Below are 115,343 nucleotides of genomic sequence, written 5' to 3' on the forward strand. Positions count from 1 at the left end.
GGAGGTGTAGATGAGGTACGCCAGATCCGTGGTCCACAGGGTCCTGGTGCGCTCGGCATCGGTGATCGGGCCGTCGTCGAGGACCTCGAGTTCTTCGAGCAGTACGGCGTCGTCGAGCAGCAGCCACTGCGTGCCGCGGTCACCGGCGGCGTGGAGCCGGTCGGCGTGCTCGGTCATGCTGACACCCACCCCGCAGCCGGAGTCGGCGAGCATGTGCTGCACCCGGTCGGCCGGATAGTTGGGGTCCACCGGCACGAACGCCGCACCGCACTTGGTGACGGCCAGCGCCGTCAGCACCGACTCCACCGACCGGGTCAGGCCCAGCGCCACCCGGTCACCCGGGCCCAGGCCGCGGTGGATCAGGGCCCGCGCCAAGCGGTTCGAATACACGTCGGATTCCAGGTAGGTGAGCTCGGTGTCGTCGAGACGCAGGAACACCCGGTCGGCATTGAGGTGCGCGGTGGCCGCGAAGTAGGCGGCCAGGCTGCACTGCGGCTCCGGCGCGGGGCCCCAGGCCGGGGTGAACATGTCGTGCTCGAGTTCGGTGCGCGCGTCGATGTCACGGACGCGCACGTGCGCATCGGCGGTGACGGCGCCGAACACCTTGACCAGACGCTCGGCCAGGATGCCGACCGTCGACTGGTCGAAAAGCTCGGCGGCGTAGACGAATTCGAAGGCCCGCTGGTCCTCGCCCGCGCCGGGCAGCACCCGCAGCTCCAGATCGAACTTGGCCAGCGCGATATCGAGTTCCTCGGCCTGCAGCGACAATCCGGGCAGTCGCAGCGCGGGCACCGGTGTGTCCTGCACGGTCAGCGCGACCTGCAGCAGCGGGCTCGCGCCGTAGCGGCGCTGCCCCGCGTCCCCGGACTGCAGTTCCTCCACGACCCGCTCGTAGGGCACCTCGGCGTGCGCCATGGCGGCCAGTTCGGTGTCGCGGTCGGCCTGCAGCAGTTCGGCGAAGCTGCGGTCGGGGTCCACATCCGAGCGCAGGATCAGCGTGTTGACGAACATGCCGACCAGATCGTCGAGACGGGTGTCGGTGCGCCCGGCCACCGGGGTGCCGACGATCATGTCGCGGCCGCCGGTGACCATGCGCAGCAGCACGGCCACCGTGGAGCGCAGCACCATGAACAGACTGACGCCGTGTGCCCGCGCGACCTCGGCGAGCCTGCGCTGCACGGCTTCGGGCACCTCGAACCGCACCGATCCGGCCCGATGGGTGGGTTCGACCGGGCGGGGCCGGTCGTAGGGCAGCGGCAGTTCCCCGGGCAGGTCGTCCAGCGCGGTGCGCCAGTAGGCCAGCTGGGAGGCGGCGGCGCTCTCGGCGTCGTCCTCCGTGCCGAGAATCTCGCGCTGCCACAGGCTGAAGTCGGCGTACTGCACCGGCAGCGGCGCCCAGGTGGGTGCCGCGCCGCCGTGGCGGGCGGTGTAGGCGATGGCCAGGTCCCGGGTGAGCGGGCCCAGCGACCAGCCGTCGGCGGCGATGTGGTGCAGCGCGATGCCGAGCAGGTGCCGGCGGGTTCCGGTGCGCAGCAAGGTCATCCGCAGCGGGATCTCGCGGGTCAGGTCGAAGCCGCGGCGCGCCAGCGAGCGCAGGGCGTGGCGCGCGCCGACCTCGTCGGTCTCGACCACGTCCAGCATCGATAGGCACTGTGCGGTGTCCAGCACCACCTGGTAGGCGCCCTGGTCGTCCTCCGGGAAGACGGTACGCAGCACCTCGTGACGCTCCACCACGTCGGCCAGCGCCGACCGCAACGCGTCGATATCCGGATCGCCATCGATCCGCAGCACGAATGCGATGTTGTAAGCGCTGGATTCGGGGGAATATCGGTTGAGGAACCACAGTCGCTGCTGCGGCAACGACAGTGGCACGCGCTCCGGGCGCGGCGTATGCACAGCCAGCGCTACACGCCGGGCCCGGGGCGCTTCCGCCAGCCGCGCGGCCACTCCGGCCACCGTCGGCAGCTCGAAGATGTCGCGCACCGGCAGCTCCACCCCGAACTCGCTGTGCAGGGCCGTGGTCAGGCGGGTGGCCAGCAGCGAGTTGCCGCCGATCTCGAAGAAGTTGTCGTCCGCACCGGGTGTGAGGCCGCCCAGCACACTGCCGAAGACCAGCGCGACCTGTTGCTCCAGTTCGGTTTCCGGGGCGCGGGTGGGCGCGGCGGCCACGAACTCCGGCGCGGGCAGCGCCTTGCGGTCCAGCTTGCCGGTCGGGGAGACCGGCACGGAGTCGAGGACGGTGAGCGCGGCGGGCACCATGTAACCGGGCAGCCGCCCGCGCGCGGTGTCGAGCACGGCGGCCGGGTCGATGTCGGTGTCGGCGGTGAGATAGGCCACCAGACGCGGGATTCCACGCTCGTCGTGGTGAACGATGGTGAGCGCGAAGGTGACTCCCGGATGCGCGGCCAGCACGTGGTCGATCTCGCGCAGTTCGATGCGGAAGCCGCGGATCTTGATCTGGTCGTCGGCCCGGCCCAGGAAGCGCAGCTGTCCCGCCCGGTCGGCGACCACGAGATCGCCGGTGCGGTACATGCGTTCGCCGCGCCGCCCGTGCGGGTTGGCCGGGAATTGTTGCGCGGTCAGGCCGTGCCGGCCCAGGTAGCCGCGGGCCAGGCCGGGACCGGACAGGTACAGCTCGCCCGCCACGCCCGGCGGCACCGGGTGCAGGCGGCCGTCGAGCACGAACAGCCGCATGCCGCGCACGGGTCCGCCGATCGGGACCGGCTGCCCCGCGAGCATGGGCCCGGTGGCGGTGGCGGCGACGGTGGCCTCGGAGGGGCCGTACATGTTGTGCATGCGCCGCGCCGGGCGGCCGGGCCGGGAATCCGGTGCGGTCCAAACCTCGACGAGCTCCTCGGGGCAGGCCTCGCCGCCGACGATGACGGCCTCCAGCTCCGGCAGGTCGCCGGCCGGCACGGTGGCGAGGGCGGCGGGCGTCACGAAGGCGTGCGTCACGTGCTCCTCGCGCAGGATGCGCGCCAGCTCGGCGCCGCCGAGGACGCCCGCGGGCACCACCACGATGGTGGCCCCGGCCGCGAAGCCCAGCAGCAGCTCCAGCACCGACGCATCGAAGCTGGGCGACGAGAAGTGCAGGGTGCGAGCCGAATCGGTGACCTTGAACAGGTGCATCTGCTCGTGCGCCAGCGAGGCGATGCCCGCATTGGTGACCACCACGGCCTTGGGCTTGCCGGTGGAACCGGAGGTGTAGATCAGGTAGGCCGGGCCGCCGACGCGCAGCGGGTGGTGCCGGTCCGCGTCGGTGACCGGGGTATCGGGGAACTGCGCGCACTCCGGTGCGAGCAGCTCGGAGCCGAGCAGCAGCCAGTCGACGTAGCTCTTGCGGTGGCGGCCCCGGTTGCCGGGCCAGGTGGTCGGCATGTCCTCGCGCCGTTCGGCATTGGTGATACCGAGCATGGCGCCGGAATCGGCGAGCATGTGGGCGATGCGGTCGGCCGGATAGTCGGGGTCGACGGGCACGTACGCGGCACCGGTCTTGGCCACCGCCCACACCGCGAGGATGCTCTCCAGACTGCGCGGCAGCGCGATCGCCACCACCACCTCCGGGCCCGCGCCGTGCTCGATCAGCACCCGCGCCAGGCGATTCGAGCGTTCGTCGAGCTCCCGGTAGGTGGTGTCGACGCCGAGGTAGCGGACCGCGACCGCGTCGGGCACCCGCTCGGCGGTGTCGCTGAGCAGCCGGGCCAGGGTGATGCTGGGCTCGGCGGGGGAACCCACGATGGGCACCAGCTTCGCGGTCTCCCGGACATCCAGCAGCGGCAGGTCGCCGACCGGGGTGGACGGGTCGGCGACCGCGGCGGCCAGGATCGCACCGAAGCGCCGCGCGATGGCCTCCACCGTGATGCGATCGAAAACGTCGGCGGCATAACCGAATTCGGCGGTGAATCCGGCGTTCTCGGCGGGGATGCCGGCAGGTTCCTGGACGGTCAGCTGCAGATCGAACTTGGCGACGTCGGTGGCCAGGGGCACCACCTCGGTCTCCACGCCGGGCAGGTCGACGTCCAGCTCGGGGTTGCTGTCGTAGGACAGCATCACCTGGAACAGGGGGTGGCGGGCGGCGGAGCGCTCGGGATTGACCACCTCGACGAGCCGCTCGAACGGCACGTCGGCATTGGCGAAGGCATTGAGGTCGGTTTCGCGGACCTCGGCGAGCATGCGGTCGAACCCGGCGGCCGGGTCCACCCGGGTGCGCAGCACGAGGGTGTTGACGAACATGCCGACCAGATCGTCGAGCGCCGGATCGCTGCGCCCGGCGATCGGCGTGCCGATCACGATGTCGGTGGTGTTGCACAGGCGCGCGAGCACCGCGGCCAGCGCGGCGTGCAGGACCATGAACGTGCTGACCCCGCGTGTGGCGGCCACGCCCGCCAGGGCCCGGCGGGTCTGCGCGGAGATCTCGAACTCGACGGTGCCACCGGCGGTGCCGCGGTGCCGCGGACGGGGGCGGTCCAGCGGCAGGTCCAGCTGGTCGGGCAGGTCGGCGAGCGCGACGCGCCAGAAGGCGAGCTGCCGGGCCAGGGCGCTGGCCGGGTCGGCCTCGTCGCCGAGCAGTTCCCGTTGCCACAGTGCGAAATCCGCGTACTGCACCGGCAGCGGCGTCCACTGCGGCGCGGCGCCCTGGGCGCGGGCGGCGACCGCGGTGATGATGTCGCGGCTCAGCGGGGCGGTGGACCAGCCGTCGCCGCTGATGTGGTGCAGCACCACCAGGAATAGGTGGGTGTCGGGCCCGATGGCGTACAGCGCCACCCGGACCGGGGCCTGGCTGCGCAGATCGAAGCCGTACCCGGCGAATTCGCTCGCCAGCGCGACCGCGTCCTCACCGGTGGCGTCGATGGGATCGAGCGTGAGCGGGATCTCCGAGGCCGGGTGCACCAGCTGGCAGGGCCCGTCGGGGGTGTCGGGGAAGGTGGTGCGCAGGCTCTCGTGTCGTTCCAGCACATCCACCAGGCCGGCCCGCAGCGCCGGAATATCCAGGGGCCCGGTCAGTTTCACCGCGAAGGCCATGTTGTAGGCCGCCGCGTGCTCGGCGAACCGGTTGAGGATCCACAGCCGCTGCTGGGCCAGCGACAGCGGAAGCTGTTGCGGCCGTTGCCCGGCCATCAGTTTCGGGGAGGTGTTCTCCGGCTCCTCGGCCGAGAGCCGGGTGGCCAGCGCGGTGACAGTGGACGTTTCGAACAGATCGCGGATGGTGAGCGACGCGCCCAGGGCCGCGTTCACGCGCGCGACCGCCCGGGCGGCGGTCAGCGAGTTGCCGCCCAGGTCGAAGAAGCTGTCCTCGACGTCGAATTCGTCGGTGCCGAGCACCTCGGCGAAGATGCCGGTGAGCTGGTGTTCCATGGCGGTGCGCGGAGCGGCGGCGGGCCGGGCCGGGCGGCGGGCGCCCGCATCGGGTGCGGGCAGCGCCTTGCGGTCCACCTTGCCGTTGGCGCTGAGCGGTAGCTCGTCGAGCACCATGAGGTATGTCGGCACCATGTAGCTGGGCAGGGTCCGGCGCAACGTGGCGGTGAGGTCGGAAGGGTCCAGGTCGCCGACGCCGGGGGCGGCCACGACGTAGCCGATGAGCTCGTCCCCGCTGCGGCCGCGGCGGGCCACGCACACGGCGCGCGCGACGCGGGCGTCGGTCAGCAGGACGGCCTCGATCTCGCCGAGTTCGATGCGCAGGCCGCGCACCTTGATCTGGAAGTCGCTGCGGCCCAGGTATTCCAGGACGCCGGCGGTGCCGGTGCCGCGCCAGCGCACCAGGTCACCGGTGCGGTACATGCGGGCGCCGGGGGTGAACGGGTTGGCCACGAAACGGTCGGCGGTCAGGGCGCCACGGCCCACGTAGCCCCGGGCCAGCTGCACGCCGGCCAGGTACAGCTCACCCACGACGCCCGGGGCGACCGGCTGGAGCCGGGCGTCCAGTACATAGGTGCGGGTGTTCCAGACGGGCGAGCCGATCGGGACGTCGGTGCTGCCCGGAGTGCAGTGCCAGGCGGTGACGTCGACGGCGGCCTCGGTCGGGCCGTACAGGTTGTACAGCTGCGGCGCGTCGGCGCCGCTGCCGAGGGCGGCGTGGAAATCGGCGACGGTGGCGGCGGGCAGCGCCTCACCCGAGCAGAAGACCCGCGACAGTCCGGTGCAGCCCCGCACATCGGTGTCGGTGAGGAACACCGACAGCATGGACGGTACGAAATGCGCCGTGGTGACGCCCTTCTCGGCGATGATCCGGGCCAGATACGCGGGATCGCGGTGCCCGTCGGGGGCGGCGATGACCAGGCGGGCCCCGATCTGCAAGGGCCAGAAGAACTCCCACACCGAGACGTCGAAGGTGGCGGGGGTCTTCTGCAGCACCACGTCGGAGGAGTCGAGCGGGTAGGCGTCCTGCATCCAGCGCAGCCGGTTCACGATGGCGGCGTGGGTGACGCCGACACCCTTGGGCGTGCCGGTGGAACCGGAGGTGAAGATGACGTACGCGAGGTGGTCCGGACGCAGCGGCGCGGTCCGATCGGTGTCGGTGACCGGGCGGCCCGGGTGCCGCGACACGTCCGCGGTGTCGATGTCGAATCGCGGTGCGGTGCCCGGCATGTCGAGCTCGTCGCGCGACGTGGTGAGTACGCACAGCGGCCGGGCCTGATCGAGGATGGCCTCGATGCGGTCGGCCGGGTGGTCCGGGTCGATGGGGAGGTAGGCGGCGCCCGCCTTGACGATGGCGTACATGCCGGCCAGCAGGTCGAGGCTGCGCCGGACGGCCAGGCCGACCAGGGTGTCGGGTCCCGCGCCGCGCGCGATGAGTTCGCGGGCCAGCCGGTTGGCGCGCTCGTCGAAGGCGGCGTAGGTGAGTGTCTCGCCCTCGAAGTCGAGCGCGATCCGCTCCGCGGAGGCGGCGGCCCGGTCGGCGAAGAGCCCGGCCAGGGTGCCCTCCTGGCGGGCCACCTGGGTCGAATTCCATTCGTGCAGAACGCGTTCGCGTTCCGGATCGGTGAGTACCGGCATGTCGGCGACCGGCGTCTCCGGGTCGGCGGATACGAAGCGGGCCAGGTAATCCAGCAGCCGGTCGTGGTGGACGGCGAGTTCGGCATCGCTGTAGAGGCGCGGGTTGGCCTCGAAGTCGATGTGGATGCGATCGCCGAGACCGTTGTACAGGTTGATCGACAGGTCCTCGACCGGGCCGGTGGACAGCACGTTGATGGCACCCATCAGGCTGCCGAACTTCAGCTCGCTGTGGAAGAGCATCAGGTTGACCATGGGGCCGAAGAAGCCGCGGGCGTCGCGCGAATAGCCGCAGTCCCGGCGGATGTCGTCGCTGCGATAGCGCTGGTGGCGCAGGGCGCCGGTGATCTGCAGCTCGACCGCGCGCACGGTGTCGGCGACGGTGTGGGTGTCGGTGAACTGCACGCGGATGGGCACCACGTTCGAGACCACACCGCTGGAACGGCGTAGCGCCACGGTGGTGCGCGCGGACACGGGCAGGCTCAGCACCACGTCCTGGGTGCCGGTGACGGCCCGCACGTAACCGGCCAGGGCGGCCACGAACAGCGCGGAGCTGTTGGAGCCGAACGCGGTCGCGGCGGCCTCGACGGCGGCCTGGGTGTCATCGGCGAGCACGGCGGTCGCGCTGCGCCGGCCGGCGTCGGACACCGCGGGCAGCATTCCGTTGCTGGACAGGGTGATCGGCTCACCGGCGCCGTCGAGCTGCTGGCGCCAGTAGTCGCTGTCGGTGACGAAGCGGCTGGTCTCCCGGTACCGGTTCTCGTCGGAGTAGATGCTGGCCAGCGGGGTGGCCCGGGAGTCGCCCGGCTCGTCGTGAGCTTCGAGAGCCGTATAGATCTCCGCGGCGCGGGTGGTGGCGTTCATGGCGCCGTAGCCGTCGATGACGATGTGGTGGCCGCGGCTGTACCAGATCCAGTCCGAGTCGCCGACCCGGAGCACCACGTTGGTGGTGAGCGGATCGCGTTCGATGTCGATGGGCGAGCTGGCGTGCTCGTTCATCCAGGCGAGGGCCGCGGCGCGCGGGTCGGTCTCGGCGCGCAGGTCGTAGCGGGCCCAGCCGGGCCGCCAGTGGAAGTCCACCAGCTGGTGCGGCACCCCGTCGATCTCGAGCAGGCGCACGTGGCCGCACTGGCTCTCGGCGCCGTAGCGCTCGATGGCGTACAGCAGGCGGCCGACGTCCAGGTCGCCGTGAATCTCGACGTACTGCGCGATGGTGAGGGGGATATCGGGCCGGATGCGCTGGGCGTACCAGAGAGCCGACTGCGCGGGAGAGAGCGCGAAAGGTTGAGCCGAGAATTCACCCGAAGAACATTGGTCGACACGGTCGGTGGCCAATGAACTCATCAAAAAACTCCGTTCTGCCGCTGTAGACGCAACTCCCCGAGCCCCGAAAATCGATCACGGTCCGCCCCGATGGCCCGGCGATCGCGCGCATGCGCGAGCCGTAGGACGTGATCCACGTCCTATGATTCGGAGCATCCCGCCGAGCGGATCGGTGGTGATCTCGAGTTGTCCGCAACGAACGGGCGTTGACGGCGCGAAGCTTAAGTTCAGTTACCTCATAGCAAACCTCACGAGGATCGCTTAACTCACCTAAGGAAACCGCACGACCACAGACAAACCGGAGACTCGAACAAGCCATGGCAATGAACTGGCGAAACTGTCTCGCCGACGCGGGACGGCCCTCTCACACGTGCCCGCGGGTAATACGCCGGAAAAGCCTCCGGGATCAGATCCGGTCGATCGAGGTCACGCGCGCGGTGCCCGACGCCGGATCAGCGCTGCCGCAGTGGCAGCAGCGGCCAGGATACACAGGATCGCCTCGGGCGCGGGCCCGAAACGAGTGGCAAATGTCGTATTGTTCCGCAACGGCAACGTCGCTACCAGCGCCGCAGGTTCGAATTGCGGCGTCTGCTGCCGGACCACGCCGTCGGCGGTGATCATGGCGCTGACGCCGGTGGTCACCGAGACCACCACTGCGCGCCCGTGTTCCACCGCCCGCACCCGCGACATGGCCAGCTGCTGATAGGTCATCTCGCTGCGGCCGAAGGTGGCGTTGTTGGACGGGACCGCGAGCAGCTGCGCGCCGGCGCGCACGGACTCCTCGAAGGCGCGATCGAAGACCACCTCGTAGCAGGTGGCGACGCCGATGGCGACCGGCGCGCCGCCGGTGAACGGCTGGGCGTGCACCACGCCGTCGCCCCTACCGGGGACGAAATAGCCTGCGCGGTCCGCGTATTCGGAGAAGTGCCGGAAGAAGTCGCGGTACGGCAGATATTCGCCGAAGGGCTGGATGATCTTCTTGTCGTGCCGCTCCCCCGGTCCGGCGTCGCCGTTCCAGACGATGACCGAGTTGGTGGTGGTGAGGTCGTCGTTGACGAGCACCGCGCCGACCAGGATGGGGGCCTTCACATCCTTGGATGCCTGCGAGATCTCCTGGGCCGCATCGGCGTTGCGCAGCGGATCGATATCGGAGGAGTTCTCCGGCCAGATCACCACGTCCGGTTGCGGGGCCCGGCCGGCCGCGATGTCGCGGGCCAGTTCCTCGGTGCGCTTGACGTGATTGTCGAGAACCGCGCGGCGCTGGGCATTGAAGTCCAGGCCCAGGCGCGGCACGCTGCCCTGGATGGCGGCGACCGTGATCGGCCGGTTGCCGTCCTCCGGGCCGGGCAGCGCGGTCCGGAGGATCACTCCGGTGAGGGGAACTATAGCCACAAGCATTGCCGCAGCAACAATCCGGTTCCAGGATGTGGGACGGATTGCCCCCGATCTGGGAGAATCCGAGGTGGCCGCGACCGGCTCACCGCTATCCTCCGCACCCGATGCGAGGCGGCGCAGCAAACTCACCGCAAGCCATGCCAGCCCGGTGCCGGTGAGCGCCACCGCGAAACTCACCAGCGGCGCGCCACCCACCATCGCGAAGGGCAGATACCACCCGTCGGCCTGACCGAAAGCCAGTTTCCCCCAAGGGAACCCGCCGAAGGGGAAGCTGGCCCGCGCCCACTCGGTCAGCGACCACACCGTCGCCACCCACAGCGGCCAGCCGGGCAGCGTCACCACCCACCGCGTGAGCAGCCCGAACAATCCGACATACAGGGCGCACACGGTCGACAGGGCGATCCACGGCACCGGGCCGACATAGATCCCGGTCCACGGCAGCAGCGGCAGGAAGAACGCCAGCCCGGCCACGAACCCTAATCCGAATCCTCCACGCGCCCGGCCGGTTCCGCGCACGGCGAGGGTCAGCACGGCGATCCCGACCGGAGCCAGGTACCACAGCGTCCGGGGCGGGAAGCTCGCGTACAGCAGCAGCCCGGCCACGACCGCGGCCGCCAACCGCGTCAGCCGCGGCCGCGCCGTCGCTACCGCGATCGCCCGCGCCGCCACCCCCGGCCGAGATGCCGGCGCGGACGCGGCCCCGGCCCGTGTGACCGTGGAAATGCTCAGGCCCTCATCGGCTTCCGATGCCGTGCCGACGGCGCGATCTCCCTCACGCTCGACCCCTGCAGCCGCCACGGGATCCTGGGCCTCGTCGGATGTGCCGGTCCGAGAGGCCGGGTCCGCATCGCCGGCGGCCGATGCTCCCGAGCCGGTAGGTGCATCGGCGCCGGGACCGTCGGTCGCGCGAGGCCCGGGATCCGGCGTGGCCGGTCCGGTGGAAGGCCGTGCGGCGGTGCTGTTCTCGGAGTCGGGCTCAGGCTTCATGAACGGTGACTCCGCGGTGCACGGTGCGCAGGCAGCGCGGCAGGGTCGCGTCCGGGGTGAGGGGCGGGAGGCCGGGGACGCGGGAGCGGGGGTCGGTGGACCAGCGCTGCACGGTGTCCGCGGCGGCCGCGACGACGAGCTCGCGGGCGTCCCAGATGGCATAGGAGGCAGGAGCTCCCGGGACGAGGGTGCCGGCGACACCGTCCCGGACGCCGCCCGCGCGCCAGGCGCCGCGGGTGGCCGCGGCGAAGGCGGCCCGTGGTGAGATCTGATGGCCCGGGGTGCGGTGGTTGACCGCGGCGCGGATGGCCTCCCACGGGTTCAGGGCGGTGACCGGTGCGTCGGAGCCGATGGCGAGGGAGATGCCCGCGGCGGCCATGGCGGCGAAGGGGTTGAGGGTGGCGGCGCGTTCGGCGCCGAGGCGGGTGGCGTACATGCCGTCCGGGCCGCCCCAGGCGGCGTCGAATCCCGGTTGGACGCTGGCGATCACGCCCCAGGTGGCGAGCTTCCCGATCTGGTCGGCGGTCATCATCTCGGCGTGTTCGAGGCGGTGCCCGCGGGAGGCGACGGCCGGGCCGCCGAGTTCGCCCACGGCCCGCTCGAATCCGGCGACGACCGCGTCCATGGCGGCGTCGCCGATGACGTGGAAGCCGGTCTGGATGCCGGCCTCGGTGCACGCGAGCACGTGTGCGGCGATGGCCTCGGTGTCGAGGTAGGCGGTGCCGGTGGTGTCGCGGTCGGCATAGGGTTCGCGCAGCCACGCGGTGTGCGAGCCGAGCGCCCCGTCCACGAACAGGTCGCCGCCGAGGGCGTGCACGCCGAGTTCCTTGACCAGGGTGCGGGCTTCGTCGGCGGTGCGCACGGCCTGTCCCCAGTAGGCGCGCACCTCGACGCCGTGCCCGAATTCGAGGAGTTCTCGCACGTCGTCGGCGCCCGAGATCTCGGGTCCCGCACATTCGTGCACGGCCACAACGCCATTGGCGGCCGCCGCGTCCAGCGCGACCTGCCGGGCGGCATCCCGCTGTGCCCGGTTCAGTGCGCCCAGCGCGGCCGCGCGCACGCGGTGGTGGGCGCCCGCGCGCAGCGGCTCACCGCGGGTGAATCCGGGCGCCTCGGTGATTCCGGGTACCGCGTCCAGCAGTGCGGTGGAGGCCACCGCCGAATGTGCGTCCACGCGAGCCAGATACACCTGGCGTCCCGGCGCGGCGGCGTCGATCTCCTCGCGGGCCGGCGGCCGTCCGTCGGCCCAGGCGGTCTCGTCCCAGCCCTCGCCGAGGATCACCCCGTCCGGGTGCGCGGCGGCGAACTCCCGCACCAGCTGCAGACATTCCGCCAGCGAACGGGCCTGTGCCAGATCGAGTCCCGTCAGCGTCAGCCCCAGCCCGGTGACGTGCACGTGCGGGTCCACGAACCCGGGCGCCACGAACGCCCCGTCCAGCTCGATGATCTCGGCGTCGGGATGCAATGCCCGCCCTGGCTTGTCCAGCCCCACCCACACCACGGTCCCGTCACTGACGGCCATGGCCGTCGCGTCAGGATTGCTCGAACTGTAGATACGACCGCCGACAAGCAACTGGGTACTCACGGGTCTCCAGTCTGCCCGACGCCCGCGACGCGCCCGTCACCGCATCACCCGGGGTCAGCGTGTCAGGGTGCGCAGCGCGTCGATCAGGCCCGGACCACCGTTGCCGAGCGGCGCGAGGAATCTCGCCTCGGCCTCGGCGCGGACCCGTTCGGCCGCGGCCAGCCGGGCGTGGCCGTCGGCGGTGAGTTCGACGATGTTCTTGCGCCGGTCCTCGGGACTGCGCCGCCGCGCGAGCAGGCCCTTGTCCTCGAGGGCGTCGGCGAACTGGGTCATGGTGGTGCGGTCGATGCCCAGGCGCTGGGCCGCGTCCAGTTGCGAGAGCGGGGTGTCGGTGGCCTCGAGCAGGACCAGGACGGCCAGTTCCCGGCTGTCGATTCCCAAGGGCCGCAAGGCGGTTCCGATCTCCTCGGCCAACCGGTGGTACGCCTGTTTGAGCAGGTAGCCGAGGCGGGAACGGAGCACGTCGTCGGGGGTGTGGGCGGCCATGCCGCCGATCGTACCGTTCACTGATAGTCAGCTACGCTGATCGTCAGTAGTATTGACGAAATGATGGATATCGAATTCGGCGTGAAGACCACGCCCATGCGGGTCGCGTACACCGACATCCTGCGGGTCTGGGAGGAGGCCGACACGCTGCCGGAGATCGCGGACGCCTGGCTGTGGGATCACCTGCTGCCCGTGGCCGGGCCCGCCGACGGTCCGATCCTCGAGGGCTGGACCCTGCTCGCGGCCCTGGCCGCCCGCACCCGGCGGCTGCGCCTGGGACTGCTGGTGACCAGCAACCGGATTCGTGAGCCCGCGGCGCTCGGCAAGATCGCGAGCACGGTCGACGCGGTCGCCGGGGGCCGGCTGATCATGGGGCTGGGGGTCGGCGGCACCCGCCAGCCCGCCGACACCGGCGGCATCGCGGGACCGAATCCGGCCGAGGCCGAGTACGCGGCCTACGGCCTGCCGATCGTCTCGCCCGGTGAGGGCCTGGCCCGGCTGGCCGAGACCATCGAGATCCTCGAAAAGATGTGGAGCGAGCCGGAATTCGACTTCCACGGCCGCTACTACACGCTGCGCGGCAATCGCAACGAACCCAAACCGGTCCGCCGTCCGCCACTGCTGATCGGCGGCTGGGGTGACCGCACGCTGCGGCTGGTCGCCGAGCGCGCCGATCTGTGGAATATTCCGGGCCCGCCGCACAACGGCCTGGACTTCCTCGCCGAGCGCTCCCGGAGGCTGGACGCGCACTGCGCCGAGCTGGGGCGGGATCCGGCGCAGCTCACCCGGTCGGTGCAGTACATCGTCGACTACGACGACCCGGCGGGCACCCGCGGCACGGTGCTGGATCTGATCGGCGCGGGTTTCACCCACATCGTGCTCAGCCTGCGGGCGCCCTATCCGGACAAGGTGGCCACCTGGCTGGTCGAGAACGTCATCACCCCGGTGCGCGACCGGCTCTGAGGCCGGGACGCACCGGGGTGAGGGAAAGCGCTGTGGGTCAGCGGGGGTCGATCATCTTGTACCCGTTGCCCTGGCCGTCGTCGTAGTACTCGGTCACGACGGTGGCGTCGATGACCTCACCGTCGGGGTCGATGACGACATTGCGGTAGCCGTAGGGGCCGACCGCGGTGGCGACGCGACCCAGGCGGCGAGCGGCGAAGGCGGCCACGACCGGGCGGAACAGGAAACGGGTGAAGGGCAGCAGGGCCAGCAGACCCAGCGCGGTGGTGAGCAGGCCGGGCACGAACATGAGGACCGCGCCGACCGCGACCAGGGCGCCGTCGGCGACGGCGGTGCTGGGTTCGAGTTCACCGCGGGCCGCGCGGCGGAAGCTCTGGAACACGCGCCGGCCCTGCGAGCGCACCAGCACCAGACCCACGGCCGAGCCCGCCAGCAGCAGCAGGATGGTCGGGAACACGCCGATGACGTGGCCGACCACGACGAGGGTCGCGATCTCGGCGACGAACCAGGCGAGGAACAACAGGGCAGGCATCGGGCGATCCTTTCGATCGATCTACCGGTGCAACGCGCGAGGGCGCGGTTTTTCTCCCGGATGCGTCGCCGGTCACACCCGCTAGGCGCTGCCCGGCCGCACCAGCCCGGTCTCGTAGGCCAGCACCACGGCCTGCACCCGGTCGCGCAGGCCGAGTTTGGTGAGCACCCGGCCGACGTGGGTCTTCACCGTGGCCTCGGACAGGAACAACGCGCCGGCGATCTCGGCGTTGGAGCGGCCGGCGGCGATGTGTTCGAGGACCTCGCGTTCGCGGGCGGTGAGCACGTCGAGGACGCGGGGATCGCGCCCGGCGGCCGGGTCCTCGGCGATGAGGCGGTCCAGCAGGCGCTTGGTCACCTTGGGCGAGACCACCGCATCCCCCGCGGCGACACTGCGAATCGCGGAGATCAGATCCTCCGGCGGCGTGTCCTTGAGCAGGAATCCGCTGGCCCCGGCGCGCAGCGCGCCCAGCGCGTGCTCGTCGAGATCGAAGGTGGTCATCACCAGAACCCGGCTCCCGCAACCGGATTCGATGATCCGCGCCGTCGCGGTCACCCCGTCGGTCACCGGCATCCGCACATCCATCAGCACGACATCGGGCCGCAGCTCCCCCGCCCGCGCGATCGCGGTGGCCCCGTTGTCCGCCTCTCCCACCACCTCGAGGCCGGGGTGCGCACCGAGCACCATCCGCAGTCCGGCTCGCATGAGCTCCTGGTCATCGACAACGAGAACGGTGATCGGCACCCTCCCAACCTATCCGGCCGCCCGGTGCGGTGGTGTGCGCGGGCCGGGGCCGATCGCGGGGCGCTCGGGTCGTCGCAGGTGGGAGGCACTCAGTCGGGGACGTCGCGGTCCAGGGGGATGGTGGCGCGGACGGTCCAGCCGCCGTGGGGGTTTCGGCCCGCGGTGAGGGTGCCGCCGAGGACTGCGATGCGTTCGCGCATGCCGACCAGGCCGAGGCCGCTGCCGGGGATGCGGGCCGGGGGCGGGAGGACGGTGAGTGTGGTTGGGGCGCTGGGGGATCCGCAGCCGCCGGGGGTGGTCGCGGGCTCGACGGGGGCACCGCCGGAGTCGGTGATGTCGAGCAGGACGTCGGCGGTGCGGCGGGTGACGCGGACGTCGGCGTGCGGGTCGGGACCGGCGTGACGGAGGGTGTTGGTCAGCGATTCCTGGACGATGCGGTGGATGCCGAGACTGACCTCGGGGGTGACGGTGTCGAGTTCGCCGCTGAGTTCGAGGGAGACGTCCAGGCCCGCGCTGCGCATCATGTCGACGACCTTGGCGATGCCGGCGGTGCCGTGCTGCGGAAGTTGTTCGGGCGCATGCTCGGTGCGCAGCAGTTCGACGGTGCGGCGCAGTTCGCGCAGGGCGTCGCGGCCGGTGCCGGCGATGGTGGTGAGCGCCTGTTCGGCGGTGTCCGGGTCGTGGCGCAGGGCGTAGCGGGCGCCGTCGGCCTGCACGATGATGACGCTGACCGCGTGCGCGACCACGTCGTGCAGTTCGCGGGCGATGCGGGTCCGTTCGGCGGCGACCGCGTCGTGGGCGCGGCGTTCGCGGTCGTAGTCGGCGACGGCGAGGCGGGCGGCGACCTCGGCGTCGTAGGCGTGGCGGGCGCCGACGAATTCGGCCAGCGTCCAGCACAGCGCGTAATAGAGGGCGGTGAAGGCGATGTCGGTGCCCGACGGTTTGCCGATGGCGGCCGCCGAGATGAGGCTGTCGAGCAGCAGGATGCCGAGGTAGAGCAGACCTTGGCGGCGGCCGACATACGCGACCAGGGTGTAGAGCATGATGCCCAGCCCGAGCAGCGCCGGGTGCACCGAGGTGTCACCGACCGCCCCGTGCACCAGTGAGGCCGCGATGGACAGCAGCACGACGGCGAGCGCCGCGGCGCGGGTGTGGGTGCGGCGGAACACGATCGGCAGCGGCAGCAGCACACTGAAGACCAGGTAGGTCGGCTTGTACTGACTGTTGCTCAGGGCGAGCACATCGATGGTGAGCAGCAGCAGCGCCACCCCGGAATCGGTGATCAGGGGCTTGCCGCGCAGCCACAAACTGAACCGGCGCACCCGTCCACCCTACGGTCGTGCCCGCGGGCGGCCTCGGGTCGGCGTGCCCTCGGCACTCAACCGTTTGATCTTGCTCCGGGGTTTCTGGTTGGGTCGCCCTGTGAGCCTTACGGACTGGGCGGTCTTGCTGACCGCGGCGACGGCGGCCGGATGGGTCGATGCGGTGGTCGGCGGCGGTGGCCTGATCGTGCTGCCCACCCTGTTCGTGGTGCTGCCCGGCCTGGCCCCGCAGACGGCCCTGGGCACCAACAAGATCGCCGCGTTCTCCGGCACCAGTGCCGCGGTCCTCACCTTCGCCCGCCGGGTCCCGATGCGCTGGAGGGTCCTGATCCCGGGCGCGGTCATCGCCGCGATCGCGGCCGGGGTGGGTTCCGCGGCGGTGGCGCTGATCGACAAGAAGTACTTCGTCCCGATCGTGATGGTCGTGCTCGTCGGCGTGGCGATCGTGGTGACCCTGCGCCCCTCGGTCGGCGTCACCATGGCCACCCATCCGCCGACCCGCCGCAAGACGATCCTGGTGGTCGCCCTGGCCGCGGGCCTGATCGGGCTCTACGACGGCCTTCTCGGCCCCGGCACCGGGACCTTCCTGATCATCACCTTCGCCACCCTGCTCGGCACCGAGTTCGTGCGCGCCGCCGCCATGGCGAAGGTCATCAACTGCGGCTCCAACCTGGGCGCGCTGATCTTCCTGGCGAGCACCGGCCATGTGCTGTGGGCGCTGGGCCTGTCCATGGCGGTGGCGAATGTGGCCGGGTCCGTGGTCGGTTCGCGGATGGCACTGGCCAAGGGCGCGGGCTTCGTCCGCGCCGTCCTGCTGGTGGTGGTCGTCACCATGGTGATCCGCCTGGGCTGGCAGCAGTTCGGCGGCTGATCCCGGACCCGCGACGGTCAGACGCGGGCTTCCTCGGCGGGCCGGTGACCGCCCGGCAGCGAGCGGGGGGCGCCGCCGTCGAAGGCGGAGCGCTGCAACGACTCCGGGCCCAGCCGATGCACGGTGGTCACCGGCCGGAAGGCGTCGGACTCCTGGCGTAGTGGCCCGTCGGACAGCAATGCGGTCTGCTCCCCGGGCAATTCGCGCGGCGCGTCGGTCTCGGGCTGGGTCAGCCACGGCGCCAGCACCTTCGAGGTGGTCTCCTGGATCTTGCGCTGCAGCGCTTCGCCGTCCTCGAGGCCGGGCCGCTGGAACAGCACGGTGAGCGCGCCCGAGACGGCCCCGACCACCGCGCCCACCAGCGCGGCCGCGCCGACGTCGTCGAGTTCGTCGGGGAAGGCGGCGCGCAGCTGGCGCGCGATCTCCTGCTGGGAGGCGAGCTGAGCGTAGGCGGCGCGACCCGATACGGCGGGCACGGTGCGCGAAACCTGCGCGCGCAGCATGGCGATGCGGGCAGCGAGGGTGTCGCCGAGGTGGTCGCCGGGGTTGTCACCGGCGGCGCGCAGGGCGCGCAGCAGCACCTCGACGGGGCGTTCCCCGGCACGGCGGGTGGCGATGGCGCGCACGGCGGCCTGCACACGTTCGTCCGGCTCGGGGAACAGTAGTTCCTCTTTGCTGGCGAAGTAGTTGAAGAACGTCCGGGTGCCGACTTCGGCGGCGGCCGCGATATCGGCGACGGTGGTCGCCTCATAACCTCGGCTCTCGAACTGTTCGACGGCGGCTTCGAGCAGGGCTCGGCGGGTGCGTTCCCGTTTGCGATCGCGGAGTGCGGATGGCGGCACGCGGGCAGACAGTACGGCATCCGGTCAGCAAAACGTGGCACGTCCAGCTGTCGTGCGCGCCGTTTCAGGCTGTGCTGCTTCACACTTCGTGCATCGTTGCAGCGTATGCAGTTTTGCGCGGCGTGAATTCGGTTCGAGGTGAGTCGTTTCTTGAACGCCCGGCGTGTCGGCCTCTAGCGTGGTGCGGGTGAGCATCGCTACCAAGGTCGTGGACGAGCAGTTCCGCACGCTGCCGCTGTCCGCGCTGGCCGACGCCGCGCTCGGCGCGGCCCGCGCGGCCGGCGCCGAGTACGCCGATCTGCGCGTGCATCGGCTCGTGCAGCAGTCCATCCGATTGCGTGACGGACGCGTCGAATCGGTGTCCGACAGTACCGATCTCGGGTTCGCGGTGCGTGTGATCGTCGACGGCACCTGGGGTTTCGCCTCGCACGCCGACCTCACCACGGGCACCGCCGCCGAGGTGGCGCGCCGCGCGGTCACCGTGGCACAGACCCTGCGCGCACTCAATCGCGAGCGCGTCGAGCTGGCCCCGGAGCCGCGCTACGACGGCGCCGAATACGTCTCCGCCTACGAGGTGGACCCCTTCGAGGTGCCGACGCCGGAGAAGGTGGCGCTGCTGCTGGACTATTCGGACCGCCTGAAGGCCGCCGACGGCGTGGATCACGTGACGGCATCGGTGCTGCAGGTCAAGGAGCAGACCTTCTACGCCGACAGCTTCGGCTCCCGCATCACCCAGCAGCGGGTCCGGCTGCACCCGCAGTTCGAGGCCATCACCGTCGACCCGTCGGCGGGCGTGTTCGAGACCATGCGCACCCTCGCCGCCCCGGCCGGGCGCGGCTGGGAGTACGTGACCGGCGCGGACGGAACCTGGGACTGGGCGGGCGAACTCGCGCGGATGCCGGAGTGGCTGGCCGAGAAGGTGAAGGCCCCGACCGTGCAGGCCGGGCCCGCCGACCTGGTCATCGACCCGACCAACCTGTGGCTGACCATTCACGAGTCCATCGGCCACGCCACCGAGTACGACCGAGCCATCGGCTACGAATCCGCCTACGCGGGTACCTCTTTCGCCACCCCCGACCTGCTGGGCACATTGCGGTACGGCACCCCGATCATGCATGTGACCGGCGACCGCACCCAGCGGCACGGACTGGCCACGGTCGGCTGGGACGACGAGGGCGTGGCCGGGCAGCGCTGGGACCTGGTGCGCGACGGCGTGCTCGTCGGCTACCAGCTCGATCGCGTGTTCGCGCCCCGCCTGGGTCTCGAGCGCTCCAACGGCTGCTCCTACGCCGATTCCGCACACCACGTGCCGATCCAGCGCATGGCCAATGTGTCGCTGCAACCCGATCCCGACCACGACACCAGCACCGCCGAGCTCATCTCCCGCGTGGAGAACGGCATCTACATCCTCGGCGACAAGTCGTGGTCGATCGATATGCAGCGCTACAACTTCCAGTTCACCGGTCAGCGCTTCTTCCGCATCCGCAACGGTGAACTGGCCGGGCAGCTGCGCGATGTCGCCTACCAGGCCACCACCACCGACTTCTGGGGTTCGATGGAGGCACTCGGCGGGCCCTCGACCTGGGTGCTGGGCGGGGCGTTCAACTGCGGTAAGGCGCAACCCGGTCAGGTGGCGGCGGTCTCGCACGGCTGCCCCTCGGTCCTGGTGCGCGGCATCAATATTCTCAATACCCGCGCCGAAGCCGGACAGTAGGAAAGGACCGACACGGTGAGTGTGCTCCCCGCCCCCGAGGTCGTCGACCGCGCGCTGCGGGCCTCCCGCGCGGACGAGGCCATGGTGATCGTCACCGACGCCCACGAGGCGTCGCTGCGCTGGGCCGGAAATTCCATGACCACCAACGGTTCCTCGGTCTCGCGGGACTGGGCGGTCGTCTCGGTGTTCCGTGACGGCCCGACCACCGCCCGCGTCGGCAGCGTCAGCTCCACCAGCGTGGATCCCGCCGACATCGAAGCCGTGGTGCGCGCCAGCGAAACCGCCGCCCGCACTGCCGAATCCGCGCGCGACGCCATGCCGCTGCTGCACCCGGACGCCGTCGACGCCGACACCCTCGACAAGCTGCTGGACTGGGACGGCGACCCGGCCACCACCGACATCGGCGTCTTCACCACGCTGGCAACCGATCTCGCCGCCGGCTTCGACGGCGCCGACCGCCTCTACGGTTTCGCCCACCACCAGATGCACTCCACCTGGTTGGGCACCTCCACCGGTCTGCGCCGGCGCTGGGTGCAGCCCACCGGCTCGGTGGAGATCAATGGCAAGCGGGGTGCGGGCGCCGAGCTGGCCAGCGCCTGGGTCGGCACCGGCACCACCGATTTCGCCGACGTCGACACCCCCGGCCTGCTGACCGAACTGGCGCGCCGCCTGGACTGGAGCAAGCGCCGCGTCGACCTGCCCGCGGGCCGCTACGAGACGCTGCTGCCGCCCTCGGCCGTCGCCGATCTGATGATCTACATGGCCTGGACCATGGAGGGCCGCGGCGCGCACGAGGGCCACACCGCATTCTCGCGGGCCGGCGGTACCCGAATCGGGGAGCGGCTGACCGGGATTCCGCTCACCCTGTACTCGGATCCGAGCGCGGCCGGGCTCGAGTACCGGCCGTTCGTGGCGACGCCGTCGTCGTCGGAGTCGCTGTCGGTGTTCGACAACGGCCTGACCGCGCAGCGCACCGACTGGGTCCGCGAGGGCGTGATCGAGTCACTGGTCTACCCGCGCGCCACGGCCGCCGAATTCGACGCGCCCGTCACGGTGCCGGGTGAGAACCTGCTCATGACCGGTGGCGGCGAGGCCACCCTGCCGGACATGATCGCGCGCACCGAACGCGGCCTGTTGCTGACCTGCCTGTGGTACATCCGCGAGGTCGATCCGGCCACGCTGCTGCTCACCGGCCTCACCCGCGACGGCGTCTACCTGGTCGAGAACGGTGAGGTCACCGCGGCGGTCAACAACTTCCGCTTCAACGAGAGCCCCCTGGATCTGCTGCGCCGGGTCAGCGAGGCGGGCCGCACCGAGATCACCCTGCCGCGCGAGTGGAAGGACTGGTTCACCCGGACGGCCATGCCGCCGTTGCGGATTCCCGACTTCCACATGTCCTCGGTGAGCCAGGCGACGTAGCCCGCGCCCGCCGACGCCGGACCGTACATCCGAATCCGATTGCCGCCCGGCCCGATCCGCGGCGCGTCGGGCGCCCTCCGCCGCCTCGCACCTCGATCATGACGACTCCGGTGGCGATCACCCCCGCGTGAGCGCGCGGGTGATCGCGCGCGACCGCGATACACGGTGCGCCGAGACCGTCGGTCGCCGTGCTACTGCGCGTCGAGCCGGGCGGCCAGTGCGCGCTGGCGGGCGGTGGAGCCGCGCAGGAAGCGGATGACCGTTTCGAGTTCCTCGGTGCTGAAATCCTCGTAGTGCGAGTGGACCTCGCGGGCCCAGTCCTCGAACAGCGGCACCAGGTCGGTGTCGACCGGCTGATCGCAGAGTTCGATCAGGACCCGGCGCTTGTCGGTGGGGTGTGGAACGCGACGTAGGTAGCCGCGTCGTTCGAGGCGGTCCACCAGGCCGGTCACCGAGGCGGGGGCCAGGCCGCTGCGCTCGCCCAGTTCCTTGGCGGTCAGCGGGCCGTGTCGCTGGAGCAGGTCGATGGCCTTCATATCGGTCGCACCCAGGCCCTGTTTGGCGGCGATTGCGCTGTGGAACATGACGGCGACCGTGCTGGAGTCACGCCCGACATTGTCGAGCTCGCCGATCACCGCCGCGCGGTGCTCGTCCGTGCTGTCGCCGGACTCCCCCGGCCCGGTGGTGCTGGTCATGGCACGACTCTACCAAGTATTTCGTTCGCCCGAACGAATCTATTGACGGGGTCCGTCGCCGGCCATATTGTTTTGTTCGGCCGAACGAAATACTTTCAAGGAGTCCGCCGTGACCCTCACGACCCCCGCACCATCCGAGAACTCACACGTCATCCCCCATCCGCGACGGTGGGCCGCAGCCGTCGTCATGATGGTGGCCGCGCTCATGGACCTGCTCGACGTCACCATCGTCAATGTCGCACTGCCCTCGATCGGGACGGATCTGCACGCCGCGGGCGATCAGCTGCAGTGGCTGGTCTCGGCGTATCTGCTCGGATTCGCGGCCAGCCTCATCGTGGCCGGTCACCTCGGCGACCGGTACGGCCGCAAGCTGCTGTTCCTGTGCGGCACCACCGCATTCGGGCTGGCGAGCCTGGCCTGCGGGCTGGCGCAGTCACCCGGCCAGCTGATCGGGGCCCGCGCGCTGGAGGGCGTGGCGGCGGCGCTCATCGTGCCGCAGGTGCTCGGTTCCTTCCGCACCCTGTTCGAGGGCAAGGAGCGCGGTGCGGTGTTCGGAATGTACGGCGCCATCGCCGGTTTCGCCTCGGCCATCGGCCTGCTGCTCGGCGGCGTGCTGACCGACGCCGACCTGTTCGGCTGGGGCTGGCGGGCCATCTTCCTGGTGAACGTCCCGGTGGCGGTGGCCGTCGTGGTGCTGGGCGCGCTGCTGATTCCCGCCACCGGCGAACGCGGCGCCGCCCGCCCGGATCTGCTCGGCACGCTGGTACTGGCCGGTGGCCTGGTGGCCGTCGTGTATCCGCTGGTCCAGGGCGAGGCCAATGGCTGGCCGGTGTGGGGCTGGCTGTGCCTGGCCGCGGGTGGCGCGGCGCTGGCGGGGCTGGCGCTGGCAGAGTCCCGGCGTCACGCGACCGCGCCGCTGCTGCCGCTGCCGGTGTTCCGGCGTCCGGCCTTCTCGGTGGGTCTGCTCGTGCAGCTGCTGTTCTCGATCGGCATGCAGGGCTTCTTCCTGATCTTCGCGCTGTGGCTGCAGGCGGGCCAGGGCTACAGCCCGCTCCAGGCCGGTGTGCTCACGGTCGCGTTCTCCGCGGGCGGGTTCCTCACCGCACCCGCCGCCGACGGCCTGGCCGTGAAGTTGGGCCGCTGGGTGCTGCTGGCCGGGGCGCTGCTGATGGCGGGCGGTTTCGGCTGGGTCGGTCATGCCGTCGACCACGCCGCCGCCCACCACACCGGGGCCTGGCCGCTGGCGCCGGGACTGCTGCTGGCAGGGGCCGGACTCGGATTCCTGGTGGTGCCGCTGGCGAACGTGGTGCTGTCCGCGGTGCCCGCCGAGACCGCGAGCGCCGGATCCGGAATCCTCTCCACCGCACAGCAATTCGGTGGCGCGCTGGGTGTCGCGGTGATCGGCACGGTGTTCTTCCACCACACCTCCGCGGGCCCGGCCGACGGCTTCCACGCCGCCGCGCCGTGGATCGTGGCCGCCATGCTCGGGTGTGCGGCGCTGTGCGTGCTGCTGCCACGGCATGCCACGCGGCACGACTGACCAGCGTGGCGGTGGCCCGACCGCGCGCGGATCGGTCCGCGCGCGGTCGGCGCGTGAACCGGTTCGGTTCCGCGCCATGGTTTCCCGGCAACTTCTCGGGGCAGGAACGATGATGTGCCGATATCGGCTCCGACTTCATCACAGAGACGGCAATCCCCCGCCGCTTCGTTCCCCCATGAAGGAGTACGGCCATGAGCAAGGTAGTCACCGGCGCGAGCATGTCCCTCGACGGATACATCGCGGGCCCGGGCGAAACCGGATTCGAGCACCTGTTCGCCTGGTACCAGAGCGGCGATGTCCCGATCCCCAGCACCCACCCCGAGATCCCGTTCGACCTGACGCCCGAAGATGCCGCGTATCTGCGGGCCTGGCTCGACGGGGTCGGTGTCTACATCGTGGGCAAGCGCCTGTTCACCCTGACCAATGGCTGGGGCGGCGTGCACCCGGCGGACAAGCCCATCGTGGTGGTCACCCACACCGTGCCCGACGAGTGGGTCGCCGACCATCCCGAAGCCCCGTTCACCTTCGTCACCGGCGGTGTGAAGGAGGCCGTGGATGTCGCGCGCGGCATCGCCGGCGAGAAGATGGTGGGCGTCAGCGGCGGCAATGTCGCCCGTCAGTGCCTGGAACAGGGCCTGCTGGACGAGATCTGGGTCGATATCGTGCCGGTGCTGCTCGGCGGCGGCGTGCCGCTGCTGGGTGAACTCTCGAACGCGCCGGTACTGCTGGAGGATCCCGAGATCGTCGCGGGCACCCGCGTCACCCACCTCCGGTACCGCCTCCGCTGAGGCGCTGACCTCGGCCCGTTCGGGGCATGGTTGTGCTGTCGGCGAACCGGTTGTCGTGACGGTGGTTTCGGGCGCATCCTGGGATTGAGGGTACGTAATCATGTAATCGGGATGGTGGTCCTCGTGGACGACGAAGCTGCCCTCTCGTCGATGGACGAGAACGCGAACTCAGCGGCATCGACCCCGCAGCCCGGCTTCGGAACCCCCGACGCCGAGGCAATGGACGCCTACTCGCGCACGGTGGTCGCGGTCGCCAAATCGGTGACACCGCACGTCGCCAGCGTGCAGACCCGCCGCGGCGGAGGTTCGGCGGTGGTCTTCACCGACGACGGCTTCCTGCTCACCAACGCGCACGTGGTGGGTGAGGCGGCCGAGGGGACCGTGGTGTTCGCCGACGGGCTGGAATCGAGATTCGATGTGGTGGGGGTGGATCCGCTCTCGGACCTGGCAGTGCTGCGCGCCCGCGGCGGCGCGCCGACCGCGGTGACGCTCGGCGACGCCGACACCCTGGTGGTGGGCCAGCTGGTGGTCGCCGTCGGCAGCCCGCTCGGGCTGGCCGGATCGGTGACGGCGGGCGTGGTGAGCGCGCTGGGCCGGTCGGTGCCGGTGGGCAATCGCCGCGCCGCGCGTGTGATCGAGGACGTGATCCAGACCGATGCCGCCCTCAACCCCGGCAATTCCGGTGGGGCGCTGGCGGATTCGGCGGGCCGGGTGGTGGGGATCAATACCGCGGTCGCCGGCATCGGCCTGGGTCTGGCCATTCCGATCAATGCCACCACCCGCCGCATCATCAGCACCCTGCTCACCGAGGGCCGGGTCCGGCGCGCCTACCTGGGCGTGGTCGGGGTGCCCGCACCGCTGCCCACCGCCGTGGCCGCCCGCACCGGGCAGGATGCCGGGCTGCGCATCGTCGAGGTGGTGCGCGGCGGCCCGGCCGAGCGCGCCGGACTCCGGCGCGGGGATCTGATGCTCAGCGTCGCGCGCACCGAAATCCGTGACGCACAGGGGATTCAGCGGCAGCTGTTCGCCGACGCCATCGGGCGCTCACTGCCGGTGACGGTGCTGCGCAACGGCGCGATGGTGGATGTCATCGCGGTGCCGGTGGAACTGACCGCCGACTGAATCGGCGGCTCGGTATCGAAATACCGGGCGCTGCCCGGAGTCAGGATGCCGAGCGCTGGTCCGCGTGGCCCGGCTGCCAGATCTCGGCGAGCTCGTCGAGCGGGATGTCCAGTGCGCGACTCAGGGCCACCACGGTGCCGAACGCCGGGGTGGGCAGCCGGCCCGATTCGATCTTCCGCAGCGTCTCCGGTGAAATACCCGCGCTCGCGGCCACCTCCAGCAGCTCCCGGCCGCCACGGGCGGCACGCAGCGCGGCGCCCAGGCGCCGACCGGCTTCCAGCTGGGCGGGGGTGAGGGGCAGTCGGACCATGCCCGCCACCCTACGGTTGGTATTTAAATACCGCAACCCGCTATGGTCGGTATAAAAATACCGAAACGAGGAGGTTGCCATGGTGGAGCTCAAGAGCCCGGCCGAGATCGAACGCATGCGAGTGAGCGGGCAGTTCGTGGCCGGAGTGCTGAGCGAACTGCGGGAGAAGGCGCAGATCGGGGTGAATCTGCTGGAACTGGAGGCCGTGGTGCGCGACCGCATCCGCGAGCGCGGCGCGGTCTCCTGCTACTGGGACTACTCCCCCTCGTTCGGGCGCGGCCCGTTCCGCAATACCGTCTGCCTCTCGGTCAATGATGCAGTGCTGCACGGACTTCCGTTCGACTACACCCTGCGCGACGGCGACGTGCTGAGCATGGATCTGGCGGTGAGCATCGACGGCTGGGTCGCCGACTCCGCGGTCACCACCATCGTCGGCACCCCCGATCCGGAGGACGCACGCCTGGTCCGCGCCACCGAGCAGGCCCTCGACGCGGCCATCGCGGCGGCGTGGCCCGGCAACACCATCGGCGACCTGTCCGCGGCCATCGCACAGGTCGCCCGCGCCGGCGGCTACCCGATCAACACCGAATTCGGCGGCCACGGTCTGGGCCGCACCATGCACGAGGACCCCCACGTGCCCAACCAGGGCCGCGCCGGGCGCGGCTTCCGGCTCCGCCCCGGCCTCACCCTCGCCATCGAGCCCTGGTTCGCGCGCGGCACCGACCGCATCGTCACCGACCCGGACGGCTGGACCCTGCGCTCGGCCGACGGTTCGCGCACCGCCCACTCCGAGCACACGATCGCCGTCACCGACGCGGGCCCGCAGGTCCTCACCCGCGCGGCATGACCGCTCCGGCCTGGGCGCGGAAACCCGGACGGCACGTCGGGTTTCCGCGCCCGGCCGCGTGACGGGGATCGACGTCCGGGCTACGCGGATGCCCGGCCGGATCCCGGCGTCACGGCCTCGGGGCCGCGAAGGCGCTGCCCATCACGGATGTTCGTCTGCCGATCGACATCGATCCCTTCATCTCCGCGCGCTGTGCACTGTGGGCTTGACCACGTCGCTGTGATCCAGCTAACGTCTCGCCGAACTAAGCGCCCGCTTAGTCTACATGTGACCGGAGCCACGTCACCCCCGCTGGCAATCCGGTCGGTTTGTCGACCACCTGGTCCTGCCAGGTGCAGGCTCGTGAAGGACCGCAGATGAGGAAAATCGCCGCCACCTCCGCCCTGTTGATCGGCTCCGCCGTCATCGGGTGTGCGACGGCCACTGCCGCCCCGGCCCCCGCCGACCAGGCCCCGGTGAACTACGTCGCGAACACCGGCGCCGACGGCGCCACCGTGATCCGCACCGACGCGGGCTCGATGAGTGTCGACAACGGCATGTTCACCATCCGGGCTGCCGACGGCACCGTGCTCACCGGCGCCCAGCTGTCCTTCCGCGTCGACGATTTCGTCTTCCCGATCACGGCCGAGATCCACGACCGCACCGCCACCCTGACCCCGCAGTTCGATCAGGCGCACGCCGTCTACCAGCCGGTCTCACTCCCCTACGAGGACCAGGCCGGATTCAAGAGCCAGTTCGAACGCGAGCAGTACGCCTGGAACCGCCTGCGCGACACCGTCGGCATGGGCGCCACCGTCGGCACCTTCGTGGGAGGTATCGGCGGCGCGGCACTGGGCTGCCTTGTCGGCGCGGGCGTCGCGGGCGTGGCCACCGCCCCGGTGCTGGCACTGTTCGGCGCGGGCCCGCTGGCGGGCTGCATCGGCGGCGCGGCTGCCGTCGGTTTCCTGGGCACCCTGGCCGGTCAGCTGCTGGTGACCGCCCCGGTCGCGATCGCCGCCGCGGTGCAGTACTTCACCACCATCAACGCCCCCTTCACCCCGCCTGCTCCCAAACCGGCGAGCTGACCCGAGCCCGCGCCCGGCCCGCCCCGTCATCGCGGGACCGGCCGGGCGTCCCTCGCGCCCGGCCGGTGATCGGATGAAACACTCTCTGGGAGATACTCATTCGATGGGCAACGACGACATCGCGCCGATCACCGGGGACGGCATCCGCGACACCGCCGCCGACGGCTGTCGCGACACCGCCACCGACGGCTCTCGCGACACCGCCACCGACGGCTCTCGCGACACCGCCGCGGTGGCGCATCTGGAGCTCACCCAGCGCCGCTTCCCCGAGGGCCAGCGCCGGATCTTCCTGGCCGCCATCGACGCCTTCGCCGAACGCGGCTTCCACGCCACCACCACCCGCGACATCGCCGCCCGCGCCGGGCTGAGCCCGGCGGGCCTGTATGTGCACTTCGGCTCCAAAGAGGAAGTGCTCTACCGCATCTCACTGTCGTCTATGCGCCTGACCCATCAGGTCGCGGTGGCCGCGTCCGCCGGTTCCGGCAGCGCCGCCGACCATCTCAGCGCCGTGGTGCGCGATCTCACCGTCTGGCATGCCGAGCACGCCGCCTCGGTGCGGGTGGTCCTGCACCACATGACCGACCTGACCCCCGAGCACCGGTCCGAGGTCGTCGACCTCCAGGTCGCCATTCACCGCCTGGTCCGCGATCTCGTGAGCCAGGGCCTCACCGACGGCGTCTTCGACGTCTCCGACACCAATGCCGTCACGCTGGCGCTGATGTCGCTGTGTGTGGACACCGCGCGCTGGTACCAGAAGGAGTACCGCCGCTCCCCCGAGGAGATCGGCGCCGACTACGCGGCGCTCGCGCTGCGGATGGTCGGGGCCGATCCCGCCTAGCCCGCCCGGCCGGCCGCGGGCAGGCCATCCGTCACCAGATCGACTGCGCCGCTGAGATATTCGGGCGTCAGGGGCTCGCCGCGCAGCAGCAGCCGGAACCAGATCGCGCCGGCGAGCAGGTCCATGATCGCCGCCGGATCGCAGGTCGCGGCCAGTTCGCCCCGGGCCATCGCGCGCTGGAACACCGGCTGTTCTCGGCCGAGCCGGTCGGCGAAGAACGACGCCCCGACCGCCGCCAGGTGCGGGCGCGCGGGGGCGGCCGCCAGCACGGCGATCGCGATGGGCGCGGTCGCCTCGGCGGTCAGCAGCCCCGCGATCGCCTGCGCGAGCGCCATCAGATCGCCCCGCAGGCTGCCGGTGTCCGGCACCGGGAAGGCCAGCACGTCGGAGTCGATGAGCGCCGCGGCCAGCAGTGCGTCCTTGGCCGGCCACCACCGGTACAGCGTCGTCTTGTTCACCCCCGACCGTTCGGCCACCGCCTCCATGGTCAGCCCGTCATAACCTTTGGCCGCCAGCAGATCCAGCGTCGCCTCGAAGATCGCCTCGGCCTGTCGCGGCCTGCCCGCCGATCGTCGTCCCGGTGTCGTCACTCTCCCAAAATACAACACAACGTTGCGTTGCGTTCCCGGCACTGCTTTCATGGAAACGCAACGCAGCGTTGCATTTCGATTCGGGAGGTAGTCATGACGAAAACGCCGGTCCTGCTGGTTCACGGCATTCGGCTGAGCAGCGCCTGCTGGGTGGAGGTGGGCGAGCATCTCACCCCGCAGCGCCCGGTCCTGGCGATCGATCTACCCGGCCACGGCACCCGCCGCGGTGAGCGCTTCACGCTGCCGGGCGCGGTCGAGGCCGTGCGCGCGGGTCTCGATCGACTCGGCGGATCGGCGCTGGTCGTAGGTCATTCATTGGGTGGCCTCGTCACCACCGCGGCCACAGCGGCCCATCCGGACCAGGTATCGGGTGTGATGCTCGCCGGTGCCACCCTGGTCCCGGGGCCGGCGCTGGCGAGCCCGTTCCGGCTCATGCATCGCGTCCTGTCGTCCCGGCCCGACGGTGGACAGGCCCTCAGCGAGAAGGTGTTCGACCGTGCGGTGCCGGCCCGGGTGGCCGCGGCGATCGCCCGCGGCGGCATCGCCACCGAGGTGATTCCGGATGTGCTCGCCGCCGTATCCGGCTTCGATCCGGTTGCCGCACTGGCGACCTACCCGGGCCCGGTGCGCCTGATCAATGGCGGTCACGACCACTTCCGCCCGGGGGAACAGCGTTTCCTGCGCGCCTGCGCGAACGGCCGGCTCCTGATCGTGCCGCGCGCGGGCCACTATCTGCCGCTCACGCATGCCGCGACATTCGCCGACCTGGTCGCGGACTTCGCGGCAGCGCGCGACGCCACCCGCGAAGTCGCCTCCGCGCACTAGCGCCGAACGGGTCGGTCCTGGCCGGTCGGTTCGCGCCCCACGGTACGGACCCGCCCGGGGTGCCCGCCCATGACGCGGCGCGTGATCCGCGTCGCCCGCCGGTTCCGGATAGGCTGCGGAGGTGGACAACCCGTTCGGGCCCGTGGGCACCGCGAACTACGTCAATCTCGTCACCTACAAGAAGGACGGCACGCCGGTCGGCACGCCGGTGTGGGCTGCGCTCGACAATGGCCGCCTCTACCTCTGGACCGTCACCGACAGCTGGAAGGTCAAGCGCGTCCGCCGCAATCCCGAGGTCACGGTGCAGGCCTGCGATCTGCGCGGCAAGACCCGCGGCGAGATCGTGAAGGGCAGCGCGACCGTGCTCGACGCGGCCGGCACCGAGCGGGTGCGCGATCTCATCAAGCGCCGCTACGGCATTCAGGGCTGGCTGGGCATCACCCTGAGCAAGGTGCGTCGCGGCAGTGCGGGCACCATCGGCATCGAAATCGTTCCGGCGTAACGGTATTCGCGCACTGCGCGGCCGCCGGACCGGCTCGGCCGGTCTGGCGGCCGCGCGTGTTTCCGCCCCGGGTTCGATCTACGGTTGATCCCCGGCGATGATCGCGCCGAGGAGTCCGCCGACACCGCAGCCGACAATGGCACCGACCACGAAGAACCACACCCCGATCACCACGCCGACCACGCAGCCGATGAGTGCCCCGGCCACGATCGACCCGGCGCTCGCCACATTCTGCAGGGCCGCGACATCCGCGTTCGGGGCGGCGATATCGGCCGGATCCGACGGCCGCACAGTCAGTTGGGTCCCGGCCGCGTTCACCTCGGGTATCACGTCGAGGGTGCGGTCGGCGGTCCGATAGACCAGCGGCAGTGCGGCGATGATCTCCCCGGTGGGCGCGACGATGTTCACCGTGCCGTCGGTGAGCTCGAAGTGGCCCGCGGTGAGCGTGGTGGTGACCGCGCTGCGGTCCTGGGCCAGGGCGATGGAGTAATCGACACCCCGGTCGGCGCCGCTGATTCCGGGGGCGGCGACGGCGGGTTCACCGTGCGCGGTCACCGTGGCGACGCACAGGGCGGCGACGGAAACTACAGTGGTAGCCGCGATTCTGGCAATTCTCATGATGGTTCCCTGCGATAGAAGGGCCGATTCACCGCAGGGCCGAGCAGGCGCATCCATGGGATACGCCGGAACACTGCAACTCATTACGCATACGCGATGGAGCGGCGAATCGGGGAAATTCCCACATCGAATTATCTGACCCGAGAACGCCTTTGGAACGTTACCGGGTGACCCGGTGCCTGGTGACGAGTACGAAGTCAGCCCGAACGCGACACCGGGACGATTCTCATGATCCGCTCAGCGTGAAGGGCAGGGAAGACCGAGGTGCCGGGGTTGTCCGCCCTTGTCCTGCACGTCACCCCGGCACGCCGCGACCGATCGAACAGACCGGTCGAATTCGATTACTCCAGTTCGCCTTCGGTTTCCAGATAGATCTGCCGCAGCCGATCCAGGGTGTCACTCTCGGGCTGTTCCCAGAGCTTCCGCTCCGCCGCCTCGAGCAAACGCTCCGCAATGCCGTGCAGCGCCCAGGGATTCGACTGCTCCATGAACTTCCGATTGGTCTCGTCGAAAACATAGGATTCCGCGAGCTTTTCGTACATCCAGTCGGCGACCACGTTCGTGGTGGCGTCGTAGCCGAACAGATAGTCGACGGTGGCGGCCATTTCGAACGCGCCCTTGTAGCCGTGCCGGCGCATGGCTTCGAGCCAACGCGGATTCACCACGCGCGCCCGGAACACCCGGGTGGTCTCCTCGGACAGAGTGCGGGTGCGCACCGCGTCCGGGCGGGTGCTGTCGCCGATGTAGGCCTCGGGATTCTTGCCGGTCAGCGCCCGCACCGCCGCGACCATGCCGCCGTGGTACTGGAAATAGTCGTCGGAGTCGGCGATGTCGTGCTCGCGGGTGTCGGTGTTCTTGGCCGCCACCGTGATTCGCCGGTACGCCGTGCGCATGTCGTCCGCGGCGGGCGCGCCGTCGAGGTCGCGGCCGTAGGCGAAACCGCCCCAGGCCGTGTACACCTGCGCCAGATCGTCGTCGGTGCGCCAGCTCTTGGAGTCGATGAGCTGCAGCAGACCCGCACCGTAGGTGCCCGGCTTGGAGCCGAAAATCCTTGTGGTGGCCCGGCGTTCGTCCCCGTGCTCGGCCAGGTCGGCCTGGGCGTGGGCGCGGACATAGTTGGATTCGGCGGGCTCGTCGAGCTCGGCGACCAATCGCACCGCGTCGTCCAGCAGCGCCAGCACATGCGGGAAGGCGTCGCGGAAGAAGCCACTGATGCGCACGGTCACGTCGATGCGCGGACGGCCCAGCTCCTCCAACGAGACGGCCTCGAGCCGGGTGACGCGGCGGCTGGCCTCGTCCCACATCGGCCGGACGCCCAGCAGCGCGAACACCTCGGCGATATCGTCGCCGGAGGTGCGCATGGCCGAGGTACCCCACACCGACAGGCCCACCGAGCGCGGATACTCGCCATGGTCGGCCAGGTATCGCACGAGCAGCGACTCCGCCATGGCCTGACCGGTTTCCCAGGCCAGCCGCGACGGCACCGCCTTGGGGTCGACCGAGTAGAAGTTGCGGCCGGTCGGCAGGACATTGATCAGGCCGCGCAGCGGTGAACCGCTCGGTCCGGCCGGAATGAAGCCGCCGTTGAGCGCGTGCAGGATTCGCGAGATCTCGACGCCGGTCTGCCGCAACCGCGGCACCACCTCGGTCGCCGCGAAGCCCAGCACCTTGCGCACCTCGGCCAGGCGGGCCGGGACCTCGGTGATCCCGGCCGCGTCGGCGAGCTCGCCGGCCAGCAGGGTCTCGCTGACCGCGTCGATGGAGTCGACATCCCAGTCGACCTCCTGCATGGTCAGCACCAGTTCGCGCGCCAGCTTCTCGAACGCGTCCACCCGGTCGCGGGCCTCGTCCCCGGATTCGCTGAGCCCCAGCGCTTCTCGCAGACCCGGGACATTGACCTCGCCGCCCCACAGCTGGCGGGCGCGCAGCATGGCCAGCACCAGGTCGACCTCGGCCTGCCCCGCCGGGGCCTGACCGAGAATGTGCAGGCCGTCGCGGATCTGCACATCCTTGATCTCGCACAGCCAGCCGTCGACGTGCAGCAGCATGTCGTCGAAGGATTCCTCGTCCGGCCGCTCGGTCAGCCCCAGATCGTGGTCCATCTTGGCCGCGCGCATGAGCGTCCAGATCTGCTGGCGGATGGCGGGCAGCTTGGCCGGGTCGAGCGCGGAGATATTGGCGTGCTCGTCGAGCAGCTGCTCCAGACGCGAGATGTCTCCGTAGGTTTCGGCGCGCGCCATGGGCGGGATCAGGTGGTCGACCAGGGTGGCGTGGGCGCGGCGCTTGGCCTGGGTGCCCTCGCCCGGGTCATTGACCAGGAACGGGTAGATCAGCGGCAGGTCGCCGAGGGCGGCATCGGTGCCGCACGACGCCGACATCCCGAGGGTCTTGCCCGGCAGCCACTCCAGATTGCCGTGCTTGCCGAGGTGCACCACGGCGTCGGCGGCGAAGCCCTCCGGCGCGGCCAGCCAGCGGTAGGCGGCCAGGTAGTGGTGACTCGGCGGCAGATCCGGGTCGTGATAGATGGCCACCGGGTTCTCCCCGAACCCGCGCGGCGGCTGCACGATCAGCACCACATTGCCGAAACGCAGTGCGGCGATGACGATCTCGCCCTCCGGGTCCGCGGACCGGTCGACATAGAGCTCGCCCGGCGGCGGTCCCCACGCCTCGATCACGGCCGTGCGCAGATCCTCCGGCAGCGTCTCGAACCACCGCGTGTACGGGTCCGCGCCGATGCGAATCGGGTTGCCCTCCAGCTGTTCGGCGCTGAGCCAGTCCGGATCCTGCCCGCCCGCGGCGATGAGCGCGTGGATCAGCGCGTCGCCATCGGCCTCTTCCAAGCCCGGGATCTCCCCCGCCGCGCCGAGATCGTAACCGGCGAGCCGCATTTCGGTGAGCAGCCGGATGGCGCTGGCCGGTGTGTCCAGGCCGACCGCATTGCCGATCCGGGCATGCTTGGTCGGATACGCCGACAGCACCAGGGCGACCTTCTTCCGGTCCGCCGGAATGTGCCGCAGCCGCGCATACCGCACCGCGATGCCCGCCACCCGCGCCGCGCGCTCGGCATCGGGCACATAGGTCGACAGGCCGTCGGCGTCGAATTCCTTGAACGAGAACGGCACCGTGATGATGCGCCCGTCGAACTCCGGCACCGCCACCTGCGTGGCCACATCCAGCGGAGACAGGCCGTCGTCATTGGCCTCCCACTGCTCGCGGCCACTGGTCAGGCACAGGCCCTGCAGGATCGGCACATCCAGATCCGCGAGCGCGCCCACATCCCACGCCTCGTCGTCGCCGCCCGCCGACGCGGTCGCGGGCTTGGTGCCGCCGGCCGCCAGCACCGTCACCACGAGCGCGTCGGCCGTGCGCAGTTCGGCCAGCAGTTCCGGTTCCGCGGTGCGCAGCGAGGCGCAGTACACCGGCAGCGCCCGCGCGCCCTTGTCCTCGATGGCCGAGCACAGCGCGTCGATGTAGCCGGTGTTCCCCGCCAGATGCTGGGCGCGGTAGTAGACCACCGCCACCGTCGGGGCGTCCGCCGCGACCGGGCGTGAATCCCGTTCCAGCGCACCCCAGCTCGGCATCTCCACCGGCGGCTCGAAGCCGTGCCCGGTGAGCAGCACCGTGTCGGACAGGAAGTTGTGCAGTTGCAGCAGGTTTCGCGGGCCGCCCGCCGCCAGGTAGTTGTGGGCGTCGGCGGCCACGCCGCCCGGCACCGTGGAGCACTCCATGAGCTCGGCGTCCGGCGCGATCTCACCGCCGAGGGCGACCAGCGGAATCCCGCTGGCGCGCACCGTGTCCAGCCCCGACTCCCAGGCGCGTTTGCCGCCGAGGATGCGCACGATCACCAGCTCGGCGCCGTCGAGCAGGGCGGGCAGGTCCGCCGGCAGCAGGCGCGCGGGATTGGCGAGCCGATACTCGGCGCCGCTCGCACGCGCGCTCAGCAGGTCGGTGTCGGAGGTGGACAGCAGCAGGATCACAGGTTTCAGGCCTTCCTAGGGTGACGCGCCCAGCACGGTTCGGCGCCCGCCGGGAAGGTCTGACTGTCACAGTGGCGCGACCGCACCGGAATTGCACCGGATTCTTCCGTTCGACGAGCGCGCCGATGCTATCGCGCCGACCGCGGAGGGTCGGTACCGCGCCCGGATCACAGTGCGGCAAAGGCTCGTCCGCACTCCTGCGAGCCCAGCTGGGCGCCGCGTACGCTGCCCGTATGCCAACCACTCCAGGATGGGTCAGGCGGAACCGCTTTGCTGCCTGGTCGGGGTACTTTTGCGTATTGGTTGCCTTCGCAACGCTGGCCATGGCCCTCACGGCCGCCGGCACCGGTCACACCGAGTGGGCCATGCTCGCCGGCATCATCTGCGCCGCGACCATCCTGTTCGGCATCACGGTCATGACCACCACCGTCCACCGCGACCACGTCGACCACCACAACGTCCCGAGCCTGCTCAACGACACCTGGGAAACCACCCCCGCCTTCGCCCGCCGCCGCGGCGCCCCCAGGGCCATCGAACCCCACCGCATGCGCTGACCCACCCGACCTCCCACCGAGATTCCGGGGCCACGCCCCGGAATCTCGCTGTCCGGGGCCGGCACTCCGCGCCGCGATCATCCTCTCCCTGAAAGACCAACCGCGGCTCCGTGATCCGTGCTCCTGGTTCGCTGCGGGTCGACCTGCGCATGACAAATGCTCAGATCGCAATATCTCTAGATGTGGATACTTGACGGGGTTGGTCTGTCCTGTTCCCGGCCCGTAGGTGCCCGACCTCGGCATCCTCCGTAGGCTGGGGGCGTCATGACGCGAACCGATCCCGATTCCTGCCCGGGCGTACTGCGCCTGCACCAAGCGGCCGATGGTCCCCTCGCTCGCATCCGGGTGCCGGGCGGACGCCTCTCCCCCGGCCAGTTGCAGGCCCTCGCCGCCGCGGCGGTCGATCTGAGCGACGGCACTATCGAGCTCACCTCCCGCGGCAATGTGCAGTTCCGGCAGGTGCGGGATGCGGCCGCGCTCACCGAGCGACTGACCGACGCGGGCCTGCTGCCGAGCACGACGCACGAGCGGGTGCGCAACATCGTCGCCTCGCCGCTGTCCGGGCGGGTCGGCGGGTGGATCGATGTGCATCCCCTGGTGCCGGCGATCGACGAGGGTTTGCAGGCGCATCCGCGGCTGGCCGACCTGCCCGGCCGGGTGCTGTTCACCCTCGACGACGGTCGCGGCGATGTCAGCGGACTGGGCGGGGATATCGGTGTGCACGCGCTCGAGGAGAACACCTACGCACTCCTGTTGGCAGGCAAGGACTCCGGTATCCGCGTATCCCCCGCCGGCGCGGTGGATCTCGTGCTCGCCGCGGCGCACGGTTTCCTGGAGCTGCGCGAGGGCCAGTGGCGGTTGCACGAGATCCCGGACGGCGGCGCCCGACTGACCGATCACCTGCTGACCGCCCGGCCCGGCCTCGACACCTCCGGCGACCCCCTCGAACTGCCGGTGCGCCAGGACATTCCGATCGGCTGGCTGAATCAGGACGACGACCGGGTCGCGCTCGGTGCGGGCGTGCGCCTGGGCTCGCTGCCCGCCCGTACCGCCGAATTCATCGCCGCCGTCGAGCGTCCCGTCTACCTCACCCCGTGGCGCAGCCTGGTCCTCACCGATCTCGACGAATGGACGGCCGAGCAGGTGGTCCGCGTCCTCGCCCCCATGGGCCTGATCTTCGATGTCAACTCCCCCTGGCTGCTGGTCAGCGCCTGCGCCGGCAGGCCCGGCTGCGCCAAGTCGCTCACCGACGTCCGCGCCGACGCCGCCGACGCCGTCGACACCGGCCGCGTAGTCCTCACCGGCGCACCACAATTCGCGCGCGAAGGCCTCGACGCCGACGACATCGTCGCCGCCGGCCGCCAGCACTGGTCGGGCTGCGACCGCCGCTGCGGCCGCCCCAAGGGCGCGGTCACCGACATCATCGCCACGACCGACGGCTACCGCATCGTCCCGTCCCCATAGGCCGAGGCCGTCGTCACCGAGGAAGACCACACGTCCGGCCCGCCCCTCGCAGGCCGAATTGCCGCGAAGCCCGGGCATGCCGGTGCGGTTCATCGCACGTGTTGGTGCAGAGTGGGTTGATCACAGCGGCGGCGAGCATCGGAGACGGGAGGCGGTCATGGCTGTGCCGAAGCTCAGCGATGAGCAGATCGCGGCGATGTCGGACGATGAGCGGCGGGAGCTGATCGGGCGTTTGCGGCTGCCGCCCGAGCGGTTGCTGCCGCGGCCGGAGGTGGTGCGGGTGCATCGGCGGGTTCGGTTGACGCTCATGGTCGGCGGCTGTCTCGCGCTGATCCCGTGGATCGTATATCTGGGTTTCTCGCTGCCGGCGGAGTATCACGCGCAGAATTGGTCGCTGGCCTGGATCGGCTTCGACATCGCGTTGGTGCTGATGATGGCGACCACCGCCTACCTGGGCTGGCAGCGGCGGGTGGTGCTGCTGCTCCCCGCCTTCGGCACCGGGATGCTGCTGCTCGTGGACGCCTGGTTCGACATCGTGACCGCCGATGCCCGGGACGTGTGGGTGTCGGCGGGCACGGCGATCCTCGGTGAGATCCCGCTGGCGCTGTTGCAGATCACCGGTGCGATCCTGCTGCTGCGCTTCCTGATCCTGGCGCACCCGCTGCACGATCCGGCGGTCAGTCCGTTCCGGACCCGGCTGCCGTTCTGACCCCGTGCAATTCGAGCGTGCAGCACTTCACGCTGCCGCCGGACTTGAGCAACTCCGACAGGTCGATCCCGATCGGCTGGTAGCCGCGGGCCCGCAGCTGCTCGGCCAGGCCGACGGCCTTCTCGCTGAGGAAGACGTGGTAGCCGTCGCAGACGCCGTTGAGGCCCAGCACATTCGCGTCCTCCTCGTCGGCGATGAGGGCGTCCGGGTACAGGCCGGCCAGCAGCCGGGCGCTGGGCCCGCTGAAGGCGCCCGGGTAGTAGGCGATGGTGTCGTCGAGCACCATGAGCGCCGTGTCGAGGTGATAGAACCGCGGATCCACCAGATCCAGCGAGACGACCGGTAATCCGAAGAACTCCGCCACCTCCTCGTGCGCGCCGGGGGCGCTGCGGAATCCGGTCCCGGCGAGGATCCGGTCGGCGGCGATGGCGAAATCGCCTTCGCCCTCATTGGTTTCGCGGGCGGCGGCAACCGTCGCGAATCCGCGGGCCGCCATCCACGCGTGGAAGGCCGGGCCTTCCTGCGCGCGTTCGGGATTGGCGAAACGGGCCGAGAGCGCCCGGTCCCCGATGACGAGTCCGCCATTGGCGGCGAACACCATATCGGGCAGTCCGGCAATCGGTTCGATGACCTCGACCCGATGCCCGTGCGCCTCGTAGGCGGCGCGCAGCCCGTCCCACTGGGCCAGGGCCAGGACGCGATTCACCGGGTCGGCGGTGTCCATCCACGGATTGATGGCGTAGGTGACGTCGAAGTGTTCCGGGCGGCACATGAGATAGCGGCGGGGAACGGGCCGGCGAGCGGCGGGATCACGGGCGGGCAGCGTGGCTACGGACGTCAACGAGACTCCCTCGGAAGCGGCGCGAACGGGGCTGATCTGAAGGTAGGTGGCGTACCGTTGTGCTCGAAATAGCGAATCGTTGCGCTGATCTCTGCGTCAGTGGCGATTCGTTGCGTGCCACCCATGCATGCGCATCATTGCGAAAGGGGGCGAGCGTGGACGAGCTGGACCGGCGGATCCTGGCGCACCTGCTCAAGCACGCGCGCGCCTCGTTCCAGGACATCGGCTCCGAGATCGGCCTGTCCGCGCCCGCGGTCAAGCGCCGGGTCGACAAGATGGTGGCGGGCGGGCAGATCACCGGCTTCACCGCGGTGGTGAACCCGGCCGCGCTGGGGTGGCGCACCGAGGCGTATGTCGAAGTCTTCTACCGCGACAACATCTCCCCCGCCGAACTGCGCCGCAGCCTCGAACCCATCCCGCAGGTGGTCGGGGTGTGGACGATCGCCGGTGAGGCCGATGCCCTGGTGCACGTGATGGCCACCGATATGGCCGAGATCGAGGCGACCGTCGAGCGTATTCGCGAGAACGCCCGGGTCGGGCGCACCCGCAGCAATATCGTCATGTCCCGGCTGCTCGAACGGCCCCGCACGTGATCCGGCCCGGCCGTGAACGGTCCACTGTGCCAGCTGAACCCCGTCGCGAGGCGGCCCGAACCCGGTCGCCAGGTGTCGGCGCACGACCCGCTCAGCGCGGCCCCGACGGCGAAATCTAGGGTGGACTCCATGTCCGACGTGCGTGCCAGCTACCTCAAAGACGGGGCCGAGATCTATCGGCGCTCGTTCGCGACCATCCGGGCCGAGGCCGATCTGGCCCGGTTCCCGGCGGACGTGTCGCAGGTGGTGGTGCGCATGATCCACGCCTGCGGTCAGGTGGATCTGGCCGGTGACGTCGAGTTCAGCACCGATGTGGTGGCCAAGGCGCGGGCCGCGCTGCAGGGCGGCGCGCCGATCCTGTGCGACGCCAAGATGGTCGCCTCGGGTGTGACCCGCAAGCGGCTGCCCGCCGGCAACGACGTGCTGTGCATGCTCGACGATCCTCGGGTGCCGGAGCTGGCGGCCCGCATGGACAACACCAGATCGGCTGCGGCGCTGGAACTCTGGAGCGACCGGCTGGACGGTGCGGTGGTGGCGGTCGGCAACGCGCCGACCGCGCTGTTCCACCTGTTGGACATGCTGGACGCGGGTGCGCCCCGGCCCGCCGCCGTGCTCGGCATTCCGGTCGGGTTCATCGGGGCCGCGGAATCCAAGCAGGCCCTGGCCGAATACGGCGGCGTCGAATTCCTGACCGTGCGGGGCCGGCGTGGCGGCAGCGCCATCACCGCCGCCGCCCTCAATGCGATTGCGAGCGAACAAGAATGAGCAAGCTCTGGGGTGTCGGGCTCGGACCCGGCGATCCGGAACTGGTGACGGTCAAGGCCGCGCGGATCATCGCCGAGGCCGATGTCATCGCCTTCCACAGCGCCCGCCACGGCCGCAGCATCTCCCGCGCCATCGCAGCCCCCTACATGCGCGAGGGTCAGCTCGAGGAGCACCTGGTCTACCCGGTGACCACCGAGACCACCGACCACCCGGGCGGCTACCAGGGCGCGATCGACGAATTCTACGAGCGCGCGGCCACGGTGCTGGCCGGTCATCTCGCCGCGGGCCGTACCGTCGCGCTGCTGGCGGCCGGCGACCCGCTGTTCTACAGCTCGTTCATGCACATGCACCGCCGCCTGGCCGACCGCTTCGACACCGAGATCATCCCCGGCGTCACCTCGGTCAGCGCCGCCTCCGCCGCTCTGGGCACCCCGCTGGTGGAAGGCGACCAGGTCCTCACCGTGCTGCCCGGCACCATGCCCACCGAGGAACTGACCCGCCGCCTGCGCGAGACCGACGCGGCCGCCATCATGAAACTCGGCCGCACCTACCCCGGTGTCCGCCAGGCTCTTTCCGACTCCGGCCGCCTCGATGACGCCTACTACGTCGAACGCGCCAGCTCGTCCCGCCAGCGGGTGCTGCGCGCGGCGGAGGTCGACGAAGCGAGCGTCCCCTACTTCGCGATCACGATAGTGCCGGGCCCCGAACCCGCCACGCGTATCGCGCTGACGGCCGACAGTGCGCCCACGTCCTCCGAAACAGCCGGTGCCACTACGGATTCCGGTATCGCCTCCGTGACGAACGGCCGGCCGGGGCCCGCGGCCGGCCACTCCCCCGCAGCGGCCGTCACCGATGCCGAACCCCGTGTGGCGCGATCGGGACAGGTCGGCGAGGTCGTGGTGGTGGGTCTCGGTCCGGGCGCGGAGGTGTGGACCACGCCGGAGGTTCGGCAGGCGCTGGCCGAGGCGACCGACATCGTCGGGTACACCACGTATGTGAACCGGGTGCCGGTGCGTCCGGGGCAGCGGCGGCATGCCAGTGACAATCGGGTCGAATCCGAGCGCGCCGGAATGGCTTTGGACATGGCCAAGCAGGGCGCGAAGGTCGTGGTCGTCTCGTCCGGCGATCCGGGCGTGTTCGCCATGGCGGCGGCGGTGATCGAGGAGTCGGCGGATCCGCAGTGGCGGGAGGTGCCGGTGCGGGTGTTGCCCGGCGTGACCGCGGCCAGTGCGGTGGCCAGCCGGATGGGCGCGCCGCTGGGGCACGATTTCGCCATGATCTCGCTGTCGGATCGGCTCAAGCCGTGGGAGACGGTGGCGCAACGGATTTCGGCGGTGGCGTCGGCGGATATGGCGTTCGCCGTGTACAACCCGGCGTCGTCGCAGCGCACCTGGCAGGTGGCGGCCATGCGCGATCTCGTGCTCGAGCATCGCAAGCCGCAGACGCCGGTGGTGGTCGGCCGCGATGTGGGCGGCCCGGCGGAGTCGGTGCGGGTGGTGACGCTGGCGGAGTTGGATCCGGCCGACGTGGACATGCGGACCCTGTTGATCATCGGCGCGTCGACCACCACGGTGTTCGACGCGGCCGGTGGACCCCGGGTGTTCACGTCGCGCCGCTACGGAGACTAATATTCCACTGTAGAACGTAGGCTGGAAGGAGTGCCGGTGCCTGAAGACAATGCTCGACGCCCGCTCAACTCGACGGCCGCGTCCCTACTCGGATTCCTCCACCAGGGCGAACTGTCCGGGTGGGATCTGGTGGCGCTGGCCCAGGACCGCATCGGCGACTTCTGGACCGTCACCCAGAGCCAGGTCTACCGCGAACTGGCGACCATGCACCAGAACGGACTGGTGGACAAGGGTGCGGCCGGCGCCCGCGACCGCACCCCCTACCGGATCACCGAGGACGGCCGCGAGGCCTTCGCCGAATGGATCGCCCGCGATCCCGGCGCGGAGACCATCCGGGTGCCGCTGCTGCTGACCCTCTCCTTCGGCGAGTTCGTCGACCCCCAGCGGCTCGAACGCATCGTCGCCGCCGGCCGCACCGTCCACGAGCAGCGCCTGTCCGGCTACCTGTCCGGCCACGACGAGCAGCGCATGTCGCCCTACGAGCGGGCCACCCTGGATTTCGGCATCCGCTACGAGCGCGCCGTGCTGGAGTGGTTCGATCGGCTGCCGGAACTGCTCGACCGCACCAGCCGCCTGTCCTGAGCCCGGCCCGGCCTAGCTTCCCGTTCCACACCGGGCGCGCAGCCAATCCCAGGCCGCCGCAACGGTTTCCACCTGCTCCGCGCCCGCGGGCAGTGGCGGGCGGTCGATCATCACGACCGGTATGCCGAGCTCGCGCGCGGCGGTGAGTTTGGCCTCGGTCAGCGCTCCCCCGCTGTCCTTGGTCACCATGACGTCGATGCGCTGCTCGGTCAGCAGTGCGGTCTCGTCGGCGACACTGAAAGGTCCACGGGCGAGCAGCAATTCGTGATCGACCGGCATCGCCCCGTCGGGCGGGTCGATCGCCCGGATCAGGAACCACGCGTCCGAGTGCGCGAACGCGGCCACGCCTTGGCGGCCGATGGTGAGGAACACCCGTTTCCCCAGGGCCGCGGCGGCTTCCGCCGCGAGCGCCAGATCCGGTACGCGCATCCACCGATCCCCGGGCTGCTCGGTCCATCCCGGCCGCCGCACGTGCAGCACCGGTATCCCGAGACTCGCGGCCGCGGCCGCGGCATTGGCGGTGATACCCCCGGCGAACGGGTGCGTGGCATCCACCACGACCTCGATTCCATTGCTGCGCAACCACTCCCGCAGCCCGTCGACGCCCCCGAAGCCCCCTACGCGCACCTCGCCGACCGGCAGCACGGGGTCGCGCACGCGCCCGGCGAGCGAGGACACGATGTCGAATCCTCGCTCGCCCGACGCGATATCGGCGAGTTCCCGGGCTTCCCGGGTGCCGCCGAGAATCAGCGTTTTCAGGGCTGCCCGCTGAGATAGGCCGAGCCCGAGTCGATCAGCGGCTGCCCGCCGACGATCAGCAGTCCGATGATCGCGCCGGGAATCGCGCCGATCCCGAACAGGAAGGCGCCCAGGATGCCGCCGATGATGCCGCCCAGCGCGGCATGCTGCAGCTGTCCGAAGAAGTCGGCCTGCGAGTCGATGTCCTTGGCGGTCGACACCGGCGCCGAGACCGGGGTCAGGGTCAGCTGGGTGCCCGCGGTGTCGATGGCGGCGGTGAGGCCGTACTGCTTGCCCGCCAGCGTGCCGTTCAGCGGCACCTGGGTCACCACATCGCCGGCCTGGTTCTTCAGGAACACGGTCTGGCCGGCCGCATCCAGAGTGAACTGGCCGCCGGTCACCTGGGTGACGATGTCGTTCGCGTCGGTGAGCGCCACGTTGTAGTCGACGCCCTGCTGGCTGCCGTGCAGCGTCGACGGGGACTGCTCCACCGCCGGAGCGGGGTCGACGGGGACGGCGTAACCGGTTCCCGCGGCAATACCGGTCGCGGCGGCGGCAATGAATGCGGTGGCCACGAACTTTGTGTACTTCATGGAAGTCATCGATCTCCAAATAGTCTGAATCGAACCCGATAACAATCGGGTCACGGGGATTCACACTACCGTTGAGTTACGCATGTTTCACTCTGAATGCCTCGCGCGCGGAGCCGCTTTCATGCCAATGACCCATTTGAGCAGCGCACGGACGCATGGAGTTCGCGCGATATCGCCGGAACGATACCGCGCACGTGTCAGGCGCGGAGGGTGGACAGCAGCTCGGCCGCGGCTCCCGACAGCGGCCAGCCGGTGACCGTCTTCGGGCGCGGCGCCGCGAAGGTCCGCACTTTGGAGGTCGACAGGCCCAGTGCGACAAGCGATTCCGCGAGCTTGACCGCAGCGCTCACACCATCCACGACCGGCACGCCACAGCGCTCCGCGATGCGGCGGTCCAGGCCCGCCATGCCGCCGCAACCCAGGCAGATGACCTCGGCGCCGTCCTCGCGGACCGCACGTTCGGCCTGGTCGACGACGGCGACGACCGCCGCCGCCGGATCCTCTTCGAGGGCCAGCACCGGCAGGCCGCTCGCGCGGACGGACGCACAGCGCGCGTCCAGGCCGGCGAGTTTGAGCCGGTCGGCGATCATCGGCACGGCCCGGTCGAGGGTGGTCACGACCGAGTAGGCGTGGCCGAGCAGCATCGCCGTCATGGCGGCCGCCTCGGTGATGTCGACGACGGGGACGTCGAGCAGCTCCTGCAGGCCCTCGCGCCCGTGCTCGCCGTAGCCGGCCTGCACGACCGCGTCGAACGGCTCCGGGTAGTTGACGACCGCGTCCATCACGCCGACCGCAGCGAGGTAGCTCTCGAAGTTGCCCTCGACCGATGCCGCGCCGAATCTCGGTGTGAGACCGACGATCTCGGTGCCCTCGGCCGCGACCGCGCGGGCCTGGGCGGCGATGGCGTCGGTCATCGACGCGGTCGTGTTGACATTGACGACGAGAATCCGCATATCGGATTACCTCCCGGATTGTGGGTTCAGTGGGTGCACTCGACGGCGATCGGCTCGCCCGAGACGTCCTCGAACGCGGCCTTGCGGTCGGCGATCAGGAGATAGATCAGGGCCCCGGATCCGGCGCCGATGAACCACGCGAACGGTGACACCGCGTCGAGCGCGGGAATGAACGCGATGAGCAATGACACGGCGGCGGCCGGGACGAAGGCGCCCAGGGCGCGCGGATTGACGCCGCCCCGATAGGAGTACGCGCCCGCCGGATCCTCGCTGTAGAGCGCGGGGACGTCGATGCGGCCGCGGCGCAGCAGCCAGTAGTCGGCCATGATGATGCCGTACAGCGGGCCGAGCAGCGCGCCGAGCCCGCCGAGGAAGTACTCGATGACCGCGGGGCTGTTGTACAGATTCCACGGCAGGATGACCAGCCCGATGATGCCGCTGACCAGTCCGGCGCGGGCGAAGTTCAGCTTCCGGGGAAACAGGTTGGTGAGCGCGTAGATCGGCGCGACGAAGTTCGCCATCAGATTCACCGCCACGGTCAGGACCAGCAGCGCCAGCGACGCCAGCACCAGCAGGGCGGTATTCGGGATGGCGTGCACGATGTCGGCGGGACTCGCGATCACCCGGCCATCGATCTCGAACTGGCCGCCGGCCATGACCACGACGATGGCACCGAAGAAGAGCACGTTGATCGGGATGCCCCAGAAGTTGCCCCGCACAATCGAAGCGGGGCTCTTCGATGCTCGGGTGAAGTCACAGAAGTTGAGCACGAACGTGGCGTAGACGGCCACCCACAGCGCCGCCCCGGCGAAGATCTCGTGCCACATGGCGAACCCGGTCAGCGGGTGGTCGACCGACCAGGCGATCGATCCGCCTGCCTTGGTGAAGACCCACACCGCGAGAGCGCCCATGGTGACGAGGATGACCGGACCGGCGAACGCCTCGTACCTGCGGATCATCTCCAGCCCCCGCTGCGCGAGGAAAGTCTGTACGGCCCACAGGGATCCGAAGGCGATCCAGCCCAGCGTCGACAGGCCGAGGATCGAGTTGTGGTCCCAGCCCGCCGCGCCGGGCGCGAGGGCGATGATCAGCACGCGCAGCACCAGGGAGGCCAGGTAGGTCTGGATGCCGAACCACGCCACGGCGACGCCACCGCGCAGCAGCGCCGGAATCTGTGCGCCGCGGACGCCGAAGGCGATGCGGGTCATCACCGGGAACGGGATGCCGGTCCGGTAGCCCATGAACCCGGTGATGCTGAGCAGTACGAACAGCAGCGCGGAACCCAGGCCCAGCGCCACCAGGATCTGCCAGCCGCCCAGGCCGAGCGCGAACAGCCCCAGCGCGAAGCCGTAATTGCCCAGGCTGTGCACGTCATTCGCCCACAGGGTGAAGATGCTGTAGCCCGACCAGCGCCGACCGGCGCGTCGGGTGGGGGCCAGGTCCCGGTTGTAGAGGCGTGTGCTCAGGCCGGGCCCGAAGGTGACGCCGGCCGCGTCCGCCGGGCGGGGATTCGCCACGATCGCACTGTCACCCACCGGCGATACGAGCCGGGCGGTGTCGTCGGGAACCAGCATGGGTAGATCCTCGATTTCGCATGGCGGAAGGAGTTTTCCAGCACGGGCTGGCCCCCGAGTGTCTGTTGACGCAACACCGATCGTCAATCGGCCCGCCCCGTCCCGTTCACCCTCACCCTTGCCGTGACCGGCGGGTATAGACCACACCGATGCCGTCCATCGGCAGAACGTCTGACCGGCAGGCGGGATTCACACGGGCCGGCGGGCACTCCAGTCCCGGGCGAGCCCGAAGAAGGCGCGCGCGGCCGCGGTGCGATAGGCGTTCTCGCGGCAGAGCAGGACCGCGACCCGGGCCGGCAGGGGCGGATCCAGCGGCACGGCCGTCAGGCGCGGATGGTCGCGGGCGATGCCGTCGGGCAGGATGGTGGCGAGCGCGGTGAGCTGAACCGCCTCGATGACGGCGTGAATCGAGTTGGCCTCCACCAGGATTCGCGGGCTCACGCCCTGCTCGCGAAAATAGGCGTCGATGTGCAGCCGGGTGACGAATTCCCGATTCAGCAGGGCGAGATCGTATTCGGCGAGTTTCGCGGCCGGCAGGCGCGAGCGCGCGGTCCGCCGATCGGCGCCGACCAGGCTCAGCGTCTCGGTGAACAGGGTGGCGGCCTCGATGCCCGGCAGGTGCCCGCCCGCGAACCCGATCCCGACGTCGATATCGTCGGCCAGCAGCCCGGATTCGATCACGTCCTGATTGGTCTCGCGAATATCGAGGGTGATCCCGGGATACCGGGCGCGCAATTCGGCGATGAGCGGCCCGATCAGATAGGCCGCGAAGGTCGGGGTGTACGCCAGCCGCAGATGCCCGCGCGACAGGTCCTCGACATCGTGCACCGCCCGATCGGCGGCATCGAGTTCGGCCAGCGCGAGCCGCGCATGCCGGGCATACACCTCCCCCGCATCCGTCAGCCGGACAGCGCGCCCGGTCCGATCCAGCAGCGGAGCACCCACCAGCCGCTCGAGCTGCCGAATCTGCTGCGAGAGCGTGGGCTGCGAAACATGCAGATCCTCGGCAGCGCGCGTGAAGCTCCCGTGCTCGGCCACGGCGAGCAGATACCGCAGATGGCGCAGCTCGGGGGTCACCCTCCGACTATAGACCAAGCCAATTGGCCCACCCGCGGCTGCGCCGCAAGCGCTATAGCCCCAGCTCACCGACCGGGCACGCGCCCCCTTCCGCTATTGGAGCGAAGCCTTCGCGCCACCCGGGAATACCGAATCGTGCGCGTTGGAGGATCAGTGACCCCTCGATCCGCAAGCTCGTGGCAAGCCGAGCTCATCAGACCTCCGGAGAGGCCGGGGACGAAGACACGAAGCTGGTCCGATGCCCGGCAGGCCCGAGGGTGTGCCGAGTCCTACTCACCGGGCCTGAACCGCGGAACCGGTCGGTCCGGTGAAGGGCGGGCTTAGTTTGAGCGGCATGAGGAATGAAGCACTCGAGGCGATTCGGGCAGTCAAATATCGGTACCTGCGCACGCTGGATCTCAAGCTGTGGGACGAATTCGGCGACACTCTGTGCGAAGACGTCGCCGCCGCGTACGGGTCGCCCTCGGGTGAGATGCCCGCGGAGTTCAAGGGTCGTGAGCAGATCGTGGAGTACATGCGCGGTGCGCTGGGCGGCAATATCATCACTGTCCACGTCGTGCACCATCCCGAGATCACTGTCGATGGCGAATCCGCCACCGGCAGCTGGTGTCTGGAAGACACCGTGATCTTTCCCGAACACAGCAGCACCATTCGAGGCGCGGCCTACTACAACGACACCTATCGCTGCGAGGACGGCGTCTGGCGGATCGAACGAACCAGCTACGAACGCATTTACGAATCCATCATGTCCACGGAAGGACTGCCCGGATACGCCCTGACGGCGAATCGCTGGGCACCCGCGTGACCCGGCCGCCACTCCGGCCGGGTCATCACCGCGGCACAGTCGCCGATCGGGTTCCGGGATCCGCGTTCGTCAGGTGACGGGTCCGGGTGAATCCTCTTCCGGCGGAGTGGGTATCAGGGTGGCGATGTCCTGATAGGTGGTCGCCGGTTCGACCCGGCCGCCGTCGCGGACCGTGCGCGCGGCGGTCACGGCCGCGTCGAGGGCGGCACGGTAGAGGAGGGAACCGGTGCTGACGCGCTTTACGCCGAGGCGTGCCAGATCGGCGAGGGGGCGTTGGGCAAGGACGTTGAGCGGCACCGGAATTGCCCGGACGAGAGCGGTGATGTCGTCGTCGCGGATGACGCCGGGCACGAAGATGCCGTCGGCGCCGGCGTCGACGTAGCGGTGCGCGCGATCGAGGGTGGTGTCGTGGTCGCGGCCCAGCCAGTAGGTGTCGACGCGGGCGTTGACGAACAGTCCGGGCGCGCCGTCCTTGAGTCCGCGGACCAGGTCGGCGTGTGCGCGGGCATCGCCCACCGCGTCCTCCACATTGACCCCGGCGACGCCCAGGTCCCACAGTCGCGCCGCCAGTTCGCGCGAATCAGCGCCGAACCCTGATTCGATGTCGACGGTCACCGGGACCGGGAGCCGCACGAGTGCGCCTGCCAGCACGAGGGTTTCGTGCAGCGTCGAACCGGCCTCGTCCGGCAGCCCGTGCGCCGCGGCCACGCCGAGACTGGTGGTGCCGATCGCCGGGTACCCGTCCGCGACCAGCGCGGCCGCCGTGGCGAAGTCCCAGGCATTGGGCAGCAGCAGCGGCTCGTCCTGATAGTGCAGCTGGTGGAAGCGGCCCGCCGCCGTGGCCAGGGCAAGCGCGTGCGCCCGCCCCGGACACGCGTGGCGACCGTCGCCAAAGGCACGGCCGGTCAGATCGACCTCCACGAGTTCACCCGTCTCATCGAGGCGCCGAGTGCCGGGCACCGGCGGATTCTCACCGGCGATCAGCGCTGCCGTTGCCGAACACGCCTGCACCAGAATCCCGATCCGATTCGCGGTCACCTCGTCGGCGACTCCCCCGAACGCGGCGACCAGCCGATCGACTGCCGCATCAGCGGCCGCGCTCACCGGCCGATGCGGTTGATAGCACTCCGCGACCACCTCGACATCGGCAACCGACACCCGAACACCCAGCGCCGCAGCCAATTCCGCGACGTGATGCCCATGCCCGCGACGCAAGGCAACCGCGTCCACCGCCGCCAACTCACGCTCCACGATCGCGCGCCGCCGTGAATGCTCGTCCCCCTCACTGAACCGCGCCACCTGCGCACGCAACCACGCCACACCATGATCGCCGGGCGAAACCGGCGGTACCGGAAGATCCAACATGACCATCACGCTAGAGCCGGAAAGGTTCGGCGGGCACCGAAGTGTCCCGGGCCCCGAGTCGGGCTCCCAGTCCGAATGAGCTCGGCCCGTTGGCAATCGTGGCGAGGAGGTCGGGAAAAGCCGGTCCGGGACAGTTTCAGAGGCGGCTGCGCAGGGTGGGCAAGCCGGGTCCCGTGAGGTCGTCACAGTAGGCGGCTCTACCCGCCATCGCCATGGTCAAGGCGATCGTTGTCCCGCTGACCAGGGGGCCGGTTCCGATGGCGAAGGGTCCGTCGGTCGCTTCCAGGCGCAGTCCTTCGACCGCGCTGCGGCTGCGGACGGTGAAGTTCCGGCTCGCGAAGAACCGGGCGACCTCGGTGACGGCCTCGATCGAGGGCTCGCGCGGCAGGCCCAGTGGACGGCGGATGTCCTGGCCGTGGACGACCACCTCGCCGAGCCAGGCAGCCGTGTGTCCGAACGGCGCGGTGGTGCTGGTGATGATCGCCCGGAACCGGTCCAACGTCTCCAAGCGAGTCGCACCGCGATGCTCGGCCAGCCGCCGGGCATTGTGTTTCTCGAAGTCGAAGCGGGCCCCGAAAGCACTGACCAGCCACCGGATTCGGCCGGTACTCGCCGCCGCGGTGAGGTGGGCGACGACCTCTTCCACCGTCCACTCTCCGCACAGCGACCCCACCGCCCACTGCCGATCGGTCAGATCGGCAAGATCATCGGCCAGCACCGCACGTTCGGCGTGAGCCATGGCCCACAACTCGTCACGAGACATAGCGTTCGACACTCGAGGAAACCTCCCAGCTCGGCGCCGCCCGCCGATGAAAGCGCGGTGATGGCCCGGCCATCGATCCGTCACATCTCACCAGCATGGCGGCAGTTCGTTGTTCCTCTCTACTGACCGCGCCACTCGCCGAAACTCATCGGCCCACGCTCCGTCGATGGCCGCGGTGTCGGCGGGCTATCCGACACGATCCGCGAAGTTCAGCAGGTGTGCGGCCAGCGCGCCGGGCGCGGACAGGAATGGGGAGTGCCCGGTGAGCAGGGAGACCGTGTCGGTGATGCCGTCACGCCGGTAGAGGGTCTGCTGGACATCGGCGGGGAGGAGGGCGTCCTCCGAGGTGATCACTCCCAATCGCGGGAGGGCCAGGTATCGGTCTGTGGTGTGGTCGATACGGCTGGTGATGGTCGCGGTCGGCTCGGGGGTGAGCAGCCGGAGTGCGAGAGCGATATCGAGTGCGTCGCAGTCGTTGTAGAAGAACCGAGTGGCCGCCTCGGGCGCGATCTCGAAGGTCTCGGCGTCCGTGTCGGCCGAGATGTGGGGACCCAGCGTCACCAGGATGTCCGCCAGGGCCGGATCGGTGGCGAGGGATTGCCCGCCCGCGACCACGTCGGCGGCGACATAGGCGACCCCCGCGATCCGGTCCGCGTAGCGTTCCGCTGCCGCCTTCACCGTGACCCCGCCCATCGAGTGGCCGACCAGTATCGCCTTGTCCGCGAGCGGATTCAGGGCCGATCCCACGCTGTCGAGGTAGGCGGCACCGGTCAGGCCCCGGATGGGGGTGCGGTCCCTGCCGTGGCCGGGCAGGTCGGGTGTCACGACCGTGTGGCCGAGGGATTCGAGCAGGGGCACGATCTTGTACCAGCACCATGCGCCATGGCTCCCACCGTGAATCAGCACGAATGTGCTCATGCCGAAGTCCTCAATTCTTTCCGCGGACGTCGATCGGGGTCAGGTTCCACCCGGCGACGCGGTGTTTGATCCGGCGTTTGAGGTCTTCGGGATAGCTGGTCGCGAAGTCGCTTCGCAACGGAATATCCTGTGGTGCAAGGTCGATCGGCCAGGTGCAGTCGAGCAGGACGTTCGCGCCGCCGACCCCGAGGGCCCGGTGCGGGCCCGGCGGCAGGTAGGGCTGGAGGGGTGCGTTGTAGAAGCCGGGGTAGACGTGAATGTCCCGTGCCGGATGGCATTTGGCCACGATCGCGTGCAGGACGGCCTCGGTGTCCATGGGGTCGACATCGGTGTTCACCACGATGACGTAGGGCGTGAGTTTGCTGCCGGCCGCGTCGGACCAGATCGTGGCCGCGATGCGCTGTGGAAGTCCTGCGATCGGGGTGTCGGTCGAGACGACGACGGCCATCCCATTGCCGGCGCGGGGTACCCCGACCTTGTCGATGGGCAGTCTGGCCTGCAGCAGCACACGTTTGAAATTCGCCGCCATCTGGATCTGTGGGAACACCATGTCCATCGGGATGCCCATGCTGCACGTCGGCAGGATCGCCCGGTGCCGATAGGTGACGGCGGTGACGCGCACGACCGGGGCGGGTGCCGGATCGGAGACCAGGTAGCCCGGGTATTCGGCGAACGGCCCCTCGGGCAGGACGTCGCCCGGGGACACCGTGCCCTCGACCACGATCTCGGCGTCGGCGGGGACGGTGAGATCGACGGTCGTGCACCGCACGAGTTCGACCGGGCGGCCGCGCATTCCGCCCGCGATATCGACCTCCGAGACTCCGGGCGGCGCACCCGGACCGCCCAGGATCGTATAGAGCGGGTCACCGCCGAAGAACATGGCGTACGGCATGGGCCGGTCGTCACGGTGGTAGGCGGCCATGATGCGGCCGCCGTGGTTGATCTGCGGGTGCAGGGTGATGCCGAGCGCCCGGGGCCCGTGGATCATGCCACGGTAGATGCCCCAGTTGGTCCAGTCGCTGCCGGGGTCCTTGGTGACGCTGACGCCGAAGGTGCCCAGATACCGGCCGCCGTCACCGGGGTGGCCGTGGATGGCGGGCAGTGCGGTGAGGTCGGCGTCGTCGCCGAGCAGGACGTTCTGCTGGCACTCCCCCTCCGCGACGACGACGGGTTCGGTGGTGCGGCCGAATCGTTCCCGATAGCAGTCGATGATGTCGTGCACATCGGTGTCGGCGGGCAGGCCGAGCGCGATCGCGACACCCGGGAAGGTCGCGAACATGTTGGCCGCCAAGCGCATTCCTGGAATCGAATCCTTGATGCGGCTGTAGATCGGTCCGGGCAGCCCGGATTCGAGGAGGTGGCGGTTGATCGCGCCGGCCTCGAGGTACGGGTCGACGGGCTCGTCGATGCCATGCATCAGCCCCGCCACGGTGAGGGCGTCGAGAAATGCTCGGAAATCGGTGCGGGCGTGGTTCATCGGTCCTCTTCGGGAGTGTGCCAGCGGGCGAAAAGGTGGTGGTCGATGCCGAATTGGTCGAGGATCTTGCCGGCGGTCTGCCGGAGCAGGTCGTCGATGGTCCGGGGCCGGTGATAGAAGGCCGGTACCGGTGGCAGCACCGTCGCCCCGGCGAGGGTGACGGTCTCCATGTTCCGGATGTGGATCAGGTTGAGCGGTGTCTCGCGCACCGCCAGCACCAGGGGGCGGCGCTCCTTGAGGGTGACGTCCGCCGCCCGGGCCAGCAGGTTGTCGCCGTATCCGGTGGCAACGGCCGCGAGCGTGCGCGCCGAACACGGCACCACGGCCATGCCCAGGGTCCGGAACGACCCCGAGGAGATGGCGGCGGCCAGGTCAGCGGGGTGGTGGACCACATCGGCCAGCGCTGCCACCTCCTCGACGCTCGAACCGGTCTCGAGCCGGATGCAGCGCCGGGCCCCGTGCGAGATGACCAGATGCGTTTCCACCGAACGGGATTCGGCCAGCGCACGCAGCAGGGTGATGCCCAGCTGCGGCGCGCTCGACCCCGAAATGCCGACGACCAAGCGGGGTTTGGGAGCGTTCAATCCGTCCCGCACCAGTCGATCGCGGTTACCGCGTATGTCTTTGCGGCACAGACCAGTTCATCGATCGCGCACCGCTCGTCCACCGCGTGCGCCATGACCAGCGGGCCCGGCCCCAGCCCGACGGCCGGGATGCCGGCGGCGGTGAACCAGGTGAGATCGGTGGCAGACGGGAAGGGCCGCACCTCGGGCACACCCGCGAAGGCGGCCTCGAGCGTGGCCCGTTCACGAGCCGCGCAGACCGTCCGGGTGAACGGATGATCCCCGTCGGTGCGCCCGCCCGGATAGTGCATGGGCCAGTCGATGCGCGGCGGATTGGCGCGCAGCCACGGGTCCTGCTGCGCGATGCCGGTGACCGTCTGCACGATCTCCGACTGGATCTCGGCCACCGGCGCGGCCGGCGGATAGAAGATCGCGTAGTCGAGAATGGTCTCGTCGGGAATGAACGCGACATTGCGGCTGCCGCGCGCACCGCCGTCGATCACATCGAGTCCGATGGTGAACTGGCCCTTGTCGAACAGCGGATCGACCCGGCTCGCCACCCACTCGTCCTCGAGTCGGCGCAACCCGTCGTGGATGTGCAGGGCCGCGTCGATGGCACTGGCGGCAACAGGTTCGCCGGGATGCCCGGCCCGCATGTGGGACCGGATCGACGCGTGCGCCGACCGCCCGGTGACCGAGATGCGCATGACCAGCACGCCGGGCGTGGCGGGCATGACGGTCAGCGGGACGCGGGCACCGGTGGGCTCGGCGATGATCGCCGCGTCGGCGGTGAAGCCGCGTTCGAGGACCGCGGAGGTCCCCATGTGGTGTTCGAGATTCTCCTCGCCCGCCACGCCCTGCAGGATCAGGTCGCCGCGCAGCCGCACCCCGGCCTGCCGTAATGCCATGGCGGCGAACGCTTGTGCGATCAGTCCGCCCTTCATGTCCACCGAGCCCCGGCCCCACACGTGGGTGTCGTCGACGAAGGCGGTGAACGGGTCGTGCGTCCACTGCGCGGTGTCATCGGCCGGAACGACATCGACGTGACCGTTGAAGATCAGCGACCGCCCGCCGCCGCGCCCGCGCAGCACCCCGACGACATTGTCGCGGCCCGGGGCCTTGCCGAACAGTTCGGTTTCCGCGCCGGCCTGCCGGTACAGCCCGGCCAGTAGTCCGGAGACCGCCGATTCGCCGCCGACCAGGTCCTCGTAGTCCTGGTCCGGATAGGTGGGGTTCACACTGCGGATGGCGATGGCCGCGGCGAGCGCGGCCACCAATTCGGCACGCAGGCCGTCGATCCGAGCGAGCACACGATTCTTTGCCCGGGTATTCACGCGCGCGCCTCCTGGATCTCGGTGGCTGCGGCGAGATCGCCGCTGTCGTGGACGACCGTGCCGCCCAGATAGGTGCGCAGCACCTCGGTGTGACGCAGGTCGTCGATCGGGCACGTCACCGGATCGCGGTCCACGATCACCACATCCGCGTGGTTTCCCGGTGCGAGCGAACCGATTCCGGGCCAGCCGAGCACCTTCGCCGCCCCCGTGGTCCACATGCGCAGCGCCTCGGCGCGGGACACCTTCTGGTCGGGACCGTCATTGCGGTGGTCGCTGCCCGCGAACCGGTGGGTGTGCGCGAGTTCGATCTGCTCCCAGGGGTTCTTCGGTCCCCAATCCGATCCGCCCGCCAGGTCCAGGCCGCCTTCGGTGAGCCGCTGCAGCGGTTCCAGATCGCGCCAGACGTGCTCGCCCATGCGCTCGCCGTACATCGCGCCCTTCCCCCACGCGAAGCCCGCGCTGGTGGTGACCTGGAAGCCGAGGTCGGCGTAGCGGCGGGCCTGCTGCCGCGTGATCGTCATGGCGTGCTGCAGAATCCAGCGCCGGTCGCGGAAATCATGTTCGCGCACAACGCGTTCGGCGATGTCGAGGAAGTCGTCGTGCTCACGGTAGGCGCCGAGACACAGATTCGCGCGAATGTCGTTGGCGGCGCAGAACCTGACGAACGCCTCCTCCTTCTCCAGCGACACGAAACGCACACCGCGCGTGGGACGGCCGAACGGGTCGGAGTAGGTCTCGTAGGTGGCGAAGTAGCCCGAGAAACAGGGACCGCCGGGACTCAGGGTGAGCCCGTCGACGCGTAGCAGATCGTCGCCGAGATCCGAGGAGAGCTCGGCGAGGTGGCGCAGCCGTTCGTCGAACTCGGCGCCGGTCAGCGGATCGAACGGATAGAAGATGACCGACTCGGCATCCAGCGTCGCCTGGACGCGCAGGGTCAGGGCATCGGTGGCACGCAGATGCCGGTACAGCGCAAGGTGTTCCGGTTCCATGGCGTGACCCTCGTACACGCTGGTCACTCCCTGCGCCGAGTAGCGAGCCATTTCCGCGGTCGTCCCGGCGATCGCGTTCGCCATGTCCGGCGGTGGCAGTTTGGTGAGGATCTGACCCCAGAACGGATCGTAGGTGTAGTAGTTCGTCACCGGTCCACGCAGGATTCCGGTCAGGTCGCCGGAGTCGTTCTTCTCGATCTCGACATCGCAGACCCGGTCCGGAATGAACGCGGTGAGCCCGACCGCGCGCAACCCGGCGGTGTTGAACGCCACCACATTCGGCATGCGGGGCGCCCAGGCCTGGATGAGCACCGGATGCGCATCGGTCGCCGTGTCGAGGGTCCACCGATCGGGCAGACGCCGCTCGAGCAGATCCCGCTCGGAACGGCGGATGAAGTAGTGCGGCTCGCCCACCGGTGTGCACATGATCCACTGCCCCGGCGGCGTGTCCGCGGCCTTGGCCCGGATCCGCGCCACGATGTCCGCGTGGTCGACCGCGTCGGTCAGATCCACCAGCCCGCCCGCCAGCATTCCGAAGTGCATGACGTGCGGGTGGGTGTCGATGAGTCCGGGCAGCACCACGCCGTCGCCGGCCTCGACGTGCCGGGCATCCGGTCCCGCCGCCGCCCGCATGGCGTCCCGGTCCCCTACGGCCAGAACGCGTCCGCCGGACAGCACGAGTGCCTCGGCTTCCGGGGTGTTCGGATCGAGCGTGCGTACCCGCCCGGTGATGATCGTGTCGGTCATAGCTGTCCTCCGCTGCCAACCGGTTGTGTTCACTGCTGCGCACACCGTACCTCGAGTTTTCTCCAAATGGAGAAGTTTGGTGAATCGAGGTCGACGGTACGATGACCCCCATGACGACGTCCGTGCGCGAGCCGCGGATGGCCCGGGGGGCCGCCCGCCGCGAGGCCCTGCTGGAGGCCGCGATCCGACTACTGGCCCGCGAAGGCGCCCGCGCTGTGACCCACCGCGCCGTCGCCGCGGAGGCGGGAACCACCCACGGCAACGCCCGCTACTACTTCGGCACGCTCGACCAACTACTCGACGAAGCCCTGCGCCGGCTGGCCGCGCAGCAGATCGACGAGGTCCGCACCCTGTTCGACGGCCTGCCCGATGTGGATGTCCCCCAACGGATTTCACGCCTGGTCGACTATGTGACCGGAACCCTGGCCGGGGACCGTGATGCCGCCGTCGCCCGCTACGAGTTCTTCCTGGAAGTAGCCCGCCGCCCCAACCTCAGGGCCAGCCTCGACGAATGGGGAGCCACCCAGCGCGCCGCCTTCGCCGGGGAACTCCGCGGCGCCGGAGCCGCTGACCCCGAGGCCGCCGCCGCCGATCTCCTCACTCTCGTCAACGGCCTGATCCTCGAGCAACTCGCCCTGCCCGCCGACGATTTCGAATCCGCCCGCCTCCGACCGGCCATCGCCCGCTTCTTCCCCTGAGGCGTGCGCCTTTTCACGAGGTCGATCAGTTGCTGCGGCACCTGACGGTCGACGCGCGTCAATCCACCCGATGTCTCGATGACAAGCTACAGTTCGCGAAATCCATTGGGGTACAGGAGGTTGCACTGTCGTACCCTCGAGATCGCGACCGAACGCCTCGGTCTCGACGAAGGCCCGGAAGCCTATCGGCGGCCGGCGGCGGGCACGCTGCGCGGCCGCACCATCATCGTGCCCTGACACGGCCGTCCGCGCGGACTATCGGTCGGCGGTGAGTTGGACAGGTAGCGAGGCGTGCCCGTTGTAGATGAAGCTGGGCAGCGCGGGGAGTTCGTCCACCGGGACGGCCAGGCGCCGCTCCGGGAAGTGGTGGAAGAGCTGCGGGAGCGCAATATTCGCCTCCAGGCGCGCCAGCGGCGCGCCGAGGCAGTGGTGGACGCCGTGACCGAAAGCCATGTGGCTCTTGTTTTCCCGGGTGAGGTCGAACTCGGTGGCGGCGTCGCAACGAATCAGCAACGCAAATGTGGGAGCTGTCCAACCTGAGTTGAGCACTGTCCATCACGCAGTGACCTTGCCATGCCTTCGAAAGATCACCGTCAGCCTAGGGCGGAAGTTGTCCTAGGTGCATCCTAGTGTGGTACTCATGAGCGCAGAGATCACTCCCTTTCGGATCGACGTCCCCCAAGCGCAGCTCGACGACCTGAACCGGCGACTGGACGAAACCCGTTGGCCCGATGCCGATCCCGGGGCGGGCTGGCGTCAAGGCATCCCGCTCGATTACACCCGGGAGCTGGCCGGCTACTGGCGCGACACCTACGACTGGCGTACGCAGGAGGCGCGACTCAACTCCTTCCCGCAGTTCCGCACCGAGATCGACGGCCACGACGTGCATTTCATCCACGTCCGCTCGGCCGAGCCCGACGCCTTGCCGCTGGTGCTGACACACGGATGGCCCGGATCGATCGTGGAATTCCTCGAGGTGATCGGACCGCTGACCGATCCGGTGGCGCACGGCGGTTCCGCCGACGATGCCTTCCACGTCGTGGTGCCCACCATCCCCGGCTACGGATTGTCCGGACCCGCGGTCGGCTGGTCGACCGCACGGGCAGCCAAGGCCTGGGCGGAACTGATGCGCCGGCTCGGCTACGACCGCTACGGCGCGCACGGCGAGGACACCGGCGCCGCCATCTCCCGGCAGCTGGCGGTCATCGACGCCGACCATCTCCTCGCCGTGCACCTGACGATGATCGCCTCCGCCACGGTCACTCCCGAGACCGCTGACCTCGGCAACCCGGCCGAACGGCGGGCCCTCGAACTGGCCGGCCGCGCGCAGTACGAACTCGGCGCGTACGCGATGCTGCAGGCCAGCCGCCCCCAGACACTGTCCTACGCGCTCGCCGATTCACCAGTGGGCCAATTGGCTTGGATCGTCGAACGATTCAAGGACTGGACCGACTCCACCGACGCCCCCGAGGACGCCGTCGACCGCGACGCGATGCTGACCAACGTGATGATCTACTGGCTCAACGGCACCGCCGGCTCGTCGGCCCGCTACTACTACGAAGGCGCCGCCACCTGGGGAGCACCCGAACCCGACACCGACGTGCCGGTCGCCGTGGCCGTCATGCCCCACGACCTCGGTATCCCGGTCCGCCGCATCGCCGAACGAAACCACAACATCGTGCGCTGGACCGAACTCGAGCGCGGCGGCCACTTCGCCGCCATGGAGGAACCCGACCTCATCATCGAAGACCTGCGCACCACCTTCCGCGAATACCGAAAGTAGCCAAACAAACTCGGGACGACGAGGCCGTCTGATCGCGCATCCAAACTCGCCGCTGCGGTGGGCTGAAAGATCAACCAGCGGACCCCATCTCGGCCTGCCGAGCACATTGACGATGTGCAGCGCAGCGCTGCGCCCCACCGGCTCGACCGCCGCCCACTCGAGCACGTCGGCCTCGCGGACCTATCCATGCACATCAGTCCACTTGATCGACAGTCGCGGAGCAGCGAGCGTCGCACCCCTCGGAGTGCCTGGCTTTGCGGCGGCGCGCTGACACGGGTGGACGCCAGGGTGACCTACGGGTGCAACGGTCCCTGCCGAAGCGGGACTGTTTCAGTACGACAGCCACCGAGAGGAGCAGTTCCATGACCACCACGAGCACGTCGATCGAGCCGCGGTACCGCACGATCGACGGTCTGAAGATCCGCTACGCGGAGAGCGCGCCGCGCGACGACCACGCGCTTCTGCTGAGCCCGTGGCCGGAGAGCATCCGCGCTTTCGACCAGATCTGGGGTCGCCTCGCCGAGGACGTACACCTTGTCGCCGTGGACCTGCCCGGCTTCGGCCACTCCGAGGGCCGGGAATCGCTGATGTCGCCCCGCGCGATGGGCGAGTTCGTGATCGGGCTCGCCGACGAGTTCGGGCTCGAGCACCCGCACGCTGTGGGCCCCGACATCGGCACCGGTGCGCTGCTGTTCGCTGCGGCCGACCACCCCGGGCGCCTGCGCAGCATCGTCGTCGGTAGCGGCGGCGCCTCCTTCCCGCTGGAGCTCGGCGGCATCCTCAACGACTGGGTTGTGGCGCCGGATGTCGAGGGGTTCCGGTCCGTCGACCCGCGCGTGATCGTCGGGGGTGCCGTGAGCGGCATCGAGCGGTACCAACTGCCTGAGGACGTCAGGGAGGACTACCTGAGTTCCTACGACGGCGACCGGTTCGTGGAGTCGATGGCCTACGTCCGCGCCTACCCCACCGAGCTTCCGGTGCTGGCAGAGCTGCTGCCCCAGATTCAGACTCCGGTCGAGATCATCAGCGGACTGTGGGATTGGGCCGTTCCGCCCAGCAACCACCGGTTCCTGGATCGGCGGCTGCCCAGGAGCAAGCTGGATTTGATCGACGCCGGCCACTTCACGTGGGAGGACGCTGCGGACGTGTACGCCGATCTCGTGACCAGCTGGTGGCGCACAGGACACACCCGGGTGTGAGAGATGAGAGTAACCACGGACGCCCGGTTGGTTTCGTACGTGAGCCCGACCGACTGGACATCACGTGGTTCGGTGCACGTGTCCCCTGGAGAGGGAGGACCGCCCCCAACCGCGCCGGGTCCGGCATCGTTGGTGCCGGACCCGGCGTGACCGGATCATCCGTGCGTTTGGACCACGCTCATCGACGCGTCAGGAGCGCGCCGCCGAGCTCGCGTCGTGAGCTGATGGCCAGCTTCCCGAACACCTTGCGCAGGTGCCATTCGACGGTGCGCGCGCTGATGTAGAGCTCGGCACCGATCTCCGGATTCGTCTTGCCGTCTCGGGCCATCCGGGCGATCTGCTCCTCCTGCGGGGTGAGCTCGTCGAGGGTGTCCACGGTCCGTTTTCGGACCTTCTCACCGGTGGCCAGCAGCTCATGGCGGGTCCGTTCGGCGAACCCGTCCGCGCCCATCGCGACGAACTCCTCGAACGCCACCTTGAGGTGATCGCGGGCGTCGGCGCGGCGGCGCTCGCGGCGCAGCCACTCGCCGTACAGCAACCGGGCGCGGGCCAGCTCGAAACGCAACCGGGTGCGGGCCAACCGTTCGATGGCTTCGGCGTAGTCCTCCTCACGACCGCCGACCAGGGCCCGTGACCGCGCGAGCAGTCCGGCCGCCCAGTCGGAGTCGGGCACTTCCGCGTATGCCGCGAGCCGGTCGAGCGCACCTTGGGCGAGGTCGGGCCGGTCGCTACGGGCTGCGGCCTCGACCAGGTCCGGCAACGCCTGCGCCGTGAACGGCCCGAGGTTCCCGGCAGCGGCCCGGACCGCTGCCGCCGACGCCTCGGCGTAGCGCCCGAGACCGAGGTGCAGCAGCGCCGCCGCCCGGTCCGTGATCTGCTGCCCGAGCCCCTCGCCACGGGCGGCGGCCTCGGCGGCGGCCGCCGCGAACACGGGGACCGCCTCGGCGGCGTTCCCCTGGTAGGCGAGCAGGAACAGGTCGCCGTACGAGGCGCGGCGGGTGCCGGTGACCTCCTTGACGGTCTGTTCCTCCAGTCCGAGCTCGCGCGCCCGGTCGACGTCGCCGCGCCACAGGGCGACCACCCGATTCGCGTTGAGCGCGATCGCCAGCGGGGCAAGTGCACCCGCAGCCCGGGCCAGGCTGACGTGCCGGCTGCTGGCCGCGTCCCAGGCCTCGTAGTCCCACAGCGACAGCGCCGCGTTCGCGACCAGCATGCCGCAGTGCAGGAACTGGTCGACCGGCATCCGCGTGTCGAGGAACTCGGTGACCGCCCTGCGCAGCATCGGCGCGGCGGTCGAGGTCCCGTCGGTGACCAGGCGTGACAGCCCGGCGATGAGGTGGTCGCCCGGTACCGGGCCGGCAGGGTCGGGCGGTGCCGCGCAGGCCGCTCGGGAGACCTCCTCCAGGTCGCCGCCCCTCTCCGCGAGCCCGCCGGCCACCAGCGCCGCGCCCCAGGCGTCGAGATAGGTGTGCCGGGCGAGCCGGATGTCGAGTGGTTCGAGTTGGCGAGCGGCTCGCAGGAGCGCTACCGGCGCCTCGCGGCCCGACCGAGCCGCCCGCTCGGTCAGCCCGCGGAGCAACTCGGCCCGGGCCCGCTGGAGGTCGTCGCGCGCGTCGGCCTCGGCCTCGGCCAGGAGCGCGAGCACGGCCTCGAACGAGCCGGCGTTCAGGTGCGCGTACGCAGCTGCCAGTGCTCGTTCGGCCCGCTGGCCGGGGTCAGCGGTGAGCGCCACCGAACGCTGCAATAACGCGGCGCTGGCCGCCGCTCCGCCGCGGATCTCGACCCGGGCCGCCGCCTCCTCGAGCGCGGCCGCCACCTCCTCGTCCGGTCCGGCAGCCGCGGCCGCTCGGTGCCAGACGCGGCGTTCCGCATCCATCTGCGCGTCCGTCGCGTCGGCCAGCGCCAGGTGCACCGCGCGACGCGCCTCCGCCGACCCGGCCGCGTAGGCCGCCGAGCGGATCAACGGGTGCCGGAACCTGATCAGCGCGCCGATCTCGACGAACTGATCCTGCTCGGCCGCCTCAGCGGTGTCCGGTCCCAACCCGAGCGCCTGCGCAGCCCGCCACAGCAGAGTGGCGTCACCGGTCGGGTCGGCCGCCGCGAGCAGCAGCAGCTGGCGGGTCGGCTCCGGGAGCGCGCGAATGCGACGCACGTAAAGGTCCTCGAGTTCACCGATCCTGATGTTCGGTAGCGCGAACCCGCCCATCAGCCCGGCCCGGCCACCCTTGGACAGCTCGACCAGCGCCAGCGGATTGCCCCGGGTCTCGGCGATGATGCGGTCGCGCACCAGTTGGTCGAGCCGGCCCGGTAGCAAGGTGCCGAGCAGCGTCTGGGCGTCCTCCTCGGCCAGACCTTCCAGGGTCAGCGTGGGTATCCCTGCAAGCAGCTTCTGCCCGGCCGGTTCACGGACAGCGCAGACCATCAGCACCGACTCCGCGACCAGGCGCCTGGCGACGAAACTGAGCACCTGACCCGAGGTCTCGTCGAGCCACTGGACGTCGTCGACCAGACAGACCAGCGGCTGCTCGGTGGCCGCCTCGGCGAGCAGGCCCAGCACCGCCAGGCCGACCATGAACTTGTCCGGCGGGGGCCCGGCGGTGTCCCCGAACACCACCTGCAGGGCCTGCCTCTGGGGCTCGGGGAGCCTGGGCGCCAGTTCCAGCATCGGCGCGCACAGCTGGTGCAGGGCCGCGAACGGCAACTCGAGTTCGGACTCGATCCCCGCGATCTGGGCCACGCGGCACCCTGAGGCGCTTTCGGCCAGGTAGCCGAGCAACGTCGTCTTGCCGATCCCGGCCTCGCCGCGCAGTACCAGCACCCGGCTCTCGCCGGTGCGGACTCCGCGCAGTGCCCCGTCCAGCTCCTCGCGCTCGCGCTGCCGCCCCCGGAGAGCAGCCGTCGGCCCCACTGTCACCACACCGGTAACAGTAGGGCCGAGAGCCGAGCCATCGCTACCGTCGGGCCCGGGTGGCGCTCCGCTGCTCGATCGCCTCGACCGAGTTCCGGAACGCCTTCGGCAGGACGCCCCGGCCGACGGTGCCCAGCACGGCCCCCAACACCCAGCCGCGCAGGTTCTTGCCCTCCCGGACGACCGTGTAGTCGATGTCCGTCGTCCCGTCCGCGCGCGAGGTCAGGTCGTAGGTGTGTCCTGAGCTGTGCCCCCACGCGTTGGAGTCGGTGGTGGTGAGCACGACGTGTGCCGGGTTGGACCAGTCGTAGTGCAGTCTTTCCCAGGTACCGCCGGAACCTTCGGTCACGTCGGCGTGTCCCTCGCCCGTCTCGTGGACCTCCAGGTAGTCCTCGGCGCTGTTGCCGAACACCTCGGCTCGGCCGGGCCCGAAGTCGGTCAGGCTCGCGATGAATTGCTCGAGTGTCACGGTGGTGTTCGCGTGCAGGTGTTGTGTGGTCATCTCAGTTCTTCCTTCATGCTCGTTGTTGACGTTGTTGTCGTTGCTGGTGCCCTGCCCGGTGGCGGTCCGGGACCGTCGCTGTCGGTGGGCCTGGTTCGCTCACTCGGGGAGCTGTTCTCCGTGGGCCTCGGCGACCATGTACCTCGCGTACCACTCCGGCCACTTCTCGTCGTACTGACCGCCGTTGCGGGCTTCGTGCTCGCCGTGGGCGAGCGACGCCCGGACGAGCGCTCCAGTCAGGTCCGTCACCGACACGTACTCGGTCGCGGTCTCCTCGACGCGTCCGGCGAACCGGCTGGTGACCTCCTGAAGCAGGTACCGGTTGCCGTCCGGGTCGCGGAACGTGGCGAACGAGCCGTAGCTGGCGCGGGCGTCGGCTGGGCCGGCCAGTTGTCCCTCAGCGCCCACGTAGCCGAACTGCGCTCCCGGGGCCCCCGGGTGGAATACGTCGCTGACCTCGGCGCCCAGGGCGACGAGGGCGTCGTGTGCGGCCTCCACGTCGGAGACCACCAGATAGATTCCTTCGGCGGTACCCGGGGTCTGCGAGTTGACTTTGGTGCCGAACTGGATCGATGCGGGCGAGCCCGGCGGCGTGAACTGCACGATCCGGAAGCTCCCGTCGTCCGTACCGAAGTCGGCGTCCAGGCGCCAGCCCAGGTCCTGGTAGAACCTCTTGGACTTGTCGACATCGGAGACCGGGATGGTCAGGGCCTCGAGCTTGAGGTCCACCCTCGCGGTGTTCATGACTTCCTCCTTCGTTCTGCAGCGGGATCGTCGCTTCTGTTATGACTCTCGCTCGGCGGCGCGCCGGTCACACCAGGTAGAGACCCTGGTCTGTTCCGGATCCCGGGCCCTGGTCCAACCGGGTGCGGTCATCGCCCGCTGAGCCTGCTGAAGACCGCGGCGGTGACGAGTCCGAAAACCAGGTGCGCGCCGAGGTCGTGAGCGAGTGTGCGGGCGTCGTATTTCCAGATCGGCTGGTACAGCTGGGCGGCCGGCAGCACCACGTAACCGGCCGCCCACAAGGCAGACCCGAACAGCAGCCCGTAGCGGGCTCGCGGGCGCGCAAGGGACCCGGCGACGATTCCGTACTGGATGCCGGCGAGCAGGCCGTAGCCCCAGCGGGTGACGTTGTTCATCAAGGCCGCGTCCCGGTCGGGCAGCTTTCGCAGGAACAGGCCCTCGACCAGCCGCTTCCCGACCTGGGCCGGTGCCGGCGCGCCGTCCCACGTCGTCACGCCGGAGGAGAACTCCCACTCCCGGAACCGCCGCTCGCCGCCGCCGGCGCGGTATCGGGCGTACAGCGCCAGGTCCATTGCCAGCGTGCCTGCGGCGCTGGCCACCAGCCCACGGCCGAGTGCGGCGATCGGCGTCATCGCCGTGCCGGGGTTGTATCGGCGTCGTCCGGTGCTCATTTCTGTACTCCTCGGGTGAGTTTCGTGCTTGGCGGGTCTCCGACGCGAGCACTGCGGGTCGCGCTCACCGGTATTCGCAGCAGCTCGGCGCGGAATGAAAGTGCTTCTCCGCCAACCGAACTGATTCCGGAGCCTGAGCCGGCCCACCGGACCTAACCGGCGAGGAACTCTCCGACGAGACCCGCGAACTGCCGCGGGTACTGGAACAGGAACCCGTGCGCGGCGTCGGGGAAGATCCGCAGGCGCGCGTTCGGCAGGTGGTCGACGAGCAGCTGGGAGTTCACCGTCGGGATCATCAGATCGTTGTCACCGTTGGCCACCAGCGTCGGCTGGGTGATCCCGGCGAGCCGCGCCAGCCTGCTCGGCTCCGGGATCCCCCACTCGACGATCGCGTCATACTGGGCACGCGCGACCTCGGGACCGTTCGGATCGTCGGCGTTCACGGTGCGGCTGAAGATCCGCTGCACGTACTCGATGCCGAGCGCCCTGCTGGTCTCGGTGACACCGAAGAAGATGTGCAGCAGATCCTCCAGACCGTTGTCCGCCGAGTTCGCCACCCGCGCGATGTCGAAGGTCCAGCCGTGCATCTGCCGGCCGCCGCGCGGGCCGGTGCCGGCCAACACGATCCGCCGGACCATGGTCGGCCGCAGCAGCGCAATCTCCTGGGCGACCATGCCACCGAGCGAGAAGCCGAGCAGATCGACGCGATCCAGCGACAGCGCGTCCAGGAAGGCGATCGCGTCGCGGGCCATCTGGGTGACGGTCACCGGAACCACCCCCGAGGAGGCACCGACGCCGGCGTTGTCGAGCAGGATCACCTCACGGTGACCGGCGAGCATGTCGACCAGGATCGGGTCCCAGTTGTCGAGGTTGCCGCGGAAATGCTGCAGGAACACCAGCGTCGGCCGGCCGGCCGCCGCGTTGCCGAACCGGCGGTAGGCGTACCGGACCCCGTTGGCCGCCTCGACCGAAAGAATCGGCGCGGTGAGCTGGGCGACCTCGCGGGTCTGGGTGGTGGTGGTCATCGTCCTGCTCCTTGCACTGTGATGTTCTTCTGCCATCACTGAATGTCGTCCGCCGGCCACGTGGTCGCACCAGGGATCGGCCCTGGTGGGCTCCTGGCGATACCCGGGCGTACGCCGATCTGATCGACCGCCACTCCGGCCTACCTGCTGATCGACCTGCACCTGCCCGACTACGACACGGCCGGCGCGAGCCGTCGAGATGCCCGGGGCGGCGGCATTCTTCCCACGTGTCGAGCTCGCCACCGGCGGTGCCCGAACCGTGTTCGCCGACATCGAAGAGGCCCTGATCGTTCGAAGACCCGCAGCAAAGCCCGTGGGCCAAGTTCCCAGGGCATCGCGGAAACGGTTGTCGCTGTTGCTATTTCTTGCCTGGACTGCCGCTACTTGACGTCCATCGAGGTATCGGCCACGGCCTCAGGGTCTTTGCGGGCGAGCCGGCCTCCGCCCACTTCCGCGCGGTGATCCAAAAATTGAGCGCACCGCCGATCATCATCGGGCACTCCTTTGGTGGCTTGATCACCGAGAAGCTCCGGGGAGAGAACCGCGGTGTCGCCGGAGTCGCCATCGACCCCGCCCAATCTGTTCGAGTTCGCCAGTTACGCAATGAGATACGCCGACGACGGTCTACCCTTTCACCGGCCCCTCGAAATCCAGCCCTACTATCCGTGGTCGATCGCCTGGCGGGATGAGACGCACACCCGTGCGGTCGCCAATTTTCTCGCGACAGCCGAAACGATCGCGGACGAGTTGAGCTGACGGGCCCCGTTGTCCGACCACGCGACCCCGTGGTTCCCGACCGATGATCACCAATGAGGAGAGGGGCCTTCCGCATTGGCTGGTAGCCAGCGGAAAGCCGTTCAGTCGGTGAGGAGTTCGCGGACCTGCGGGATGGCCTTGGTGCCGTGGGGGTCGATGCTGCGCAGGACCAGCGCCTGGCGCATCGGGGCCATGTTGAATTTGAGGTCGAAGCGGGTGGCGTCGAGGGTGCGCAGGCTGGTGGCGATCTTGCGGGCGACGGTGTCCGGGGAGCCGACATCGGCATGATCGCCAGTCGGACAACGCTGGCCGACGGCTGGTCACGTACTACTAGGTCAGTCGGTCGCGGTGAGATGGACGGGCAGCGAGGCGTGGCCGTTGGAGATGAAGCTGGGCAGCGCGGGGAGTTCGTCCACCGGGACGGCCAGGCGCAGGTCCGGGAAGCGGTGGAACAGCTGCGGGAGCGCGATATTCGCCTCCAGGCGCGCCAGCGGCGCGCCGAGGCAGTGGTGGACGCCGTGACCGAAAGCCATGTGGCTCTTGTTCTCCCGGGTGAGGTCGAACTCGGTGGCGGTGTCGCCGTGCACCTTCACGTCACGGCCGGGGGCGGCGTAGCAGACGATGATGGGGTCGCCCTTGGCGATGTGGACGTCCTCGTAGTCGATATCCTCGACAGCGAACCGCAGCGGGGCGTGCACGGTAGCGGTCTCGAAACGCAGTGACTCCTCGACCAGTTCGGGCCAGGCGACCTCCCCGGCGCGCAGCGCCTTCAGCTGATCGGGGTGGCCGAGGGCGGCGGTGATGGCCTGGTCGAGCAGATTGATGGTGGTCTCGTGGCCGGCGCTGATGACCAGTAGCAGGGTGTCGACCAGTTCCTGCTCGGCCAGTCGCGAACCGTCCTCGGCGTCGCGGGCGGCGATGAGCGCGCTGGTCAGGTCGTCGCCGGGCTCTGCGCGCTTGCGGGCGACGAGTTCGCCGAGCAGGCGGTAGAGCTCGAAGTAGTTGGCCGCTGCTTCCTCCGCGCCGAGGGTGGTGTCGAACAGCGCGTCGGCACAGACCCGCAGGCCGGGCAGCATTTCGTCCGGGACGCCCATCAACTCGGAGATGACACGGATGGGCAGCCGGTAGCAGAACGCCTCGCGCAGATCGACCACCTCGCCGGCGGGCAGCGCGGCCAGCGTGTCGAGCAGTTCCGCGGTGATGGCCTCGATCTGCGGTTGCAGGGCGGCGCTGCGGCGCGCGGTGAAGGCGGGCGCGACGAGCTTGCGCAGTCGCCGGTGGTCGGCGCCGTAGGCGGTGAACATATTGTTCACCGCCACCCACGCGAACAGCGGCCAGTCGGGCTGCACCTCGCCGTTGATGAATGCGGGCCAGTGCTGACGGGCGTCCTTGGACACGCGGGCGTCGGTGAGCAGCAGCTCGAGCAGGCGGGTATCGGTGACCGACCATGCGCGCACCCCACCGGGCAGCACCACCAGGGTGGCGGGCCCGCGCTCGCGGAGCCGGTCGATCTCGCCCTGGGTGTCGACACCGGTGGGGTCGAGGGTGATGGGTTCGGCGGTCATGGTGTTCTCCTCAGTTCACGTGCATGGGCAGGGCCGGCGGGAAAACGACGGGGAGCGCGCTCAGCGCGCGATGGAAAGGCCCCGGCCGCCAGATCAATTCGGCATCGGGCACGGCGAGCCGCAGTTCCGGCAGCGCGTCGAGCAGCTGGTCGATGGCATCCTGGGCGATGAGGTAGGCCGGTGACCGGGCCGGGCAGGCGTGCGGTCCGACGCTCCACGCGAGATGCGCGCGGTTGTCGGTGAATTCGCGCGCGCCGACCGCGGGATCGTTGTTGCAGGCCGCCATGCTCACCACCACGGGCTGGTGCGCGGGCAGCCACACGCCATCGACGAGAATCGGATGCCTCGGATAGCTGATGCAGTAGTTGGCGCCGGGCGGGTCGGTGAACAGCACCTCGTCGAGGGCGCCGCGGGTGGACAGGCTGCCGCCCAGCAGGTTTCCCGCGAACCGGCTGTCGGTGAGCATGAGCCGCAGGGTGTTGACGATGAGGTTCTGCTCGGGTTCGATGCCCGCACCGTAGAGGGTGACGATCTGGTGGATCATCTCCTCGTCGGTGAGCTCCGCCGGGTGCGCGACCAGCCGCGACACGACATCGTCGCCGGGCTGGGCGCGTTTGAGCACGACCAGCTCCAGCACGGCCGAGGTGATCATCTGGTTCCCGGCCTCGGCGTCGACGCCCTCCCAGATCGCCGCCTGACCGGCCGCGATGCGCTGCCCGATGGCCGGCGGGCAGCCCAGCAGTGCGTTGATCATGTGGAACGCGAGCGGAAACGCGTACTGCGACACCAGATCCGCGCTCCCGTCCGAGCAGAACGCATTGATCAGCGGTACCGCGACCCGTTCCACGGTGGCGTGCAGCGCGTGCGGATCCACCGCATCGAGTGCGGCCACATTGGCCGTCCGGTACCGCCGGTGATCGGATCCACTGCTGCGCAGCGCATTGGGCCGCCATTCGAGCATCGGCATGACGGGGCTGTCCGGCGGCGCGGTGCGCTGCCATACGCGCGGATCGGCGGGAAAATGCTCCGGGTCGTTGAGGATTCGCAGTGCGGTCCGGTACCCGATCACCAGTGTGGCCGGCACTCCCGGCGCCAGCTCCACCGGGGCCAGGGATCCGTATCGCGCCCGCAGCTCACGATAGATACGATGCGGGTCGGCCGCGAATTCGGGCGAGTAGAGCGGCACGCGCGGTTCCACACCGGCGGCCTGTGCAGCATCGGCAGAGCCGCCATGCGTCATAACCAGTCAATTCTCTTGTACTCCAGCCGATCCCGGGACCGGCCTTGGCCACCGTAACAGAACGACCGGTGTACGCGACGACAACGAGACAGAACGGCGAATCGACGCTCGGCAGCGGTTGTCGGACCGCCGCTACCCGCCCCTCACCCGATGATCATGTCGGCGGCATCGCGCAGTCCCGCCACGGCGAATTCGGGGATCCGGCTGTCGCCGAGCGCGGTCCCGATCAGCATCCGGCGCTGCCCGATCATCCGCTCCACCTCGAAACGTGCCGTGACGGACAGGATGTCGCGGCAGAGCGCGGCGCCGGACTCGTCCAGGCGCGCATTGCCCACAAGCCCGGTCAGGTGATCGCGGCGCTCGGGGGTGGCATGGCGCAGGGCCAGGGCGAGCAGGACGGTGTGCCTGCCCTCGCGCAGATCCTGCAGGCCGGCGTGGCCGACCGGATCGACGTCGTGGAAGACGTTGCGCAGCTCGTCCTGCAGCCGCGCGGCCTCGCCCAGCGCGCAGGCGTAGGCGGTCAGCGCCCCCATCACGTCCGGGTCCGCGTCGGCCAGCGCAGCGCCGACGTGCAGGGGCCGCTCCACCATGCACGCCACGGTGCGATAGCGGAGGATCTCGAGCGCCTGATCCAGATCCGAGGTCGGGCGGCCGCTGGTGACCAGTTCCAGGTAGCGGCCGTAGTTCACCTCGGTGCGCAGGGCGTCGAGCACCGCCGCGGCCGCCGCACTCTGCGCCGGGGTGAGTCCGGCGCCGTGCAGCAGCTCCTGGGCCCAGCCCAGGCCGCAGTCGCCGAGGACGATGGCGCTGCGCGCGCCGAATCGTTCGGCCGCGTGTCCGTCCCGGACCCGCCGGCTGCGGTCGGCGGCGATGCGATGCACGGTGGGCCGCCCGTCGCGGGTGTCGCGGTCGTCGAGGAGGTCGTCGTGGATCAGCGTGGCGGTATGCAGGAGTTCGACCGCGGCCGCGGTCCGCACCACCGCGTCCGGCAGTTCGCTCCCGCCGCCCGCGTACCAGCCCAGGACGCAGAACAGGGACCGGATCCGGTTCCCGCGGGCGAACAGGAAGGAGCGGACCGCGCCCACCACGTCCGCGGGCAGCCGGCGGGCCGCCGCCGATTCCGCCTTCCGGTCGAGGAATTCGTGCAGGGCGGCATCGATCCGCACGCGAATCGCGCCATGGTCGAGGGGTGAATCGGTCACGGCCGACACCGTCATCACAGTCTCCAATCCCGCCGCCGAATACGTCGAACAACTCCACCGCGCCCGGCCGGGCCGAACGGGACTGAAACCAAAGAGATTGTAATGGATAGCACGGAGGTGGGTAAACCCGCACAGCGCCCCGCCAGGCGACACACCGGGTCTCGATGAATCACGAATTCCTTTGTTGCACAAACCAATAGACGAAACGATGCTCGCCTGCCCACCGAATCCCGCATGTGATCGGACCAAGCGTCCGGAACACGAACAGACGGGGGTGGGTCGGCACTCTCGATCACCAGTGTGCAGAATCGGACATATGCCTCACTCAAATCCGATCAGCGCCTGGAAATCTCTTCGCGAAGGCAACGAGCGTTTCATGCGGGGCACGCAGGTCCACCCCAGCCAGGGCGCCGGTCACCGCGCCGAGCTGGTCGGCGGCCAGCATCCCACCGCCATTCTGTTCGGCTGCGGCGATTCCCGGGTCGCCGCCGAGATCATCTTCGACCAGGGCCTCGGCGACATGTTCGTGGTCCGCACGGCCGGGCACGTCATCGACAGCTCGGTACTGGGTTCGATCGAATACGGCGTGCAGGTGCTCAATGTCCCGCTGATCGTGGTGCTCGGCCACGACAGCTGTGGCGCCGTCAAGGCCACCCTCGACGCGCTCGACGGCGGGGCGGTCCCCGGCGGGTTCATCCGCAGCCTCGTCGAACGCGTCACCCCGTCCATCCTGCTCGGCCGCCGCGAGGGCCTGAGCACCGTCGACGAGCTCGAGGCCCGGCACGTGGCCGAGACCAGCCGCGTGCTGATGGAGCGCTCGCAGATCATCTCGCACGCGGTCGACTCCGGCCGCTTGGCCATCGCGGGCGTCACCTACCAGCTCGAGGACGGCCGCGCCCACCTCAACCAGGTCATCGGCAATATCGGCGAACAGCCCTAGACTCGCCGCGCGCCGGGGCGACACCGTGGCGGGTTCCCCGAACCCCCAGCGCTGCAGCCCTTCTCGACGTCACGGGTGCCCGCCGACCGCCCGCACCCGGTCCTGACGGCGCGCGAGCACCGCGATGAGCACGACCATAGGGACTGCCGCGGCGAGGGTGACCCAGCCGGTGCCCAGATTGAGGCCGTCGCTGCGATCGGAGGCGAGCCAGTCGGTCACCGAGGCGCCCAGCGGGCGGGTGACCACGTAGGCGGCCCAGAAGGCGAGCACCGGATCGATCCCGCCCCAGCGCCAGGCCACCGCCGGCACCGCGATCGCGACGGCGAACAGCAGTGACGACACCAGGTAGCCCAAATGCAGTGTCGCGGCGGTGAAGTCGCCCGCGACGGTGCCGAGCGCGAAGGTCACCACGACCGTGGTCCAGTAGAAGCCCTCGCGCCGGCGGGTATCGATACTGTGCACGTCCAGGGTGCCCTCGACGCGGTACCAGAGCAGCAGCACGCCCGCGAGCAGGGCCAGGAACAGCACGGTCGATACGCCCAGCGGAATTCCGACCACGAAATCCACGATGTCGGCGACCATGGTGCCGAAAATGGCCACCATGACCACCGCGGTCCAATAGGTCCGGACGCGGTAGCGGGGTGCGCGGATCTGGGCGGCCAGGCTCACGGCGAAGAGCACCAGCGCACCACCGACCGCCAGCAGCGACGGCAGGTGCTTGACGAGGAAGTCGGAGAAGGTTTCTCCCATTCCGGTGGAGAGCACCTTGATCACCCAGAACAGCACGGTGATCTGCGGAACCTTGATGGGCAGCCCGGACCGGGCCGAATCGGGAAGTGTCACACGGTTTGTCACGTTGACACTGTGCCGCGCGGCCGCTGAGAAACCGCTGTGAAGACCGCCCTCCCACCGCGGCCGCGGGCGTCGGCCCGCGGCCCCGAGCACCTACGCGTGGTAGGGGTGACCGCCCAGCGAGGCGGTGTAGACCGCGACCCGGGAGCGGGCGATGCGCAGGTTGGCACGCTCGGATTTGGTGAGGTGGTGGCGCGCGCGAACCCGCCGCGCGGAGTCGCCGAGCACCGACAGGACGGTCAGCGGGGTACGGGTACGCGGAAATGCGATGACGGCCATGAGAGAACTCCTTCGGAGGATCGGCCCGCCACGGAATTTCGAGTGCTTCAGGAAGCGCTCGATGCGCGGCAAGCCTGGAACGACAATGGTTTTCGAACCGGACTGGGATACGGACTATCACCGGAACTCATTCGCCCCTCACCTCCTTGCCGCCGGGACGCACGCGCGTCGACCACATCTACGGGTGTCGCACCGGGCGGAGGGGAAAACAATGCCACGACCAGTGACATTGAGGGCACCCCTCTCGTCAGAGCTTCGGCACTGCACGACGTATCCCCTCGCGGGAAGCCACTTCGGATCACCCCTTAATCCGGGGAGACCTGTCCTAACCCTGGGCGTCTCTCGACGTCGTCGGATCAGTGGCCTGTGTTCGTACAGGAGCCTCGCCTAGCGAGGTGCTGACCAGCCCATACTGAACCCGGGGACGTGACCGAGTCAAATCACTCGGCGCTCGGAGTCGTCGATTTCACCACCCGCAGCTGGACCATCCTCCCCGCGAGACCACCGGATCCGTTCCATCGCAACGAAACTCGACTAGCCCCCGTTCCTTCCAGCGCGGCACGGCCACCCACCGGCGACCCGGGACGCCACGTCCACACCCCGGACGCCGCAGCGGATGGAACGTGATCTCACCCACATCGTCAGCGGTGGCCGAAGTTGGCTCGCTATTCTGTCCGGAGATGCGGCGGTGGGGCTCGCCGCTCCGGTTTCACGGAACAACTGCGGCCATCGACCGCCAACAGTCCCTACCCACCATGACCCCTCGGGGTGCGCTGGAGTAGGAGACGTGTGTGAGCAGTGAGCTGGATTCGACCGACAATATCGAGACCTTCGAACCGATCGACCCTGATGTCGATCTGCATCAGCCCGGGCAACCACAGGAACTGTCGCGATCGCACGGTGCGATCCTGGCCGTGATCTCGATCGGCGGGGCGCTCGGCGCGCTGGCCCGATACGGGCTCGCGCTGGAGTGGCCCACCCCGGTCGCCGGCTTCCCGTGGGCCACCTTCCTCACCAATGTGGCCGGCTGCTTCCTCATCGGCGTACTGATGGTGATCGTCACCGAGACCCTCACCGCCCACCCGCTGGTGCGCCCGTTCCTCGGCGTCGGCATCCTCGGCGGATTCACCACCTTCTCCACCTACGCCAACGAAACCCGCGGACTGCTGCAACCGGGAACGGTCGCAACGGCATTCACCTACATGGCCGCCACCCTGGTGTGCGCGCTGCTGGCGACCCTGGTCGCGGTCCGTCTCACCCGCGCGGCCTGCACCCACCAGATCGCCCGACACCGGGAGCCCACCGCATGACCGCACTGCTCGTCATTCTCGGCGCGATGGCCGGTGCCCCGGCACGGTATCTCACCGACCGCGCCATCCAGACCCGCCACGACAGCGTCTTCCCCTGGGGCACACTGACGGTCAACCTCACCGGCTGCCTGATCCTGGGTTCGCTCACCGGCGCCGCGGTCTCGTCTCCCACCTACGCACTCGTCGGCACCGGATTCTGTGGCGCACTGACCACGTACAGCACATTCGGCTACGAGACGATTCGTCTCGCCGAGCAGCGCTCGTATCTGTACGCCACACTCAATGTCGCCGTGAGCATCATCGCGGGGCTCGGCGCGGCGCTGCTCGGGTACACCACCGCCCACGCATTGGGATAGGGCGGCAACGCATCTCGATCGACACAGGGGGTAGCGGGACATGTCCACGCCTGCGGAACTCGTCGGCCTCTGACCTCGGCTGCGCCATTGCCCGACGCCCGCCGGTCACGGCGTGTTGCCGATTTCGACGGACGCGAGGATGTCGTCCGGGCGGTCGACGAACAGCAGGTGGCCCGCACCGGGCACGAGGTGCAGCCGGGCGTCCGGGAGCGCAGCGGCGAGCCGGCGGGCATCGTCGGCGGGGACATTGCCGTCGGCCTCGCCGTGCCACACCTGCACCGGCACCGTCACGTCGGACAGCCGGAATCCCCATTCGCGGGTGAAGACCAGGCGAATGTCGGTAGCGAAACCACGGCTGCCCTGCTCGAAACTGCGCCGCAGATTGGCCTCCAGCTTGTCGGCCAGCTCGGGATCGCCCTCGACCCGCTCGCGATCCACGTCCGCCATCTGCGCGACCAATCCCGCGACCCCCTTCGGCCGGCGGATCGCCAGCGACATCTCCATCGCCATCGGATACACCAGAAAGGGGGCCCGCCGCAGGACATTCAGCCCGCGCCGGCGCCGGCGCGCCACCGGATCGAGGTCCGCGGCGTCGGCCTGTTCACCGAGCGGCGCGGGCGCGGAAATGAGCGCCACACCCGTCACCCGGCCGGGCAGCCCGGCCGCGACGGCCAGCGCGAAGGGCCCGCCGCCGCTCACCCCGATGACCCCGAATCGCCCCAGCCCCAGCCGATCCGCCAGCGCGGCCACTGTGCCGACCCAGTCCGCCACCCGCTCCCCGGCGGGCAGCGACGATTCCGCCATTCCGGGCCGGTCGACCGCGACGACGCGAATTCCCGCAGCCACCCCGGCCGCATCGAAAGCCTCACCCTCCAAATGTGTTCCGGGTGCGCCATGGCAGTACAGGACCGGTATTCCGTCTCCCGCGCCGTACTCGGCGTAACTCACCCGGCAGTGCGGCAAAGCAATCGTTCGCGACGCAGCGGCACTCACCCGCAGCAGCCTAGGCCAAACCCGGCCTCGGCAGGTCGAGCAACCGTGTTCCACACCTGCCGGGTCGCGGCGGCCTCACCTGGGTTCGAGAAGGACGACCGGGATCACCCGCGGTTCCGCCTGCTGCTGACGGAACGCGAAATCCGGCACCGCGGCGACGACCTCCGGCCCCCAGCGACCTCTCCGCTACGGATTCACCACGTCTGACCACTGTTGTTGCCAGATCCGCGGAACGCCTGGACTATCGAAGGGGACGGGCTCGACGTGGTCGAGAAGTGTTGGGGCAGGGTGGCCCACGAGTGCCATGTGGTGAAACTCCATGGGCCGCCCCGTGCGTCGCTCTTGCGCCACCGTGCCGGACCGACCCACGGTGAGATGGTCGCCGCACAATAAGCGAATACATGGCAAACGCTGTGTGGTGCCGTTGCACTGCCTCGCTCCGCGCCCGACACCGAGCCCGGCAGTGGAATTCGGCACGGAAGGATCGAAGGCGATGACCGACATGATGATCGACCCGGCGGCCGCGCGCACCCAGTTCGCCCGCCCCGCGGCGGCGGCGCCCGCCCCGATACCGGCGCGCGGCGAAATCTCCGGCCCGGCCGCCGTCTGGCAGCAGGCGAAAACGGTGCTGGTGACCCGGACCACCGGCCCGCGCCGGCTGATCACCGTGCCGCGGCTCGTGGTCCCCGTCGGTGACAACGGTCTCGCCTTCCGGACCTCGTCGTTCTCCGCCGAAGCCGAGCAACTCGCCGAGGACGGCCGGGTGCTGGTGCAGCCCGGCGACTGGCGCGGCAATCCCACACTCGGTTCCCGCCAGCTCCAGGGCACCGCCCGCCTGCTCCGCACGGGCACCTTCGTGCCCCGGGTGCAGGCCGAGATCGAGGCCAAGTACGGGTGGCGCACCGCTCTCGCCCGGGCCGCGCACCGCCTCGCCAACGGGAACGCGCCCTACGGCAACCTCATCGTGCTGGTGACCGTGTTCGAACCCGGCCCGATCGCCCTGCCACCGATCGACTAGCCCTCTGCCGCACGGGGTTTCACGACCGACCACTGGGTCACCGGCAGCTGTGGCCGCCAGGCGGTGAAGCCGCCCAGCGGCTCGGCCCGATACACCTGGAAACGGCGCAACGCACCGCCGTGCCGCTCGGCCAGGCGCAGGAGCAGCACATCGGATTCGGCCGTCACCGCGCTCGCGACCAGCCTGCCCCCCGGGCGCAGCCGCTCCCAGCAGGCGTCGAACATGTCTTCCTGGGTGAGCCCGCCGCCGATGAACAATGCGTCCGGCGCGGGCAGCTCCGCGAACGACTCCGGGGCCGCGCCACGCACCTCGACCCCCGGAACACCCAGAGCCGTGGCGTTGGCCACAATCTGCTTGCGGCGGCTCTCCATTCGCTCGAAGGCGACGGCGCGGCAGGCCGGGTTCGTGCGGCACCACTCGATGGCAATGGTGCCCGAACCGCCCCCGACATCCCACAGCAGCTCACCCGGCGCGGGCGCCAGCGCCGCGAGCGTGAGCACCCGCACCTCGGCCTTGGTGAGCTGACCATCCCCGCCGTACACCTCGTCGGGCAGGCCCGGCATCCGTGTCAGGCGCGGCGAAACCCGGTTGGCGACACCGTCGATGGCCACGACGTTCAGCGCATCTCCGGCCGGGTGGTCCCACTTCGCGGCGGTGCCGCGCACGATCCGCTCGTCCGGCCCGCCGAGCTGTTCCAGCACCGTGAGCGCCGACCCGCCGAAGCCATTGCGCGCCAGCAGCTCCGCGACCTGCGCCGGAGTGTGCTGGTCGGAGCTCAGCACCAGCACCCGGCGCCCGCCGGACAGTTCCGGGAGCACCGTCTCCACGGGCCGCCCGACCGCGCTCACCACCGGTGTCTCGTTGAGCGCCCAGCCCAGCCGCGCGCACGCCAGCGACGCCGACGACGGCTGCGGCAGCACCCGCAGGGCCTGCGCCCCGAGCAGTTTCGTCAGGGTCACGCCGATACCGAAGAACATAGGGTCGCCGCTGGCCAGCACACCGAGCCGCCGCCCCGCGTACCGTTCCAGCAGCCCCGGCAGCGCGGGCACCAGCGGCGAGGGCCACGGCACTCGCTCCGCCCGCGCCGCATCCGCGGGGATCAGCACCAATTGCCGTGCGGAGCCCAGCAATACCTCACACGCGGCGATCTCGCGCCGCGCCGCGCCGCCCAGGCCGTCCCAGCCGTCAGCACCGATCCCGATCACCGGAATCGGCACCAACGGGCGTGAGGTTCCGGTCATCGCGGCATCCGGCGCCACACCGAGTACGGCACGTACCGCATGGCCACGAACAGCAGCCGAATCCGCCGCGGCACCGCCACATCCCGCACCCGCCGATACAGCCCCGCGACCACCGCATCGGCCACCTGATCGGGTGTGCTCGACAGCGGCGCGGGCTCCATCCCGGCCGTCATCCGCCCGATGACGAATCCGGATCGCACCATGAGCAGGTGAACTCCGCTGCCGTGCAACGCCATCTGCAACCCGGACGCGAACCCGTCCAGACCGGTCTTCGCCGAGCCGTATACATAGTTCCCGCGCCGCACCCGCACACCCGCGATGGAACTGAACACCACGATCTGACCGTCGCCCTGCTCGCGCAGCAGATTCGCCAGACTGGTGAGCACGCTCACCTGGGCGACGAAATCGGTCAGCACGATCTCGACCGCGTGCGCCGGATCCTCCTCGGCCCGAGCCTGATCCCCGAGAATCCCGAACGCCACCACCGCCACGCCGATACGCCCGTGCTCGGCGATGATCTTCTCCAGCAGCGGCTGGTGCGACGCCATGTCGTCGGCGTCGAACTCGACGCAGTGCACCGCCGCCGCCTCGGCGATCAGCAATTCCTTCGTCTGTTCCTGTAGCTGGTCACTGCGGCGCGCCGCCAGAATCACCACCCGGCCGGGCGACAGCCGTCGCGCCACCTCCAGCCCGATCTCACTGCGCCCGCCGAGCACCAGCACGACGCCCTTGTCGACGTCCCGCGATCCGAAACCCATGGCCCACAGTTTGCCACCCGGGCACCGCTGTCCGGTGCTCCCGAGCCCGGATTGCTAGCGTCGGATCATGACCAGCACCGCCGCACGCCCGGAACTGTCGCCCGCCGCCGCCGACTTCGTCACCGAACGCCACCTCGCCACCCTCTCCACGCTGCGCACCGACGGCACCCCGCATGTGGTCGCGGTCGGGTTCACCTGGGATCCCGAGGCCGGCATCGCGCGCATCATCACCAATGACGGGTCGGTCAAGGTCAACAATGTGCGGCGCTCGGGCTACGCGGCGGTGAGCCAGGTCGACGGCCCGCGCTGGATCACCCTCGAGGGTCCCGCCACCGTGCTCGACGACCCGGATTCGGTGGCCGACGCGGTCGAGCGCTACGCCGGGCGCTACCGGCAGCCGCGCGAGAACCCGACCCGCGTCGTGATCGCCATCGATGTGCGGCGCGTGATGGCCAGCAGCGTGTTCAAGGGCGACGCCGCCGGGCGCTGACGCCGATCCCGGTTGGTGCGCGACCGATTACTTTGCGGCACACGGCACGTCCAATCTCTCGAGTGCGCACCAGAGAGGGAGAGCCATGTCCACGCTCCGGGAAGTGTTGCAGGCACACGTCGACGACGGCGGTGTGCCCGGTGCGGTCGGCCTGATCGCACGTGGCGACCAGGTGGAGACCGTCGCCGTCGGCCTGGCCCACGCGGGCGGCACGGTCCCGATGGCCGCGGATTCGCTCTTCCGCTGGGCATCGATCACCAAGCCGCTGACCGCCGCGGCCGTGCTGATGCTCGTCGAGGACGGGGTGATCGGGTTGCACGACCCCATCGCCCCGTGGCTGCCCGAACTCACCCACCCGCGCGTGGTCCGCACCCCCGGCAGTCCCCTCGACGAGGTGGTGCCCGCCCATCGCCCGATCACCGTCTTCGACCTGCTCACCTCCCGGGCGGGCTACGGCTGGGCCTCCGATTTCGAGCTGCCCGCCGTTCAGGCGCTGTTCCCTGTGCAGCGCGACGGCCGGGAACCGCAGAGCTACCCGGCGATGGACGAGTGGCTGGCCGAACTGGCCGCGCTGCCCATGCTGGCCCAGCCGGGCACCGCGTGGCTCTACGACACCTGCTCGGTCCTGCAGGGTGCGCTCGTCGCCCGCGCCTCCGGCCGGACCTTCCCCGACTTCCTCGCCGAGCGGCTGTTCGAACCACTCGGTATGCGGGACACCGGTTTCACCGTCCCCGCCGCCGACCGCGACCGCTTCACCAGCTACTACCGCCGCGGCGACACCGGCCTCGAGCTGGCCGACGCCCCCGACGGCCAGTGGAGCACGCCACCGGCCTTTCCGCTCGGTCACGGCGGCCTCGCGGGCACCGCCGGCGACTGGCTCCGCTTCGCGCGCCTGCTGCTCGCCGACGGCGTCACCCCGCAGGGCCGGAAACTGCTGTCCGCCAATGCCGTCCGCCTCATGACCACCGACCACACCACCCCCGCCCAGCGCGCCCACGGCGATCTGTTCCTGGAGGGCCAGGGCTGGGGCTGCGGCGGCACGGTCGACATCGCCCGGCTGGAACCGTGGAACGTACCGGGCCGCTACGGCTGGGTCGGCGGCACCGGCACCTGCGCCCACATCATCCCGGCCACCGGCACCGTCACCATCCTGCTCACCCAGGTCGGCGTCGACAGCCCGACCCCCGATACGACCATGCGCGACTTCTGGCGTTACGCAGCCACTTTCGATGCGCAGGCCACCGGCGGAGGAATCCGCGAACCCCGGGATTGACCGTTGGTCACCGAGGCTGCTGGCCGGAGGTCACAGGCTGCGCACAAACAGTGCGGCCGCCAGGAACGAATCCCCGGCCTCCGGGAATTGCCGTCGATCACCGAGGCCGCGAGCCGGAGCTCACGGCGTGTCCGAGTGAGGGCGGCGGCCTCGCGGGCCCGGGCCGTCGTATCCGCGTAGGCCGTAGGCGGCCGGGCGCTATAGGCGGGTCAGTCCGTGAGGGCGGTTGTTCATCGACTCGCAGCCGTCCTCGGTGACGATCACGATGTCCTCGATACGCGCGCCCCAGACCCCCGGGAAGTAGATGCCCGGCTCGATGCTGAAGGCCATGCCCGGTGCGAGGACCAGGTCGTTGCCGGACACGATGTAGGGCTCCTCGTGCACCGACAGTCCGATGCCGTGGCCGGTGCGGTGCACGAAGTAGTCGGCCAGATCGGCCGCGGCCAGCACATCGCGGGCGGCGGCGTCGACGGATTCGGCGGTGACGCCCGGGCGCACGGCGGCCACCGCGGCGGCCTGGGCGCGTTCCAGTTCGGCGAACTGGGCGGCCACCTCCTCGCTCGGCTCGCCCAGCACGTAGGTGCGGGTGGAATCGGAGAAGTAGCCGGGCTCGACCGGACCACCGATATCGATCACCACCACGTCACCCGGCTCGACCACCCGGTCCGACACCATATGGTGCGGGTCCGCGCCGTGCGGGCCGCTGCCCACGATGACGAAGTCGGCCTCGGTGTGGCCCTCCTCGACAATGGCGGCCGCGATATCCGCACCCACCTCGGCCTCGGTGCGGCCGGGACGCAGGAACTCGGACATGCGGGCGTGCACCCGGTCGATGGCCGCGCCGGCCCGGCGCAGGGCCTCGATCTCGCTGGGGTCCTTCACCATTCGCAACTCGCGCAGCAACGGGGTGGCCGAAACCGGTAGCGAGCCAAGCTGATCGGCGATGGGCAGCAGGTGCAGGGCGGGCATGACATCGGTGACCGCCACCCGCGCACCGGCATTGAGCACGTTCCGGACAATGCGATACGGGTCCACCCCGTCCACCCAGTCCACGATCTGCAACCCCAGCTCACTGGCCGCCGATCCCTTCAGCGAGGCCAGCTCCAGCTTCGGGATCACCACCGAGGGCGTCTCCCCGCTGGCCGGGATCACCAGGCACGTCAGCCGCTCGAAGGACTGCGCCCGCGACCCCATCAGGAACCGCAGGTCAGGACCCGGTGTAATGAGCAGCGCGTCCAGATGCGCAGTGCGCGCCAACCGCGCCGCCCGCTCCAACCGCGTCCCGTAGACCTCCGCCGCGAACCGTGACTCGTCATGAGAGCTCATGCCCACCGACGCTACTCCCCAACCCCCGCCACCCTCCAGCCACCGACGAACTTCGCACCCCCACCACTCGGTGCCACCACCGGAACCCAACCCCGACCCCGCTGCGGCCCAGTATGTTTCGACCCTCTCGCGTATGCGACGCTGTTCCGGCCGCACCAGCACTCCAGTACGCCGAGTCCGATGAGCAAATCCCCCGGCGGCACGGGCCATATGAATTCCACTGCGCTCGACTCCTTCGCCGCGCTGCGCGGACCTGTCGGCCGGTCCCGGTAGGGTCGAGCGCTATGAGCACCCCTGCCGCCGGTCCGCTGCTGCTGCTCGATGGGGCCAGTTTGTGGTTCCGGGCGTTCTATGCGATCCCGGAGAAGATCACCGCGCCCGACGGGCGGCCGGTCAATGCGCTGCGCGGGTTCACCGACATGGTCGCCGCGCTGGTCAAGCAGCATGCACCGAGCCGGTTGGTGGTGTGCCTGGATCTGGACTGGCGGCCGCAGTTCCGGGTGGATCTGCTGCCGTCGTACAAGGCTCATCGGGTGGCCGAGGATGCGGGCGAGCCGGTCGCCGGGGTCGTGGCCGAGGAAGTACCGGACACCCTCACCCCGCAGGTCGACATGATCATGGAGGTGCTCGAGGCCGCCGGCATCGCGACCGCCGGGGCCGAGGGCCTGGAGGCCGATGATGTGATCGGCACCCTGGCCACCCGGGAAGGCACCGACGAGGTGATCGTCGTCAGCGGCGATCGGGACCTGCTACAGCTGGTCCGCGACACCCCGACACCCCCGGTGCGCGTCTTCTACGTCGGCCGCGGCCTGGCCAGGGCGGAGCTCTGGGGACCCGCCGAGGTATCCGCCAAATACGGTGTGCCGGAAGAGAATGCGGGCCCCGCCTACGCCGATATGGCCACCCTGCGCGGCGACGCCTCCGACGGCCTGCCCGGCGTCGCGGGCATCGGCGACAAGTCCGCCGCCCAGCTCATCTCCCGTTTCGGCTCGGTGGAGGCCCTGCGCGCCGCGGCCGCCGACCCGGACTCCGATCTCGCCAAGGGTGTGCGCGCGAAACTCGTTGCCGCCGACGACTATCTGAAGGCTGCGGCTCCCGTCGTCCGGGTCGTCCGGGATGCCGACGTCGCACACTCGGGTCCGGACCTGCTGCCCGTCACTCCGGTGGACCCGGATCGCCTCGCGGAACTGGCCGCCGCCTACAACGCCGAGAACCCGGTCAAGCGGCTCATCACCGCCATGGCCAAGCGCTGATCAGTGCCGTAGCGGGCCCACGGGCCAGGTCTCGGGCTTGCCGTCGAGATCGGTGATCGCGGCCTCGGTGAAATAGCCGTCCTGCGGATTGCGCAGGGTGATGTGGGTGGTGCCGGTGGCGGTCTTCCCCGCGGCGCAGCTCGGCTGGCACACGCGCCGGTACTCGGTGCCGTCGCCCTCTGCGGTGTCGGGACCCCAACTGCTCCAGGTGATGTCGCGGACGCTGAGCCCGCCATCGCCACACGCCAGCACCATGCCGGCAGGCTGCACATCGGCGTTGTTGGTAATGCAGTCGTTGACAACGGGAGCCGCTGCCCTGGCGCCCGCGAACGGCGCGGACGCCAGCCCGGCGCTCGCCACCGCCACCACGGTCGCGGTCCAGCCCACGATACGAACAGTCGAATTCATCTTTCCCCCGATCACGATCAACGAGAAGATTTCGGCCCACTGTACTCGTCAGCGACGATTGGCCAACCCCTGGCAAACGCGAAGGCCCGGCCGCGATCCTCCGATCACGCCCGGGCCCAACACAATTGCCCAGTTTCTCCCCCGCCCAAAAAAAAAATCAGCTGGGACGGCCGACCTCGTAGGTGCCGTCATCCTTGGTGATCTTGATGGTCACCTTCTTGCTCTCCCCACCCACCTTGAGGGTGCAGTCGAAGGTCTTGTCGACCTCGACCTTCTGACCCGACGGGCAGCTCACGTCCTGGACGTCGTCGATGCCGTAGGAGTCCTTGAGCACCTTCTGCACCCCGGACTGCACGGCCTTGTTGTCCAACTGGTCCTTGCTCAGCAGCCAGGCCAGACCACCGCCGGCCGCGGCCAGCACCACCACGACGGCGACCACGATCCCGATGACCAGACCGGTCTTCTTCTTGCCGGCGGGCTGCTGCGGCTGCGGCCACTGCTGGCCCGCCTGCTGGTTCCAGTCCGGCTGGCCCGGCTGTCCGGGCTGACCCTGCTGCGGCCACTGCGGCTGCGCCTGCCCCCACTGCTGGTCGCCCTGCGGCTGCTGCCACTGCGGCTGGCTCTGCCCCCACGGCTGCTGCACCGGCTGCTGCGGCTGCGACTGCCCCCACGGCTGCTGCACGGGTTGCTGCGGCTGGCTCTGCCCCCACTGCTGGGCCGGCTGCTGCTGTTGCGACGGGTCGCCCCACTGCGTGGTCGGCTGCGCGGGCTGCTGGCCACCCCACTGCTGAGTCGGTCCGGCGCCGGGCGCGGGCTGCTGACCGCCCCACTGCTGCGTCGGATCGTTGCCTCCCCCTTGACCAGGGGCGTCATTCGGTCCGTACGGGCCGCTCATCTGCTTGCCTCCAATAGCAATCCGTTGTACTCACGCTAGCCCCCCGAGCAGGAACACGCTCGTGGTCCCGCTGCGGTCGGTACATCCAAGAATCAAAGCACAGTCGTATCTACTACGCCGCGTCCACGGCTACGACACCCCGGCGGATGGCCCGCACCGCCTTGCTCGCAGTGGCGGCCACCTCGATGTCGTCGGCGGTGCTGTGAATCTGGTCCAGCAGATCGATGACCTGGCGGCACCAGCGCACGAAATCGCCCGCGGAGAGCGGGTTTCCGCGATCGCCGCTGGCGAGCAACGCATCGGCGAGATCGTCGCCGCGGGCCCAGGTGTAGACACCCGTGACGAAACCGAGGTCGGGTTCCCGGGTGGGCTGTACCCGGTGCCGGGACTCGTCGGCGCGCAACTGCGACCACACCCCGATAGTGGCGTCCACGGCCCGGCGAATCGGCGCGGTCGGGCCCGAAGCGCCCAGGTAACCGCCCTCCTGCCGGGATTCGTACACCAGGATGGACACCACCGCGGCCAGCTCGGCCGGGCCGAGCCCGCGCCACAGTCCCTGCCGAAGGCTTTCCGCCACAACCAGATCCGCCTCGGCATAGATGCGGGCCAGCCGGCGGCCGTCCTGGGTGACCTCGCCGTGCTCGACGTAGCCGCGCTCCTCGAGCAGCCCGAGGATGCGGTCGAAGGTGCGTGCCAGGGAGTTGGTCGTGGCCGCCACCTGCTGGCGCAGGTGCTCGGTCTCGCGCTCGACCCGGTTGTAGCGTTCGCCGATACGCGCCAGCTGTTCCCGATCCGGGCGCGAGTGCGCCGGATGATTGCGCAATGCCCGCCGCAGGGTCTGCAGATCGCGGTCGTCGGCGGCCCTGGACTTGCCGCCGCCCTGTCGCCCGCGCCGGGGCGCGGTGATGCCGGTGCTGCGCAGCGCGGACGCCAGATCACGGCGCACCCGCGCGGTGCGATGGTCGACGTGCTTGGGCAGCCGCAGCCGGCCCAGCGATTCGGCCGGGGTCGGGAAGTCGGCGGCCGAGACCCGGCCCGCCCACTTGTCCTCGGTGAGCACCAGCGGGCGCGGATCACCCGGTGTCGCATCGGGTTCCAGGATCACGGCCAGACCCTGGCGCCGTCCGGACGGAATCGCCACCACGTCCCCGCGCCGCAGTGCGGTGAGCGCGGACACCGCGGCCTGTCGCCGGTCGGTGCGGCCCTGCCGTTCCAGGTGCCGCTCCCGGTCCCGGACGCGTTCGCGCAGCTGGATGTATTCGAAGAAGCTCTCGTCGCCGAGCTGCGAGCGCAGCTTGCGGAGCTGGGCCTCGTTGCGTTCGATGCCCCGCACCAGGCCCACGACCGACCGGTCGGCCTGGAACTGGGCGAAGGACCGCTCCAGCAGCGCCCGCGACTCCACCGCGCCCATGCGATCGACCAGATTGATCGACATGTTGTAGCCCGGCCGGAACGACGACCGCAGCGGATAGGTCCGCGTCGAGGCCAGACCCGCCACCGCGCTGGTGTCCACCTCCGGCTGCCACAGCACCACCGCGTGGCCCTCGACATCGATCCCGCGCCGCCCGGCCCGCCCGGTGAGCTGCGTGTACTCTCCCGGCGTCAGCTCGGCGTGGCTCTCGCCGTTGAACTTCACCAGCCGCTCGAGCACCACGGTCCGCGCCGGCATATTGATGCCGAGAGCCAGCGTCTCGGTGGCGAACACGGCCCGCACCAGCCCGCGCACGAACAGTTCCTCGACCGTGTGCCGGAAGGCGGGCAGCATGCCCGCGTGGTGCGCGGCGAAACCGCGGTGCAGCGCCTCGCGCCACTCCCAGTACCCGAGCACCTCGAGGTCACTGCGCGGCAGGTCCCCGGTGTGCTTCTCGATGATGGCGTCGATCTCCTCGCGATCGTCCTCGCGCGAGAGATCCAGCCGCGAGCGCACGCACTGTGCCAGTGCCCCATCGCATCCGGCGCGGCTGAAGATGAACGTGATCGCCGGCAGCAGCCCCTCGTCATCGAGCCGGGCGATCACCTCCGGCCGCGGCATGGGCCGGAACGAGCGCCGCGGCCCGCCGCGACCGCGCCCCGGCACCGCCCAATTGTCCATCCGGTCAACGGCTTCGCGGTGCTTGATGTAGCGCTGCAGGTCCCCGTCCACGATCACCTTGGCGTCGCTGGACTTCGGGTCGAACAGGTCGAACATGCGCCTGCCGACCATGACGTGCTGCCACAGCGGCACCGGCCGGGTCTCGTCCACGATCACCGCGGTGTCGCCGCGCACGGTCTCCATCCACGCACCGAACTCCTCGGCATTGGAGACCGTCGCGGACAGGCTGACCAGGCGCACCTCCGGCGGCAGGTGCAGGATGACCTCCTCCCACACCGCGCCGCGGAAGCGGTCGGCCAGGTAGTGCACCTCGTCCATGACGACGTACGAAAGCCCGCGCAGCGCATCGGAACCCGCGTACAGCATGTTGCGCAGCACCTCGGTGGTCATCACCACCACCGAGGCGTCGGGGTTGATGGACTGGTCGCCGGTCAGCAAGCCGACCTCGTCGCGACCATAGCGTTCGGTGAGATCGGCGAACTTCTGGTTCGAGAGCGCCTTGATGGGCGTGGTGTAGAAACACTTCCCGCCCGCGGCCAGTGCCAGATGCACCGCGAACTCGCCGACCACGGTTTTGCCGGCGCCGGTGGGCGCGCAGACGAGCACACTGTGCCCGCCCTCGAGCGCCTCACACGACTGCCGCTGGAACGGATCGAGCTCGAATTTCAGTTCGGCGGCGAATGCCGCCAGTTCGCCAGTAAGCGACCTTGATGTCACTTTTCAGAGAGTATCGGAGTAATCCGACACGCCTCGCGTTGTTTTCTCGAGTGGTGCGGCGGCCACCGGTTCCGCGGTCGGCACCGGAGTCGGGGCATCGACACCGCCGGGCGCGGTGTCCAGCGGGGACGCCTCGTCGTCGGCCAGCTTGTCCCAGGCCTCCGCATTGCGGGCCCGGCGCTTGTCGTTGAGGCGCGCGAACTGCACCGCGATCTCGAACAGCAGCGTCAGCGCGAGCGCCAGCGCCAGCATGGAGATCGGGTCCTGCGGGGTCACGATGGCCGCGAACACGAACAGGCCGAAGATCAGTCCGCGCCGCCACTTGGTGAGGCGTTGATAGGTCAGCACCCCGAGGAAGTTCAAACCCACGATGAGCAAAGGGGTTTCGAAGCTGACACCGAAGATCACCAGCAGCTTGATGATGAAGCTGAAGTACTGCGCACCGCTCAGCGCGGTGATCTGCACATTGTTGCCGACGGTCATCAGGAAGCTGAGCGCGTGGGCGACCACCCAGTACGCCAGCACCGCACCGGTGACGAACAGGGCCGCGCCCGCCGCCACGAACGAGATCGCGTACTTGCGTTCCTTGGCGTACAGGCCGGGCGTGATGAACGCCCACAGCTGATACAGCCAGAACGGGCTGGCCACCACCACACCCGCGGTGGTGCCGACCTTCAGGCGCAGCGTGAACTGCTCGAAGGGCGCGGTCGCCAGCAATCGGCAGGCGCCGTCGGTGCTCAGATTGGCCCGCGAGGAGGCGGGCAGATCACAGTAGGGACCGCGCAGGATCTCACCGAGACTTTCGATCCCGAAGATCGAATGCGAGTACCAGAAGAACCCGAACAGGGTGCCGATCGCGACCCACGCCAGCGCGATGAGCAAGCGCCTGCGGAGCTCCGAGAGGTGCTCCACCAAGGACATGGTGCCGTCGGGGTTCGTGCGGCGCTTGCTGCGCCGGGGATCGAACGGGATGCGCATATGTGTGTGACTGCCTCCGCCTTGCGGCCAAAGAAGACGCGGGCGCGACTGCACGCCCCTGAAGATCCGGAGAAACCGGACCCGGACAACGCCTCATCCGGGATGAGCGGCGCTCATCCCGGCTGATCGTGGCCTCAGGCCTTCTGCTGGTCGTTCGGCTGCGGCGTGGGCTGCACCGGCTGGGCGGGCGGCAGCTGGGCCGGCGGCTGCACCGGCTGGGCCTGGGCCTCGGGAGCGGCCTCGCCCGTCTTGCCCTCGTTCTGCATCTGGCTGACCTCGGTCTTGAAGATGCGCATCGAGCGACCCAGGCTGCGGGCCGCGTCGGGCATGCGCTTCGAACCGAAGAACAGCAAGAAGATCAGCACGACGATCAGCAAGTGCCACGGGCTGATGGCGCCTGTCATTCCATTACCTCCAAAGACTCTGGTGAGTCCGATGCTACCGGACCCGCATATCGCGAAGCTTGTTGTCAACCCTTGTTCGCCACGCCGTCACGCGCGGCGTCGGTGAGCTGTTCCAGCAATTCCGGGCCCGACCAGGTGCGCCGGTCGCCGTTCTCCGCAGCTGACACGAGTTCTATCAGCTTCTGGTTCACCGGCGTGGGTATTCCTACCATGGTGCCGAGGCTCACGATTTCACCGCACAGCCAAGGGATTTCGGTTTTGCGCCCGGCGGCCAGGTCGTCGGCCATGGACGAGCGGGCCACCGGATCGACTGCCAGCACCTTTCCGGCAACTCGACGGAAGACACCATCGGGCACGGTCAGCAGCCGGGCCATCAGCTCCGGCGGCAGCGGCGTGAGCCGGGCCGGGCGGATACGGGCCGCCGCCATGACGTCCAGGGCCTCCCGCTGGGCCAGCGCCAGGCAGCGGCGGTAGTCGCGGGCACCGAGCTCCTCGCGCAGCGGGCGGCCCGACAGCGCATTGATGGGGTTGTTGAGGTTGAGCAGCAGCTTCGCCCACTGGATGGGCAGCAGGTCGGCATGCCGTTCGAAGCCCAGACCCGACTTGGCGAAGACCGGGCCGAACCGGTTGAGCACCGGGTCGTCGGCGACGTCGACCGTGCCCGCGGTGCCACGGTGGAAGCGGCCCTGACCGTGATGAACGACATTGAACATGACCATCCCGGCCAGCACCACACAGGTGGGCAGGAGCTCGCGGATGACCGCGTCGTTGCCGATGCCGTTCTGCAGGCTGATCACCACCGTGCCGGGCCGCACCAGGCCGGCCAGTTCGGCGGCGGCGGTGGCGGTGGCGGCGGATTTCACGGTGATCAGCACCAGATCGGCGTCACCCGCGGGCTCGGTGACCGCGCGGAAGGCATCCGGTTCGACCCGCGCGTCATTTCCGTCCAGATCGGTGAGCCGCAGCCCGAAGGTGCGCAGTTCCTCCACCACGCGCGGTCGTCCGACGAAGGTGACCTCGGCCCCGGCCGCGGCGAGCCGGCCGCCGACGTAGCAGCCGATACTGCCCGCCCCCAGCACCGTCACACGGAAACTCAAGCGCGACCGACCCCCTCGAGCCCGGCGTAGGCGGCCAGCGCCGAGCTGGACCGCTCGCGCACCGCGGTCACCAGTTCGGCCGGGCCGAGCACGGTGACGCCGGCGCCGAAGCCGAGCAGCAGCCGCGCCATCCAGTCCAGGGTGGCGAAGCGCATGGTGGCCTCGACGCTGCCGTCCGGGTGGGCGGTGACCCGGTGCATCGGGTACTGCTCGAGCACCCAGGCGTAGTCGGGGCGGATCAGCAAGCGCGCCAGCGGGACCGCGGGATCGTCGACGAACAGGTCGAGGGCGGCGGTCTCGTCCGCGGCCGCCTCGGCGGGCGGGCGGGCGGGCTCGTCGAGCTCGGTGGCCTCCTCGATGCGGTCGAGGCGGAACAGGCGCACGCCCTCGGCCTGCCGGCACCACGCCTGCAGATAGCTGTTGTTGTCCACCAGCACGATTCGGATCGGGTCCACGATGCGCTCGGAGACCACATCACGGCTCGCCGAGTAATAGACCAGGCACAGCGCGTGATCCCGCTCCAGCGCGGACCGGACGGTCGCCACGGCGGGGGCCTCGACCGGCACGGGGAGCGGCGGTCCGGCGAATTCCTGTCCGGTGATGGCGGATTCGATCTTCGCGATGGCGGCGTGCGCCGCGCTCGGGTCCACCATGCCGGGCAGGTCCGCGATGGAGCGCAGCGCCACCAGCAGCGCGGTCGCCTCCAGGGAGGTGAGCCGCAGCGGGCGGTCGATGCCCGCGGAGAAGGTGACCTCGATGCTCTCCTCGGAGAACGACAGGTCGATGAGATCGCCCGGACCGTACCCGGGCAGGCCGCACATCCACAGCTGGTTGAGGTCGGTCATCAGCTGCTTGGAGGACACGCCGAGTTCGGCCGCCGCCTCCGCCGCACTGATGCCCGGATTGGCCTGGAAGTACGGAATCATGTTGAGCAGCCGGGCCAGCCGGGTCGAGAGCCGGCTGGTGCTGGCCGCCGCGCTCCCCCGCCGGTCCTTCGCACCATCGGAAGCCCGTGCGCCGTCACCGGTTCCGCCCCGGCGCGCGCTGCCGGCGTCGATCACATTGTCTCCCCGACGTTTCCGCGACGCAGCCTCGTTCATGCCGACACCTCCGTCCGCTCCAGCACCGACTTCAGGCGCGCGATCACATTCTCGCGCAGGTCGTCCGGGGCGAGTACGAGGGCGTCCGCGCCGAGTCCGGTGATGAGCCGGGCCAGCCAGTCGCGGGATCGGATGGGCACCTCCACGATCGACCCGGCCCGTCCGCCGAGCGCGCGCTCCTCCATGACCGGTCCGAGCCGGCGGATCTCCTGCCCCCGGCCCTCGGCCACCCACACCGTGGCCGAGCCGCTGATCGGGGTCTGCGCGGTGACCTCGGCGACCACGGCCCGCAGGTCCAGGTCCTCGGGCTTGTGCACGGCATTGGCCGGGCCGTACTCGGTGACGTCCTCGTCGATGCGGGAGATGCGGAACACGCGCTGTGCGTCACGGACATTGTCGTGCGCGACCAGATACCAGCGGCCGTGGTGGGTGACCACACCCCAGGGCTGCACGTCCCGTTCCACCGGATCCCCGTGGGACTGCCGGTGTTTGAACGTCACCGCCCGTCCGGCGTCGATGGCCGCGAGCAGTTTGCCGAGCACCGGTTCCGAGCCGCGAGTGCGGGCCGGGACCGCGGGCACCGCCGACACCCCGGCGTCGGGCTCCACGTGGATCCCGGCCGCGCGCAGCTTGAGCAATCCGCCCTCGGCGGCCGCGGCCAGCTCCGGGGACTCCCACAGCTGCACCGCCACCGCGACCGCGGCGGACTCCTCGCTGGTCAGATCGATATCGGGTAGTTCGTACGCGTCCCGGTTGATGCGGTAGCCCTCGACACCCGAATACCGGCTCACCGGACCGATTTCCAGGGGTATGCCCAGATCGCGCAGCTCGTTCTTGTCGCGCTCGAACATCCGGCTGAACGCCTCGTCGCTCGCGGACTCCTCGTACCCGGCGACCGACTCCCGGATGCGCTCCGCGGTCAGGAACTGCCGGGTGGACAGCAGCGCGATAACCAGATTCATCAACCGCTCGACCTTGGATATCGCCACCCGATAGAGAGTAATGGACTGTCTTCGATTTGCCTCCGCTGCGCTCCGGCGCGGTTCGCGGGCAGGCGCGGGGAGGCGGAGCCGTGCGGGTCTCGTTCTTCCTTCCCTGCGCTCCTCCGCTCCCCCGCTCCGCTCGGTCCGGAACGAGACGGGCCGCGAACCTTCGGGTGTACCTCCGAAATCGGAGTTTCCCGAGTGTTCGCGGCCCGTGATCAGGCGAAACAGCTCACATCGAGGCGATGAGGCGATCCACGCGCTCGTCGACCGAGCGGAACGGGTCCTTGCAGAGCACCGTGCGCTGGGCCTGATCGTTGAGCTTGAGGTGGACCCAGTCGACGGTGAAGTCGCGGCCCGCCTCCTGAGCGGCGGTGATGAAATCGCCGCGCAGCTTGGCGCGGGTGGTCTGCGGCGGCGTGGTCACCGCCGCGTCGACCGCCTCGTCCTCGGTGATCCGCTTGGCCAGACCCTTGCGGGCGAGCAGGTCGAAGACGCCGCGGCCGCGCTTGATGTCGTGGTAGGCCAGATCCAGCTGGGCGATCTTGGGATCGGACAGCTCCATGTTGTAGCGGTCCTGGTAGCGCTGGAACAGCTTGCGCTTGATGATCCAGTCGATCTCGGTGTCCACCTTGGCGAAGTCCTGCGCCTCGATGGCATCCAGGGTGCGGCCCCACAGATCCACCACGGCGTCGACCTGCGGGTCGCGGTCGCGGTTGCGCAGGTGCTCGACGGCGCGGGCGTAGTACTCACGCTGGATGTCGAGCGCCGAGGCCTGCCGGCCACCGGCCAGCCGCACCGGGCGACGGCCGGTCAGATCGTGCGACACCTCGCGGATGGCGCGAATCGGGTTGTCCAGAGCGAAGTCTCGGAACGCGACACCCGCCTCGATCATCTCGAGCACCAGCGAGGCCGTGCCCACCTTGAGCATGGTGGTGGTCTCGGCCATGTTCGAGTCGCCCACGATCACGTGCAGGCGCCGGTACTTCTCGGCATCGGCGTGCGGCTCGTCGCGGGTGTTGATGATCGGCCGGGAACGGGTGGTCGCCGAGGAGACGCCCTCCCAGATGTGCTCGGCCCGCTGCGACAGGCAGAAGGTGGCCGCCTTCGGCGTCTGGAGCACCTTGCCCGCACCGCAGATCAGCTGGCGGGTAACCAGGAACGGCAGCAGCACATCCGAGATCCGGGAGAATTCGCCGGCGCGGACCACGAGGAAGTTCTCGTGGCAGCCGTAGGAGTTGCCCGCCGAGTCGGTGTTGTTCTTGAACAGGTAGATATCGCCGCCGATACCCTCCTCCGCGAGCCGCTGCTCGGCGTCTATGAGCAGATCCTCCAGGACCCGCTCGCCGGCGCGGTCGTGGGTGACCAACTGCACCAGGCTGTCACATTCGGCCGTGGCGTACTCCGGATGGGAACCGACATCGAGGTAGAGCCGGGCACCATTACGAAGGAACACGTTCGAGCTACGGCCCCAGGAAACTACCCGGCGGAAGAGATACCGGGCCACCTCGTCAGGACTCAACCGACGGTGACCGTGGAACGTGCACGTCACCCCGAATTCGGTCTCGATCCCCATGATTCGTCGCTGCACCCTATCGACATTACAGCGGAGTTGTCGCCGGTAACGGGCTTGTCGGACAGCTGATGCAAACGTATTCACAACGATTTAGCACGGGATGCAACGCGGCACGCGCTCTACCCTGCGAAAAAGCAAGGCTCCTTTGCACTCTGCTATTGAGAGTGCAAAGGAGCCTTATCCCGAATAGCGGGATTTGCCTACGCCGGCGCGGGCCCTACGACGGGTCCCCGCTCGACGGCTTCTCGGCCTCGGCCGCCGCGTTCGCGTTCGGCGCCTTGCCGGTCACCAACTCCTGCAGCGCCGCGCCCTGGATGCGACGGAACGCCCGCCGCGGCCGGGACTGCTCCAGGGTTGCCACCTCGAGCGAGGCGGACCCCAGGGTGCGCTGCTTGTCCTTGTCGCCCTCGGGGACGGCCTTCTGCAGCGCGGCCACCGCCGTGGAGATGGCCGAATGCAGATCCATGCCCGGCTGGTACGAAGCCTTGAGGGCGGTGGTGATGGGATCGGTGTTGCCACCCATCACCACGAACTCCCGCTCGTCGACGATGGATCCGTCGAAGTTGATGCGGTAGAGCACCGAGTTCGAGGACTGCTCCGGATAGCCCACCTCCGCGACGCAGATCTCCACCTCGTAGGGCTTGAGCTGGTCGGTGAAGATGGTGCCGAGGCTCTGCGCGTAGAGGTTGGCCAGGAAGCGGCCGGTGACATCGCGGCGGTCGAACTGGTAGCCGCGCAGATCCGCCTGCAGGATGCCCCCGCGGCGCAGCGCCTCGAACTCGTTGTACTTGCCGACCGCGGCGAACGCGACCCGGTCGTAGAGTTCACTGATCTTGTGGAGGGTGGCCGAGGGGTTCTCGGCCACGAACACCACGCCCTTGTCGTACACCAGCACCACGACACTGCGGCCCCGTGCGATGCCCTTGCGCGCAAGTTCGGTCTTGTCGCGCATGATCTGTTCGGCCGACGCGTAATACGGCAGTGTCATGCTTCGCCGATCCCCTCTGCCGCCAGCGCGGCCCGCTCCTCCACCATCGCCCGGGTGATCTCCTTCAGGCGCTCCTCGGTCACTTCCTCGGAGCCCTCGGCGTCGATCACGATCGCGGTCGGGTAGATGTTGCGCATCGTGTCGGGCCCGCCGGTGGCGGTGTCGTCGTCAGCGGCGTCGAAGAGCGATTCGATCGCGATCCGCAGCGCCCGGTCCTGATCGATCCCGCGCGCGTAGGTCTTCTTCAGCGACGACTTGGCGAACAGAGAACCCGACCCCACCGCGGTGTACCCGAAGCGCTCTTCGCTGCGGCCGCCGACCACGTCGTAGGACACGATGCGCCCGGACTTGTCCGGGTCCTGCGCGTCCGGGTCGAAGCCGACCAGCAGCGGCACCACCGCGAGACCCTGCAGGGCCGCGGGGAGGTTGTCGCGCACCATCTTCGACAGCTTGTTGGACTTGCCGTCGAAGGTGAGGGGCACGCCCTCGATCTTCTCGTAGTACTCGAGTTCCACCGCGAACAGGCGGATCATCTCGATCGCCATGCCCGCGGTGCCGGCGATGCCGGCCGCGGAGTAGGTGTCGGTGATATACACCTTCTCGATGTCACGGCTGGCCAGCAGGTTGCCCTGGGTGGCCCGGCGATCGCCCGCGATCAGCACACCGCCGCGGTAGCTGACCGCGACGATGGTGGTGCCATGTGGCGCAATGTCCGACGGCACGCCCGGATTGGGGTGCGTGCCGTCTGGTCGTATTCCGTTGCCGGGCAACAATTCCGGAGCGTGCAAACGCAGGTACTCGGAGAAAGAGGATTGGGCGAACCCCAACTGGAGCCGCAGGGGGTCACCTTGGGTCACTGGCCGCCCTTCTGCACGTATGCGCGGACGAAGTCCTCCGCGTTCTCCTCGAGCACGTCGTCGATCTCGTCGAGCAGGTCGTCGGTTTCCTCCGCCAGCTTCTCGCGGCGCTCCTGTCCCGCCCCGCCGTCGCCGACCGGGCCCTCGTCCTCGTCGCCGCCACCGGCGCGCTTGGTCTGCTCTTGTGCCATAGCAGCCGACCTCCTCTGTGATCATCGGCGAGCACCGGAGAAGATCCGATGCTCGTCCCCCAACACTACCCACCAGCGGGGACAACATGCCGGATTAAGCGTCATTGTGCTGTTGCCGCGATCTCCCCGCCGCCATGTCACGGACACGAAAAAGGGGGTACGGGATTCAGTTCCCGTACCCCTATCGCGTGGCCTAGTGGGTCAGCTGCTGGACCAGTTCCGAGGCGGTGTGCACGCCGTCCAGGAGTTTGCCCACGTGGGACTTGGTGCCGCGGCGGGGCTCCAGGGTGGGGATGCGGACCAGGGAGTCGCCGCCCAGGTCGAAGATGACCGAATCCCAGCTCGCGGCCGCGATATCCGCGCCGAAGCGGCGCAGGCACTCGCCGCGGAAGTAGGCGCGGGTATCGGTGGGCGGGTTGGTCATGGCGTCGGTGACCTCCTGCTCGCTCACCAGGCGCTGCATGGAGCCGCGGGCCACCAGGCGGTTGTAGAGGCCCTTGTCCAGGCGCACATCCGAGTACTGCAGGTCGACCAGGTGCAGCTTGGGGGCGGCCCAGGACAGGCCCTCGCGGTTGCGCATGCCCTCGAGCAGGCGCAGTTTGGCCGTCCAGTCGAGCAGGTCTGCGGTTTCGAGGGGGTCACGCTCGAGCAGGTCCAGCACGTGGGCCCACTTCTCGATGACGTCCTTGGTGCGCTCGTCGTCGTTTCCGGTGCGGTCCATGAACTTCTCGACCCGGTCGAGGTAGATGCGTTGCAGCGCAAGGCCGGTCAGTTCGCGGCCGTCCGAAAGCGCAACGGTGGCACGCAGAGTCGGGTCGTGGCTGATGGTGTGCACGGCGGTGACCGGGCGGGCCAGCTGCAGATCCGAGAGGTCCTCGCCGGCCTCGATCAGGTCCAGCACCAGGGCGGTGGTGCCGACCTTGAGGTAGGTGGACCATTCGGCGAGGTTGGCGTCGCCGATGATGACGTGCAGGCGGCGGTACTTGTCGGCGTCCGCGTGCGGTTCGTCGCGGGTGTTGATGATGCCGCGCTTGAGGGTGGTCTCCAGGCCGACCTCGACCTCGATGTAGTCCGCGCGCTGCGACAGCTGGAAACCGGGCTGGTCACCCGACTGGCCGATACCGACCCGGCCGGAGCCGCAGATCACCTGGCGGGACGCGAAGAACGGGGTCAGGCCCAGGATGATCTGGTTGAACGGGGTCTCGCGGCTCATGAGGTAGTTCTCGTGGGTGCCGTAGGAGGCGCCCTTGCCGTCGACGTTGTTCTTGTACAGCTGCATGCGCGGGGCGCCGGGGACGCTGGAGGCGAAGCGTGCGGCGGCCTCCATGACCCGCTCACCGGCCTTGTCCCAGATGACCGCGTCCAGCGGGTCGGTGACCTCGGGAGCGGAGTACTCCGGATGGGCGTGGTCGACGTAGAGGCGGGCTCCGTTGGTGAGGATCATATTCGCCGCGCCGACCTCGTCGGCGTCGATCACCGGCGCGGGCCCGTTGAGCCGGCCGAGATCGAAACCGCGCGCGTCGCGCAACGGCGATTCCACCTCATAGTCCCAGCGTGTGCGCTTGGCGCGCGGCACGCCCTCGGCCGCGGCGTAGGCGAGCACCGCCTGGGTGGACGTGAGAATCGGGTTGGCCGACGGCTCGGTAGGCGTCGAAATGCCGTACTCGACCTCGATTCCGATGATGCGCTGCATGCGATCGAGCCTAGGCGAAAGGCACGCCCGGACGCGGGTGGACTGTCCGGGTTGGGGTCATTCGCTGGTCGTAGTCGAGGTCGTTCTCCCGGGCGATCCGCGCCGAACCGGGGCGACGGCACAATGACCGGCATGGTCGATTCGGCTTCCGCCCCGCGCCCGGCGCTCGCGCCCACCCCCGCCGAGGACCCGAATCCCGTTTCCGCGCAGCCGCGTTCGGGGCGGCTGGCGGCGCTGGACGTGCTGCGCGGCATCGCCATCCTGGGGACGCTGGGCACCAATATCTGGATCTTCACCAATGCGGAAGGGCTGGTCGGCTATATCGCGCGCAGTGACGAACCGCATGGAGTCTGGTTGTGGACCGAGCGGTTACTGCAGCAGCTGGCGCAGGGGAAGTTCCTGGGATTGCTGACCATCATGTTCGGCATCGGGCTGGCTATCCAGCAGCGATCGGCGGTGCGCGGCGGCCGGGCCTGGCCTGGCGGATATCCGGTCCGTGCCGGGCTGCTGCTGCTCGACGGGCTGGTCAACTTCTTCTTCGTCGCCGAGTTCGACGTGCTGATGGGGTACGCGGTCACCGGGCTGGTGGTCGCGTTCATCCTGGCGACGAGCCCGAAGGCGCAACGGCGCTGGCTGATCGCGGCGGCGGGCATCCATCTCACCATGCTGTCGCTGATCGCCGTGGCGATCGTGCTGGGTCCCGGGGGCGGCGGCGGGCACCGGCCGCTGGACCCGAATCCGTATGCGGACGGGTCGTTCTGGGATCTGGTGGCCTTCCGCTGGGATCACGCGCTGCTGTTCCGGCTGGAGCCGATCTTCATCTTCCCGATGTCGATCGGTCTGTTCCTGGTGGGCGCGCGGCTGTTCCGGGCGGGGGTGTTCCGGCCCGAGGGCACGCGAATCCGCAAGCGTCTCATGGTGATCGGGTTCGCGGTCGCCGCACCGGTCGATCTGATCCTGGGTCTGGCCGGCGGCGACCTCATCCTGGTGACCCGCTACGGCACCGCACCATTGGTCTCGCTCGGCATCCTGGCCCTGGTCGCGAAGTGCTACGCGCACCGCCCGGACCCCGGCTTCGTCGCGCGCCGCTTCTCCGAGGTGGGCCGAATGGCGTTGAGCTGCTATATCGTTCAGAACCTGGTGTCGGGATTCCTGTGCTACGGGTGGGGTCTAGGGCTGGCGAGCCTGGTGTCGGCGAATGCGCGGGTGCCGTTCACCGCCGGGATCTATGTGCTGGTCTGCGCGCTCATGCTGGTGTTCGCCCACGTCTGGCTGCGCCGTTTCGACCGCGGGCCGGTCGAGTGGCTGTGGAACCGCAGCTACCGTGCGCTCACCGGGCGCGGGAGCCGCTGATCACTCGGAGGCCGTTCCGAGCCCTCGCGGAGGCGGGCGAGGCGGAGGTGACATTCACGGACCCGACCCGGCGGTCCCGCCATTGCCGCACATCGGGTCGAGTGAGGTGGTCGCCTGACCGATGACCTGCGAGAAGGGCTGGTGCCGGCTACACCACCCGCGCGGCCGCGCGGGACAGCAGTTCGCTCACCACGGTGTCGCGGGCGAGCGGGACGTCCAGGCTGCGGGCATTGCCCTCGAGCAGCGCCAGGACCGATTCGGTGAGGATGCCCTCGACTTGCTCGGAGGACAGGGTGGGGGCGGCGCGCCAGCTGTTGACCACGCCGTCGACGAAGCCGACGGTGCCGAAGGCCATGGGGCGGGCGCGATTCCGGTCGATGCCGAAGCGCTCGAGGGCGTCGGCGAACAGGTCGGCGAGCCGGCCGCCGATGCGGTCGCGGGCGCCGGCCAGGGCGGTCGAGGCCTCGCCGTGCGGGTCGCCGGCGGCCAGGAAGCGGTGCAGTTCCGGGTGGCGTTCGACCCAGCCGACGTAGCTGCCGACCGCGCCGCGCACCAGGTCGCGGACGGTGCCGTCGGGGTGCAGGCGCGGCAGCAGTTCGGCGGTCAGGGATTCCAGGATGTGGCGTCGGATGGCGTCGTCGAGGTCGGCGCGGCCGTCGAAGTGCCGGTAGACGACCGGGCGCGGGACCTGCAGGCGGTCGGCGATCTGCTGGACCGAGATCTCGGTGCCGTTCTCCTCGATGACGGCCAGCGCGGCATCGAGCATGTCGGCGCGGCGCTGGGCCTTGTGGCCGTTCCAGCGGGTGCTGCGACCGTCGGCCGCACGCTCTCGGTCCCGGAGGGAGGGCTGCGCGGGTCTGCGTCGGGTGCCGGTCACGGGCCTCACGATACTCACCTCACCGTTGACCGAGACAGTATGTAGCACTAATCTGAGTGTAACGGCCCGTATCAGTAACAAATCAGGAGCTGTCATGGGCGACAACGCTGTCTCCGCCCCCACGGCCGCCGCACCGTCCGGGCGTGAGTCCTTCGCTCAGCGCTTGCTGACCGGATCGGTCAAGAAGTCCTACGACCCGGTGGTCGACATGGACTGGGACGCCCCGCTGGATCCGGACAAGCTCTTCCTGCCACCCGAGGTCGTCACGCTCTATGGCACCCCGCTGTGGGACGCCATGACGCCCGCGCAGCGTCGCGAGCTCTCCCGTGAGGAACTCGCCAATGTGCTGTCGGTCGGGATCTGGTTCGAGAACCTACTCAACCGGCTACTGCTGCGCGAACTCATGGCAGGCGATCCGACATCCCGGCACGCGCACTACACGCTCACCGAGATGGGCGACGAATGCCGGCACATGATGATGTTCGGCAAGCTCATCGAGCGGATCGACACGCGGCCCTACTGGCCGAACCGGCTCGAGCGCTGGACGATCAGCGCCCTGCAGCTGTTCCTGCGAGGCTCGATGGTGTGGGTGGGCGCGCTGGTGGGCGAGGAGATCTTCGACGCCCTGCAGCGCCGCACCCTCGACGATCCGCAGCTGCAGCCGCTGGTGGCGCGGGCCATGCGGATTCACGTCACCGAGGAGGCGCGGCACATCGGGTTCGCGCGCGCGGCCCTGGCAGACCGGGTGCCGACCATGTCGAAGGCCGAAGTGCAGTACACGCGACTGTGTGTCGCGGTCGCCGCTCCCCTGTTCGTCTACCTCATGACCAACTGGCACATGTACGTCCGCGCGGGCATCGAGGACGGGCGGGCGGCCCGGAAGGTTGCCCGCGCCAATCCGCATTCGCGGCGGGCGCTGGGGCTCGGCGCCGCGAATCTCGGTGCGTTCCTGGACTCGCAGGGACTGATGGGTCGGATCGGCAAGCGTCTCTGGCGGCGGCGAGGGCTGCTGTGAGGTTCCGGCGGGCCCGGCGCGACTCTCCCGCACCGGCCGACCCGCACGCCGGCTCCACCGAACCCGAAGCGGCACCGGACTACTCGGGGCCCGCGCTGCTGGACGCCCCCGGCACGGAGGTGGCGGTGCGGGTGGCATTGACCGGGCATCTGGATCCGATCGACGGCCAATTCCACTGGCACGGGCGGATTTCCGCGGCCGACGGGAGCGAACTGCCCGATACCGGCCGCGGGCAGGTGTTCCTCACCGTGCCGGGCGGTGCGCCCGCGCCCGGCGTGCTCCAGGAGCGGGACCCGTGGGGGAATCTGCGGATCGCCGGGATCGGCGCGCCACCGTTCCCGCTGTAGCGCACCGAGATTCGAGCGCTACTCGGTGAGCCCGATGAGGTCGGCCATGGTCTCGACCGAGTAGGCGAAGAACGGCCCGGCCGGGTCCATCGTGTTGTCCAGCTGACCGAACAGCTCGAAGGTGACCGCGCCGAACAGCTGGGTCAGGCCCACCATGGCGCGCGCCACCGCCGCTTCGGGCATGCCGGAGTTCAGGAACGCCGCGATCAAGGCGGATTGGGTCTCGAGTTCGGGGGTGAGGGTGTCCGCGGGCGTGGCCAGGGTGCCGGACTGCCAGGCCCGGTGCACGATACCCAGGGCCGCGAGGGGTCCGCGCGACGCGGGTGCGACGGTGGTCTGCGGGGCGCGATAGCCCGGCACCGGCGATCCGTACACCAGCGCGTACTCGTGGGGGTGCGCGATCGCCCAGTCCCGCACCGCATTCGACAGGGCCCGCCACTGGGCGCGGGGGGCGGTCTCGGTCGCGACCGCGTGCTCGACGGCATCGCCGAGGGCGTTGTAGGCCTCGATGATCAGCGTGGTCAGCAGCTCGTCACGACTGGGGAAATACCGGTACAGCGCCGAGGACACCATGCCCAGCTCACGGGCGATGGCCCGCAGGGAGAGCGCGGGTGCGCCGGATTCGGCGAGCTGCCGGCGCGCGGCATCGGTGATCTCGCGGGTGATCTCGGCGCGGGCGCGGGCGCGGGCGGTACGGGGCACGCTCATTCCGACAGTGTGCCACGAATCAGATCACCGACAAATTTCGAGAGCACCGCTCTTGACAGTCCGAGCACCGTGCGCGCACACTGATCACATCAGAGAGCACCGCTCTCACAAGTCGAAGGAAGTGCCTCATGGACGCCCACACCGCCGCCACCCGCTACCTCGGTCCGAAGGGCCTGGACCCCTACATGAACCGCTTCTTCAACCTGCTGCCCAGGCTCGGCATCAGCATCGCCGGCTCCCGGCTGCTGGCCGTGCGCGGCCGCAAGTCCGGTGAGTGGCGCACCACCCTGGTCAATGTCCTCACCACCGACGACGGCGCCCGCTACCTGGTCGCCCCGCGCGGGCACACCCAGTGGGTCCGCAACCTGCGCGTCGCGGGATCCGGCGAACTGCGCCTGGGCCGCAAGGTCCAGACCTTCACCGCTACCGAAGTCCCCGACGCCGACAAGATCCCGGTGCTGCGCGCCTACCTCGACCGCTGGGGCTGGGAGGTCGGCCGCTTCTTCGAGGGCGTCACCAAGGACGCCACCGACGCCGAATTGGCCGACATCGCCCCGGGTTTCCCCGTTTTCGCGCTGGTCTGAGGCTCAGCGGAGTTCGTCGAGGGTTTCCTCGTCGCGGGCCAGATAGGCGCGGCCGTCGGCGGTGAAGACGATGGGGCGCTGGATCAGTCGCGGATGCGTGGCCAGGGCCTCGATCCAGCGGTCGCGGTCGGCGGGGGTCCGGCCCCACGCCGAGACGCCCAGTTCCTTGGCCTCGGGTTCGGCGGTGCGCGTGATGTCCCACGGTTCGAGGCCGAGTTTGGTCAGGGCGGCGCGGATCTCGGTGACCGAAGGCGGGTTGTCGAGGTAGCGGCGCTCGACGTAATCGGTGCCGGTGTCGTCGAGCACCGCCTTGGCGGTACGGCTCTTGGAGCACTTCGGGTTGTGCCAGATTTCGGTCGCTGCCATGAGCTCAGCCTAGGCCTCGGCGACCGGGCCACCGCTCACCGGCACATCAGACCCAGTCGACGACCCAGCGGTAGGGGCGCATCCAGTACAGGCCGCCCTCGGGAACGGGCGCGCCCCAGCGCTGTTCGGCCTGGGTGAGCTGCCAGCGGTATTCGGGAGCGGGCTCGCCGCCGTGGATCTCGTAGAGGTGACGCCGCCAGGTGTTGATCATGGCGGGGACGGCCTGCTGGTCGTTCTCGTAGGCCCACTCCACGTTTCGCAACATGAGACTGTCCACGGCATGGTTGGCGGCATTGGGGTCGCCACTGCTCAGCGAGTGCAGGAAGGCCGCGACCAGGTTGTAGGCGATGGCGTCGTGGACCGAGGTCTGGCCGTTCTCGAGCGACCAGATGCCCAGGTAGGTCGGCCCCTGCTCGTCGATCCACACCGAGTGCGCCTCGCCGACCCGGTTGTCGAAGATGAGCGCGGTGAGCAGGCCCAGCGTGGACTTGCCCATGATGAGCGGATCGGGACTGCCGGTCGAGAGGGCGTCGTCGATGAGCGCCCGATAGGCGGCCGCAGCGATGCCGGGCCGGTTGGCGTCCATGAGGGCGTCGGCGGTCTCGCCGCCGGCGAGCTGCGCGGCGGGCGGCTCGGACGGGCCCGAGACCGCCTGCGGCACGCCGTCGCCGACCTGCAGGAACTGGGTCTGCATGGCGTCGGGGGCAACCGGATCCGACAGCGGCACGCCGTTGCCCAGCGGGTCGTCCAGATCCAGGTTGACGGCGAGGGGCTCCTGCAGGCTGGGCGCCGTTTGCAGGTATTCCAGTGCCACCCGGGCGAATTCGTTGTCCTGGCTCTCCAGCCATTCGCGCCCGGCGCGCAGGGTGTCGACGAGATGGCCGCCGACGCCCTGTTCGATGGCGGCGCACAGCGCGTAGTAGCCGTAGCCGCGGTAGTCGTCGTGGCCGACACCCTCGGTGATCAGCAGTTGCGCATATTTGCTTGCCAGATCGTGTCTTTCGATATCGCCGAGCAGCGTGCACGCGGTCATCGCGGCCATCAGCACCTCGGCATGTTCGCCGTGGGCGCGCCGCAGGTCGATGCAGCGGTCGGCCATGACGACGGCGCTGTCGGGCAGATCCTGCTGGGTGGCGGCCTCGACGGCCATCGAGTACATGGTGGCCAGCGTGGCGGGCGGAATGTCGGCCGGGTAGCGGGCCGGGCCGTGTTCGGCCAGGTGCAGAGCCTGCGCGTAATCGCCCGCGGCGAAGGCCGATCGGAAGCGGTAGGAGACGATCCAGCCGTACTCCTTGGGATCGGGCGCCGCGTCGAGCCCGTCGTCGAACGCAGACAAACGAGCCAGCGCCTCGTCGGCCCGGCCGCTGTCCAGCATGCCGCTCGCCTCGTTCATCACCTCGACGAACGCATTTCGATCCATGGCCTACTCGCCTTCCCGCATATGTCAGCCCCGGATCGTATGACCGCGCCACCACAGTCCGTGGCCAGTGAGGTCAAGGTCATAGTTCGACTCCACCCCACATGACCACGCGTTGTCGCTCGCGTGGCACGTTGTGTCACAACGATATTCCCGCACCCCGTCGCGAACCCGCCTCCCTGCGGGCCATTCTCGCGTCGCGGCCGATCCGTCCGGACCCCAATCTAACGACAACACGCCAACCCGCCCCGCAACCGCACTCGGCGCGTCGGGGCTCGAGATTCGCTCATCGGAGGCGATGGCGGCCGGCGAGGATATACTGTCGACACGATGCGTATATCCCGTGGGAGGTGGCGATGACGAAGACCCTGATCGATATTCCGGACGACCTCATGGAACAGGCCCGCAAGGTGACCGGCGGCGCCACCAAGACCGAGACCGTCCGCACCGCACTGCGACTCCTGGTCCGCCAGCGCCAGCAGCACGACGCCATCGCCTGGTTCGCCGATGCGGCGCCGTTCCTATCCGACACCGAACCGACCGAAGGGACCGATCCCGCTCGGCCGCGATGACGGGCCTCGGCACGAACCGCGCCCTGTACCTGGCCGACCACAGCGCGGTGTCGCGAATCCAATGCTGCCCGCAGGTCCGCGCGACATTCGACCGTCTCAACGCCGACGTCGGGGTGCTGTGCTCGAATGCGGTGACCCTCGATGAAGCGTGCTACAGCGCCCGCGATTCCGAGGATCTGGATCGCATCATCGGGATCTATACGGAGGTTTTCCATTTCCTCCCGATGGACCCAGCGATCGACCGGCTGGTCCGTGTCATCCGGCGGCAGCTCTGGACCCTCGGTCACGGGCGGTCGGCCCAGGCCACCGATGTGCTGATCGCAGCGACCGCAGTGCACTACGACGCCACGGTGCTGCACTACGACAAGCATTTCGACCTCATCGCCGAGGCATTCCCGGCCCTGCGCCAGCAGTGGGTGGTCCCGCGCGGCTCGGCGGACCGACCCGGTTGATCAGAGAACAGGGAGGGCGGTGCCGGGGTCCGGGGTGAAGGTGACGATGCGCCGGCGGGGGTCGCCGGGGAGTTCGAGGTTCTCGTAGGAGAAGCCGAGGTCGCCGGAGTGGGGGTGGCGGACGAGTTTGCCGCCGTGGGTGCGGCGCTCGACATCGCCGGCGCGCCAGAGGGCGGCGAATTCCGTACTGCCGGTGGAGAGTTCGTCGACGAGGGCGATGGTGGCGGGGTCGGCCGGGTAGAGGCCCGCGACGCGGCGCAGCCGGGCGACAGTCGCGGCGGCGACACCGTCCCAGTCGCGGTAGAAGTCCCGGGCGGCGGGGTCGGAGAACAGGGCGCGGGCCATGTTCTCGTCGGCCATGGGGCCGAACACGTAGTGCGCCAGCGGGTTAGGAGATCTGCCATGACCGCCACCGCTCGGCAGCGTGCCGACATCATCGACGCCGCCACCCGCCTGTTCTGGTTCATCGACATTCGCGACTGGGACGCCTTCTCCGGTGTCTTCGCCGACGAGGTCAGCCTCGATTACTCGAGCATCTGGGGCGGCGAGCCCGCGACCGTCACCCCGGCGCAGATCCGCGCCGACTGGGAAAAGCTGATCGGCAGCTTCGACGCCACGCAGCATCTGCTCGGCAATCACCTGGTCACCGTGGACGGCGAGCGCGCGGAACTGACCGCGGTCTTCCAGGCGGTCCACATTCTGGCCAATCGTTTCGGTTCGCCGCGGTGGACGCTGGGCGGCACCTACCGCATCGGCCTGCACCTGGTCGGGGGCGAGTGGAAGGTGGATTCGATGGTGATGACGGCGCAGTGGGCCGACGGCAACTAGGACATCCTGGCCCTGGCCTCTGGCGGACAACGCCCGGATGCCGCATAGGGGAATTCACAAGGAGTGAGAGGAAGGAATGGAAAGGATCCTCGTCCTTTCCCCTTCAACCATATAACACAGTGGGGGACTTGCGGCAAGGCCCCGGTATTGGCGCACAATCGCTGGCCGAGGGCTGCAACCTGCGCGAAATGGGCGCGCGGGCGGGGATCGGCTAGGTGGGAAAGGTGTGGTGCTGGTGTCGGACCAGGGGTACGAGAAGGAACTGCTCGCGGAGCAGGAGTATGTGACCGGGCTGTACGCGCGGCTGGACACCGAGCGAGCCCGGGTGAAGGGCCGCTACGGCGAGACGCTGCGCTCGCGCGGCACGACCCTGGTGGAGCGGGATGCGGAGGTCCGGGCGCTGGGCAAGGAGGTCAACCGCCTCGAGGTGGCCGACAACGGGCTGTGTTTCGGGCGGCTGGACAGTGTGACCGGCGAGCACTCGTATATCGGGCGCCTCGGGATCTTCGACGAGGCGAACGAATTCGAACCACTGCTGCTGGATTGGCGGGCGCCGGCGTCGCAGGCGTTCTATATCGCGACCGCCGCGAGCCCGGAGAACATGCGGCGGCGGCGTCAATTCCACACGCGCGGGCGGCTGGTGGCCGATTTCACCGACGAGGTGTTCGGCCATCCCGGTGACGGCGAGCGCGGTGACGCGGCCCTGCTGGCGGCGGTCAACGCGCCGCGCGGCGAGGGCATGCGCGACATTGTGGCAACCATTCAGGCCGAGCAGGACCGGATCATTCGGCTCGATCACCCGGGCGTGCTGGTGATCGAGGGCGGGCCGGGCACCGGCAAGACCGTGGTGGCGCTGCACCGGGTCGCGTATCTGCTGTACACGCAGCGTGCGCAGATGGAACGCAACGGCGTGCTGGTGGTGGGCCCGAACACGGCCTTCCTCAGGCACATCGGGCGGGTGCTGCCGTCGCTGGGCGAGACGAACGTGGTGTTCACCACCACCGGTGATCTCATGCCCGGGCTCAGCATCACGGCCGAGGACGGACCGGAAGCGGTGCGGCTCAAGGGTTCCCTGCGGATCCTGGACGTACTGAAGGCCGCGATCGCCGACCGTCAGCGGGTTCCGCAGGAGCCGGTGTCGATCGAACTGTCGGATGTGACGGTGCGCATCGGCGCGGATATCGCCGGCTGGGCGCGGGAGGAGGCGCGCGGTAGCGGGTTGCCGCACAACCAGGCTCGCGCGACCTTCCTCGAGGTGCTCACCTGGGCGCTCACCGAGCGGGCCATCAAGCGGATCGGCGAGGGCTGGCTGACCCGCGACGACCGCGAGGCCTGGGAGAACATGCGAACCGATCTGCGCACCGAACTCGCCGAGCACGAGGGATTCACGGCGCTGATGGACGAGCTGTGGCCCACGCTGACACCGGAAACGCTACTGGCGGAACTGCTTTCGTCCACCGACCGGCTGCGCGCCGCGGGCGCCGACGAGGCGCTGTGGCGCACGGACGGTGAGGCGTGGACAGTGTCCGATGTCCCGCTGCTCGACGAACTGGTCGATCTGCTGGGTCGTGACACCACCGCCGAGGAGGCCGCGGCCGAGCAGGAACGGAAGGCCCAGGCCGCGTACGCCGAAGGCGTGCTCGACTTGCTGGTGGGCCGCGCCGACCACATGGACGATGAGGATCACCTCTTCGCGACCGACCTGCTCTACGGCGACGACCTGGCCGAGCGTTTCCTGGAACGCGACACCCGTGAACTCGCCGAACGTGCTGCCGCGGACCGGGATTGGACCTACCGGCACATCGTGGTCGACGAGGCGCAGGAGCTGTCGGCGATGGACTGGCGGGTGCTGATGCGCCGTTGCCCGAGCCATTCCTTCACCGTGGTGGGCGATCTCGCGCAGCGCCGGTCCGCGGCGGGCGCGACCTCCTGGGACGCCATGCTGGAACCGTACGTCCCCGGCCGCTGGGCCTACCGCTCGCTCACGGTGAACTACCGCACCCCCGCGGAGATCATGGCCGTGGCCGCCGCCGTTCTGGCCGGCTTCGCGCCCGAGGTGACGCCGCCGGAGTCGGTCCGCTCCTGCGGCGTGCAGCCGTGGGCGCGACAGCTCACCCTCGGCGAGATGCCTTCGGCCATCGAGGAATTCGTCCGCGACGAGGCGGGCCGCGAGGGCACCAGCATCGTGATCGGCCCGCCCGGTATGCCGGGCACGGTCCCCGCCTCCGAAACCAAGGGCCTCGAATTCGACGCGGTCCTGGTGGTCGAGCCCGAGCACATCTTCGCCGACGGCCCACGCGGCGCGGCCGAACTCTACGTCGCCCTCACCCGCGCCACCCAGCGCCTGGGCGTCCTGCACGAGGGCCCGCTCCCGCCGTCCCTTGCCGGTCTCTACTCATCGAAGTAGAGCTCGGACTGCATGCTGGGCGTCTGCGGTGGCTGGTGGATGCGGCACCCGAGCCTCGGCCGCACAGCCCGCGGCCGATCTGCTCGGACCCTCGCCGCCACCGGAACCGTCGAGGAGGGCGAGACCCTCGTCCCGGCGCGAGAAATCCACGATGACCTATGCTGAAAGCCCAGGTCCGCTGGGGTTAATGGTGGTACCAACCAGTCGATGGAGGTCCGTCATGTCCATATCGCCAACCGTGGAGCAGTGTCTGACGGCTGCGGGCGCCGAGTATGAACTCGTTCGGCATCCGCATAGCCACAACAGCTCCGAAACCGCCGAAACCGCCCGTATCCCTGGCGACCGCCTCGCAAAGACGGTCCTCCTGGAAGACGAGCAAGGCTACGTCGCGGCCGTGCTGCCATCCACCCACCACCTGCGACTCGCGAAGCTCTGGTCGCAGACGGGTCGGCGGCTGATGCTCGCCAAGGAATCGGAGGTCCGCGAAACCTTCACGGACTGCGAGGTCGGCGCAATCCCACCCATGTGCACCGCCTACGGCATGATGACGCTGATGGACGAGAGTCTCGCCACGCAGCCCGATATCTACTTCGAGGCCGGTGATCACGAGACACTCGTCCACCTGCAGACCGACCAGTTCATGCGTTTGATGGAACAGGCCGAGAGATCACACTTTTCCCACCGCATGCAAACCACCCGCCACTGAGTCCCGCAACCGCTGACGCAGCAGTGTGAACCGTACGTTTGACGACGGTGGCTGCATCGTGCCGTCACGCTCGCTTCGGGCCGATTCCGAACATGCCCATGCCGAATTGCGCGCGGGTTCGAACACCCGGGGACTGTTCGTCCCCCCGCCTGGCACGGGCGGCTGTCGCAGAGCGTGAATGATGCCGTACATGAGGGCCTGATCACGCGAAATCAGCACTGGCGCAATATATCTCCGGCGGTCGCGGTCGGGTCTCGGCCGTTCGACGACCTGTCGCGCCCCCTCCGGGTGGCCGCCATCGCCCATCACTGTTCCCGCCTATCCACATCTCCTCGAGCCCAGGTTCGAGTGTGTTTCGTCGGCGTTGCGTACTGGTTGCCGAAAAGTTACTACCGCGCGGTGATGTATTGGGCAGAATGGCACCGGTCACACGAGTTCTTCCCGCAACAACCTCAGTGTCTCAATCCACACATCGTTGAAAGGGAGCTCGAACATGGCACAGGAAACCAGCGGTTCTGCGACGGCGGAAGCTCGACGCGGGGACATCGACGTGCAGGCGGAACTGGAATTGCTGCGGATGCGAATGGACGAAGCCCGGCAGGAGGCACAGAACGTCCGCCAGTACGCGATGCAGGCCTCGGGTCTCGCACGCCAGGCGCAGGCGCAGGCACGGCAGGTGCAGCATCAGGCCCAGCATGCGCAGCAGGACGCCAGCCAGGCCAACCAGCAGGCACAGCAGGCCCGCCAGCAGGCGATCCTGGCCACCAACCAGGCCCAGCAAGCCCAGAGCGAGGCCGACCGGGCTCAGAGCCAGGCCCAGCAGGCCCAGGGCGAGGCCAATCAATCTCAGCAGCGGGCCAACACCGCCCAGGACCAGGCCGACCAGGCCACCCAATTGGCGCAGCAGGCCGAGGACCAGGCCAACCGGGCACAGGACCGCGCCGGTCAGTGGGAGATGCAGCTCCACCAGATCCGCCAGCAGGCCCGCCTCCAACAGGGCCGCTGACCCGCGAGGATGACGCAGTGACCAAAGTTCTGGCGGCCGGCCGCACCGGGCACCCGGTGCGGCCGGGTCGCCGGCCCTGCTACCAAGGAGGTTCGTGGTGAGCGGCCCACATCCGCCGCCCGCGGACGAATCCGATGTCGACGTCGAGGTCATCGTGCCGGAGACCGTCAGCGCCGGGGTGTATGCCAACGGATTCACCTGCTGGTACAACCGCACCGACTTCACCCTCGATTGCCTTGTCTACCTGCCCACCGAACCGGGCGCTGTCACCGAGTCCGGTCAACCCATGATGCGACAACCGGTGCAGGTCACCTCCCGGGTGAAGTTCCCACCCGCACTGATCTTCCGGCTCATGCAAACCCTCAACGACAGCATGAGCAACTACGAACGCCAATTCGGCCCCATCACCCACCTCGGTGAATAACCCGCCCACGGAGAAATGCATGCAGACCCCGAAATCAAGCCCCATCATCATCATCGCCTGCCCGGGTGACCGCCCCGTCGTCTGCGACCCTGCCGTCCGGTACCGGCCCCGGACAATCCCCGGCCGCCACTACCTCGTCGCCCCCGCCGCCCCGCACCCACAACCCGAACCCTCCTGAACATGACGGAGAGGGGGTTGTTTGCGGGCTCGCACCCATACCGACGTCTCCCGCCGATCACGCGCTGCTACGGATGTCTCCTTACTGCCGGAGACGAGTTCGGCGGCCGAAGGAGACATGCAGGACACGCCACGCGGCGGTGGCCATCATTCACTGATGGCCACCGCCGCTTCGTTTTCCGACTACTGCGTTCCGACTGCGTACCGAACCGTTGTGTTCGTGCAGGTCGGGTTTACACGTCGAAGTAGAGCTCGAACTCGTACGGGTGGGGGCGGACGTTGATCTCGGCGATCTCGGAGTCGCGCTTGAGACGGATCCAGGTGTCGATCAGGTCGTCGGTGAAAACCCCGCCCTGCGTGAGGTAGTCGTGGTCGGCCTCGAGGCGGTCGATGACCTGCTCGAGGCTGCCGGGGGTCTGGGTGACCTCGGCGCTCTCCTCGGGGGTCAGCTCGTAGAGGTCCTTGTCGACCGGCAGGGCGGGCTCGATCTTGTTCGTGATGCCGTCGAGCCCGGCCATCATCATGGCGGCGAAGGCCAGGTACGGGTTGCCGGAGGAGTCGGGACAGCGGAATTCGAGGCGCTTGGCGCGGGCACTGGTGCCGGTCACCGGAATGCGCACGGCGGCGGAGCGATTGCGCTGGCTGTAGACCAGATTCACCGGCGCCTCGAATCCGGGCACCAGGCGCTTGTAGGAGTTCACCGTCGGATTGGTGAAGGCCAGCAGCGACGGCGCGTGGTGCAGCAGGCCACCGATGTAGTGGCGGGCAAGATCGGACAGGCCGGCGTAGCCGGCCTCGTCGTAGAACAGCGGTGAACCGTCCTTCCACAGGGATTGGTGCACGTGCATGCCGGATCCGTTGTCGCCGAACAGCGGTTTGGGCATGAAGGTGACGGTCTTGCCGGACTCCCAGGCGGTGTTCTTGACGATGTACTTGTAGAGCATCAGGTCGTCGGCGGCGGAGAGCAGGGTGTTGAACCTGTAGTTGATCTCCGCCTGCCCGGCGGTGCCGACCTCGTGATGTCCCTTCTCCAATTCGAATCCGGCGCGCTGCAGGTGGGTGCACATACGGTCGCGCAGGTCCACGTCCGCGTCGTACGGCGCGACCGGGAAATAGCCGCCCTTGGGCCGGACCTTGTAGCCGCGGTTGGGGGTGCCGTCGGGATTCGTGCGCCGGCCGGTGTTCCAGTCGGCCGACGACGAATCCACCTCGTAGAAGGCCCCGTTCATGGCGGTGTCGTAGCGCACCGAATCGAAGATGTAGAACTCGGCCTCGGGCCCGAAGTAGGCGGTGTCGGCAATACCGGTGGAGCGCAGGTATTCCTCGGCCTTGCGGGCCACATTGCGTGGATCGCGACTGTAGGCGGCACGGGTGTGCGGGTCGTGGACGAAGCAGCTGATATTGAGGGTCTTGGCGGCACGGAACGAATCCGGTTGCGCGGTGCGCAGATCCGGTAGGAGCAGCATGTCGGACTCGTGGATGGCCTGGAAGCCGCGCACCGACGAACCGTCGAAGGCGATGCCGTTCTCGACCAGATCCGCGCCGAACATGCTCGCCGGGATCGAGAAATGCTGCTGGATGCCGGGGACGTCGCAGAACCGGATGTCGACGTATTCGACTTCCTCGGCGTCGATGTAGTCCTGTACTCCGTTGATGGTAGGGGTGATCACCGCTCGCTCCTCGTGGCCGCGCACGCCTACCCGATCGGACGGCCCGGTCGGGGTCCGGCGGTCCTGCTCGTGCTAACACGATACGTCGCAGGCATCCGGGGATGGACGCGAATGAGACTGCGTTACAAGAGCAATACCGCCTCCCCGGGACTTCAGCGCACCGCAGAGAGCCGTCGAACTCCTGCACGCGTGCCGGCGGTCGGGCTGTGGCCGAATTCTGGACGTACCCCCGGAGTTACCCGCATCGTGCGAAATCGGTTGTTGCGTCCCGATCTACAAGCATCTCTGTCACTGTGGACAAATCCGCCTCCGCAGATCTTCCATCCCACGCGACACCCACGAGTTCTTCCTGGGCCTGCCGTCGTGCGAGGGGTACGGCCTGACCGAGTACACCGCGGGCGCGACCGTGGACCGACCCGAACGCATCAAGATCGGCACGGTGGGCCGGCCGCTGCCGGGCGCGGAGGTCCGGTCACCTCACGGCCACCGGGAAACTCAGACGCAAACCGATAGCTACCACCTACGCCGCTACCATCGAGTCGCTGTACGGATAGTAGGAGAGTGATGCAGGCGCGATTGCGGGACCGAACGCTCGAGGAGCTCTACCGGCGCGCGGTCGTGGCGCGCGCGGAGGTGCCGGCCTCGTTGCCGCGCTACCGCACCCTGCCCGAACCCCTGGTGGCCGGTGGTTTCGAACGCGGCATCATCCTGAATGTGGATCTGTTCTTCGAGTTCGTGCGCTCCGGCCGCACGCCCTCGCCGGAGGACACCCAGGAGGTCGTGCAGATCGCGCTGAGCCGGGTCCGCGACGGCGAATCCCTCGAGGACGTGCTGGGCCGCTACAGCATGGGCGCGGAATACCTGTGGTCTCGGCTGAAGGACACCGCCACCGAGCCGGAGCGGGAACTGCTCGAGGACACCGCCGTGTCGCTGCTGCGATACATCACCCTGCTCACCACCCGCATCGCCACCGCGTGCGTGCAGCGCGCGCACGATCCGCGCTGGGAGTTGCTGGAACGCCGCCGCGCCATCGCCGACGCGCTGCTCACCGGCCGCGACCCGATCGAATGGGCGGACGAACCGGCCATCACGGTGCCGGACGCGTTCCTGGTCGCGGCATTCCGGCTGGGCACGACCCGACACGCCGACACCAGCGAGCTGCGGCATCGCATCGAGGCCATTCCGGGTGTGTTCCTGCGACTGGACAGCGGTGGCTGGACCGCGCTGCTGCCGCTGCAACCCGGCGACGACGGCACCGCCACGCTGACCGCGCTGACCAGCCGCCTGCCCGGTCCCGGCCTGCCCGCGCCCCAGCCGGAGACGCCGCCGTCCCGGATGAGACCGCCCGCACCGTTCTGGGTGGGCGTCGCCACCGCCGCGTCGCACGCGGAGGTCCCCGGGGCCTTTGCCGAGGCCCGCCTGCTGGCCGAGCTCGGCCGCTGCCTGGACCGCCCCCAGCCGGTCTGCCGCCGCCCGGACCTCATGTTCGAATACACCGTCGCCGCAGGTGGTTCCGCCCGCGCGGGCCTGGCGGCCGTGCTCGCGCCGCTGGATGCCCAGCCGCTGCTGGCGGAGACCCTGGAGGTCTTCGTGGACACCGGCTTCAATCAGCTGGCCACCGCCCGGCTGCTCACCATCCACCGCAATACCGTCACCTACCGACTGGCCCGGGTGCAGGAACTGACGGGCCTGGATCCGCACCGCCCGACCGACGCCATGACGCTCTCGGCCGCCCGCATCGCCCGGCGGCTCGAAACCGCCTGTTTCGCACCGTAATCCGTGCCCCCGGCTCGGCCCGCGACGCGCCCGCGTTGCGGGCCTTCATGATTCACCGGCCCCCGCTTGGACATATGCACAATGGTCTGCGCCACAGTCTTGGCGATTGCCGGTAGCGGCGCGCGGGCGCTGTGCGGTCTGCTGAACTCCGACGATGAGGTCGTGCGGGGCCCCGGAGATCCGGCGCACCCGACCGCGGCCTCCCGACCATTCGCAGAGGTAGATCGTTGAGTAGCTCCTTCCGGCCGCGCCGCTGCCGGCCGGCCCCCTGGGCCGTGGCCGGTTTCTCCGTGCTGGCCATGACCGTCACGTCCACCACCTCCGCCGGGGCCGCGCCGGTATTCGGGCCGGTGCCCGCCGCGCCCGTGAACTTCGGACTCCCGACCGGCTATCAGCCGACACCGGAGCGGTACGGGGTGGGTTATCAACTGGGACAGGTCGTTCCGCACTCCGACGGCACCCAGCTGCAGGCCGAGGTGCGCTACCCGACCGATCCGGCGACCGGGCAGCGGGCCGCCGGCGAGTTCCCGGTCATCGTCAACTTCACCACCTACGGCGCGGTGAAGCGCGCTCACCGCCGCCATCACCGGCGTCATCGACGATCTGCACATCCAGCTCCCCGATCAGCTGAGGGACGCCCGCCGCATCATCAATCAGGCCACCTCCATGCAGGACATGCTGGTGCGGCACGGCTATATCGAGGTGACCGCGGACGTGCGCGGCACCGGCGGTTCGACGGGCGCGTGGAGTCCGGCCTCCGAGCAGGACGGCAAGGACGGTGCGGAACTGGTGGACTGGGCCGCGGGGCTGCCCGGCTCCAGTGGCAAGGTCGGCATGTACGGCTATTCGTTCCCGGGCCTGTCGGCCATGCGGACCGCCGAAACCGTCGGCCCCGGTTCGCCATTGAAGGCGATCGTGCCGTTCGCGGTGCCCAACAACATCTTCGACGAGGTGCTCAACCACGACGGCATGATGAGCCCGCTGCTGCTCACGGTCATCTCGCTGATGGTTCCATACCTCAGCCTGATCGGGCCGTTCCTGACCGCCGCGGTCTCGCCCCGGATGTTCCTGAAGTCCCTCGGCGATCACCTGCTGGCGCTGGTCGGCCCGGACACCAGCACGGTGAAGCTGCTGATCGACGCCTATACCAGCGGCTCCACCGCCTACGACAACACCTGGTGGCGGGACCGGCGTTTCGAGACCGGCCTGCACAACCTGGTCGACAACGGCATCGCCATGTACCAGGTGGACGGCTGGTGGGATCTGTATCAGGAAGGCGCGGTGCGCAATTACGCGCAGCTGCAGAATCTGGCGGCCGGCCGCGACCAGTTCGCGCCGATGGCTCCGGGTCAGCAGGCAGACGGGCGTTACCAGTTGCTCATGGGCCCTTGGTATCACGTCGGTCTGGGGCTGGGGCCGGGCTCACGCATGGACACCGATCGGATCACCCTGGCGTGGTTCGACCGGTGGCTCAGGGACATTCACAACGGCGTCGACGAGACCGGCACACCGCTGCACGTCATCGACGCCGCCAACAACGCCGCCGACACCGCGCGCTATCCGTTCGAGCAGGCGGTGGTCCAGCAGCGCTATTTCGACGGTGACCGTCTCGTCGCGGACCAGCCGACGGCCGCCGACGCCTCCGATCGCCTGGACTACACCGGCATCGACAACATCTGCAATCGCGAGTCGCTGGGCCAGTACACGGCGGGCCTGCTCGATTTCGTGTTCCGGATCTTCACCGTCTCCAACCCGTGCACCGAATGGGTGCAGAATCCGACGGCGGGCCTGCGCTACACCATGGACCCGGTGACCGAGCCGACCGTGCTGGCCGGGCCGTCGACTGTCACCCTGTACGCCTCCTCCACCGGCACCGATGCGGCGTTCCAGGTGTGGCTCGACGATGTCGCGCCGGACGGGACGGCCGTGAACATAACGGGCGGTTCGCAATTGGCCAGCCAGCGCACCCTCGACGACGCCAAGACGTGGACGACCGCCGACGGCACCGTCTACGCGCCCGAGCACACCGTGCTGAAGGAGAACGAGCAGCTGCTCACGCCGGGCGACGTGGTGAAGATGCAGGTCAAGATCCGGCCCGCCTTCCACCGGCTCGAACCCGGCCACGCGCTGCGACTGCGCATCAGCAGCGGCACGTTCCCCTCGACGATCCCCGATCCGGCGGATCTGGGCCGGCTGCTGGGCACCTCGCAGCAGATCCAGAAGAACGCCGTCTATCCATCGGCACTGGTGGTTCCACTCGGACCGGCGGATTCGTTCACGCACTGAGCCGGACAGCCGGGGACGCAAAGGTCCGTGCACGCCGTCGATTCGGCGGGCGCGGCTTGCGGACGCCGCTGCCCGCCCGCGAAGATCGAC

At 69.5% G+C, this 115,343-nt stretch carries 103 protein-coding genes, 1 pseudogene and 1 riboswitch (1 of these 105 cut by a window edge); of the genes and pseudogenes, 44 read left to right on the plus strand and 60 right to left on the minus strand.

Features of this window, described 5'->3' with window-relative positions:
• The 4 genes from ACQP1O_RS25350 to ACQP1O_RS25365 form a co-directional block, all read right to left on the minus strand.
• A protein-coding gene (locus ACQP1O_RS25350; RefSeq protein ID WP_433560963.1) for an amino acid adenylation domain-containing protein crosses the window boundary here: on the minus strand, positions 1-8,334 show its 5' portion. It extends 5,316 nt beyond the left edge of the window; only the first 8,334 of its 13,650 coding nucleotides appear in the window; its start codon is at positions 8,332-8,334; its stop codon lies off the left edge, out of view.
• 405 nt (positions 8,335-8,739) lie between these two features.
• Positions 8,740-10,377 carry an apolipoprotein N-acyltransferase gene (lnt, locus tag ACQP1O_RS25355; protein ID WP_433567782.1) on the minus strand — a complete coding sequence of 546 codons (1,638 nt, stop codon included), beginning with the start codon at positions 10,375-10,377 and terminating at the stop codon, positions 8,740-8,742.
• Positions 10,378-10,684: 307 nt separating this feature from the next.
• Entirely contained in the window at positions 10,685-12,280 is a 1,596-nt protein-coding gene (locus ACQP1O_RS25360; protein WP_433560964.1) for an amidohydrolase, read from the minus strand.
• 54 nt (positions 12,281-12,334) lie between these two features.
• Entirely contained in the window at positions 12,335-12,766 is a 432-nt protein-coding gene (locus ACQP1O_RS25365) for a MarR family winged helix-turn-helix transcriptional regulator (RefSeq protein ID WP_433560965.1), read from the minus strand.
• A gap of 60 nt (positions 12,767-12,826) precedes the next feature.
• On the opposite strand from ACQP1O_RS25365, the gene ACQP1O_RS25370 reads away from it, so the two are divergent.
• Positions 12,827-13,729, plus strand: coding sequence for an LLM class flavin-dependent oxidoreductase (locus tag ACQP1O_RS25370; RefSeq protein WP_433560966.1), 903 nt, complete (start codon positions 12,827-12,829; stop codon positions 13,727-13,729).
• 37 nt (positions 13,730-13,766) lie between these two features.
• On the opposite strand, the gene ACQP1O_RS25375 is transcribed toward ACQP1O_RS25370, so the two are convergent.
• From ACQP1O_RS25375 to ACQP1O_RS25385, 3 genes are all read right to left on the minus strand, one after another.
• Positions 13,767-14,261 (minus strand): FxsA family protein, encoded by a 495-nt coding sequence (locus tag ACQP1O_RS25375; RefSeq protein WP_433560967.1) that lies wholly within the window; start codon positions 14,259-14,261, stop codon positions 13,767-13,769.
• 81 nt (positions 14,262-14,342) lie between these two features.
• Positions 14,343-15,005: a response regulator gene (locus ACQP1O_RS25380; RefSeq protein ID WP_433560968.1), complete on the minus strand. Its 663-nt coding sequence runs from the start codon at positions 15,003-15,005 to the stop codon at positions 14,343-14,345.
• Between the two features lie 89 nt (positions 15,006-15,094).
• A complete protein-coding gene (locus ACQP1O_RS25385; protein WP_433560969.1) occupies positions 15,095-16,327 on the minus strand; it encodes a sensor histidine kinase in 1,233 nt (410 codons plus the stop codon).
• 100 nt (positions 16,328-16,427) lie between these two features.
• Between ACQP1O_RS25385 and ACQP1O_RS25390 the strand changes: the two genes are divergently transcribed.
• Positions 16,428-17,198, plus strand: a complete 771-nt coding sequence (locus tag ACQP1O_RS25390; RefSeq protein WP_433560970.1) for a TSUP family transporter — start codon at positions 16,428-16,430, stop codon at positions 17,196-17,198.
• Between the two features lie 17 nt (positions 17,199-17,215).
• On the opposite strand, the gene ACQP1O_RS25395 is transcribed toward ACQP1O_RS25390, so the two are convergent.
• Positions 17,216-18,040: a TetR/AcrR family transcriptional regulator gene (locus tag ACQP1O_RS25395; protein ID WP_433560971.1), complete on the minus strand. Its 825-nt coding sequence runs from the start codon at positions 18,038-18,040 to the stop codon at positions 17,216-17,218.
• 187 nt (positions 18,041-18,227) lie between these two features.
• On the opposite strand from ACQP1O_RS25395, the gene ACQP1O_RS25400 reads away from it, so the two are divergent.
• Positions 18,228-19,754, plus strand: coding sequence for a TldD/PmbA family protein (locus ACQP1O_RS25400; RefSeq protein WP_433560972.1), 1,527 nt, complete (start codon positions 18,228-18,230; stop codon positions 19,752-19,754).
• A 21-nt stretch (positions 19,755-19,775) separates the two neighbouring features.
• Complete coding sequence (locus ACQP1O_RS25405; RefSeq protein WP_433567783.1) at positions 19,776-21,173, plus strand: metallopeptidase TldD-related protein; 1,398 nt, start codon at positions 19,776-19,778, stop codon at positions 21,171-21,173.
• 191 nt (positions 21,174-21,364) lie between these two features.
• Here the strand turns inward: ACQP1O_RS25405 and ACQP1O_RS25410 are convergent, their stop codons facing one another.
• Positions 21,365-21,868: a MarR family winged helix-turn-helix transcriptional regulator gene (locus ACQP1O_RS25410; RefSeq protein ID WP_433560973.1), complete on the minus strand. Its 504-nt coding sequence runs from the start codon at positions 21,866-21,868 to the stop codon at positions 21,365-21,367.
• Positions 21,869-21,977: 109 nt separating this feature from the next.
• Between ACQP1O_RS25410 and ACQP1O_RS25415 the strand changes: the two genes are divergently transcribed.
• The 3 genes from ACQP1O_RS25415 to ACQP1O_RS25425 all read left to right on the plus strand — a co-directional run bounded on the left by ACQP1O_RS25415 (position 21,978) and on the right by ACQP1O_RS25425 (position 25,318).
• Complete coding sequence (locus ACQP1O_RS25415; protein WP_433560974.1) at positions 21,978-23,408, plus strand: MFS transporter; 1,431 nt, start codon at positions 21,978-21,980, stop codon at positions 23,406-23,408.
• A gap of 191 nt (positions 23,409-23,599) precedes the next feature.
• Positions 23,600-24,196, plus strand: coding sequence for a dihydrofolate reductase family protein (locus ACQP1O_RS25420; protein ID WP_433560975.1), 597 nt, complete (start codon positions 23,600-23,602; stop codon positions 24,194-24,196).
• A gap of 219 nt (positions 24,197-24,415) precedes the next feature.
• Entirely contained in the window at positions 24,416-25,318 is a 903-nt protein-coding gene (locus ACQP1O_RS25425; RefSeq protein ID WP_433567784.1) for a S1C family serine protease, read from the plus strand.
• A 40-nt stretch (positions 25,319-25,358) separates the two neighbouring features.
• On the opposite strand, the gene ACQP1O_RS25430 is transcribed toward ACQP1O_RS25425, so the two are convergent.
• On the minus strand, positions 25,359-25,628 hold the full coding sequence (locus ACQP1O_RS25430) for a helix-turn-helix domain-containing protein (protein ID WP_354832275.1): 270 nt from the start codon (positions 25,626-25,628) through the stop codon (positions 25,359-25,361).
• Between the two features lie 79 nt (positions 25,629-25,707).
• Between ACQP1O_RS25430 and map the strand changes: the two genes are divergently transcribed.
• The 3 genes from map (at position 25,708) to ACQP1O_RS25445 (ending at position 28,377) form a co-directional block, all read left to right on the plus strand.
• A complete protein-coding gene (map, locus tag ACQP1O_RS25435; RefSeq protein ID WP_433560976.1) occupies positions 25,708-26,475 on the plus strand; it encodes a type I methionyl aminopeptidase in 768 nt (255 codons plus the stop codon).
• 356 nt (positions 26,476-26,831) lie between these two features.
• Positions 26,832-27,539, plus strand: a complete 708-nt coding sequence (locus ACQP1O_RS25440; protein WP_433560977.1) for a hypothetical protein — start codon at positions 26,832-26,834, stop codon at positions 27,537-27,539.
• Between the two features lie 103 nt (positions 27,540-27,642).
• Entirely contained in the window at positions 27,643-28,377 is a 735-nt protein-coding gene (locus ACQP1O_RS25445) for a TetR/AcrR family transcriptional regulator (RefSeq protein WP_433560978.1), read from the plus strand.
• Here ACQP1O_RS25445 and ACQP1O_RS25450 read toward each other — a convergent pair.
• On the minus strand, positions 28,374-28,967 hold the full coding sequence (locus ACQP1O_RS25450; RefSeq protein WP_433560979.1) for a TetR/AcrR family transcriptional regulator: 594 nt from the start codon (positions 28,965-28,967) through the stop codon (positions 28,374-28,376). The two genes, ACQP1O_RS25445 and ACQP1O_RS25450, sit on opposite strands and share 4 nt — an antisense overlap.
• Before the next feature lie 93 nt (positions 28,968-29,060).
• On the opposite strand from ACQP1O_RS25450, the gene ACQP1O_RS25455 reads away from it, so the two are divergent.
• Together ACQP1O_RS25455 and ACQP1O_RS25460 are read left to right on the plus strand one after the other, a co-directional pair.
• Positions 29,061-29,792, plus strand: coding sequence for an alpha/beta fold hydrolase (locus ACQP1O_RS25455; RefSeq protein WP_433560980.1), 732 nt, complete (start codon positions 29,061-29,063; stop codon positions 29,790-29,792).
• A gap of 121 nt (positions 29,793-29,913) precedes the next feature.
• Positions 29,914-30,294 carry a PPOX class F420-dependent oxidoreductase gene (locus ACQP1O_RS25460; RefSeq protein ID WP_433560981.1) on the plus strand — a complete coding sequence of 127 codons (381 nt, stop codon included), beginning with the start codon at positions 29,914-29,916 and terminating at the stop codon, positions 30,292-30,294.
• A gap of 78 nt (positions 30,295-30,372) precedes the next feature.
• Here the strand turns inward: ACQP1O_RS25460 and ACQP1O_RS25465 are convergent, their stop codons facing one another.
• Positions 30,373-30,912 (minus strand): hypothetical protein, encoded by a 540-nt coding sequence (locus ACQP1O_RS25465; RefSeq protein ID WP_433560982.1) that lies wholly within the window; start codon positions 30,910-30,912, stop codon positions 30,373-30,375.
• Between the two features lie 341 nt (positions 30,913-31,253).
• Positions 31,254-34,889 (minus strand): cobaltochelatase subunit CobN, encoded by a 3,636-nt coding sequence (gene cobN / locus ACQP1O_RS25470; protein WP_433560983.1) that lies wholly within the window; start codon positions 34,887-34,889, stop codon positions 31,254-31,256.
• 299 nt (positions 34,890-35,188) lie between these two features.
• Between cobN and ACQP1O_RS25475 the strand changes: the two genes are divergently transcribed.
• From ACQP1O_RS25475 to ACQP1O_RS25485, 3 genes are all read left to right on the plus strand, one after another.
• Positions 35,189-35,443, plus strand: a complete 255-nt coding sequence (locus ACQP1O_RS25475) for a hypothetical protein (RefSeq protein ID WP_433560984.1) — start codon at positions 35,189-35,191, stop codon at positions 35,441-35,443.
• Positions 35,444-35,707: 264 nt separating this feature from the next.
• Complete coding sequence (gene cobG / locus ACQP1O_RS25480) at positions 35,708-36,907, plus strand: precorrin-3B synthase (protein WP_433560985.1); 1,200 nt, start codon at positions 35,708-35,710, stop codon at positions 36,905-36,907.
• Between the two features lie 157 nt (positions 36,908-37,064).
• The gene (locus ACQP1O_RS25485; RefSeq protein WP_433560986.1) at positions 37,065-37,616 is read left to right on the plus strand and encodes a hypothetical protein; all 552 of its coding nucleotides are present in this window, start codon (positions 37,065-37,067) and stop codon (positions 37,614-37,616) included.
• Here ACQP1O_RS25485 and ddaH read toward each other — a convergent pair.
• Positions 37,585-38,457: a dimethylargininase gene (gene ddaH / locus ACQP1O_RS25490; protein ID WP_433560987.1), complete on the minus strand. Its 873-nt coding sequence runs from the start codon at positions 38,455-38,457 to the stop codon at positions 37,585-37,587. The two genes, ACQP1O_RS25485 and ddaH, sit on opposite strands and share 32 nt — an antisense overlap.
• Positions 38,458-38,612: 155 nt before the next feature.
• Here ddaH and ACQP1O_RS25495 point away from each other — a divergent pair, with 155 nt between their 5' ends.
• The 4 genes from ACQP1O_RS25495 (at position 38,613) to ACQP1O_RS25510 (ending at position 42,025) form a co-directional block, all read left to right on the plus strand.
• Positions 38,613-39,050 (plus strand): Lrp/AsnC family transcriptional regulator, encoded by a 438-nt coding sequence (locus ACQP1O_RS25495; RefSeq protein ID WP_379400064.1) that lies wholly within the window; start codon positions 38,613-38,615, stop codon positions 39,048-39,050.
• Between the two features lie 129 nt (positions 39,051-39,179).
• Entirely contained in the window at positions 39,180-39,815 is a 636-nt protein-coding gene (locus tag ACQP1O_RS25500; RefSeq protein ID WP_433560988.1) for a precorrin-8X methylmutase, read from the plus strand.
• Entirely contained in the window at positions 39,812-41,443 is a 1,632-nt protein-coding gene (gene cobJ, locus ACQP1O_RS25505; protein WP_433560989.1) for a precorrin-3B C(17)-methyltransferase, read from the plus strand. The genes ACQP1O_RS25500 and cobJ overlap by 4 nt, the downstream gene beginning before the upstream one ends.
• Positions 41,444-41,479: 36 nt before the next feature.
• Positions 41,480-42,025: a PadR family transcriptional regulator gene (locus ACQP1O_RS25510; RefSeq protein ID WP_433560990.1), complete on the plus strand. Its 546-nt coding sequence runs from the start codon at positions 41,480-41,482 to the stop codon at positions 42,023-42,025.
• Positions 42,026-42,037: 12 nt separating this feature from the next.
• On the opposite strand, the gene ACQP1O_RS25515 is transcribed toward ACQP1O_RS25510, so the two are convergent.
• The 5 genes from ACQP1O_RS25515 to cynR all read right to left on the minus strand — a co-directional run bounded on the left by ACQP1O_RS25515 (position 42,038) and on the right by cynR (position 46,960).
• A complete protein-coding gene (locus ACQP1O_RS25515; protein WP_433567785.1) occupies positions 42,038-42,784 on the minus strand; it encodes a cobalt-precorrin-6A reductase in 747 nt (248 codons plus the stop codon).
• The gene (locus ACQP1O_RS25520) at positions 42,781-43,365 is read right to left on the minus strand and encodes a hypothetical protein (RefSeq protein WP_433560991.1); all 585 of its coding nucleotides are present in this window, start codon (positions 43,363-43,365) and stop codon (positions 42,781-42,783) included. The genes ACQP1O_RS25515 and ACQP1O_RS25520 overlap by 4 nt, the downstream gene beginning before the upstream one ends.
• Before the next feature lie 188 nt (positions 43,366-43,553).
• The gene (locus ACQP1O_RS25525; RefSeq protein ID WP_433560992.1) at positions 43,554-44,309 is read right to left on the minus strand and encodes an aspartate/glutamate racemase family protein; all 756 of its coding nucleotides are present in this window, start codon (positions 44,307-44,309) and stop codon (positions 43,554-43,556) included.
• A gap of 26 nt (positions 44,310-44,335) precedes the next feature.
• The gene (locus tag ACQP1O_RS25530; protein ID WP_433560993.1) at positions 44,336-45,883 is read right to left on the minus strand and encodes an NCS1 family nucleobase:cation symporter-1; all 1,548 of its coding nucleotides are present in this window, start codon (positions 45,881-45,883) and stop codon (positions 44,336-44,338) included.
• A gap of 189 nt (positions 45,884-46,072) precedes the next feature.
• Positions 46,073-46,960, minus strand: a complete 888-nt coding sequence (gene cynR, locus ACQP1O_RS25535) for a transcriptional regulator CynR (RefSeq protein WP_433560994.1) — start codon at positions 46,958-46,960, stop codon at positions 46,073-46,075.
• Positions 46,961-47,294: 334 nt separating this feature from the next.
• On the opposite strand from cynR, the gene ACQP1O_RS25540 reads away from it, so the two are divergent.
• On the plus strand, positions 47,295-47,765 hold the full coding sequence (locus ACQP1O_RS25540) for a nuclear transport factor 2 family protein (protein WP_433560995.1): 471 nt from the start codon (positions 47,295-47,297) through the stop codon (positions 47,763-47,765).
• A gap of 69 nt (positions 47,766-47,834) precedes the next feature.
• Here the strand turns inward: ACQP1O_RS25540 and ACQP1O_RS25545 are convergent, their stop codons facing one another.
• The 7 genes from ACQP1O_RS25545 to ACQP1O_RS25575 all read right to left on the minus strand — a co-directional run bounded on the left by ACQP1O_RS25545 (position 47,835) and on the right by ACQP1O_RS25575 (position 55,921).
• Positions 47,835-49,130, minus strand: a complete 1,296-nt coding sequence (locus ACQP1O_RS25545) for an isocitrate lyase/phosphoenolpyruvate mutase family protein (protein ID WP_433560996.1) — start codon at positions 49,128-49,130, stop codon at positions 47,835-47,837.
• 136 nt (positions 49,131-49,266) lie between these two features.
• Positions 49,267-49,893, minus strand: a complete 627-nt coding sequence (locus ACQP1O_RS25550; protein WP_433560997.1) for a maleylpyruvate isomerase family mycothiol-dependent enzyme — start codon at positions 49,891-49,893, stop codon at positions 49,267-49,269.
• Between the two features lie 186 nt (positions 49,894-50,079).
• Positions 50,080-50,811 carry an alpha/beta fold hydrolase gene (locus tag ACQP1O_RS25555; RefSeq protein WP_433560998.1) on the minus strand — a complete coding sequence of 244 codons (732 nt, stop codon included), beginning with the start codon at positions 50,809-50,811 and terminating at the stop codon, positions 50,080-50,082.
• 10 nt (positions 50,812-50,821) lie between these two features.
• Entirely contained in the window at positions 50,822-52,288 is a 1,467-nt protein-coding gene (locus ACQP1O_RS25560; protein ID WP_433560999.1) for a UbiD family decarboxylase, read from the minus strand.
• Positions 52,285-52,872 carry a UbiX family flavin prenyltransferase gene (locus ACQP1O_RS25565; RefSeq protein ID WP_433561000.1) on the minus strand — a complete coding sequence of 196 codons (588 nt, stop codon included), beginning with the start codon at positions 52,870-52,872 and terminating at the stop codon, positions 52,285-52,287. Before ACQP1O_RS25565 ends, ACQP1O_RS25560 begins: the two co-directional genes overlap by 4 nt.
• A complete protein-coding gene (locus ACQP1O_RS25570; protein ID WP_433561001.1) occupies positions 52,869-54,185 on the minus strand; it encodes an ArgE/DapE family deacylase in 1,317 nt (438 codons plus the stop codon). Before ACQP1O_RS25570 ends, ACQP1O_RS25565 begins: the two co-directional genes overlap by 4 nt.
• Complete coding sequence (locus tag ACQP1O_RS25575) at positions 54,182-55,921, minus strand: amidohydrolase (protein ID WP_433561002.1); 1,740 nt, start codon at positions 55,919-55,921, stop codon at positions 54,182-54,184. The genes ACQP1O_RS25570 and ACQP1O_RS25575 overlap by 4 nt, the downstream gene beginning before the upstream one ends.
• A gap of 110 nt (positions 55,922-56,031) precedes the next feature.
• Between ACQP1O_RS25575 and ACQP1O_RS25580 the strand changes: the two genes are divergently transcribed.
• Entirely contained in the window at positions 56,032-56,619 is a 588-nt protein-coding gene (locus tag ACQP1O_RS25580) for a TetR/AcrR family transcriptional regulator (RefSeq protein ID WP_433561003.1), read from the plus strand.
• Positions 56,620-56,874: 255 nt separating this feature from the next.
• Here the strand turns inward: ACQP1O_RS25580 and ACQP1O_RS25585 are convergent, their stop codons facing one another.
• Complete coding sequence (locus ACQP1O_RS25585) at positions 56,875-57,168, minus strand: cytochrome P450 (protein ID WP_433561004.1); 294 nt, start codon at positions 57,166-57,168, stop codon at positions 56,875-56,877.
• Between the two features lie 103 nt (positions 57,169-57,271).
• Here ACQP1O_RS25585 and ACQP1O_RS25590 point away from each other — a divergent pair, with 103 nt between their 5' ends.
• Positions 57,272-58,402, plus strand: a complete 1,131-nt coding sequence (locus ACQP1O_RS25590; protein WP_433567786.1) for an epoxide hydrolase family protein — start codon at positions 57,272-57,274, stop codon at positions 58,400-58,402.
• A 362-nt stretch (positions 58,403-58,764) separates the two neighbouring features.
• The gene (locus ACQP1O_RS25595) at positions 58,765-59,601 is read left to right on the plus strand and encodes an alpha/beta fold hydrolase (RefSeq protein WP_433561005.1); all 837 of its coding nucleotides are present in this window, start codon (positions 58,765-58,767) and stop codon (positions 59,599-59,601) included.
• 178 nt (positions 59,602-59,779) lie between these two features.
• Here the strand turns inward: ACQP1O_RS25595 and ACQP1O_RS25600 are convergent, their stop codons facing one another.
• The 5 genes from ACQP1O_RS25600 to ACQP1O_RS25620 form a co-directional block, all read right to left on the minus strand.
• The gene (locus tag ACQP1O_RS25600; protein ID WP_433561006.1) at positions 59,780-62,518 is read right to left on the minus strand and encodes an AAA family ATPase; all 2,739 of its coding nucleotides are present in this window, start codon (positions 62,516-62,518) and stop codon (positions 59,780-59,782) included.
• A 34-nt stretch (positions 62,519-62,552) separates the two neighbouring features.
• Complete coding sequence (locus ACQP1O_RS25605) at positions 62,553-63,011, minus strand: hypothetical protein (RefSeq protein ID WP_433561007.1); 459 nt, start codon at positions 63,009-63,011, stop codon at positions 62,553-62,555.
• 99 nt (positions 63,012-63,110) lie between these two features.
• Entirely contained in the window at positions 63,111-63,755 is a 645-nt protein-coding gene (locus ACQP1O_RS25610; RefSeq protein ID WP_433561008.1) for a VOC family protein, read from the minus strand.
• Between the two features lie 128 nt (positions 63,756-63,883).
• Positions 63,884-64,426, minus strand: coding sequence for a hypothetical protein (locus ACQP1O_RS25615; protein ID WP_433561009.1), 543 nt, complete (start codon positions 64,424-64,426; stop codon positions 63,884-63,886).
• A 152-nt stretch (positions 64,427-64,578) separates the two neighbouring features.
• Positions 64,579-65,451: an alpha/beta fold hydrolase gene (locus tag ACQP1O_RS25620; protein WP_433561010.1), complete on the minus strand. Its 873-nt coding sequence runs from the start codon at positions 65,449-65,451 to the stop codon at positions 64,579-64,581.
• 335 nt (positions 65,452-65,786) lie between these two features.
• Here ACQP1O_RS25620 and ACQP1O_RS25625 point away from each other — a divergent pair.
• A pseudogene (locus tag ACQP1O_RS25625) lies at positions 65,787-66,140 on the plus strand (alpha/beta fold hydrolase); the annotation flags it as partial.
• 402 nt (positions 66,141-66,542) lie between these two features.
• Here ACQP1O_RS25625 and ACQP1O_RS25630 read toward each other — a convergent pair.
• From ACQP1O_RS25630 to ACQP1O_RS25640, 3 genes are all read right to left on the minus strand, one after another.
• Positions 66,543-67,772: a cytochrome P450 family protein gene (locus ACQP1O_RS25630; RefSeq protein ID WP_433561011.1), complete on the minus strand. Its 1,230-nt coding sequence runs from the start codon at positions 67,770-67,772 to the stop codon at positions 66,543-66,545.
• A 10-nt stretch (positions 67,773-67,782) separates the two neighbouring features.
• Positions 67,783-69,012: a cytochrome P450 gene (locus ACQP1O_RS25635; protein WP_433561012.1), complete on the minus strand. Its 1,230-nt coding sequence runs from the start codon at positions 69,010-69,012 to the stop codon at positions 67,783-67,785.
• Between the two features lie 143 nt (positions 69,013-69,155).
• Entirely contained in the window at positions 69,156-70,214 is a 1,059-nt protein-coding gene (locus tag ACQP1O_RS25640; RefSeq protein WP_433561013.1) for a polyprenyl synthetase family protein, read from the minus strand.
• 316 nt (positions 70,215-70,530) lie between these two features.
• Here ACQP1O_RS25640 and ACQP1O_RS25645 point away from each other — a divergent pair, with 316 nt between their 5' ends.
• Positions 70,531-71,154 carry a carbonic anhydrase gene (locus tag ACQP1O_RS25645; RefSeq protein ID WP_433561014.1) on the plus strand — a complete coding sequence of 208 codons (624 nt, stop codon included), beginning with the start codon at positions 70,531-70,533 and terminating at the stop codon, positions 71,152-71,154.
• A 69-nt stretch (positions 71,155-71,223) separates the two neighbouring features.
• On the opposite strand, the gene ACQP1O_RS25650 is transcribed toward ACQP1O_RS25645, so the two are convergent.
• Complete coding sequence (locus tag ACQP1O_RS25650) at positions 71,224-72,009, minus strand: COG4705 family protein (protein ID WP_433561015.1); 786 nt, start codon at positions 72,007-72,009, stop codon at positions 71,224-71,226.
• Between the two features lie 90 nt (positions 72,010-72,099).
• Positions 72,100-72,285 (minus strand): hypothetical protein, encoded by a 186-nt coding sequence (locus tag ACQP1O_RS25655; RefSeq protein WP_433561016.1) that lies wholly within the window; start codon positions 72,283-72,285, stop codon positions 72,100-72,102.
• 232 nt (positions 72,286-72,517) lie between these two features.
• Positions 72,518-72,687: riboswitch (M-box (ykoK) riboswitch) on the minus strand.
• 389 nt (positions 72,688-73,076) lie between these two features.
• Between ACQP1O_RS25655 and ACQP1O_RS25660 the strand changes: the two genes are divergently transcribed.
• Positions 73,077-73,595 carry a fluoride efflux transporter FluC gene (locus ACQP1O_RS25660; protein WP_433561017.1) on the plus strand — a complete coding sequence of 173 codons (519 nt, stop codon included), beginning with the start codon at positions 73,077-73,079 and terminating at the stop codon, positions 73,593-73,595.
• Positions 73,592-73,951, plus strand: coding sequence for a fluoride efflux transporter CrcB (crcB, locus tag ACQP1O_RS25665; protein ID WP_433561018.1), 360 nt, complete (start codon positions 73,592-73,594; stop codon positions 73,949-73,951). Before ACQP1O_RS25660 ends, crcB begins: the two co-directional genes overlap by 4 nt.
• 105 nt (positions 73,952-74,056) lie before the next feature.
• Here crcB and ACQP1O_RS25670 read toward each other — a convergent pair whose 3' ends face one another.
• Positions 74,057-74,944 (minus strand): alpha/beta fold hydrolase, encoded by an 888-nt coding sequence (locus tag ACQP1O_RS25670; protein WP_433561019.1) that lies wholly within the window; start codon positions 74,942-74,944, stop codon positions 74,057-74,059.
• A gap of 493 nt (positions 74,945-75,437) precedes the next feature.
• Here ACQP1O_RS25670 and ACQP1O_RS25675 point away from each other — a divergent pair, with 493 nt between their 5' ends.
• A complete protein-coding gene (locus ACQP1O_RS25675) occupies positions 75,438-75,962 on the plus strand; it encodes a hypothetical protein (RefSeq protein WP_433561020.1) in 525 nt (174 codons plus the stop codon).
• Here the strand turns inward: ACQP1O_RS25675 and cbiE are convergent.
• Complete coding sequence (cbiE, locus tag ACQP1O_RS25680) at positions 75,959-77,203, minus strand: precorrin-6y C5,15-methyltransferase (decarboxylating) subunit CbiE (protein WP_433561021.1); 1,245 nt, start codon at positions 77,201-77,203, stop codon at positions 75,959-75,961. The genes ACQP1O_RS25675 and cbiE overlap by 4 nt on opposite strands.
• Positions 77,200-77,961 carry an SDR family NAD(P)-dependent oxidoreductase gene (locus ACQP1O_RS25685; protein WP_379426801.1) on the minus strand — a complete coding sequence of 254 codons (762 nt, stop codon included), beginning with the start codon at positions 77,959-77,961 and terminating at the stop codon, positions 77,200-77,202. The genes cbiE and ACQP1O_RS25685 overlap by 4 nt, the downstream gene beginning before the upstream one ends.
• A gap of 67 nt (positions 77,962-78,028) precedes the next feature.
• On the opposite strand from ACQP1O_RS25685, the gene ACQP1O_RS25690 reads away from it, so the two are divergent.
• Positions 78,029-78,451 (plus strand): PPOX class F420-dependent oxidoreductase, encoded by a 423-nt coding sequence (locus ACQP1O_RS25690; RefSeq protein WP_433561022.1) that lies wholly within the window; start codon positions 78,029-78,031, stop codon positions 78,449-78,451.
• An 85-nt stretch (positions 78,452-78,536) separates the two neighbouring features.
• Positions 78,537-79,724, plus strand: a complete 1,188-nt coding sequence (locus tag ACQP1O_RS25695; protein WP_433561023.1) for a serine hydrolase domain-containing protein — start codon at positions 78,537-78,539, stop codon at positions 79,722-79,724.
• A gap of 198 nt (positions 79,725-79,922) precedes the next feature.
• On the opposite strand, the gene ACQP1O_RS25700 is transcribed toward ACQP1O_RS25695, so the two are convergent.
• Complete coding sequence (locus ACQP1O_RS25700) at positions 79,923-81,050, minus strand: M24 family metallopeptidase (RefSeq protein WP_433561024.1); 1,128 nt, start codon at positions 81,048-81,050, stop codon at positions 79,923-79,925.
• Between the two features lie 284 nt (positions 81,051-81,334).
• Between ACQP1O_RS25700 and ACQP1O_RS25705 the strand changes: the two genes are divergently transcribed.
• Positions 81,335-82,303, plus strand: a complete 969-nt coding sequence (locus ACQP1O_RS25705) for a 5'-3' exonuclease (RefSeq protein WP_433561025.1) — start codon at positions 81,335-81,337, stop codon at positions 82,301-82,303.
• On the opposite strand, the gene ACQP1O_RS25710 is transcribed toward ACQP1O_RS25705, so the two are convergent.
• The 13 genes from ACQP1O_RS25710 to dop all read right to left on the minus strand — a co-directional run bounded on the left by ACQP1O_RS25710 (position 82,304) and on the right by dop (position 96,282).
• Positions 82,304-82,711 (minus strand): hypothetical protein, encoded by a 408-nt coding sequence (locus ACQP1O_RS25710; RefSeq protein ID WP_433561026.1) that lies wholly within the window; start codon positions 82,709-82,711, stop codon positions 82,304-82,306.
• A 157-nt stretch (positions 82,712-82,868) separates the two neighbouring features.
• On the minus strand, positions 82,869-83,606 hold the full coding sequence (locus ACQP1O_RS25715) for a DUF4333 domain-containing protein (protein ID WP_433561027.1): 738 nt from the start codon (positions 83,604-83,606) through the stop codon (positions 82,869-82,871).
• Positions 83,607-83,718: 112 nt separating this feature from the next.
• Positions 83,719-86,415: a DEAD/DEAH box helicase gene (locus tag ACQP1O_RS25720; protein ID WP_433561028.1), complete on the minus strand. Its 2,697-nt coding sequence runs from the start codon at positions 86,413-86,415 to the stop codon at positions 83,719-83,721.
• 3 nt (positions 86,416-86,418) lie between these two features.
• A complete protein-coding gene (tatC, locus tag ACQP1O_RS25725) occupies positions 86,419-87,393 on the minus strand; it encodes a twin-arginine translocase subunit TatC (RefSeq protein ID WP_433561029.1) in 975 nt (324 codons plus the stop codon).
• Positions 87,394-87,527: 134 nt separating this feature from the next.
• Positions 87,528-87,797, minus strand: a complete 270-nt coding sequence (tatA, locus tag ACQP1O_RS25730; protein ID WP_354832182.1) for a Sec-independent protein translocase subunit TatA — start codon at positions 87,795-87,797, stop codon at positions 87,528-87,530.
• Positions 87,798-87,862: 65 nt separating this feature from the next.
• Complete coding sequence (locus tag ACQP1O_RS25735; protein ID WP_433561030.1) at positions 87,863-88,894, minus strand: 2-dehydropantoate 2-reductase; 1,032 nt, start codon at positions 88,892-88,894, stop codon at positions 87,863-87,865.
• Positions 88,891-89,994, minus strand: a complete 1,104-nt coding sequence (locus ACQP1O_RS25740) for a helix-turn-helix transcriptional regulator (protein WP_433561031.1) — start codon at positions 89,992-89,994, stop codon at positions 88,891-88,893. Before ACQP1O_RS25740 ends, ACQP1O_RS25735 begins: the two co-directional genes overlap by 4 nt.
• Positions 89,991-90,983, minus strand: coding sequence for a helix-turn-helix transcriptional regulator (locus tag ACQP1O_RS25745; protein WP_433561032.1), 993 nt, complete (start codon positions 90,981-90,983; stop codon positions 89,991-89,993). The genes ACQP1O_RS25740 and ACQP1O_RS25745 overlap by 4 nt, the downstream gene beginning before the upstream one ends.
• A 226-nt stretch (positions 90,984-91,209) precedes the next feature.
• Positions 91,210-92,568: a Pup--protein ligase gene (gene pafA, locus ACQP1O_RS25750; protein ID WP_433561033.1), complete on the minus strand. Its 1,359-nt coding sequence runs from the start codon at positions 92,566-92,568 to the stop codon at positions 91,210-91,212.
• Positions 92,569-92,770: 202 nt separating this feature from the next.
• Positions 92,771-93,541, minus strand: coding sequence for a proteasome subunit alpha (gene prcA, locus ACQP1O_RS25755; RefSeq protein ID WP_433561034.1), 771 nt, complete (start codon positions 93,539-93,541; stop codon positions 92,771-92,773).
• The gene (prcB, locus tag ACQP1O_RS25760) at positions 93,538-94,398 is read right to left on the minus strand and encodes a proteasome subunit beta (RefSeq protein WP_354832170.1); all 861 of its coding nucleotides are present in this window, start codon (positions 94,396-94,398) and stop codon (positions 93,538-93,540) included. The genes prcA and prcB overlap by 4 nt, the downstream gene beginning before the upstream one ends.
• The gene (locus ACQP1O_RS25765; protein ID WP_033089305.1) at positions 94,395-94,589 is read right to left on the minus strand and encodes a ubiquitin-like protein Pup; all 195 of its coding nucleotides are present in this window, start codon (positions 94,587-94,589) and stop codon (positions 94,395-94,397) included. Before ACQP1O_RS25765 ends, prcB begins: the two co-directional genes overlap by 4 nt.
• Positions 94,590-94,782: 193 nt before the next feature.
• The gene (gene dop, locus ACQP1O_RS25770) at positions 94,783-96,282 is read right to left on the minus strand and encodes a depupylase/deamidase Dop (RefSeq protein ID WP_433561035.1); all 1,500 of its coding nucleotides are present in this window, start codon (positions 96,280-96,282) and stop codon (positions 94,783-94,785) included.
• Positions 96,283-96,414: 132 nt separating this feature from the next.
• Between dop and ACQP1O_RS25775 the strand changes: the two genes are divergently transcribed.
• Positions 96,415-97,635 carry a DUF418 domain-containing protein gene (locus tag ACQP1O_RS25775; RefSeq protein WP_433561036.1) on the plus strand — a complete coding sequence of 407 codons (1,221 nt, stop codon included), beginning with the start codon at positions 96,415-96,417 and terminating at the stop codon, positions 97,633-97,635.
• Between the two features lie 148 nt (positions 97,636-97,783).
• On the opposite strand, the gene ACQP1O_RS25780 is transcribed toward ACQP1O_RS25775, so the two are convergent.
• Complete coding sequence (locus ACQP1O_RS25780; RefSeq protein WP_433561037.1) at positions 97,784-98,512, minus strand: TetR/AcrR family transcriptional regulator; 729 nt, start codon at positions 98,510-98,512, stop codon at positions 97,784-97,786.
• Between the two features lie 94 nt (positions 98,513-98,606).
• On the opposite strand from ACQP1O_RS25780, the gene ACQP1O_RS25785 reads away from it, so the two are divergent.
• Both ACQP1O_RS25785 and ACQP1O_RS25790 read left to right on the plus strand, forming a co-directional pair.
• Positions 98,607-99,527, plus strand: coding sequence for an AurF N-oxygenase family protein (locus ACQP1O_RS25785; protein WP_433561038.1), 921 nt, complete (start codon positions 98,607-98,609; stop codon positions 99,525-99,527).
• On the plus strand, positions 99,524-99,874 hold the full coding sequence (locus ACQP1O_RS25790) for a DUF4873 domain-containing protein (protein ID WP_433561039.1): 351 nt from the start codon (positions 99,524-99,526) through the stop codon (positions 99,872-99,874). Before ACQP1O_RS25785 ends, ACQP1O_RS25790 begins: the two co-directional genes overlap by 4 nt.
• 18 nt (positions 99,875-99,892) lie before the next feature.
• Here ACQP1O_RS25790 and ACQP1O_RS25795 read toward each other — a convergent pair whose 3' ends face one another.
• Positions 99,893-100,582, minus strand: a complete 690-nt coding sequence (locus ACQP1O_RS25795) for a TetR/AcrR family transcriptional regulator (protein WP_433561040.1) — start codon at positions 100,580-100,582, stop codon at positions 99,893-99,895.
• A 128-nt stretch (positions 100,583-100,710) separates the two neighbouring features.
• On the opposite strand from ACQP1O_RS25795, the gene ACQP1O_RS25800 reads away from it, so the two are divergent.
• Positions 100,711-101,166 (plus strand): nitroreductase family deazaflavin-dependent oxidoreductase, encoded by a 456-nt coding sequence (locus tag ACQP1O_RS25800; RefSeq protein ID WP_433561041.1) that lies wholly within the window; start codon positions 100,711-100,713, stop codon positions 101,164-101,166.
• Positions 101,167-101,169: 3 nt separating this feature from the next.
• Here the strand turns inward: ACQP1O_RS25800 and ACQP1O_RS25805 are convergent, their stop codons facing one another.
• Complete coding sequence (locus ACQP1O_RS25805; RefSeq protein ID WP_433561042.1) at positions 101,170-101,532, minus strand: arsenate reductase family protein; 363 nt, start codon at positions 101,530-101,532, stop codon at positions 101,170-101,172.
• Between the two features lie 46 nt (positions 101,533-101,578).
• Complete coding sequence (locus tag ACQP1O_RS25810; protein ID WP_433561043.1) at positions 101,579-102,952, minus strand: hypothetical protein; 1,374 nt, start codon at positions 102,950-102,952, stop codon at positions 101,579-101,581.
• A gap of 353 nt (positions 102,953-103,305) precedes the next feature.
• Between ACQP1O_RS25810 and ACQP1O_RS25815 the strand changes: the two genes are divergently transcribed.
• Both ACQP1O_RS25815 and ACQP1O_RS25820 read left to right on the plus strand, forming a co-directional pair.
• Positions 103,306-103,521 carry a type II toxin-antitoxin system VapB family antitoxin gene (locus ACQP1O_RS25815; protein WP_433561044.1) on the plus strand — a complete coding sequence of 72 codons (216 nt, stop codon included), beginning with the start codon at positions 103,306-103,308 and terminating at the stop codon, positions 103,519-103,521.
• Positions 103,518-103,973, plus strand: coding sequence for a PIN domain-containing protein (locus ACQP1O_RS25820; RefSeq protein WP_433561045.1), 456 nt, complete (start codon positions 103,518-103,520; stop codon positions 103,971-103,973). The genes ACQP1O_RS25815 and ACQP1O_RS25820 overlap by 4 nt, the downstream gene beginning before the upstream one ends.
• On the opposite strand, the gene ACQP1O_RS25825 is transcribed toward ACQP1O_RS25820, so the two are convergent.
• Positions 103,974-104,396: a hypothetical protein gene (locus tag ACQP1O_RS25825; protein WP_433567787.1), complete on the minus strand. Its 423-nt coding sequence runs from the start codon at positions 104,394-104,396 to the stop codon at positions 103,974-103,976. It abuts the gene before it with no gap.
• Between ACQP1O_RS25825 and ACQP1O_RS25830 the strand changes: the two genes are divergently transcribed.
• The 5 genes from ACQP1O_RS25830 (at position 104,376) to ACQP1O_RS25850 (ending at position 109,344) form a co-directional block, all read left to right on the plus strand.
• The gene (locus ACQP1O_RS25830) at positions 104,376-104,801 is read left to right on the plus strand and encodes a nuclear transport factor 2 family protein (protein WP_433567788.1); all 426 of its coding nucleotides are present in this window, start codon (positions 104,376-104,378) and stop codon (positions 104,799-104,801) included. The two genes, ACQP1O_RS25825 and ACQP1O_RS25830, sit on opposite strands and share 21 nt — an antisense overlap.
• Before the next feature lie 235 nt (positions 104,802-105,036).
• A complete protein-coding gene (gene helR, locus ACQP1O_RS25835; protein WP_433561046.1) occupies positions 105,037-107,208 on the plus strand; it encodes an RNA polymerase recycling motor ATPase HelR in 2,172 nt (723 codons plus the stop codon).
• A 220-nt stretch (positions 107,209-107,428) separates the two neighbouring features.
• Complete coding sequence (locus tag ACQP1O_RS25840; protein WP_433561047.1) at positions 107,429-107,914, plus strand: aminoacyl-tRNA deacylase; 486 nt, start codon at positions 107,429-107,431, stop codon at positions 107,912-107,914.
• A gap of 493 nt (positions 107,915-108,407) precedes the next feature.
• Positions 108,408-108,920 carry a hypothetical protein gene (locus ACQP1O_RS25845; RefSeq protein ID WP_433561048.1) on the plus strand — a complete coding sequence of 171 codons (513 nt, stop codon included), beginning with the start codon at positions 108,408-108,410 and terminating at the stop codon, positions 108,918-108,920.
• Between the two features lie 97 nt (positions 108,921-109,017).
• Positions 109,018-109,344: a DUF3467 domain-containing protein gene (locus tag ACQP1O_RS25850; protein ID WP_433561049.1), complete on the plus strand. Its 327-nt coding sequence runs from the start codon at positions 109,018-109,020 to the stop codon at positions 109,342-109,344.
• Between the two features lie 410 nt (positions 109,345-109,754).
• On the opposite strand, the gene glnA is transcribed toward ACQP1O_RS25850, so the two are convergent.
• Positions 109,755-111,191 carry a type I glutamate--ammonia ligase gene (gene glnA / locus ACQP1O_RS25855; protein WP_433561050.1) on the minus strand — a complete coding sequence of 479 codons (1,437 nt, stop codon included), beginning with the start codon at positions 111,189-111,191 and terminating at the stop codon, positions 109,755-109,757.
• Between the two features lie 564 nt (positions 111,192-111,755).
• On the opposite strand from glnA, the gene ACQP1O_RS25860 reads away from it, so the two are divergent.
• Both ACQP1O_RS25860 and ACQP1O_RS25865 read left to right on the plus strand, forming a co-directional pair.
• The gene (locus tag ACQP1O_RS25860) at positions 111,756-112,967 is read left to right on the plus strand and encodes a PucR family transcriptional regulator (protein ID WP_433567789.1); all 1,212 of its coding nucleotides are present in this window, start codon (positions 111,756-111,758) and stop codon (positions 112,965-112,967) included.
• Positions 112,968-113,615: 648 nt separating this feature from the next.
• A complete protein-coding gene (locus tag ACQP1O_RS25865) occupies positions 113,616-115,253 on the plus strand; it encodes a CocE/NonD family hydrolase (protein WP_433567790.1) in 1,638 nt (545 codons plus the stop codon).
• Positions 115,254-115,343: the final 90 nt, after the last annotated feature.

It is taken from the genome of Nocardia sp. CA-151230, assembly GCF_050942175.1.
Lineage (GTDB): Bacteria > Actinomycetota > Actinomycetes > Mycobacteriales > Mycobacteriaceae > Nocardia.

Excerpts from the sequence above, each read along its gene's own strand:
- ACQP1O_RS25365 (WP_433560965.1), bottom strand. The coding sequence starts at position 12,766 with ATGGCCGCCCACACCCCCGACGACGTGCTCCGTTCCCGCCTCGGCTAC.
- ACQP1O_RS25370 (WP_433560966.1), top strand. The coding sequence starts at position 12,827 with ATGATGGATATCGAATTCGGCGTGAAGACCACGCCCATGCGGGTCGCG.
- ACQP1O_RS25375 (WP_433560967.1), bottom strand. The coding sequence starts at position 14,261 with ATGCCTGCCCTGTTGTTCCTCGCCTGGTTCGTCGCCGAGATCGCGACC.
- ACQP1O_RS25410 (WP_433560973.1), bottom strand. The coding sequence starts at position 21,868 with ATGACCAGCACCACCGGGCCGGGGGAGTCCGGCGACAGCACGGACGAG.
- ACQP1O_RS25420 (WP_433560975.1), top strand. The coding sequence starts at position 23,600 with ATGAGCAAGGTAGTCACCGGCGCGAGCATGTCCCTCGACGGATACATC.
- ACQP1O_RS25425 (WP_433567784.1), top strand. The coding sequence starts at position 24,416 with ATGGACGCCTACTCGCGCACGGTGGTCGCGGTCGCCAAATCGGTGACA.
- ACQP1O_RS25430 (WP_354832275.1), bottom strand. The coding sequence starts at position 25,628 with ATGGTCCGACTGCCCCTCACCCCCGCCCAGCTGGAAGCCGGTCGGCGC.
- map (WP_433560976.1), top strand. The coding sequence starts at position 25,708 with ATGGTGGAGCTCAAGAGCCCGGCCGAGATCGAACGCATGCGAGTGAGC.
- ACQP1O_RS25440 (WP_433560977.1), top strand. The coding sequence starts at position 26,832 with ATGAGGAAAATCGCCGCCACCTCCGCCCTGTTGATCGGCTCCGCCGTC.
- ACQP1O_RS25445 (WP_433560978.1), top strand. The coding sequence starts at position 27,643 with ATGGGCAACGACGACATCGCGCCGATCACCGGGGACGGCATCCGCGAC.
- ACQP1O_RS25455 (WP_433560980.1), top strand. The coding sequence starts at position 29,061 with ATGACGAAAACGCCGGTCCTGCTGGTTCACGGCATTCGGCTGAGCAGC.
- ACQP1O_RS25465 (WP_433560982.1), bottom strand. The coding sequence starts at position 30,912 with ATGAGAATTGCCAGAATCGCGGCTACCACTGTAGTTTCCGTCGCCGCC.
- cobG (WP_433560985.1), top strand. The coding sequence starts at position 35,708 with ATGACGCGAACCGATCCCGATTCCTGCCCGGGCGTACTGCGCCTGCAC.
- ACQP1O_RS25485 (WP_433560986.1), top strand. The coding sequence starts at position 37,065 with ATGGCTGTGCCGAAGCTCAGCGATGAGCAGATCGCGGCGATGTCGGAC.
- ACQP1O_RS25500 (WP_433560988.1), top strand. The coding sequence starts at position 39,180 with ATGTCCGACGTGCGTGCCAGCTACCTCAAAGACGGGGCCGAGATCTAT.
- cobJ (WP_433560989.1), top strand. The coding sequence starts at position 39,812 with ATGAGCAAGCTCTGGGGTGTCGGGCTCGGACCCGGCGATCCGGAACTG.
- ACQP1O_RS25520 (WP_433560991.1), bottom strand. The coding sequence starts at position 43,365 with ATGACTTCCATGAAGTACACAAAGTTCGTGGCCACCGCATTCATTGCC.
- ACQP1O_RS25525 (WP_433560992.1), bottom strand. The coding sequence starts at position 44,309 with ATGCGGATTCTCGTCGTCAATGTCAACACGACCGCGTCGATGACCGAC.
- ACQP1O_RS25530 (WP_433560993.1), bottom strand. The coding sequence starts at position 45,883 with ATGCTGGTTCCCGACGACACCGCCCGGCTCGTATCGCCGGTGGGTGAC.
- ACQP1O_RS25540 (WP_433560995.1), top strand. The coding sequence starts at position 47,295 with ATGAGGAATGAAGCACTCGAGGCGATTCGGGCAGTCAAATATCGGTAC.
- ACQP1O_RS25545 (WP_433560996.1), bottom strand. The coding sequence starts at position 49,130 with ATGTTGGATCTTCCGGTACCGCCGGTTTCGCCCGGCGATCATGGTGTG.
- ACQP1O_RS25550 (WP_433560997.1), bottom strand. The coding sequence starts at position 49,893 with ATGTCTCGTGACGAGTTGTGGGCCATGGCTCACGCCGAACGTGCGGTG.
- ACQP1O_RS25555 (WP_433560998.1), bottom strand. The coding sequence starts at position 50,811 with ATGAGCACATTCGTGCTGATTCACGGTGGGAGCCATGGCGCATGGTGC.
- ACQP1O_RS25560 (WP_433560999.1), bottom strand. The coding sequence starts at position 52,288 with ATGAACCACGCCCGCACCGATTTCCGAGCATTTCTCGACGCCCTCACC.
- ACQP1O_RS25575 (WP_433561002.1), bottom strand. The coding sequence starts at position 55,921 with ATGACCGACACGATCATCACCGGGCGGGTACGCACGCTCGATCCGAAC.
- ACQP1O_RS25580 (WP_433561003.1), top strand. The coding sequence starts at position 56,032 with ATGACGACGTCCGTGCGCGAGCCGCGGATGGCCCGGGGGGCCGCCCGC.
- ACQP1O_RS25595 (WP_433561005.1), top strand. The coding sequence starts at position 58,765 with ATGACCACCACGAGCACGTCGATCGAGCCGCGGTACCGCACGATCGAC.
- ACQP1O_RS25605 (WP_433561007.1), bottom strand. The coding sequence starts at position 63,011 with ATGACCACACAACACCTGCACGCGAACACCACCGTGACACTCGAGCAA.
- ACQP1O_RS25610 (WP_433561008.1), bottom strand. The coding sequence starts at position 63,755 with ATGAACACCGCGAGGGTGGACCTCAAGCTCGAGGCCCTGACCATCCCG.
- ACQP1O_RS25615 (WP_433561009.1), bottom strand. The coding sequence starts at position 64,426 with ATGAGCACCGGACGACGCCGATACAACCCCGGCACGGCGATGACGCCG.
- ACQP1O_RS25620 (WP_433561010.1), bottom strand. The coding sequence starts at position 65,451 with ATGACCACCACCACCCAGACCCGCGAGGTCGCCCAGCTCACCGCGCCG.
- ACQP1O_RS25630 (WP_433561011.1), bottom strand. The coding sequence starts at position 67,772 with ATGACCGCCGAACCCATCACCCTCGACCCCACCGGTGTCGACACCCAG.
- ACQP1O_RS25635 (WP_433561012.1), bottom strand. The coding sequence starts at position 69,012 with ATGACGCATGGCGGCTCTGCCGATGCTGCACAGGCCGCCGGTGTGGAA.
- ACQP1O_RS25645 (WP_433561014.1), top strand. The coding sequence starts at position 70,531 with ATGCCTCACTCAAATCCGATCAGCGCCTGGAAATCTCTTCGCGAAGGC.
- ACQP1O_RS25655 (WP_433561016.1), bottom strand. The coding sequence starts at position 72,285 with ATGGCCGTCATCGCATTTCCGCGTACCCGTACCCCGCTGACCGTCCTG.
- crcB (WP_433561018.1), top strand. The coding sequence starts at position 73,592 with ATGACCGCACTGCTCGTCATTCTCGGCGCGATGGCCGGTGCCCCGGCA.
- ACQP1O_RS25675 (WP_433561020.1), top strand. The coding sequence starts at position 75,438 with ATGACCGACATGATGATCGACCCGGCGGCCGCGCGCACCCAGTTCGCC.
- cbiE (WP_433561021.1), bottom strand. The coding sequence starts at position 77,203 with ATGACCGGAACCTCACGCCCGTTGGTGCCGATTCCGGTGATCGGGATC.
- ACQP1O_RS25685 (WP_379426801.1), bottom strand. The coding sequence starts at position 77,961 with ATGGGTTTCGGATCGCGGGACGTCGACAAGGGCGTCGTGCTGGTGCTC.
- ACQP1O_RS25690 (WP_433561022.1), top strand. The coding sequence starts at position 78,029 with ATGACCAGCACCGCCGCACGCCCGGAACTGTCGCCCGCCGCCGCCGAC.
- ACQP1O_RS25695 (WP_433561023.1), top strand. The coding sequence starts at position 78,537 with ATGTCCACGCTCCGGGAAGTGTTGCAGGCACACGTCGACGACGGCGGT.
- ACQP1O_RS25700 (WP_433561024.1), bottom strand. The coding sequence starts at position 81,050 with ATGAGCTCTCATGACGAGTCACGGTTCGCGGCGGAGGTCTACGGGACG.
- ACQP1O_RS25705 (WP_433561025.1), top strand. The coding sequence starts at position 81,335 with ATGAGCACCCCTGCCGCCGGTCCGCTGCTGCTGCTCGATGGGGCCAGT.
- ACQP1O_RS25710 (WP_433561026.1), bottom strand. The coding sequence starts at position 82,711 with ATGAATTCGACTGTTCGTATCGTGGGCTGGACCGCGACCGTGGTGGCG.
- ACQP1O_RS25715 (WP_433561027.1), bottom strand. The coding sequence starts at position 83,606 with ATGAGCGGCCCGTACGGACCGAATGACGCCCCTGGTCAAGGGGGAGGC.
- tatC (WP_433561029.1), bottom strand. The coding sequence starts at position 87,393 with ATGCGCATCCCGTTCGATCCCCGGCGCAGCAAGCGCCGCACGAACCCC.
- tatA (WP_354832182.1), bottom strand. The coding sequence starts at position 87,797 with ATGACAGGCGCCATCAGCCCGTGGCACTTGCTGATCGTCGTGCTGATC.
- ACQP1O_RS25740 (WP_433561031.1), bottom strand. The coding sequence starts at position 89,994 with ATGAACGAGGCTGCGTCGCGGAAACGTCGGGGAGACAATGTGATCGAC.
- prcA (WP_433561034.1), bottom strand. The coding sequence starts at position 93,541 with ATGACACTGCCGTATTACGCGTCGGCCGAACAGATCATGCGCGACAAG.
- ACQP1O_RS25765 (WP_033089305.1), bottom strand. The coding sequence starts at position 94,589 with ATGGCACAAGAGCAGACCAAGCGCGCCGGTGGCGGCGACGAGGACGAG.
- dop (WP_433561035.1), bottom strand. The coding sequence starts at position 96,282 with ATGCAGCGCATCATCGGAATCGAGGTCGAGTACGGCATTTCGACGCCT.
- ACQP1O_RS25775 (WP_433561036.1), top strand. The coding sequence starts at position 96,415 with ATGGTCGATTCGGCTTCCGCCCCGCGCCCGGCGCTCGCGCCCACCCCC.
- ACQP1O_RS25785 (WP_433561038.1), top strand. The coding sequence starts at position 98,607 with ATGGGCGACAACGCTGTCTCCGCCCCCACGGCCGCCGCACCGTCCGGG.
- ACQP1O_RS25795 (WP_433561040.1), bottom strand. The coding sequence starts at position 100,582 with ATGAGCGTGCCCCGTACCGCCCGCGCCCGCGCCCGCGCCGAGATCACC.
- ACQP1O_RS25800 (WP_433561041.1), top strand. The coding sequence starts at position 100,711 with ATGGACGCCCACACCGCCGCCACCCGCTACCTCGGTCCGAAGGGCCTG.
- ACQP1O_RS25805 (WP_433561042.1), bottom strand. The coding sequence starts at position 101,532 with ATGGCAGCGACCGAAATCTGGCACAACCCGAAGTGCTCCAAGAGCCGT.
- ACQP1O_RS25810 (WP_433561043.1), bottom strand. The coding sequence starts at position 102,952 with ATGGATCGAAATGCGTTCGTCGAGGTGATGAACGAGGCGAGCGGCATG.
- ACQP1O_RS25815 (WP_433561044.1), top strand. The coding sequence starts at position 103,306 with ATGACGAAGACCCTGATCGATATTCCGGACGACCTCATGGAACAGGCC.
- ACQP1O_RS25820 (WP_433561045.1), top strand. The coding sequence starts at position 103,518 with ATGACGGGCCTCGGCACGAACCGCGCCCTGTACCTGGCCGACCACAGC.
- ACQP1O_RS25830 (WP_433567788.1), top strand. The coding sequence starts at position 104,376 with ATGACCGCCACCGCTCGGCAGCGTGCCGACATCATCGACGCCGCCACC.
- ACQP1O_RS25840 (WP_433561047.1), top strand. The coding sequence starts at position 107,429 with ATGTCCATATCGCCAACCGTGGAGCAGTGTCTGACGGCTGCGGGCGCC.
- ACQP1O_RS25845 (WP_433561048.1), top strand. The coding sequence starts at position 108,408 with ATGGCACAGGAAACCAGCGGTTCTGCGACGGCGGAAGCTCGACGCGGG.
- ACQP1O_RS25860 (WP_433567789.1), top strand. The coding sequence starts at position 111,756 with ATGCAGGCGCGATTGCGGGACCGAACGCTCGAGGAGCTCTACCGGCGC.